Consider the following 115343-nt stretch of genomic DNA (forward strand, 5'->3'; position numbering starts at 1 on the left):
ATGGATCCTATCCAACTTTGGAACGCCATTAAAGAAGAGCTACGTCAAACAATCTCGCAAGGCTTTTCATATACAAATTACGTTGATACGCTCAAACCATTGCAACTGGTTGAAAACGAAAATAATACGGTAACCTTACAGTTAACCACCGCATACGAACAAGTTGCATCAGAATGGTTGAACGCAAGTAGTTCGTATTACCAAGCTTTCATGCAAGCCGCCATGACTGCAACACTTAAACTAACGGGCCAACCAACATTCATCATTCCTTCAGTAACCTATGTTTCACCAACACCAACAACATTATTTGACTTACCAGAAGATAAAGATAAAGGTGAAGAAGAAGATCAACAACAAAGCAAAGACAGTTTGGCATCTGAATTTGTAACCCAATCAATTCTCAATCCAGAATTCCGCTTCGAAACATTTGTTTCTTCTGATGAAAACCGGGAAGCCTATGCTGTTGCACAAGCAGTAGCCGATAAACCGGGTACACAATGGAATCCACTTCTTATATATGGTGGCGTTGGTTTGGGTAAAACCCACTTGATGCAAGCGATTGGTAACAAAGTATTAGAGCGTACGCCTGACGCAAACGTCAAATTTATTACAACCGAAGACTTCATCAATGACTTTACTGAAGCACTACGTCGTGGCCAAAAAGAAACTGAAGCTTTTAAACGCGAATACCGCTCAACTGATTTACTGATGGTCGATGATGTGCAGTTCTTAGCTGGTAAAGAAAAAATCCAAGAAGAGTTTTTCAATACATTTAATGCAATAACTCGTGAAAATCACCAAATTGTCCTCACATCTGATAAATTACCAAAAGAAATTCCTGGATTAGAAATGCGGCTAGTCACTCGTTTTGGTCAAGGATACTCAGCAAATATTACCAAGCCTGACTTACCAACACGTGTTGCCATTTTGAGAAACAAGTCTGATCTCGAAAATCTCAGCATTCCAAACGATGTTATCGATGAAATCGCGGCTGCCGTAGATACCAACGTTCGTGATCTAGAAGGTGTGTTCAACCAAGTTGTTGGAAAAATGCGTTTTTCAAATGTACCGATCACAGTTGAAACGGCTCGTACAATATTAGAAGCCATGAACTTCAAACGACAACGTGCGATTACCATTCCAATCATTCAAGAAGCAGTTGCTAAGTTCTTTAACGTCACTGTTCAAGACTTAAATGGTAAAAAGCGTAATAAGGAAATTGTTGTCCCACGCCAAATTGCAATGTATATTGCCCGCGAACTAACACAGGATTCCTTACCTCAAATTGGTCGTTCATTTGGCGGCAAGGACCATACAACAGTCATGCATTCTACTGAAAAAATTGAAAATGCCATCGAAAATGATAGTATTTTAGCTGAACAAGTACAAAACATTCGTGAAGAATTGAGCAATGGGTAAGAAATGGTGTTGTGAATAATTCACTAGCTATCCAAAAGTTATCCACAGGTTTCTATACATAGACCAATCCGTGGTGTAATGGTATAGATTATGGTTATCCACAATATCCACACCCCTTATTACTATTATTATCTTTTTTATTTATAATTAAGTAAGACATTACGCACTTCATAATTATGTTTTTGTGCATTGAGGAGATCTTATGGAATTTACAATTAATCGAGCAGCTTTTATAAAAGCAATGAATAATGTTAATCGTGCTATTTCTTCACGAACATCAATGACGATCTTAAAAGGGATCAAATTAGTTCTTGATGAAACAGGATTGACATTAACTGGATCAAACACGGATATTTCAATTGAAATTTTAATTCCAGTTAATGATGATGAAGCCAAATTACAAATTGTCGAATCAGGTGCCATTGTTTTACCAGCCACTTTCTTTTCAAATATTGTTAAGCGACTACCTGGTGAAACATTTAAGTTAACTAATGCTTCTGGTTTACAAACAAAAATTGCATCTGAAAATGCTGAATTTGATATTAATGGGCAAGATGCTAATAATTATCCACACCTCCCTGAAATTGAGGTTCGTAATGATTTGACGTTATCTGCTGATACATTAGATGAGATTATCCGTCAAACCGTAATTGCGGTTTCAAAGCAATTAAGTCAACCCATATTAACGGGTGTCCACTTTATTCTTGCAGGCGGTAATCTAACAGCAGTTGCTACTGATCGTCATCGTTTAGCACAACGTTCAGTTGCCTTTGATGACTCAGATGTCAATGCAGACATCATCGTGCCAGGAACTTCATTAACACAACTACAAGCTATGTTGGATAAAGTTGAAAAAGTTGACGTTCGTGTTGCCGAAAATCAAGTTATTTTCCAATTAGGGGAAAATACAACCTTCTACTCACGCTTGTTAGAAGGAAATTACCCTGATGCATCACGGTTGATTCCAACTGAAAAGCGCACAACTTTGACGATCAACGCACGTGATTTACTACAAACAATTGAACGTGCTGCTTTGTTGAGTCATGAAGGTCGTTCAAATGTTATTCAATTTGCAATTGCTAGTGAAAAGTCTTTGATTTCATCAAATTCACCAGAAGTTGGTCGCGTTGAAGAGCAAATTTTTGCTGCTGAAACAGCTGGTGAAGATTTGACGATCTCATTTAACCCTGATTACATGCGTGAAGCATTACGTTCATTTAGGGATGAACAAATTCAAATTGGTTTTAAAACAGCTTTGGATCCATTCACATTAGTGCCAACAAATAATGAAACAAACTTTATTCAACTGATTACGCCAGTTAGAACTTATTAAAAACAGTTAAAAAGCCGAAAATTGCTATTTCACGACAAAAAAGCAATTTTCGGCTTTTTTATTTAAATATCATTAAACAACCTGAGAGACGCTATGAAGCCGTAATTAGATTGTGAAATGCAAAAAAAAGGCGTATAATATAGTCAATATGGAACCGTGTAAATGCCGTTTTAATAAACGGTAGAAAGGATGGAAAAATTGGCAACAGAAGTGCAAATTCAAGCACCCTTTATTACATTAGGGCAATTGTTAAAAGAGGAAAGTATCATTGCAACTGGTGGTCAGGCAAAGTGGTTCTTACGTGAGAACACTGTCTTAGTTAATGAGGAGCCTGACGATCGACGTGGTCGTAAACTATATCCAGGAGACATCATTGCCGTCCCATCTGGTGAACGTTTTGTTATTAATGGAACAGGTGCTAGTGCAAACTAATGGAACTAATGTCGTTAAAACTAAACAACTTTCGAAATTATGAAGCATTAGATGTTTCATTTTCATCGGGGGTTAATGTCTTTTTGGGTCCAAATGCACAAGGTAAGACCAATTTATTAGAAGCCATTTATGTTTTAGCTTTAACTCGTTCACATCGGACGTCGACGGATAAAGAATTAATTAGTTGGCAAGCAAAAGAAACACAAGTTGCTGGAATGGTTGCTCGTCAATATAGCGATGTACCTTTATCCTTAAAATTCACGAATAAAGGTAAAAAGGCGCGTATTAATCATTTAGATCAGGCAAAATTAGCTAATTATATTGGTCAATTAAATGTCATCTTATTTGCTCCGGAAGACTTGGAACTGGTGAAAGGTTCGCCAAGCGTTCGACGTAACTTTATCGATCGTGAATTTAGTCAGATGAGTGCGAAATACTTATATACTGCTAATCAGTATAAAGATGTCTTAAAACAACGAAATCGTTATTTAAAACAGTTACAGAGTAAACAAGCATCGGATAAATTGTATTTAGATGTTTTAACCGAACAATTAGTTGATTTTGCGAGTGAATTAATTACTCGTCGCGTGGTATTGATTAAAAAGTTAGATGCGGCAGCGCAACCAATACAAGCTGCAATTACACAAAATAATGAACAGTTGCATATTCAATATGTTTCTCAGCTTGATGATGAGTCATTAACAGACGTTGCATCGGTCAAACAGGAAATGTTAGCAAGGTTCAAAAAATTAGGTGAACGTGAAATTATAATGGGCACAACCATGTTAGGACCGCACCGAGATGATTTACGTTTTGATGTGAACAAACATGATGTTGCTAACTTTGGCTCACAAGGCCAACAAAGAACAACAGCTTTAGCAGTGAAATTAGCTGAGATTGAGTTGATGAAAGAAGAAACGGGTGAATATCCAGTGTTGCTATTGGATGATGTCCTTTCGGAGTTAGATAGTGACCGACAAACACATTTATTAGCAGCAATGCAAGATAAAGTGCAGACGTTCATTACCACACCTTCGTTAAGTGATGTTGCCCGTCAATTGATTCATGAACCGAAGATATTTCATGTTAATTCAGGACATTTGATAGAAACTGAAGATGCTAAGGCAGAGGATACTAGTGAAAATAACTAGTTGTTAAGTTTAAGGAGGGAAGCATGGCTGAAGAAGATGTATCTCAAATGCATACACAAGCAGATGATTATGATGCCAGTCAAATTCAAGTTTTGGAAGGATTGGAAGCTGTTCGTAAGCGTCCGGGTATGTATATTGGATCGACATCAAGTCAAGGACTACACCATTTAGTGTGGGAAATTGTCGATAACGGTATTGATGAAGCCCTAGCAGGGTTTGCAAACCATATCACAGTAACGATTGAAAAAGATAATTCAATCACTGTTATTGATAATGGTCGTGGTATCCCAATCGATATTCAAGTTAAGACTGGTAAACCAGCTCTTGAAACCGTCTTTACGATTTTACATGCCGGTGGAAAATTCGGCGGTGGCGGTTACAAGGTCTCAGGTGGATTGCACGGAGTTGGTGCATCAGTTGTTAATGCCTTATCAACTAATTTGAATGTTTTAGTTGTCCGTGATGGTAAAGGCTATGCCATGGACTTTGAGCGTGGTCATGTGAAAACAGGTATGCACACTGTTGCAGTAGACGACGAACCTGTTTCACGTGGAACAATTGTTCATTTTGCGCCAGATCCAGACATTTTCCGTGAAACAACGACATTTGATTATAAGACGTTGATGAATCGTGTTCGTGAATTGGCTTTCTTGAACAAGGGCTTGCGTATTTCAATTAGTGATATGCGTCCCGAAGAGCCAGTTGTCGAGTCATTCCATTATGATGGTGGAATTAAAGAATATGTTGATTTCTTGAACGTTAACAAAGATGTTATTTTCAATGAGCCTATCTATGTCGAGGGCATGGAAAATGATATTGATGTTGAAGTGTCATTGCAATATACGGATGATTTCCACAGCAACTTGCTATCATTTACCAACAATATTCACACGTATGAAGGAGGAACCCACGAGACTGGGTTCAAGTCAGCCTTAACACGTGTGATCAACGATTATGCTCGTAAAAATAAATTACTAAAAGACAGTGATGATGCACTTTCTGGGGATGATGTTCGTGAAGGATTGACAGCAATCGTTTCAGTAAAGCACCCTGATCCACAATTTGAGGGACAAACGAAAACGAAGTTGGGTAATTCAGATGCCCGAACAGCTGTTGATCGTATGTTCTCAGATACTTTTGCTCGGTTTATGATGGAAAATCCAACGACTGCCAAGCAAATCGTTGAAAAAGGAATTCTAGCTGGTAAAGCACGTATGGCTGCAAAGCGCGCACGTGAAGCAACTCGTAAGAAGTCAGGATTGGAAATTGCCAATTTACCTGGAAAACTTGCTGATAATACATCGAAAGATCCAGAAATATCAGAACTATTTATCGTTGAGGGTGATTCAGCGGGTGGTTCTGCTAAGCAAGGTCGTGAGCGTTTAACGCAAGCTATTTTGCCAATTCGTGGAAAAATTTTGAACGTTGAAAAAGCATCAATGGAAAAGATTTTGGCTAACGATGAAATTCGTTCATTGTTTACGGCAATGGGTACTGGTTTTGGTGGCGAGTTTGATGTCACAAAGGCAAAGTATCATAAGTTGATTATTATGACCGATGCCGATGTCGATGGTGCGCACATTCGTACGTTGTTGTTGACGCTAATTTATCGTTATATGCGTCCATTATTGGAAGCAGGCTATGTTTACATTGCCCAGCCACCACTTTACCAAGTTCGCCAGGGTAAAATTATTAAATACTTGGATTCTGATGAAGAACTTGACGCTTTGCTGCCAACGTTGCCAGCAACACCTAAGCCCGTTATTCAACGATATAAGGGACTTGGTGAAATGGATGCTAGCCAATTATGGGAAACAACCATGGATCCATCAATTCGTCGCTTGTTGCGTGTTGAAATGGATGATGCGATTGAGGCAGATATGATTTTCTCAATGTTAATGGGTGATAAGGTTGAACCTCGTCGTAAGTTTATTGAAGAAAATGCACAGTATGCTGAATTAGACGTCTAAACAGTAAGAGAAAGGAAGTCAAATGGCTGAAGAAGAACAAACAAACAGCCGTATTAAACCCGCCAAACTTGGCGAGCAAATGCGAACATCTTTCTTGGATTATGCCATGTCAGTTATTGTGGCACGTGCACTACCAGATGTACGAGATGGGTTAAAGCCAGTTCATCGTCGTATTCTATATGGTATGAATGAACTGGGTGTGACACCTGATAAGCAACACAAAAAATCAGCGCGTATTGTTGGGGATGTTATGGGAAAGTACCACCCACACGGAGATTCAGCTATTTATGAATCAATGGTCCGTATGGCTCAGGACTTTTCATATCGTTACATGCTAGTTGATGGGCACGGTAACTTTGGATCAGTTGATGGTGATCCTGCTGCCGCCATGCGTTATACTGAGGCTCGTTTGAGCAAAATTTCGACTGAAATGTTGCGCGACATCAATAAAGATACGATTGATTTCCAAGAAAACTATGATGGTACTGATCGTGAACCCGTTGTCTTACCAGCTCGCTTCCCTAATTTAATAGTTAATGGGGCAAATGGTATCGCTGTTGGAATGGCCACTAATATTCCACCGCACAATTTGGGAGAAGTTATTTCAGGTCTTCATATGTTAATGAAGAATCCTGATGCGACAACGGCTGACTTAATGGAGGCTATCCCAGGACCTGATTTCCCAACCGGTGCGATTGTGATGGGAAAATCTGGTATTCGTAAAGCTTACGAAACCGGAAAAGGTGTTGTGACTGTTCGTGCTAAGACGGAAATCGAAACTGAAAAATCAGGTAAAGAGCACATTATTGTGACTGAGTTGCCATATATGGTTAACAAGGCCAAGTTGATTGAGCGTATTGCTGAATTGGGTCGTGATAAGCGTATTGAGGGAATCACTGGTGTCAATGATGAGTCTGACCAAGAAGGTAATCGAATTGCGATCGAAATCCGTCGTGATGTGTCAGCCTCAGTTGTATTGAATAACTTGTATAAGAATACGTTGATGCAGACTGGCTTTAGTTTCAATATGCTTGCGGTGCAAGATGGTCGTCCAAAGTTACTTAGCTTAAAAGACATGCTAGTTGCTTATCTAGACCATCAGCAAAAGGTTGTTCGTCGTCGAACAGAATTTGAATTGCGTAAAGCGCAAGCACGCGCCCACATTCTTGAAGGTTTGCGGACGGCTTTGGATCATATTGATGCCATTATTAATATTATTCGTCAGTCAGAAACATCAGAAATTGCCAAGCAAAAGTTAATGTCTGATTACGCCTTATCTGATAAGCAATCACAAGCTATTTTGGATATGCGTTTGGTTCGTTTAACTGGTTTGGAACGTGACAAGATTGAGAAGGAATATCAAGGATTGTTAACATCAATTGCTGATTTTCAAGATATTTTGGCAAAGCCTGAGCGGATTGATGAAATTATCTACACTGAATTACTTGAGGTGCAATCTAAGTATGGTGATGATCGTCGTACTGAGTTGCAAATCGGTGATGTGACAAGCATTGAAGATGAAGATTTGATTGAAGAAGAAGATATCATTGTCACTTTGACCCATGCTGGTTACATCAAACGAATGCTACAATCTGAATTCCGCGCCCAGAACCGTGGTGGTCGTGGTATTCAAGGAATGGGTGTCAATGATGATGACTTTATCGATGAATTGATCGGTACATCAACCCACGACACACTGCTATTCTTTACAAATTCAGGTAAAGTTTACAAGATGAAGGGTTATGAGATACCAGAATATGGTCGCACAGCCAAAGGTATTCCAGTAGTTAATTTGCTGGGTGTTGAAGCTGGTGAGAGTATCCAGGCGGTAATTAATGTCCGTGGTGATGCAAGTGAAAGTGAAGACTATTTGTTCTTTACTACACGTCAAGGTGTCGTAAAGCGTACACCAGTTAATGAATTTGGTAATATTCGTACCCATGGTTTGAAGGCTATTAATTTGCACGATGGGGATGAATTGATCAACGTGCTTGTGACTGATGGTGACCAAAATATCATTATTGGTACGCATGGTGGTTATGCCGTTTCATTTAACAGTGAGGCAGTTCGTTCAATGGGACGTTCTGCTGCTGGTGTTCGTGGAATTACTCTACGTCCGGATGACTATGTTGTCGGTGCCCAAGTACTGATTGAAAATGGCCATGTTCTTATCATTACTGAAAATGGTTATGGTAAGCAAACGGCTGTTGATCAGTACCCAATTAAGGGCCGTGGTGGTAAAGGTATTAAAACCGCCCAAGTAACAGAAAAGAATGGCCCATTGGCTGGCTTAAAGGTCGTTGATGGTAGTGAAGATATCATGTTGACCACTAATAAGGGTGTCATGATTCGTTTCACAGTTGATTCTATTTCTGAAACTGGTCGTGCCACACAAGGTGTTCGTGTCATTCGCTTGGATGATGGCTCAGCCGTAGCTACTTTTGCTAAAGTGGAACATGTTGTGCCAGAAGAGGATGAAGCCGAAACAGTAGTGAGTGGAGAAACAGTTGCTGCTGAAACGACTGGTGAGTTACCAACGGCACCTGCTGATGGTGAACAACCAGCAGAAGTAACTGAATTATTACATCGTGCTGAAGATGATAATCAGGAGTAGTTTTGTCTGCTATCATTAGTGAATTTTAAAGAACAAAGGCTGGGGCAGATATCAATGTCCCAGCCTTTTTGCAAAACTATCTAAATTGTTTTGGGGAAAATAATGAATCAACTGGGTTATCAAGCACATCAAAAAACATGTACAACTATTTTAGTCGGTAAGCATGCAACCATTGACGGATCAACCATGATTGCTCGCAATGAGGATGGTGGTGATGAGCCAAATCCACAAAAATTTGTGGTCTATCCAGCCAATGCTGCCGGAACAGTTTATGAATCTGGTGCCAATCATGTGAAAATACCATTACCTGAAAATGGGTTCCGTTATACGGCAACGCCGGATGCTGACGATTCATTTGGTGTCTGGGCCGGAGCGCGTATCAATAGTCAAAACGTGGCGATGACCGCAACTGAAACTAGTACAACAAATACCCGTGTATTAGCTGCTGATCCTTTAGTTGATGGTGGCATTGGTGAAGCTGATATAACAACACTTGTATTGCCTTACATTAAATCGGCCCGTGAAGGTGTGACTCGTTTGGGTCAGTTATTAAAGACGTACGGTACCTATGAATCTAACGGGATTGCTTTTTCTGACCAAGAAGAAGTATGGTATTTTGAATCGATTGGTGGTCATCATTGGGCAGCAATTCGGATTCCTGATGATGCCTTTGTGGTTGCGCCAAATCGTTTTAATATTGATTATTTTGATTTTAATTCAGAAGATACCATGTCATCAGCTGATTTGGAACAATTTATTACAGATCATCATTTAAATCCAGATATTGATGTGACGACACCTAATCTTCGGCATATCTTTGGTAGCGCAAGTGATAAAGATCGCGCTTATAATAATCCACGCGCTTGGTATGTGCATCGTTTATTTGCTAAGGATGTTGCTGATGAACAACCTGAAGATCAAGATTTGCCATTTATTGTTTATCCAAAAAAGAAATTATCAGTGGATGACGTCAAATTTGCCCTTAGTTCACATTATCAAGGGACTGCGTTTGATCCATATGAACATGAGCAAGCACCATTTAAGTACCGTCCAATTGGTATCAATCGTAATCAAGAGTCACATATTTTACAGATTCGACCAAATATGCCAGCTAATATCGCTGGCGTACACTGGTTGGGTTACGGACCGAATACATTTAATGCTTTTGTGCCGTTTTATGTCAGTGTTACAACAATACCAGCAAGTTTTGAAAAAACCACGCCAGCCTTTGATGTATCAACGAGTTATTGGTTAACTCGAGTTATTGCAGTCATTTCGGACAAGGATTTTGCTACTTACCAAGATATGCAAGCAAGATTTGAACAACAAATTGTCGCCGATAATGTCAATTTACAACAACAAACAGATCAAGACATTCAAGCAGGCCAAACGGTTGATTTAGAAGCAGTTAACCAAAAAATGGCGGATAATTATATGCTGGCTGCCAATACATTATTGGGTAAAATGATTAAATTGGGAACGAAAAAAATGCAATTACGTTTTTCGGTGGATGACTAAAAATTAATTGGAAACATAATAAAAAGTCAGCACAAATTCTGTGCTGACTTTTTAATCTTGATTAATATGACGAGTTAATATGCCAAGACTACAACCAAATGCAAATCCAATGAGTTGAATAAGAGATGATTGAGAAATAAGGGGTTCATCCATTTGCCATTTTATAATGAATAGACAAATGCTAAACAAGGTCATGGTATAGACTAGTTCTTTCCACCAAATCATTTTAGGTCCTTTTTTCAAGGGATACGTTCTATCTAAAATACTATTAAAAATAAAAGCGCTGGCAAATATCGTAATAAATGGCCACCAGAATGAATTAGTTAAAACATATAGAAATAAGAAAATTAATAATGCAACAAATAATATTAAATCTTGTCGACGTTGTTTATTCATAAAATTAACCCTCGTTGTCATATCGATGTATAATCTAAAATTAACATAACGGAAGTGTCTGCTTCAAATATATTAAACCTTGACATGACATATTAATGAGTTTAAAATTCATATCAGATTAAAATAAGATTAAAAAGCAGTGATGAGATGAGTAAGATCGTGGCGTATTCAGAGAACTTGTGGTTGGTGTGAACAAGTAACTAAGCGGACTGAAGATGGTCTTTGAGCGAAAGAGCAGTGAGCGTTGGTAAGCTGTCGATGGTTGACTACCAATATCAAGTTAATTATGGCGACATGATAAGCTGGTTTTTTACCAGGAATTAAGGTGGTACCGCGTGTAAAACGCCCTTAGGAAGTTATTTCCTAAGGGTGTTTTTTATTTTAATAATGAAGTTAAATAATGTGATTCGGAAAGTAGTTACAAAACAAATTTACAGAAAAACGACAACTGTTGAGAGTCGTGATTTGGATTGTAAACGAAAAATGGCCGATGATTAAGTAGTGTGAGCAATTAAGTAAGCACTGTTCGGGTTGTCTCCGTTAGCGGACAAACCGCAAGATAGACAAAAGTAGTCATTTTGCGGTCAATGAGGTTTGTCTGAGTAATCGGCAAACAAATCAGAATGGTAACGTGATGCCCTCACTTCTGTTATTACCAACAGAAGTGAGGGCTTTTAGTTTAGTAAAAATATGTTATTGAAAAGGGGATTTAAACATGGGACAAACAGCAATTATTACAGGTGCCGGTCAAGGAATTGGGGAGGCTGCTGCATACCGTTTAGCAAATGATGGTTTTAATATTGCCGTTGCCGATATTAATGAAGAGACCGTGACACAAGTTGCGCAGAATTTGCGTGATCAAGAATTTCAGGCACAAGCATATGTCTTGGACGTGGCTGACCGACAAGCCGTCTTTAATTTAGTTGAGGAGGCTGTGAACGACTTAGGTGAATTAGGTGTCTTTATAAATAATGCAGGGGTTGCCTTTATTGATTCGATTATTGATTCTGACCCAGAAAAGATTTCGCGATTGTTTGATGTTAATTTGAAAGGGACTTATTGGGGAATCCAAGCAGCTGCGGAAAAGTTTAAGCAACAAGGTCATGGGGGCCACATTATTAATGCAGCATCACTTGCTGGGATTGAAGCATCAGCCTTGCAAAGTGCCTATTCAGCATCAAAATTTGGTATTCGTGGTTTGACACAATCTGCTGCCAAGGAATTAGCTGCTGATCAGATTACAGTGAATGCTTACTGTCCCGGCATTGTACGGACACCGTTGCGTGATGGGATTGACGCTAGAACTGCACAAATTAAGGGACTACCAGTTTCACAACAACGTGCTAATTCTTTGACTGAAATTCGTTTAGGTCGTGAAGCGACCCCAGAAGATGTTGCTGAAATTATTGCTTGGTTTGCATCACCAAGTGCGGCTTATATTACTGGTCAATCATTGTTGGTAGATGGTGGTATGCATCTTAGCTAATCGCACAATTACTTTTATTGTTGACGTTAAATAAAATAAAGGAGGAACATGCGATGAGTGTGGCAGATGTTGCGATTGATTTGCAAGACATTAATGTGACGTTTGAGCGCAAAGGTGAAACAGTTACCGCCGTGGATGATGTTTCATTACAAGTAAAAAAAGGTAGTATTTATGGCATTATTGGTTACTCAGGAGCTGGTAAAAGTACTTTGGTACGGGTAATTAATTTATTACAACGACCAAGTAGCGGTAAAGTCAGTGTGTCTGGTCAGGATTTACAACAATTAACTGATAAAAAACTACGGGGAGTCCGCCAAAAAGTGGGGATGATTTTTCAACATTTTAATTTATTACGTTCACGAACGGTGCTGAACAATGTTGAATATCCACTACTTGGTAAGAAAATAGCACGCAAGGATCGTGAAGCCAAAGCCCTTGAATTACTAAAATTAGTGGGCTTAGCGGAATATGCACAATCATATCCTGAAGAGCTTTCAGGTGGTCAAAAACAACGAGTTGCGATTGCACGTGCGTTGGCGAGTGATCCTGATATATTGATCAGTGATGAGGCAACCAGTGCTTTGGACCCACAAACAACGGCATCGATTCTAGAATTACTTAAAAAATTAAATGATGAATTGGGATTAACCATTGTTTTGATTACACATGAGATGCAGGTCATCAAATCAATTTGTCAGGAAGTTGCGGTAATGGCCGATGGTGCAGTGATTGAACAGGGCTTTGTTGGTGATCTCTTTACTGATCCACAGCAACCATTGACGAAAAAGTTTGTTGAGTCTGCGGCTAATGTGACTGAAATGCGCCAACAAATCGTATCTGATCAATTAGTAGAAAAACTACAACCAAATGAGCGTTTGTTATATTTGCGGTTCTCAAGTGATGCGACGAGTGAGTCAGTGATTTCTGAATTAGCCATTCAATATGGTGTTAAAGCCAATATTATTTTTGCGAATGTGCAAAAAGTTGCGCAATTATCACTGGGCTATATGTTAGTTGTTTTATCTACTGTCGACGGCCAATTTGATCAAACATTTCACTACTTGCAAACAGCGGGCGTTAAAGTGAATGATTTTTCTGAAGCACCACAAGCGAAAGGAGAAATAGATGTTAGCTAATTGGTTTCCAAATGTGGCTAGTATTTGGCCACAATTTGTACAGTCCACTTGGGAAACACTGTATATGACATTTTGGTCAGCCTTAATCGCTGGTGTACTAGGGTTGGGAACAGGTATTTTTTTGGTGGTCACACAACCGGATGGTATTAATGCTGATCCACCATTTTACAGTTTTTTAGATAAGGTAGTAAATCTATTACGATCAGTCCCATTTATTATCTTGTTGGCAGTTATGGCGCCGGTCACAAAGTATATCGTGGGGACCACAGTTGGGACACCGGCTGCCCTAGTCCCATTGATTGTTGGTATTTTTCCATTTTACGCACGCCAAGTCCAAAACGCCTTGCTAAGTATTGAACCATCAGTTATTGAGGCGGCACAAGCGATGGGGTCAAGTGCAACTGAAATTATTTTCCGGATTTATTTACGAGAGTGTTTACCCGATATTATTCGTGTCTCAGTCGTTACAATTATTAGTTTGATTGGTCTGACAACGATGGCTGGTGCCATCGGTTCAGGTGGCCTGGGAGACATTGCCATCAGTGTTGGCTATGCGCGTTTTGAAAATGACGTTACGATTGCTGCCTTATTGGTTATTTTAGTTTTGGTATTCATTACCCAAATTATTGGCGACTGGATTGCTCGTAAAGTGGAACATTTATAATATCAAACAATTAATATGTAACATCGTGTAAGGAGGGGCAGGCAGTGAAAATAAAAAATTGGTTGATATTAATTGGTAGCCTCGTGATTCTAGGTGTTGTTTCAGTTGGATTGCACACGTTTAACACCTATAAAATTGCCCATGCGCCAAAACAAATCACAGTCGGATCCATGGGTAGTGACTACGACGTTTGGCAACACATTGCTAAAAGTAAAAAAGCTAAGGCACTCAACTTGAAAATTCGTGTGAAGCAAATTAATGATGGTGTACAAATGAATAATGCAACATCAGAACATAATGTGAACGTTAATGCTTTTCAATCTTATTCATATTATGACTCTTATAATCATGAGAATCCGAAAAATAAGTTAACGGTGTTAGGCACAACTTACTTAGAGCCAATGGGAATATATTCAGATAAGTATCAGTCGATCAAAGATATTCCGACTGGTGCAACAATTGCGATTGCGGACAATCCAGCGAATACCTCACGAGGATTACTGCTATTGCAGGATGCAGGGTTGATTGAGTTAAAGCCTGGGTTTGATTCTTTGGGTAATGTCGGGGATATTGTTTCGAACCCCCGTCATCTAAAGTTCAAGAAAATTGATGATACGACTGGTCCACGTGTTTTAAACAGCGTGGGAGCAGCGCTGATTTCAAATACGGTTGCCTTAGAAGGAAATCTGAATGTGCTGAAGGACTCGCTTTATCATGAAAAAATTAATCAAAGCACTCGGCAAAATGTTAATATTTTAGCCGCTGCTGGTGATATCTCTGATAAAGATAAAAAGGTCTATAAAAAATTAGTTAAGCTTTATCATGATCCAGCAATTCAAAAGTATGTGAAAGATAAGTATCAAGGAACAAAGATTGACGTGCAAAAGCCGATTTCTTATTTGAAGTGATATTGATATAAGAAAGCAGGTAAATCGCAACTAATAAGCGGTTTACCTGCTTTTGTTTTGGGCTAGTTAATTTCTGGGAATTTTTCTGTTTGGTAAATGTTGTCTAGTATTTGGTAATCATTAAACATATCATATTTATTTTCATGCATTTCATTCCAAAGTAAAATACCAACCATTTTACCAATATTCCAAAAAAGCTTATCATCATTTTGTGTTTGAATTAATAATTCAATAAAATTACTTTGGATGATTTTATTGAAGTTATGATCATTTTGTTGCTGTGTAATGATTTTATCTAATACAGAAAAAGAGACATCATGGAGACTTTTGAACGGTTGTTGTTTGAAATGTAGCAAATTGATTGATTGATCTTCAAATAAAAAAGTCACTCCTTGCGATAATAAATCGTATTTATCATTAAAGTATTTGTAGACTGTATTACGATGAACCAACGCCTTGGCTGCAATTTCAGTCATTGTAATTTCAGAAAAGTTTTTCATAGTTAATAATTCACCAAAACTTTCCAAAATTATTTTTTTAGTACGTTGTTGGCTTAAATTACTCATACAATTTTCCTCCATTGCCTATTTTATGTGCACTTTACATATATTGTACATGGACACTATTTATCAAATCAACTAAATTAGATACTTGTTAAATAGTGTTATGTTGTATGAGGAGAGCGCGTATGAAAAATGGTTTAGCCAGGTTTGGACAATGGGCTTATAACAATAAGTTTAAAGTCCTCCTTTCTTGGATTGTCATATTAATTGTTTTTGTAGGTAGTGTAGTCACACTGGGGTCGAACTTTAATGATAACTTGAAGATTTCAGGTGTGCCATCAACGAATATACAAAACGTTTTAAAGAAAGAGTTTAATCAATCTGTCGAAGCCGGGACTATGAATATTGTGGTCCAGAATAAAGATGATGACAGTATTAAATCAACGGCTGATAAGAAACGAATTAACGCAGCTATCTCGAAAATAAAGTCTGATTATAAGGATGATATCAAAACAATTACAAGTCCTTATGATTCTCAGATGGTTAGTGAAGATAGTACGACAGGTATTATCAGTGTGACTTTTAAAAAGGAAACCAATAACGTTTCAAAAAGTATCGTGAACGATATTGAAAAAATTGGTAACGATAAAATTAAGTCACAAAATCTGAAGGTTGCTTACTCAGGAAGTACAGTTGCTAGTTTTGACATTGGTGGTACTTCTGAGATTATTGGTATTGCAATCGCCTTTGTTTTGCTATTAGTTTTGTTCCGTTCTTTTGTAACGGCTGGTTTGCCAATTATTTCAGCACTTGTTGGTCTGGTAAGTGGTCTAGTGCTAGTTATGATCGGTACGAATTTCTTTTCAATTGCTAGTGTGGCGCAAACACTATCAATTATGATTAGTTTGGCTGTTGGTATTGACTATGCATTATTTATTATTCATCGATTTATTGGTGAATTACGTCAGAGTCGTCAGCATGAGATGGATCAATCAGGTAAGGTGCTTGCACCGGATGAAGCAATGGGTGTGACTTTAGCCAGTGCTGGAAGTTCAGTACTGTTTGCTGGTATCACAGTTATTATTGCCTTAGTTGGTTTGTCATTAGTCGGTATTGATTTCCTAACGCAAATGGGAATTGCAGCAGCCGTTGGTGTTGTTTTCGCTGTACTATCAGCAATGACTTTATTGCCGGCTTTGATTTCATTACTGCATAAGTTTGTTAAACCGTCAGAAAAGTCAGTGAAAGCTGCTAAGCATAAAAAGGAGGGGTGGTTTACAAAATCAATTATCAACCATCCAGTTATTGTGAGTCTTTTGACGGTGGTTGTCTTGGTTGCTTTCATGGTTCCAGCAGGACATATGCGATTGGGGATGCCATTTGATGGTGTCTTACCAAAAGACAGTACACAACGACAGGCTTATGATATGACTGCTGATAAGTTTGGTGATGGTTATAATGCAACCTTAATCGGTGTTGTTAAGTTAGATACGACGAAGACCGATGCGCAAAATAATCAAATTTTGAAGAAAACTACGAATCATATCAAAAACATGGATAATGTTAAGATGTTGACACCGGTAGTTGATGAAGAAGCTGTTGCTAAGTTTAAGACACCTGCTATGCAACAAAAGCTGAAGGCAGAAGGTCAACAATATGTCCAGACTAAGGTGATGGACTATATGAAGGCTAACCCAACAGCAAGTCAAGCAGAACAACAAAGCATCACACAAAAGTATACAAATGATTATCAAGCTAAGGTAAAGGCGGATATGCAAAAGTCGGCCATATCAGACATACCGGCAAAAATTAGTAAAGATAAGAAGTATGCCATGATTGTTGTCATGCCTAAAACAAATTCAGCATCAGCTAAGACTGAAAACTTAGCAAAGAAGATCAACAATTATTCTGATTATCTGCAAAAGAATGATGATACGAAGATTACATTGACGGGAACTAACGCAATTAACATTGATATTACTGAAAAGTTGAATAATGCAATTCCTATGTTTATGGGTATTGTTATGCTACTAGCATTCGTGTTGTTGATGTTTATGTTTAAGTCATTTATTATTCCATTGATGGCAATTATTGGATTTGGTTTGTCATTAGTTGCTTCACTAGGATTGACAACGTTAATTATGCAAGACGGTGTCTTCCATATTAGTGAAGGTTCGCCAATTATTGCCTTCTTACCAGTGATTATGATTGGAATTGTCTTTGGATTAGCAATGGATTACGAAGTATTCATGGTTTCTCGAATCAGAGAAACATTTATTGCTACTGGGGATACAAACCGGGCTGTGAAAGCAGGGTTACAAGAAAGTGGTCCTGTCATCATTACCGCTGCTTTGATTATGATTGCTGTCTTCGGTAGTTTCGCGTTGGTTGATGATCCAACAATCAAGTCAATTGGTATTTCATTAGCCAGTGGTGTGCTATTTGATGCCTTCTTGGTACGTTTGATTATTATTCCAGCAACTATCAAAATTTTTGGTAGAGCTAATTGGGTATTCCCAGGAGCAAACTACTATAATAAATTTAAAGATGATGTTGAATAAGTATGCATCTTGTATTTGAAAGTAAAATACTCAAGGAGTGGTTTAGGCCACTCCTTTTTTGATATACTTACTATTTATAAATCAATGCAAATAGTTGTATTGTTGCGGTCATAAGATATAAAATGGCGCTAACTTATTATTTAATATTCGCATAAGTTATGGGGGGAGTAACTGTGACAAAGAGTAAAAAAGTTAATCTGCTCGTTGGATTAATTTTGGGTGCCAGTTTAGGAATCTATGGGGATGCTAGTAATGATGTCATGGCGGCAAAAACTGACAGTCAGAAAACCAAAGCAGTCAAGCAGGCTACAGATTTAAGTGAGCAGTACCAATACAAAGAAGCCAAAACAGTATTGTCTCAATATAAAGGATCGTCAGTTAACGCACTGAAAAAACGCATTAATAACCAACAGTCAAAGTTGGTGACTTGGGATGATCCAGCAAAGATTCCGCATCTTTTTTACCATTCATTAATTACTGATCCTAAGAAAGCCTTTGCTTCTGAGCAAGCACAAGGATACAAAGATTACATGGTGACCATTGATGAATTTATGCCGATGTTGAATCAACTATATGATAATGGCTATGTGCTAATTAACTTTAAAGATATTATCTCGGTTGACAAGCAAGGTCAGGTAACGTTCAAACCAATTAAACTACCAGAAGGTAAAAAGCCTTTAATTGTTTCACAAGATGATGTTAATTATTATGAGTATATGAAAAAGTCGGGATTTGCGGACAAACTAGTGCTTAATAAGCAAGGTGATGTTAAAAATCAATATACCAATAAGGGCCAGAAGAAAATTGGTGATTATGATATGGTGCCAATTATTGATACCTTTATCAAAAAGCATCCGGATTTCTCTTATGGTGGTTCAAAAGGTGTGATTGCTGAAACGGGTTATAATGGTACACTTGGTTATCGTTCCTCAAAGAGTCAATATGGTGATACGAAAAAGACGCATCGTGAAGCTCAGAAAGCGACTAAGGTAGCGAATGCCATGAAAAAAGATGGTTGGCAATTTGCTTCACATTCATGGGGCCACATCAATATGACCGAGTCAGGTATTGATGATATTAAAAAGGATACAGCGCTTTGGCAAAAGGAAGTGCAGCCAATTGTTGGTAAGACACCAGTATTGATTTTCCCATTCGGAGCAGATATTGGTTCATTTACCAATTATACGGATGATAATGAAAAGTATACTTATCTCAAAAATAAAGGCTTTAGTATTTTTGATAATGTCGATGCTTCGCAAACATCATGGGGTCAATTAACGGATAACTATTATCGTAATGCACGGATAAATGTTGATGGTATTCGTTTGCATGAAACGGTGACGGGACAAAATACTGTCTTAAATGATTTCTTTAATGCCAAAGATTTCTATCATCGTGATAAATAATCTCAGATGATTTGTTTGGGGTTTCTTTGAATTAGTAGAAAATTAATTAAGATTTACTATTGGTTTACAAATTAGCGGTATAATGATAAGTAAGAGTAATATGTAGTGGAGGAAAGATTTATCATGGGAAAAAATCGCGTGCCTGCTGAGGCAGTCCGGAATGCGTTAATACATTTTATAAAGAAGCGTAATATTTCTATTCCGATTATTTTGAAATCTGTCGATATTTCTAGATCGCGCTTGTACGATTATTTAAAGGGCAATGGTCGAGTTAGCGCAACGACATTTGTGAACTTATTGAGTACAATTGGTGTATCTTACGATGAAGTTTTACTACATATTTATTTGGAACAACCCGAATTGGTTGATTCAACAGTTAAAGAATTAGGATTAGATCCTAGTTCATACACACAAACACCAAATGAGGATATGGTTTATCGGGTTTTGGCGTTATTTGAAGAAACGCAAGATACTCGATTATTATTATATGTAGTACGTGCAATCAATGCACAAGTGGTTGATTCTGGACAACGGTATCGTTTGGTTGAGATCGCACGGCCAGCAATTGTGAAATTGTTGGATCATCGTGATTCATATTCTTCAACGGATATGTTATTATTTGCCAATATTATTCGTCATGAACCATATGAGACCGTTAAGACAATGGTTAAGAAAATGTCTGATCAAGTGCAAAAAATTGCCACTTTAGAGGGCTATGGTCTTGTGGAGATGGACAACTTTTTGCCAGCAGCTGTTTGGAATGTCGGACTTTTAAATTTCAATATGTTATTGCTAGCGTTGGAAAATGGCGATGAAGAGACGGTTGAAGGAACGCTGACATTCATTAAGGAATGTGAGTTACCAGACTTTGGTAGCTACTTTACATTCGTTAAGAAATTAGCAGAGGTAGTTAGATTGACACTGGATGATCAGCAAGAACAAGCTGAGGAGCTTTGGCATTCAACGGTCAATGCTTTGAAGTTTATGGTTGATGATCGTTTATGGCCAAGCTTTACCTATTTGTCACAACAATCGTATCGTGAATTTATCAAACCGGTTGTTGATTATCGTAGCATCATTGATGCAAGATAATGTTTTAAGACAGTAATAATGATAAAAAAAGACCCTCGCATGCCTTTGCGAGGGCCTTTTTATCAGGACTATTCTACTGTAAAAATCATATGACGGTGATCGATATTAGCTTCTTGGAAAACGGGTCCTTCAGCAACGAAACCAAGTTTTTCATAAAAGCCAATTGCAGGGACTTGGGCACCTAAATCGAGCGTTTGCGCATGCGCGTTGCGGGCATCGGTAATAATCTGTTTGAGTAGTGTCGCTGCATAGCCGTTGCCACGAGCATCACGTAATGTCGCAACTCGTTGAATGTGCCAATTTTGGGTCACTGCATCTTTAGCGACACGCGCAGTAGTTACCGGCTTATCAGCTAAAAAGCCAACATAATGTTCCGTCTGATTATCGAGGCCATCGATTTCAATGGTCGTTGGTACGCCTTGCTCGGCAATGAATACTTGCTTACGAATCGTTAGGGCTGCATCATTGATGACACCAAGTCCTTGTGCGTGATTAACTTCTAAATATTTTTCTGGCATCATCTAATCCTCGCTGAATAAAGTTTTTACCATTTTAGCGCATCCCTTTTGATTTATAAATAGTAAAAGTCTAAGGTGTATTCAGCAAAATTACGCTATAATGGAAAAGATTATTATTTTTTAAAAGTAATGGCACAAGATTTAGAAAGAAGAGAACAGACAACTATGACGCATAAGGGTCGTTTTTCTTGGATTAATACACGGTTTGGTTTCGTTATCTTATTGATTGTATTAGTTTGGGCAAAAACACAACTAGCAAATGTAATGGACTTTCACCTTTATTCTTCAGGGGCTTCCATTATTCAAGTAATCACCTTGTTGCTCAATCCAATACCGATTGCTGCATTACTAATCGGGATAGCTTTTTATTTTCGGAAATCTAAGTTATTTTACCCAATAGCAATTGTTATGTACATCATTAATGTTCTGATGGTGCACTTAAATGTTGTTTATTATCGTGAGTTTACAGATTTTATGTCTGTGGCTACGATGCTAGGATACAACAAGGTTAATCAGGGGTTAAGCGCATCTGGTTTTGCGTTAACAAACATTCATGACTTGCTGTACTGGATTGATATACCTATCTTTATCATCTTATTCTTCCTAAAAAAGATGCGTTTTGATAAGCAAGTAACGACAAAATTCATGGGCTTTGCATTTTCTACTTTTGCTATTTTCGGAGCGATGACAGTCCTTGTACTAGGTGAGGCTGATCGACCACAACTAATTACGCGTCAATTTGACAGTAAGCTGTTAGTTAAATATCTGGGGATTGATACATATACGGTGTTAGATGGTATTAAGACCCATGGCGTGACGGAAATGCGAAAATCAGCGAAAAAGTCTGATATTGATAATGTTTTGTCATATGTTAACAAAAATTATACCGATGCCAATGCAAAGTATGCCGGTGTGGCTAAAGGTAAGAATGTGTTTGTGATTCATCTGGAGTCGTTCCAGCAGTTCTCACTTGATTTAAAGGTCAATAACCAGGCAGTTACACCAAATCTAAATAATATCTACCATTCGGATTCAACGATTGGCTTTGATAATTTCTTCCATCAGGTTGGACAAGGTAAAACTTCAGATGCTGAAAATATGTTAGAGACTTCAACATTTGGTTTGCCACAAGGATCACTATTCGCTACCCAAGGGAATGATCAAACCTTTCAGGCGATGCCAAATATTTTGAAACAAAATGGTGGTTATTCATCAGGGGTATTCCATGGTAACAATGCTAGTTTCTGGAATCGTAGTAATGTATACAAAAATATGGGTTATCAAAATTTCTTTGATGCCAGTTATTACGATACCTCTGGTGATAAAGCGATGGGCTATGGATTGAAGGATAAATTATTGTTCTATGATTCAATTCCTTATTTGGAAAAGATGCAGCAACCGTTCTATGCAAAGTATATTACGGTAACTAATCATTTCCCTTATAGTCTGGACGATGAAGATAAGGATCCAAACTTTACGACAACGGATACAGACTCTGATGTTGTGAATGGTTATTTTGAAACAAACCATTATTTGGATCAGTCAATTGGAGAATTCTTTAATTATCTAAAGAAGTCTGGCTTATACGATAAGTCAATCTTTGTACTGTATGGTGATCATTATGGTATTTCAAATTCCGAAAACAAGCAGTTAGCTTCAGTATTAGGAAAAGACGCTAACGACTGGAATGATTTTGATAATGCCCAGTTACAACGTGTACCATTTATGGTCCACATTCCTGGCTGGCATGGTGGTGGTATTAACCATACGTATGGTGGTGAGATTGATGTTATGCCAACGTTGTTACATCTTCTAGGTGTTGATTCTAAGAAGTATGTACAATTAGGACAAGACTTGTTGAGTAATAATCGCAAGCAGGTCGTTGCTTTCCGTGATAAAGATTTTGTCACGCCAAAGTACACTTATACGAACCATGTCCTATATGATAATAAAACCGGTGAAGCAATTGAATCGCCTTCCAAGAAGGTGCAAGCTGAGCTGGATAAGTATAAAAAGGCTGTTCGTAAACAATTAAAGGTTTCAGATAATTTGAATCAGAAAGACTTGTTGCGCTTTTACACGCCAAAAGGTTACAAGGCGGCAGATGCATCTAATTACAACTACTCAAATGGTATGGCTAAATTAAAAAAGCTTGATGAACAGTTAGGTACTGGTTCAACTTCCTTGTGGCATGAACGTGGTGATAAGAAATCACAATCATTGTATGAAACAGACGCCCCAGAAAAGGATAAACCAAAGTCGGATACATCGCGTATTCAACAAGTTAACCCTGATGGTGGTGATGATACCGATGGTGGTGACGATACACCAAATCCATAATAGGAATTGCATCGTATTTATAAAAGGTTGAGACATGTTTTCGTCCCAACCTTTTTTTGTTACAACCGAGTTTAAACCATTTTTTATCACACTGTAAACGCGCTCCAAAAGACTGAAACCTCAATGTAATGAAATTTACGCCATTCCCGTCCTACGCTTCGCTGCGGTCAAAAATGACGTAAACTTCATTACACACCGGCTTCAAAGCGTCTTTATGTCACGCTCTGTTATCTTGTGCTATCTTTAACGAAGTTGACAAAATTGTTAGATAACCTGACAATAAAGTCGATTATATTTGAAGGAGGGGGTTATGGCATTTTCAGGAGTACATCATTTTCGAATGAAGGCTTTAGCATCTGAATTGTTTCAGTTCCGTATTGGTGAGTTGGCGACGATGACTGGTGTGTCAACACGTCAATTACGTTATTGGGAGAGCAAAGGTATTATTTCTTCATTAGAGCGTGAAGGAGAACAAGATGCACGTGTCTATAACTATACAGCCTACGTCACTGTTGCCGTTATTAAAGAATTTTTAGACGATGGGTACACATTAAAGGGTGCTGTCAAAAAGACAAACGAACATCAAAGAAATTGGCAAGTATTACATGATGTGATGCAAAATGCTGTGCAAGATGTTGTTTTGTTAGATGAAACACCTGCTGTTGATTTAGGATTTTTTGATGAAGAAGAAACGCAGCGTTTGTACGCACGTATAGATGAAAATAATAAGGTGAAGTACAGCGTCCGGCCTTGGGCAGGGTACGCAGAAAGTATTGAATAGATAGTATAAATTAACATCTCGTGATCATAATGACCATTTGAAATATTTTTCATGTGGCGTGTGATTGGGGGATGTTTTTATATAAAGCGGGCGCAAATTTCCATTAATAACTGTTAAACTAATAGTAGATTAAATAAAGAGGAATAGTCATGGCAAATTGGCATAGTTTTTATAAACGTCCATGGTCAGAACGTTTAACCATTTTGACCAATAATCAAAATTTAACAACTGCAGAACAACAATTGATGCAAAATAGTTATGATCATATTGGTGCCCAACAAGTAGAAAATTATATCTATAATTTTGGTGTGCCAACGGGTTTATTATTGCAATTACCGGTCAACGGACGGGAAATGATTGTGCCAATGACAACTGAGGAACCCAGTGTGATTGCTGCAGCCAATAATGGTGCCCGTATGATGCGGTACGGTAGTGGTGTGAAGACCAAGCGACAAGAACGCTTAATGCGCGGTCAAATTATCATTGTTAATCTTTCAGATATTGCAAGTTTACAAAGGTTAGTCCAGAACCATATGACCGAGTTGTTGCAAATCGCCAATGATGCCCATCCATCGATGGCAGCTCGTGGTGGTGGCGCCAAGCGATTAACGGTTGATGTGCTGGATGAAACCACGGTCGCAGTCAACGTATTAGTGGATACTAAAGAAGCCATGGGGGCAAATACAGTCAACACAATGGCAGAGGCGGTGGCGACACAATTACGCCAGAAAGGGTATCAAGTCTTGATGGCGATCCTATCTAATTATGGTACCGAATCGTTAGTTGAGGCAGAAGTGGCCATTCCGGTGACGGCATTAGCAACGAAACAAGGGCTACCTGGCCAGGTGGTTGCCGAAAAAATTGCTGCAGCAAGTCACATGGAAGAATTATCACCACATCGTGCGGTCACCGCTAATAAAGGTATTTTGAATGGTATTGAAGCAGTTGTACTTGCAAGTGGTAATGATACAAGGGCTGTGAATGCTGCTTTGCATGCTTATGCTGCTCATAATGGCCAATATAGTGGTTTAATTTCATGGCAAGTTGTCGATGATCAATTAATTGGTCGGACAGTAATGCCAATGTCAGTTGGTGTCGTTGGTGGCTCGATTGGTATCGTGCCAGCAGTAAAGCTAAACCATCATATTATGGATAATCCGAATGCTCAGCAATTGGCAAGCATTATCATTGCGACAGGATTGGCTCAGAACCTGGCAGCGTTGCGCGCATTAGTGTCAACAGGCATTCAGGCAGGCCATATGGCTTTACAGGCAAAATCGCTGGCAATCCAGGTTGGCGCCAAGGATAATGAGGTCGACCTATTAGTTGCACGATTAAAACAGTCATCACAAATAAACGCATCAATGGCACAGCAATTGTTACAGGAAATGCGGCATGCAAATGCAGAACAATAAAGATGGGATAGAGAAATGAAATTTGCAAAAGAAACAATAACGTTATTAGATCAAGTGAATGCATTGTATCCGGGCTCAGTTATTTTACGAGGTAATGAGGAAGCTAGTGGTGCGATTACTCATGATCAAGTATCGACTTCAATGTTGGGGACGCGTCTAATGGTTGAAGTGAATGATGGGACGGTACCAGACTTTTTAGCAACTTCTGAATTATTGATGATGCTATTGACTTTGAATGGGTACCCACAGGTTTACTTCCAATTAAAGGATGATGATACAGAATTAACGCATCAATTAATGATTATGGCAACCTACCTTTATCAACCAGCATTACGAGCAATTGTTTATCGTGAGCAAGCAGCTCATGGTTTGCTGACTGATGATGTGGTTAAAGGTGTTCTGGTTGGTGTACAGCAGACATTGTCAAAGGAAACAGCTGATAATAATGGGGAAGCAGCATTGCGCCTGTTAACATTATTAGATTTACAAGTATTTTTACATGCAGTACCAAGTGATACGACAGCTATTGTTGAAACAATGACCGAATCTTACCCAAAGGCTTGGTCAGCAGCTAAAAAAATTGCAGATGCCATGCACATTGATGATATTAAGGATCCATTCACGGTTCATCGTGCTGTTGTGACGGCCTTTTCAATGTTTGATGAGCAGATGGTAGCTTGGGACTTGCCAGAAATTTATGCTAGTGAATTTGCAACCCTGACCCCAGTCTTGTCAGAGCGTCAATTACGTTTGCCACTAGCACAAGTATTTGATATCAAGCATATGACGATGATAGATCGTAATACAGATGAAGAAGCCTATGCCGGATTGCTAAAAAATTCAGGACAAAATAGTTTCGTGTTGGCTGCCCCAGAAGATAAATTGGCTGATTTCTTTAAGGAGCTTTACCAAACACCCGTTAAAGAGGTGCTGACAAAGTTGGGTCAACCATTTGCGATACGATAAGGAGGAAATAATGACATTAGTAACGCCAGATATACAACAATTGATTGATAATGCGAAAAACATTGTCTTTTTGACAGGTGCAGGAGTATCAACTGCCTCGGGGATTCCAGACTATCGGTCAAAGGGTGGTATCTATGATGGTATTGCGTTACGTCCTGAGTATTTATTAAGTACAGATGCGTTAGCAAGTGAACCAGAAAAAATGTATGAATTTGCGAAGGAAAACATGTACTTTCCAGATGCACAACCAAATATTATTCATGAGAAAATGGCCACGTTAACGCAAAATAATCGTGCCCGTATTATTACGCAAAATGTTGATAGTCTACATCTCAAAGCAGGGGCTAAAAATGTGATTGAGTTTCACGGTTCACTGTACAATATTTATTCAACGACGGATGGTAAGCCTAGTGATGTAGATACATACTTGCAGTCACCTTACCGCGAAGATGGTGCTTTGTTACGTCCAGCAATTACATTATATGGTGAGATTCCATTTAGAGTAGATGAGGCAGCGCAATGGATGACCCAAGCAGATTTGGTCGCTATTGTTGGGACAAGCTTTGTGGTTTACCCATTTGCTGGTCTTTTACAGTATGCTCGTCCTAATGTACCAGTATTAGCAGTTAACTTGGAACAAATTCCAGCACCAGCTCATGTTAAGCAGGTTGTTGGGGATGCGCGTGAGTTTTTCTCAGAATTACAAGTGTAAGTTTCGTGTAATAGTATATAGAAAAGATCCGTGATCTGTCCTTTGGATGGGTGACGGATCTTTTCCATATATATCCTGTTGTTTTAGTTCGATAAAACGTTCGTAAAAAATTAATAACAGTAATCTATTGACGAACATTAATTTAATTGTTATGATATATGAGTGGTCGAGTGAGACCAACAAGTTACTGAAAACTGATTTTAAAAATGATTTAAATTAGTTATTGACAATCAAATGGTTGTCCTGTAATATAGATTGAGTTGTCAGCGAGACAACAACGTAGACCATTGAAAACTGAATATCGTTTCGATGAAACAAATGTGTAGGGTCATCAAGTATTTTACTTGATACAAAACATTTGCGAAGTCAATTCGCTAGTAAATTCGTTTAACTTCTGTTAAACAACAAATAACAAATGAGTTATACTCAAGCTTTTAAAATGAGAGTTTGATCCTGGCTCAGGATGAACGCTGGCGGCGTGCCTAATACATGCAAGTCGAACGCTTTGTCTTTAATTGATCTGACGAGCTTGCTCTGATGTGATTTTATCTGACAAAGAGTGGCGAACGGGTGAGTAACACGTGGGTAACCTACCTCTTAGCAGGGGATAACATTTGGAAACAAGTGCTAATACCGTATAATACTAACAACCGCATGGTTGTTAATTGAAAGATGGTTCTGCTATCACTAAGAGATGGACCCGCGGTGCATTAGCTAGTTGGTAAGGTAATGGCTTACCAAGGCGATGATGCGTAGCCGAGTTGAGAGACTGATCGGCCACAATGGGACTGAGACACGGCCCATACTCCTACGGGAGGCAGCAGTAGGGAATCTTCCACAATGGGCGCAAGCCTGATGGAGCAACGCCGCGTGTGTGATGAAGGGTTTCGGCTCGTAAAACACTGTTATAAGAGAAGAACGACATTGAGAGTAACTGTTCAGTGTGTGACGGTATCTTATCAGAAAGGAACGGCTAAATACGTGCCAGCAGCCGCGGTAATACGTATGTTCCAAGCGTTATCCGGATTTATTGGGCGTAAAGCGAGCGCAGACGGTTATTTAAGTCTGAAGTGAAAGCCCTCAGCTCAACTGAGGAAGGGCTTTGGAAACTGGATAACTTGAGTGCAGTAGAGGAAAGTGGAACTCCATGTGTAGCGGTGAAATGCGTAGATATATGGAAGAACACCGGTGGCGAAAGCGGCTTTCTGGACTGTAACTGACGTTGAGGCTCGAAAGTGTGGGTAGCAAACAGGATTAGATACCCTGGTAGTCCACACCGTAAACGATGGGTGCTAGATGTTCGAGGGTTTCCGCCCTTGAGTGTCGCAGCTAACGCATTAAGCACTCCGCCTGGGGAGTACGACCGCAAGGTTGAAACTCAAAGGAATTGACGGGGACCCGCACAAGCGGTGGAGCATGTGGTTTAATTCGAAGCAACGCGAAGAACCTTACCAGGTCTTGACATCCCTTGCAAATCCTAGAAATAGGATGTTCCCTTCGGGGACAAGGTGACAGGTGGTGCATGGTTGTCGTCAGCTCGTGTCGTGAGATGTTGGGTTAAGTCCCGCAACGAGCGCAACCCTTATTATTAGTTGCCAGCATTCAGTTGGGCACTCTAGTGAGACTGCCGGTGACAAACCGGAGGAAGGTGGGGATGACGTCAAATCATCATGCCCCTTATGACCTGGGCTACACACGTGCTACAATGGCATATACAACGAGTCGCTAACCCGCGAGGGTACGCTAATCTCTTAAAGTATGTCTCAGTTCGGATTGTAGGCTGCAACTCGCCTACATGAAGTCGGAATCGCTAGTAATCGCGGATCAGCACGCCGCGGTGAATACGTTCCCGGGTCTTGTACACACCGCCCGTCACACCATGAGAGTTTGTAACACCCAAAGCCGGTGCGGTAACCTTTTAGGAGCCAACCGTCTAAGGTGGGACAGATGATTAGGGTGAAGTCGTAACAAGGTAGCCGTAGGAGAACCTGCGGCTGGATCACCTCCTTTCTAAGGAAAATCGGAATCCTGCACATTCAACGAAACGATATTTAGTTTTGAGTGGTTTACACTCAATGAAGACAGAGAGTCGAATCTCTGGGACTGTAGCTCAGCTGGTTTAGAGCGCACCCCTGATAAGGGTGAGGTCGGAGGTTCGAGTCCTCTCAGTCCCATGATATGGGGAATTAGCTCAGCTGGGAGAGCACCTGCTTTGCAAGCAGGGGGTCATCGGTTCGAACCCGATATTCTCCATAGCAACCTGATGGGTTGCTATTAGTTCTTTGAAAACTGAATCATAATTGTAAATTTTTAAATTCATTTAAATTGATTTTTATCAATTAAATTGAGCCGAAAAAATACACCGCGTAATTTTTTGAGTTTTTTAAATAAGTTTAAAATCGCTTGTGACCATTGAGTCACAATACTCAAACGAAATCATCAACGAAAGTTGATCGGTTAAGTTATTAAGGGCGCATGGTGAATGCCTTGGCACTAGGAGCCGATGAAGGACGGGACTAACACCGATATGCCTCGGGGAGCTGTAAGTAAGCTTTGATCCGGGGATTTCCGAATGGGGGAACCCAACTTGTTATGCAAGTTATCGTTTTAATGAATACATAGTTAAACGATGGTAGACGTTGTGAACTGAAACATCTCATTAGCAACAGGAGAATAAAGAAAAATCGATTCCGTCAGTAGCGGCGAGCGAACACGGAGAAGCCCAAACCAGAGTGCTTGCACTCTGGGGTTGTAGGACTACCGTTGTGGAGTTACAAATTTGTTTATTAGCAGAATCAGCTGGGAAGCTGAGCGACACTGGGTGATAGCCCCGTATGCGAAAGTAAGCAAACTCCCGTGTAGGATCCTGAGTACGGCTGGACACGTGAAATCCAGTTGGAAACTGCGAGGACCATCTCGTAAGGCTAAATACTCCCTAGTGACCGATAGTGAACCAGTACCGTGAGGGAAAGGTGAAAAGCACCCCGGAAGGGGAGTGAAAAAGTTCCTGAAACCATGTGCCTACAACAAGTTAGAGCCCGTTAATGGGTGATAGCGTGCCTTTTGTAGAATGAACCGGCGAGTTACGATAACATGCAAGGTTAAGGTGGAAAGACCGGAGCCGTAGCGAAAGCGAGTCTGAAATGGGCGGTTGAGTATGTTGTTGTAGACCCGAAACCAGGTGACCTACCCATGTCCAGGGTGAAGGTGTGGTAAAACGCACTGGAGGCCCGAACCCATACATGTTGAAAAATGTTGGGATGAGGTGTGGGTAGCGGTGAAATTCCAATCGAACTTGGAGATAGCTGGTTCTCTCCGAAATAGCTTTAGGGCTAGCCTCGGAAGAAAGCGTGTTGGAGGTAGAGCACTGTTTTGGTGCGGGGCCCATCTCGGGTTACTAAACTAAGATAAACTCCGAATGCCAATCACGTATGTCCGGGAGTCAGACAGTGAGTGATAAGATCCATTGTCGAAAGGGGAACAGCCCAGATCGTCAGTTAAGGTCCCTAAGTGTGTGTTAAGTGGAAAAGGATGTGAAGTTGCATAGACAACTAGGATGTTGGCTCAGAAGCAGCCACCATTTAAAGAGTGCGTAATAGCTCACTAGTCGAGTGATTTTGCGCCGAAAATGTACCGGGGCTAAACACACCACCGAAACTACGGGTGCCACGTAAGTGGCGCGATAGGAGAGCGTTCTAAGGGTAGTGAAGTCAGACCGTGAGGACTGGTGGAGCGCTTAGAAGTGAGAATGCCGGTATGAGTAGCGAAAGACAGGTGAGAATCCTGTCCACCGTATGACTAAGGTTTCCTGGGGAAGGCTCGTCCTCCCAGGGTTAGTCGGGACCTAAGGCGAGGCCGAAAGGCGTAGTCGATGGCTAACAGGTTGAGATTCCTGTACCAGGTGAACATGTTTGAACGATGGAGGGACGCAGAAGGCTAACGGATCCCAGCTGCTGGAAATGCTGGGCCAAGCAATAAGTCTTAGTGTGAGTTAAATGCTTGCACTTATATGGACAAGTTGTGATGGGGACCGAAATAAAGTAGGGAAGTCTGTGATGTCACGCTGCCGAGAAAAGCTTCTAGTTAGTGTTTACCTGCCCGTACCGCAAACCGACACAGGTAGTCGAGGAGAGCATCCTAAGGTGAGCGAGTGAACTCTCGTTAAGGAACTCGGCAAAATGACCCCGTAACTTCGGGAGAAGGGGTGCTCAGCGCAAGCTGAGCCGCAGTGAATAGGCCCAGGCGACTGTTTATCAAAAACACAGGTTTCTGCAAAATCGTAAGATGACGTATAGGGGCTGACACCTGCCCGGTGCTGGAAGGTTAAAAGGAGTACTTAGTTTCGACGAAGGTACGAATTGAAGCCCCAGTAAACGGCGGCCGTAACTATAACGGTCCTAAGGTAGCGAAATTCCTTGTCGGGTAAGTTCCGACCCGCACGAAAGGTGTAACGATCTGGGCGCTGTCTCAACGAGAGACTCGGTGAAATTTAAAGACCCGTGAAGATGCGGGTTACCCGCGACAGGACGGAAAGACCCCATGGAGCTTTACTGTAGCTTGATATTGAGTGTTTGTGCAGCTTGTACAGCATAGGTAGGAGCCGTAGAAATCGGGACGCTAGTTTCGATGGAGGCAAACGTGGGATACTACCCTCGTTGTATGAACACTCTAACTCACACCACTCAGCGTGGTGGAAGACAGTGTCTGGCAGGCAGTTTGACTGGGGCGGTCGCCTCCCAAAAAGTAACGGAGGCGCCCAAAGGTTCCCTCAGAATGGTTGGAAATCATTCGCAGAGTGTAAAGGCACAAGGGAGCTTGACTGTGAGACTTACCAGTCGAGCAGGTACGAAAGTAGGGCTTAGTGATCCGGTGGTTCCGCATGGAAGGGCCATCGCTCAACGGACAAAAGCTACCCTGGGGATAACAGGCTTATCTCCCCCAAGAGTCCACATCGACGGGGAGGTTTGGCACCTCGATGTCGGCTCATCGCATCCTGGGGCTGTAGTCGGTCCCAAGGGTTGGGCTGTTCGCCCATTAAAGCGGTACGCGAGCTGGGTTCAGAACGTCGTGAGACAGTTCGGTCCCTATCCGTCGCGGGCGTAGGAAATTTGAGAGGAGCTGCCCTTAGTACGAGAGGACCGGGGTGGACGTACCACTGGTGTATCAGTTGTTCCGCCAGGAGCATCGCTGAGTAGCTATGTACGGATGAGATAAACGCTGAAAGCATCTAAGTGTGAAACTCGCCTCGAGATGAGATTTCCCATTCAGAAATGAAGTAAGACCCCTCAGAGATGATGAGGTAGATAGGCTAGAAGTGGACGTGTGGTGACACATGGAGCGGACTAGTACTAATGGTTCGAGGACTTAACCAAGTAGCAAGTGGTGTAAGGCAAGAAAAAATAAGCAATTATGATTCAGTTTTGAGGGAACTAAGTTCACTCAATAAAAACGTGTCGTGATGATGGCACTGAGGTCACACCTGTTCCCATACCGAACACAGTAGTTAAGCTCAGTAGCGCCAAAAGTAGTTGGAGGATCGCCTCCTGCGAGGATAGGACGTCGCGATGCAATTGGAAGTAGCTCACAGTAATATGTGAGCTACTTTTTTGTTTATAAATAAAATTCGACGATACTATTTGATACACTTATGCATATCCTTTATTAGGAATGAATTATTTTGTAGCCGCTTTATGCATTTAATTCGTCATTATAAATAGAATTGATATCTATTACGATTTCAATTCCGATTTTTCTGCGAGAAGTTTCAATCTTTGCTATAATTGTTCTCAGACAAACAATATAGATACTAAATTAACATCTTACTCATTTGTAGGATGGGAGGTAAAACGGAACATGGCAGAAGAGAAAAAGACTTTTTATATTACGACACCAATCTACTATCCATCTGGTAAATTGCATATTGGTAATACCTACACGACAGTGCTTGCGGATGCCGCAGCACGTTATCACCGCTTGTTAAACGAAGATGTGTATTTCCTAACAGGTACTGATGAACATGGTCTAAAAATCGAGCAAAAAGCAGAAAAGCTAAATGTTTCACCAAAGGAATATGTTGATCAAATGGCTGCTGACATCAAGAAGTTGTGGGCGGATCTAGAAATTAGTAATGATGGCTTTATCCGAACAACTGATGATTATCATGAAAAAGCTGTTCAAAAGATTTTCCAAAAGTTCTTAAATCAAGGTGATATTTACAAGGGTCAATATGAAGGTTGGTATTCAGTTGATGATGAAGAGTACTTTACAGAATCACAATTAGCTGAAGTATATCGTGATGATGACGGTGTTGTCATTGGTGGAAAAGCTCCTTCTGGTCATGAAGTTGAACTAGTACAAGAAGAATCATACTTCTTTAATATGAGCAAGTATGCTGACTGGTTGTTGAACTACTACAAGACGCATCCTAACTTTATTCAACCATCTTCTCGTATGAACGAGATGATTAAAAACTTTATTGAACCTGGCTTGGAAGATTTAGCTGTTACACGTACGGCATTTAATTGGGGTGTTCCTGTAGCTTCAGATCCAGACCACGTTATTTATGTGTGGATTGATGCATTGTCTAACTACATTACTAAGTTAGGTTACATGTCAGAAGACACAACGATGTTTGATAAATATTGGCCAGCTAACGTGCACTTAGTTGGTAAAGAAATCGTTCGTTTCCATACGATTTACTGGCCAATTATGCTACATGCATTGGGATTAGAATTACCAGAAACAATTGTCGGTCATGGTTGGTTAACGATGCGTGACGGTAAGATGTCAAAGTCTAAGGGAAATGTGGTTTATCCTGACACATTGGCAAATCGCTATGGTATTGATGCAGTGCGTTATTACTTACTTCGTGCCATGCCATTTGGAAATGATGGTATTTTTACCCCAGAAGACTTTGTTTCAAAGCTAAATTACGATTTAGCTAATGATTTGGGTAATTTGTTGAATCGTACTGTCGCTATGATTAACAAGTACGAAGGTGGTGTGATTCCTGAGTTAAAGACAGGATTAACTGATTTTGACCACGAGCTAGTGCAAACAGCTCAGGATACAATTGCAACGTATAATGCTAATATGCAATCAATGCATACAGCAGATGCTTTGGCATCAATTTGGCAGTTGATTTCACGTGCTAATAAGTATATTGATGAAACAACACCATGGACGTTAGCCAAGGATGATAGTAAAGCAGAAGTTTTGGATTCCGTTATGGCACACTTAGCTGCTGCGCTTCGTGTCGTTGCTACACTATTACAACCAATTTTGACACAGGCACCACATAAGATTTTTGAACAATTAGGTTTGTCAGATTCTAATGTTCAAATTGCTGACTTACAATTTGAAGACTTGCCAACAGGTGGTAAGGTAGTTGCTAAGGGACAACCTATTTTCCCTCGTGTTGATGTTGATGCAGAGGTTGCTTACATTCGTGATAACATGACAGGAAATGGTGGTAAGCAAACTCGTTCAACTACTAACCCTAAAGCCCCACAGAAGATCACAACTAAGGATGAAATCGTCTTTGATGACTTTGAAAAGGTTGAGTTACGTGTTGCTGAGATTAAAGAAGTTTCTGCAGTTGAAAAGTCTAATAAGCTATTGCGATTTAAGTTAGATGACGGTTCAGCTGATGGACGCACAATTTTGTCAGGAATTAAAAAATTCTATCCAGAATACAGCGAATTAGTTGGTAAGAAAGTTGCTTATGTTGCTAACTTGAAACCACGTAAGTTAATGGGTGAATTATCTGAAGGTATGCTGCTTTCAGCAGAGAAGGATGGTAAGGTAACCTTATCAATCTTGCCAGATGAAGTTGTCGCTGGTGCAGAACTAGGATAATTATTTAATCATATTTAATGAGCGAAAGGATTGAGAATTTTTCTCAATCTTTTTTTATTAAAATGTGTACGGAATCCAAGAATAGGAGATCTTTATGGCAACATTTTATGCCTTAGCGTACGTTTGTATCACGATTATTTTGGCTAACTTTTTGACGCAGGTTTTTCCGAAAATACCACAAGCTTTATGGCAAATTGTTGGTGGTATTTTATTAGCAAGTTTACCGGTAGCTAATCGGTTCGCAATCACGTTAGATCCAGAATGGTTTATGATGTTAGTTATTGCACCGTTATTGTTTTATGAAGGCCAACGGACGCAAGCTAATTTAATTTCAAAGCATTTTCGTTCGATTATTGGACTAGCTGGTGTTTTGGCAGTCTTAACAGTCGTTGTATTGATGGTATTTGGTCACGTAGCCATCGGTTGGGCATTGCCGTTTTCATTAGCCTTGGCAGCGATTGTTACCCCAACTGATGCTACGGCGCTTGAGTCAGTGACAAGTGGCTTGGATATGCCAAAGGACATTAAAAGATCATTGAGCTTAGAGTCCTTGTTTAATGATGCCACTGGGCTGGTAATCTTAGAACTAGCAGTTCTTTGGATGAATACGGGGGAATTTTCTTTCCTGCATGGCTTTGGTGAATTTTTAATTGTTGCATTAGGTGGTGTTATTGCTGGTGGTGTAGCTGGATTTATCTTTATATATCTACGCCAACATTTATTGAAAGCAGAGTATGATGACACAGTTGCTCACGTGTTGATATATTTTATTGCGCCAATTGTCGTTTTTGGCGTAGCAGAGCATGTTTTTGGCGTCTCAGGAATTATTGCAGTTGTTGTGATGGGTGTGATGTCGAATGTTGAACAGCAACAAACCCAATTTATGGCACCAAAGTTGAATCATTTAACACAAGTCTATTAATAGTTATAGATTGCGCACATATAACCATAGTGAAGCTGTAGATGAAGTTATCACTATCATGAATACAGCAATGACGGACTATGTTCAACATCTACCAAAAGAAGCAGATAATCCACGTCAGATGATTGCTTTACGAAATGCTTATGCCCAGCAACAAGCAATGCTCCAAAATCAAAAGTCAAATTCAGTAGAGCAGCAACGTGTTTTGTTGGATGCATTTCAAGCTGAATTAAAATATATTCAAGAACAGCGTTCTACAGGAAAAAATAATCAAAACTTGTTAAAGACTTTGTACGATGAAGTTGTTAATGCAGAGGCAATTACATTAGCAAATAATATTGAAGAATAGATGGTTGGGACAAAACAACGGTCCCAACCTCTTTGTGCTAAAAATGCATTAATTATAAGCCTATAAATTTTATAGCATAAACGCGTTCCGAAAGTCTGAAGCTTCAATGTAACGCGATTTACGACATTCTTGTCCTTCGCTTTGCTTCGGCCAAAAATGACGCAAATAACGTTACACATCGGCTTCAAAGCGACTTTTGTCTCGCTCTCTATAAAAACATAAATTATTATGTTGTGAGATTAACTGCCGTGTTATGCTTAATATACTGGTATGAATGAGCTTTTTGGTATTTTTAAAAGACATTTGCTAAAATAATAAAGACTCAAATCAAATAAATAATCAAAAATAAAGTAATGATAATAGAGGAGTAAAAATGGCAATTTATAATTCTGGTAATCAACCATCAGATGGCTATGATACGCATACACATTTGAATGACGATACATTCTGGCATGATGTACCTGCTTATGAGGCACGTGCACGTGAGTTTCGAATCGTTGAAATGAATATTGTGGGGTATGATGCAGAATCAAATGAACGTGCCATTCAATTAGCGCGTGAATTTACAGATATGCATGCCATTATTGGTTGGCAACCTGAAGATATTTCAGAAATTAACGATGAAAGACTAGCCGTTTATCGCCAACAACTACAAGATGATAATGTTATTGGTGTCGGTGAAACTGGATTAGATTACTACTGGGATGATAATCCATCAGCAGCTAGTCAAAAGCAGGCTTTCCGTCAACAATTAGCGCTAGCCCATGAATTCAAATTACCCGTGACGGTTCACACACGTAGCGCAATGAACGATACGTATGATCTATTAAAGGAAGCGCACGTTGAAGAATTTGGTGGTGTCATGCATTCATTTACGGGTACGCCAGCGGAAGCAAAACAGTTTCTTGATCTAGGTATGTATATTTCATTCTCAGGCATTGCAACATTTAAGAATGCTAAGGATGTTCAAGAGACTGTAAAATCAATTCCTTTGGATAGATTATTAGTTGAGACAGATGCACCTTATTTGGCACCAACTCCTATGCGTGGTAAGCCTAATGAGCCAATGTATGTCCATTACATAATTGCACACATTGCTGAGTTATTAGGCAAAACATACAATGAAGTTGCCGAAATTACGACAGAAAATGCACGACGACTATGGCATTTAGATCAACAGACTAATGAAGATTAAGGAAGTTATTATCGTCGAAGGACGTGCCGATACTGAAGCACTACGGCATGCAGTGAGTGCTGATACGATTGAAACTAATGGATCTGCATTGGGTGAGCAAACCATAGCAGCTATTAAGCAAGCAGCAGCCACTAGAGGTGTGATCATATTTACTGATCCCGATTTTAATGGTGAACGGTTGCGAAAATTAATTAGCGAATTTGTTCCTGAAGCAAAACATGCTTTTTTGACCAAAGATGAAGCTGGTCGCCAAATCAGGCATCATAGTCTTGGCATTGAGTACGCGACTCCATCTGTTTTACGTGATGCGCTACAATCGGTTTATACTGCTGAAACGGTTACTGCAAAGTCTGATATTACGTTAGCAGATTTACGGCGCTTAGGTTTGATTGCTGGTCATGATGCGGCTAAAAGACGTGAACATGTGGCTGAAGTGATGGGATTAGGATACGTTAACGGTAAACAATTAATGAATCGATTGACAATGTTTGGCATCAAAAAACAAGCCTTGTTAGAGGTTCTGCAAGAATTAGATGAGGAAAAATAATGACAGATGTACCAGATATTGCGACGCCGATGCGTACGCAAGCCATTATGAATAGTTTTGGCATTAATACAAGAAAATCTTTAGGTCAAAATTTTTTGACGGATATTAAGATATTAAAGAATATTGTCACAGCTGGGGATGTCCAACCAACTGACAATGTGATTGAAATTGGTCCAGGTATTGGCGCTTTAACGGAACAACTAGCGCGGTCAGCCAAACAAGTCGTGGCATTTGAAATTGATGATCGTTTAATGCCCGTTTTGGAACATACCATGGCACCTTATGATAATGTGACTGTGATCAATCAGGACATTCTGTCAGTTGACTTGGAGACGGCCATTCAGGAGCATTTTAGTGATCCTGATGCACCCTTGAAATTAGTTGCGAATTTACCGTACTATATTACAACACCAATTTTGATGCAGGTGTTACAATCAAATGTACAATTTGCAAATATTGTGGTTATGATGCAAAAAGAAGTTGCTAGTCGTTTATCAGCCGAAGTTGGCACAAAAGATTATGGCGCCCTAACTTTGGCAGTGCAGTATCGTGTTGATGCGACATTAGCATTCACAGTTTCACGGACAGCCTTTATTCCTAATCCAAATGTGGACTCAGCGATTGTTTCTTTGACACCGCGTGAGCCATTAGAAGTCTTACCACACAATGAAAAGCAACTATTCAAATTATTCAAGGTTGGTTTCACAATGCGTCGTAAGACATTGTGGAATAATTTGATCACTGCTTTTGGTAAGGATGATGAGATGAAGGCAAGATTAACGGAGGCGTTAGCTGATGTTGACTTAGATCCACGAATTCGAGCAGAAAAACTATCATTAGAAAAATTCATCGATTTACATAATGCTTTAGTGAAAACAGGTGTGTACAGTAAGTAACTATTTTTGGTATAATCATAACTAGTACTAATTTTGAAAGAAGGTATATCATGGATTCCGGTCCGTCTATTATCACTAACTTGGTGATTATTTTAATTATTTTGCTGTTAGCGGTTTTGTTCACTTTAACGGAGTATTCGTTAGTGAAAGTGCGTCCAAGTTCTTTGCGTGCCATGCAAGAAGCACGTGAGAAGCCTTCACCTAAGATATCTCACGCGCTGAATATGTTGGATCATCTATCAGAGTATCTATCAACAGCACAAGTCGGTATTACATTGACATCATTGATTTTAGGTTGGTTAGGTGAAGATTTTATAGCCACCCTGATTATTAATGCCGAAATATTGCCACCTGCAATTGCCCACAGTGTGTCATCAATAGCAGCTATTTTGATTTTTACGTTTATCCACGCAGTGTTTACGGATTTGGTTCCTAAGAACGTTGCCATCGATCAACCTGTAAAGATACTATTGGCAATCGTCCGTCCAGTGATGTTTTTCCACGTCATTTTATATCCATTAATTTGGTTATTTGATCGTGCTGCAGCTTTCTTTACAAAAATGTTGGGATTCAGTGCGCACCTTGATGAAGATATTTATTCAGAGGCTGAAATTTTATCTCTATCAAAGGATGCTGCTGATGCTGGTGAGCTTGATGAAGAAGATTTAACTTTCATGAAGCGTGCCTTTGCGATGAACGATAAAGAAGCCATTGATATTATGATTGATCGTACACAATTAACAGTTGTTAATGTGACGGATTCTATTTCAGATGCCTTAAACTTGTATTTGGAAGAAAAGTTTTCAAGAATGCCAGTAGTTGCAGATAATGATAAAGATAAAATTCTGGGCTATGTCTTCTCCTATGATCTTGTTCGTCAAGGACGGATTAGTCCGGATGTTTCTATCCGAACGGTTTTGCGTAATTTACCAGTTGTTTCTGAAACACAACCAATTACAGATGTGTTGCAAGAAATGATTGAGCACCGTGCCCCGATCGTTGTCGTTAAGGATGAATTCGGTGGAACTTCAGGTATTGTAACTGATAAGGATATTTATGAAGAATTATTCGGCTCAGTTCGTGATGAGGTGGACGATGTTGCCGATGACTTAGTTGAAAAGCTAGGATCAGATGATAAAGGTAACATGCACTATAAAGTATCTGGTAAGATGACGCTATATGACTTTGAGCGTTTCTTTAAAACAGAAATTAAATCGTTTGAAAGCTCAGAAAAAGTTACTTTGACAGGGTATGTATTGGATGAACATCCAAACTTCCAGGTTGGTCAAGGTATCCGCATTGCAAACTTTGAGATTACCGCACTTGATTTTAAAGATGCTTACATCGAAGAGTTCGAAGTAGTTGCTTTGCCGGTTGAGCACGACGAAGAGGTCGATGAAAAAGAAGTACATGATTAATTGACTAATTCATAAAACGCTCGATAATTATCGGGTGTTTTTTTGTTATAATGTGCGTTATAAATAAACTATATTCGAAAGTAGGAAATTAATTTGAGTGAAGGAAGATTAATCCTATCAATCATAGTGATTATTTTAGTGCTAATGTTTGCAGCACTGTGTGTTTCGGCAGAATTTGCTTTAGTAAAGGTTCGTCGTAGTGCATTGGTGGAGTTACAAGAAAAACGTGACCGACCATCACGTAAAATTGCGACGACGATTCACATGGTTGATAATTTAAATGAGTATCTATCAACAACACAGGTCGGTATTACGGTTACCGGTTTAGTATTAGGTTGGATGGGTGAAGAAACGATTGCCCACTTATTACTAGCTGGTGGTGTTTTAAAGGAAATGACCGGTCCTAGTGCGGCCGCCATTGCTTCAATTGTGGCGTTGGTTTTGTTGACCTATATTGAAGTGGTTCTAACTGAGTTAGTGCCAAAGAACGTATCCATTGAATTCCCGGTTAAGGTTGCTTTGTTTGTCTCGGGACCCTTACGCTTTTTCCACGTCATTTTCTATCCATTTGTTTGGTTGTTGAATAAATCAGCAACGGGTGTTACGCACCTAATGGGGTTGCGAACAGCATCCGAAGAAAATGAAGTCTATTCAGAAGCGGAGATTTTGAGCTTATCACGTAATGCGGCTAGGCTCGGACAGCTACAAGATGAAGACTATGTCTTTATGGAACGTGCCTTTGAAATGAATGATAAAGTTGTCAATGATATTATGATTGACCGAACGCAGTTATTTGTTGTGGACGTCAGAGATAGTGTTAATGATGCTTTACATGCTTATTTTGAGACAAAACATTCACGCTTTCCGGTAGTAGCGGATGGTGATAAGGATAAAATTTTGGGTTACGTGTTTAACTACGATATTATGCGTCAGACAGAAGTGGATCGGCAGACGCCAGTTCGTAAGATTATTCGTAATATGCCTAATGTACCTGAAAATATGCCAATTCAAGAAGTTTTGCAGTTAATGATTTCAAAACGAACTCCTATGATTGTTGTAAAGGATGAATATGGTGGAACATCTGGTATTGTGACCGATAAAGATATCTACGAAGAATTGTTTGGTTCTGTTCGTGATGAAGTAGACTGGGTCGTGGATGATTTAGTTGAAAAACTAGGTTCGGATGATAAACAACGGATGCATTATAAAATATCTGGAAAAATGACAGTTTATGATTTTGAACGCTACTTTAAAACAGATATTTGCGCGTTTGATAAATCAGATATGGTCACGTTGACAGGATTTGTTATTGAACAATTCCCTGAAATAAGAGCTGGAGAAACATTACAACTGGAAAACTTCGAGCTGACACCACTTGATTATGAAGCAGCATATATTAATGAATTTGAAGTGGTACGTCTAGTTAAAGAAGATAGTACGTTAACAGAATAAATAAAAAACGTTAGCCATAATGATAAGCTCATTGTGACTAACGTTTTTTTATATTATGCAAAATCGATTTCAATGTTTTCAGTTAAAACATCGGTATAACTAAATGAAGCGCGATCAAATTCGTGACCATCTTGTTCTAAATCAAGAACAAAGACTGAACGGAAGGTATCACGAACGATTGCTTGGTGTTCAATGGTGCGGTGACGACTTTCATGGGTTGTCAAAGTCACTGGTTCACCGATATGTGCATCTAATTGTTGCTTAATTTCTGCTAATGCTGCAGGCATAAGAACTCCTCTCATGGGGCACCCCCATAGCCAGCGACAAATGAAATCGCTGCGTGTTTTTTGCCTAAAATTGGACAAAGTAAGTTTAATTTAATTTTACCATAAATTAAATTTTAAATCAATTATGTCGGTGTTAGCTATTTGCAACAATGATTTTTTAAATTTGATAGACTTATTCTGGTAATTTTGGTACAAAAATTGTAGATACAAAGGTGCAGAGTATTTTTAATTATTTGAGAAAATTCAAGACTTTTCTTTAAGTTCTATCCTTGATAATATTAGGAACGACTAAGACAGACTAAGAGGGCTCTTTAAAATGCAAGACGAACGAATAACTTGGGAAAAATATTTTATGATACAAGCAATTATGCTAGCCGCCCGTAGTACTTGCACTCGCCTTCATGTGGGAGCTGTGGTTGTTAAAGATGGCCGTATTATTGCTAGTGGATATAATGGTTCAGTTTCAGGAACACCACATTGTACAGAGGTTGGTGATTTAGTAGTCGATGGCCATTGTATTCGTGCAGTCCATGCTGAGCAAAACGCATTAATGCAACTTGCTAAGATGGGCATTAGCGCTGATGGTGCACAGGTTTTTGTGACAGATTTTCCATGTGTACATTGCACAAAACTACTCTTACAAGCAGGGATTACAAAAATTAATTATTTGCGAAACTATCATAATGATGACTTTGTCGCGAACTTATTACAGGCCAAAAACGTTGCCATTGAACAAGTCGTTGCGACAAAGGCCGACCTACAAAAAATTGATTTTGCCGCTTACCTATAACAGAAAGGTCACGGAGACTAATATGAGTAAGAATGAACAAGGTTATTTAGATTTAGCACAAGATATATTAGATAATGGTGCTGTGAAGGGTGATCGAACAGGAACAGGTACACGTTCTGTTTTCGGCCGTCAGGTACGCTTTGATATGAGTGAAGGCTTTCCATTACTAACAACAAAACGTGTGCCCTTTGGATTGATCAAAAGTGAGTTATTATGGTTCTTACGTGGTGATACAAATATCAAATTTTTGTTAGCGCATAAGAATCATATATGGGATGAGTGGGCGTTTAAAAATTGGGTCGAATCAGCAGATTACGATGGGCCTGATATGACTGACTTCGGTCGTCGCTCATTAGTAGATGAGGCGTTTAAAGTACAGTATGATGAACAACATGCCATATTTGTTGACCGTATTTTAAATGATGATGAATTTGCACAAAAGTATGGCGAGTTAGGGGATGTTTATGGTGCACAATGGCGGCATTGGCGTCGTGTCCAAGGTGGTTTTATTGACCAAATTAAAGATGTGATCGAACAAATCAAAACAAATCCTAATTCACGTCGTTTAATTGTCACAGCTTGGAACCCAGAGGATGTTCCCACGCAAGCACTACCACCTTGCCATACTTTATTCCAGTTTTATGTTGCAGATGGTAAATTGAGCTTACAATTATATCAACGTTCAGCGGATGTTTTCTTAGGGGTCCCATTTAACATTGCTTCATATTCATTGCTATTACACATGGTTGCAGCTCAAACGGGGTTGGAACCCGGTGAATTTGTGCATACTTTTGGTGATACGCATATTTATTCAAACCACATTGAACAAGTGACAGAGCAATTACAACGTGAGATGCGACCTTTACCAACGATTACGCTGAATCCAGAAGTTAAAGACATTGCAGAATATACGATGGCGGACATTAAAATTAATGATTACGACCCACATGCTAGTATTAAAGCGCCAGTCGCGGTCTAATCGTATAAATTATCACAAACTACTTGATTTTGATTATAGATTGTACATATTAGATTTTAAATTATGGTAAGATATATAAGTTGCTATAAGCTTTTTCAAAGAAATCTTTTATAAAATCAAAAAGATTAATTTTTGAGCAAGATAATATGGAATTAATCAATTATTGAAGTTAAGAGAGGAGATGCTCATGGATAATGAGCCACAAACTCGATCGGCTCGTCGTGAAGCTGAAACTAAACAGAATAAGCGTAAAAAACGCGAAGGTGGTCCACGAAACCTTAAAGGCTTAACGCCAGGTGGGGGTAATCATGGTCCGCGTCCGCGTAAAAAACACCCTATTCGTAATGCCATCCTATTTGTGATAGCGTTACTTGTTTTAGCAGCTGGAGTGATGTTTGGTATTGCTTATAGTAATACTAAAAATGCGATTGATAGCTCCTTTGAAGGAACAGGGTTAACTAAAACACGTAATGTATCTAAGGTTATTAAAAAAGGAAAGCCATTTTCAATCCTATTGCTAGGTACTGATACAGGGGAGTTAGATCGAAATTACAAAGGACGTACTGACTCATTGATGTTAGTTACTGTTAATCCGAAAAAGGAAAAGGTAACGATTATGTCGTTACCTCGTGATTCGGTTATTGCCCCAATCGGATATGAAAATCAATTCCCACAAAAGCTGAATTCAGCTTATGAATATGGTTCAGCCAAAACAACTATCAAAACAATTCAAAAATGGTTAAATGTCCCTATTGATTACTATGCGTTAGTTAATATGAATGGGTTAGAGAAGGCTATTGACCAATTAGGTGGTGTAAAAGTGAAGTCACCACTAACGTTCGGTTATAATCCATATACTGCTCATAACGATGGTGAGATTATCTATAACTTTAAAAAGAATTCATCTACTTATACACTAAATAAGAATGGTTCTACGAAGACATACTCGAAAATGGATGGTGCCGCCGCACTAGCATTCTCTCGTATGAGATATGATGACCCACAAGGTGACTACGGTCGCCAAGCACGTCAACGTTTGGTATTACAAGCTATTGTGGATAAGGCTAAAAGTAATCCGACAAAGCTAGTGAACCAGAAGTTCTTGAGTACAATTTCTGATTCTACGAAGACGGATTTGACCTTTGGTGATATGTTGACCGTTGCCTCAAAGTATTTGAGTGCGGCGAAAACGATTAAGACTGATAATGCGCAAGGAACTTCAGTTGCATTAACTTCGGGTTCTTCAGAGTTAATTACCCAAAGTGAGAAACAGCGTGTTACCAATACTTTGCGTTCATCATTGGGATTGAAGCATAAAAAAACAGGAACACTATATGGTGGTAATGTTCCTGAATCATTACTATCAGCTAATGGACTACCATCAGATAATACATCCTCGTCAACGTCAACTGATAGTACGTATGGTACAACATCATCAGATAGTACCTATGGCACAACAACAGATGGCACATACGATGGTACTGATACCACTGAAGGTGGCACCGATTATTACGGTGATGCCGGTGTTGGTTATTAAACTTAAAATCACTCAAAGCAGTAAACGAAATATTCGTTTACTGCTTTTTTTATATAAAAAGCACAAAAAGCGAACGTTAAATAAATAGAATGAAATTTAATTCTTTATTTATAAAATTAAGTGAACAATTAAAACTGTTGACGTATTTATCGTTCGTTGTTATTATTTAAGTGACCTTTAAGAAATAGTATGCACAGGTATACAAGACAAACATTTAAGGAGTACATAGGGCATGTTTAAGAGACTTGTTGCAGGAGCCACAGTTGCTATGTTAGCAACGACGGCCGTATCAGCTGTACCAGCACTATCAGTTGATGCAGCATCAAAGAAAGTTGATTTGAAAGAGTTGAATGTACAATTCGTACCTTCATCTCAAGCAGATACAATTCAAGCTAAAGCAAAGCCATTGGAGAAGTTGTTGAAGAAGGAATTAGGCATTCCAGTTCACGTAACAATTTCAACTGACTACAATACAGTTGTTGAAGCAATGGGTTCAGGCAAGGTCGATATGGGATTCTTACCACCAGATCCATATGTACAAGCCCACAAGCAATACGGTGCTAAGGTGATTTTGCAATCACAACGTTACGGTATTAACGATAAGAAAAATGACGGTTCTGATACAGATAAGCTCGTTGATTATTATCGTGCATTAGTCGTTGTAAAGAAGGACTCGGGTATCAAGAACGTTAAGGACTTGAAGGGCAAGAAGATTGCCGTCCAGAACCCAACTTCTGATGCTGGATACATCTTCCCAGTTGTTGATTTGAAGAAGAAGGGCATGAATGTTGTCAAAAATTCGGATTTGGTAACTGTTAAAGGGCATGATCAAGGTGTGATTTCAGTTGTCAATGGTGATACAGACGCCGCCTTTGTTTTTGATGATGCGCGTAACTTAGTTAAGGAAGATAATCCAGATGTCTTTAAAGATACTCGTGTGCTAAAGTACACAACCAAGATTCCAAATGACACAATTACTTTACGTAAAGGTGTTTCAAAGGCTGACTCAAAGACTATCCAGAAGGCTATGATCAAAGTTTCAAAGACTGATAAGGGTAAGAAGGTCATGAAAGATGTCTATAGCTGGGCAGGTGTTACAAAATCAAAAGACTCAAACTTTGATACGGTTCGTAAGTACCAAAACAAGGTTGAAGATATTAAGTAATCGTATACAACAGCATTTCTAAAAGTGAGGCTTGTCATACAATGATGCTATGGCGAGCCTTGTTTTATACATATTTTAAAATATATTGCTGTAAGGCTATATAAGATTGGATGGCAGAAGTATGAGTAGTGGTGTAGGCACCATAAAAATTAATGATGTATCAAAGATTTATCCTAATGGAACAGTTGGATTAGATCATATCAATTTAGATATAAAATCAGGTGAATTTGTTGTCATAGTTGGTTTATCTGGGGCTGGTAAAAGTACATTGCTTAGGGCAATTAATCGATTACACGATGTTAGTGAAGGTGAAATTTTACTGGATGATGTTGATATTACCAAGGCTAAGGGCAAAGAATTACGCCAGCAACGTCGTAATATTGCCATGATATTCCAAAACTTTAATCTGGTGAAACGAGCAACGGTTGCTCGCAATGTTTTAGCTGGTCGAGTGGGCTATTATTCGACGTTTAGAAGTACGTTTGGCTTATTTTCTAAGGAAGATAAAGAGAAAGCGGCTGCTAATTTAGAGCGTGTGAACATGTTGGATAAATATTACACACGCGCTGATGAATTATCAGGTGGGCAACAACAACGTGTGGCAATCGCCCGCTCGATGATGCAGTCACCCAATGTTGTGTTAGCTGACGAGCCCATCGCGTCATTGGATCCCAAGACCACTAAGATGGTGATGGATGACTTGCAGCATTTGAATGATATGGGCATGACAGTTGTTGTTAATTTGCACAGTGTGGAGTTGGCGATGGCATATGCAACGCGGATTGTTGGGTTGCGCGATGGTCAATTAGTGTATGACAAACCCATTTCTGAAGTTAGTGCTGATGATTTTGATGGTATTTACGCTGAAACAGGGGATAAGGAGTAGGATATGAACGCAACTTTACCTGAACGCCAATTCAGTGAAAAGTGGCATGTTAAGGGCATTTTATCTGTCCTCCTATTTGTCTTAATTTTTATTGGATCAGGCTATAATACCGGTGCTACTGCCAACTTTAGTTGGGATCAATTTTGGGATTTACTGATTCGGATGATGCACCCGGACTGGTCATTTGTTTCAGCCATTATTACACCAATTGCTGAAACGATTCAGATGGCTTTGGTGGGGACTTTGCTAGGAACGATTATCGCCATACCATTTAGTTTGTTAGCCGCACGAAATATTGTAAAAAATACGTATCTACGAGGAATTATTCGTTTCTTTTTGAATTTAGTACGAGCATTACCTGATTTATTGTTAGCCGCCGTATTTGTGGCCATTGTTGGTATCGGGCCTATGGCTGGAGTCGGTGCATTGACTATCTTTAGTTTTGGTATGATTTCTAAGTTGTTTTATGAAGCCATTGAAACTATTGATGATGGTCCTATTGAATCCTTAACGTCAGTTGGTGCCAATGGTGTCCAAAAAATTGTGTTTGCGGTTATTCCGCAAGTTATGAATCAATTCTTAAGTTATTTCCTTTATACATTGGAAATCAATGTGCGTGCTTCAACGGTTCTAGGGTATCTAGGAGCTGGTGGTGTTGGTTTATATTTGGATCAAACATTGTCGCTATTCCGTTCCGATCGGACAGCCGTAGTGATTTTAGCTATTTTGGTTGTTGTTATTATCGTTGACGGTGTTTCTAATCGACTACGGGAGGCGTTGGCATAATGCAAAAAATTCAACGAAATCCGTGGCAAAAATATGGTCCATGGATAATAGCAATCTTGGTGGTGCTACTATTTGTCTGGGCTTTTTCAGGTATTCCATTATCAACAGTTAAACCCCAAGCGATGCAGGTAACTAAATCCATTATTCACGGACTTTTCCATCCGGATTGGTCATATATATATTCTGGTGATGGTGAGGACTTGGTTAGTGCCTTGATTGAAACACTAGCAATCGCTTTCTTGGGAACGTTTATTTCAGCCATACTGACATTACCATTTGCGTTTTTAGCGGCTCGCACAAAGAAGGGTCTCTTTACGCCACGCTCAACAATTGGTAAGCTGATTTTAACAATTATCCGTGTCTTTCCAGAAATTGTTTTGGCAATTATGTTTATCAAAGCTGTCGGACCGGGGGCTTATGCGGGTGTCTTAGCCGTATCGATCCATTCAATTGGGATGTTAGGAAAGCTATTCTCGGAAGCCATTGAAAATATTGATCGGGGTCCCAATGAAGCCATTGTGGCTGCGGGCGGTTCAGCATTAGATGGTTTAACTTTAGCAACGATTCCAGCAGTTATGCCAGAGTTTATGAATTATACGCTTTACCGTTTTGAGATTGCAGTGCGTTCTGCAGCTATTCTAGGAATTGTTGGTGCTGGTGGTATTGGTGCACCGTTGATTTTCGCTTTGCAAACTCGTCAGTGGCCAAAGGTTGGTATTATTCTTTTGGGCATTATCGTGATGGTTACCGTTATTGATTTCTTATCTGGGCAATTACGTAAGCGTTTAGTCTAATGAACATATCACTATACGAATGATGGAAGCTGGCACACGATGTGGTACCAGCTTTTTTTAATAAAAAGGAGAAAAATATGCAATTATCAATATTGTCAACGTCAGATATTCATGGGCATATACGAGCAGATGATTTTCGGCGGCCATTATTAAATGATAGCTTAGGGTTATCACGGGCAGCAACCGTCATTGCAGACTATCAACAACAAGCAAAGTTAGCTGGCAATATTTCCTTAACTATTGAAAATGGCGATTTTATTCAAGGCTCACCATTAGCTAACTATATTGAAAAGGTTGCCACCGACCAGACAGGTATTTATCAGGAATTAGCCGATGCTATTTCATATGATGTGCGCATTCTTGGTAACCATGAGTTTAATTTTGGGCGTGCTTATATCGAAAAAGTGTTTGCTCAGACCCCAAATTTATTGAATGCTAATATTTTGGATGAAACGACCCAACAGCCATTCGTGGGTCAGCCGTATAAGATTTTTGAACGGCAAGGTGTCAAAATTGGTGTTATTGGCCTAACAACACAATACATTCCACACTGGGAACAGCCTGCACATATTCAAGGTCTGACTTTTGCTGATCCAGTCATTGTTGCCCAGAAGTATATTGCTGAAATACGTTCACAGGTTGATGTGTTAGTACTGGCGTACCATGGTGGCTTTGCCGAAGACTTACAGACTGGTAAGCCATTAGAGCGCATTACCTCGGAAAATCAGGGCTATCAATTATTACAGCTAGCAGGAGTTGATGCACTTGTAACAGGTCATCAACATCGCGAAATTGCTGAGGTGGTTCACGGAGTACCAACAAATCAGCCGGGCTATCGTGGTGACCATGTTGGGTTGATGACACTAACGCTTGATGAGAAGAATCATCGTACGGCGGCCACAGCGGAATTATTAGCAACAGGCGATGAACCTGAACGTGGCGATATTGTTGCAATGATTAATCCGCTACAAGAGAAGGTAAACCAATGGTTGGATACGCCGGTCGGTCAAGTTGGTGATAATATGCAGGTGACAAATCATTTTGAGGCGCGTTCACATAATCATCCGTTTATTGAGTTAGTTAATCGTGTGCAAATGTCAGCAACACATACGACGATTGCGAATACGGCTCTATTTAATGATGAGGTGCGTGGATTAGGTAACGCAGTGACACAACGTGATATTATGACCAATTATATTTTTCCTAATACCTTAGTCGTAGAAAAATTAACGGGGCAAGATATTAAAGATGCCTTAGAAGTCAATGCGCGTTACTTCCAACTATCAGCAGATGGTGATTTGACGATTAATCCATTATTCACTAACCCAAAGGTACAGCATTATAATTATGATGTTTGGAGCGGGATTGATTATACCTTTGATATTCATCAACCAATGGGACACCGTGTCGTTAAAGTTGAAAAAGATGGTCAACCCTTGGATATGACCGCAACTTATGAAGTGGCGATGAATAATTATCGTGCTGGTGGTGCTGGGAATTTCCCAATGTTTTCACCAGATAAAATTGTGCGTGAAGTGCAACGTGAAACACCAGATTTGATTGCCGAGTATATTATGGATCATCCTGAAATTCATATTGCGCAACCGACGAATTTAACGGTTATATTCTAAATTGCTTTTCTTTAGGGAGTTTGATAGACTAAGACGACCCTAGGAGGTGATAAGATGATACGTTTAGTATCTTCTAGTGACGCGGTTAACAGTTGTTGACTGAATCACTAGAAACTTTCTTTCTAATGATTCTGATCGGAAGAAACGAAAGGAAATAAAAATGACATTAACTATGCAGCCCTATCAATACATGAAAATCAATGAAATTGTGTATAACTTAGTTCATCAATATCAAGCGGTGAATGATTTAAGTACTGTTGCAGCCTTACAAGAATTAGCAGCAGAGGAAATTCATGAAACAATACCGGGAAATTATCCAGAAATTGATCAATTATTGACAAATATTATGGACCGTCGCTTGCGTCACCGGGCTACTGAAAAGATGGTTCGAGAATTGAAGCCATTTGTTGTACCGTTTGTTGAACCTAATAAAAAGCAAATCGCACAGGTTTTTCGCAAAACGAAAAAATTAACATTGCCAGATTTAACGGTTGTTGATTGGCGCGATTATACATTCTTTGCTTGGAATGATATTGCAACACAACGTAAGTATATCTTGTATTATGAGGATGAACAGCTGCTGGGACTTGTGGGTGATGTTTCGAGTCCAGTTGTTAAAGGGTATTGCGCTATTTGCCATCATGAGGAAAATGTGTCGATGTTCTTGGCGTTAAATAAACGTCGAGGAGACGGCCGATATACGAAGAAGGGGAATTATATTTGTGTAGATAGTTTACAGTGTAATCGTAATTTACATGAACGGAATTTCTTTGATAAATTTGTGACGACAATTAAAAAACAGTAACAGTTGATACTTTAGAAGAGAGCTGCGAGTCTACCGATTAAAAAGGTAGATTCAGGGCTCTTTTTATATTCAAATCCAGTTAAAAAGTAGGATTTACGATAAAATCAACATCATAAGTAGTGAAAAATTAAGGGGGTTATATGTGTAGGCAGGATCTCAGAGAATATTTATTGAAATTTACGGCCAAACATCCAGATATGACGGATGATGAAACCCATTTGGTGAGTGAAGTGATTACGCAATCAAATGCACAAAAAACTTCTCAAGAGAAGGAAGTACTTGTCATCATCAACACTTTGCGTCAACTATCTTATCAGTAACAATTATCACAAGACGGTAGACGTCTTCTAACAAAGCTACAACGTAAACAATGGATATGGTCAATTTTTAATGCTTTTCAATTCTAAAAGTAAGCATTAATGAATGTGTTATACTACGAGGGTGGAGGAATTATATTGAAAAAGTTAAATGATTTTTTTAAACAACATCCATTTTATTTTTCGTTCGGCATATTGATTGGGGTAATTGTTCTGCATACTTTGGTTAACATTATTCAACATCGTCCAATGTTTAATGAAATTGAATCAACACTTTATAGTATTGGTATTGTTTTGCTGTCGTTGCTCATTGCTAGGCTAACGCACCGTGTATATGTTCGTTTTGGGACTGCGTTCATAATCAATTTTGCTTATCTTAGTATTCAAATGTTTTTTGTTGATAGTTATGTTAATTACACCTCTTTTATTGTGACAGGTGGCGTGGCTATTTTAATGGCTCTTTTGATGCTATGGTTGATGTACTCATTCGAGAAAGCATATAAAAAGTAAAAACTTAAATTATGAATTTTTATATAAATAATGTTAGATTAATAATAAGGGGAGAGCTTTTTGTGCATTATAGTAAGTCAACTAGTTATAATAGTCTGATTTACATTGAGATACAAAAATAAGATATATTTTGGGGGAAAATAATATGGCAAATGGTGTACAGGATAAAGTTGCAGTGATTACTGGTGGTTCATCAGGAATCGGCTTGGCGATTGCACAAAAGTTTGTTAAAGAAGGTGCAGTAGCAGTTTCGGCTGATATTAATGCACCGGAAGATTCAGCAATTGATTTTGTGCAGACAGATGTGACGGATAGTGCTTCTTTAAAGTCACTGGTTGAAAAGGTTGTTGCTAAATATCAGCATATTGATATTCTAGTTGCTAATGCTGGTGTCGCTGAGAAAAAAGCGCCTGTTTCTGAGCTAGATGAAGATAATTGGCAAAAGGTCATTAATATTGATTTAACTGGTGTTGTTTTATCAAACAAATACATTGTGCAACAAATGGAGAAACAAACTAGTGGTGGCAGTGTCATCAATATGAGCTCTATTTTAGGTGTTGTCGGTGGTGCAAAGTCACAAGCCTATTCAGCAGCTAAGGCTGGAGTTGCGAACTATACCAAGTCACAGGCTGTTACTTATGCCGCGCAAGGTATTCGCTTTAATGCAGTAGCGCCAGGCTATGTTAACACACCATTGCTGAAAACATTGCCGAAGGAAACAACTGATTCGATGGTTGGTAAAATGCCAATCGGTCGTTTGGCTGAACCAGATGAGATTGCGAATGTTGTTGCTTTCTTAGCCAGTGATGAGGCTTCAATCGTTACTGGTGCATTGATCAATGCAGACGGTGGTTATACCGCACAATAAATAAATTAGTTTATAACAAAAAGCTCCGGTCTAAAAAATAGATGGGAGCTTTTTACTATATTATAGAAATTAGTGTTGTTTCCCTTTTGGAAAATAGACGAAACAGCAAATCATTGAGACCATTTCGGCTATGTTTAGTATAAAATATCCTAAACTACGCCATTGTGGGTCTAATACAATATCAAAAACGGTAGCAAGAATGAAAATGCTTAGCCAGATCCAAAACTTATTTGTTCGACTCATGCGACCTCCTTTGTGAAAATGCAAATACATTGGTTGTTGTAATAATAACTAATGCAAAATTTATAGAACTACTTAAAGTAATGATGTTGTAACGCCAATTAATTATATACAATTCTCCTATTTTTATAACGCTAGGGTATCGTATTTCAGTGATAATCTGCAAATCATGATAAATGATTCGATGTTATGTATGGTGAAGGTACTAAAAATAATGATAGTATCGAGAGTATAAGTTGGCGTAGTAATCAAGGAGGGGGGGTAAAGAATGAACCGTACTGATATTTTTGAATATGTTAAAAATAAATATCTTACAGACCCAGAGTATCTTTGGAAGAAGTATCCGAGATATGCGGTATTGAGGCATCAAGACAGTAGAAAATGGTATGCTATTATTATGGACGTGGATAAAGTAAAACTTGATGTGACAGAAGATATCGGTGTCGAAGACCTGATAGATATTAAATTACCTCCAGAAACGATTTCTAACTTACATGAATTTCCTGAATTCTTACCTGCTTATCACATGAATAAAACGCACTGGATTTCTGTACGTTTAGAATTAGCAAAAGCTGAAGAATTAACTAATCTGATTGATGAAAGTTTTCGCTTAACAGAATAAAGAATTGATTATTTTATTAGCCACAGAGAATTTATCATATCTTCAATAAAGGCAAAGGAGAATTATAAATTATGTATGATAATAGAAAAGTTGCTAAGTTTGTTGCTCTATTAGGAATATGGCTTATCTTTATGTTGCTATTTATTGTCTATGAACAATTAACGGGACTATGGTTTTTGCTACTATTAATTTCGTCTGTTATTATACAAAAGAAAATCGATAATTATTTCGACAAAAAGTAGAAATAAAGTAATCGTTGTATGGTTTATAAGAAACAAATATCGCCCATTTGAGAATTTTATATAGGTAGTTGGTGGATAGTTAATTTAATATAGGAGTTTTATATTGAAAAATGAAAAAATTAAACGAGCAGTAAAGCTTGTTGTGGTTTTTGTTTTGGGTGTCATTTTAGGAATGATATTTAGAGAGATTTTGCTATTAGCTCAGATTACCCAGGTATCGCACTTTTATTAAAAGAAATTTTTTCTGCAACTGAACATGGTTATGATAATGAGGCAGAGCTTGTAGAAATAATCCGGTTAGATCCTAGCTACCAGGCGGAACTAAAATTAGTTGTGGCCAGTGATTCACAAATTTATGGCTACGGGATGATGGGCGAAGTTCATATACTGACTTCTACCCATAGTTCATTGACCGGGTTAGCATTAGTCCCACTAGCGGTAGCACCGAATAAACGAATAAACAACAGCAGGGAATCGGTACTGCATTGATGCACGAATTAGAACAGCGTCCTAACAAGCTACATTATCCTTATATTAGTATTCTCGGACACCCGGATTATTATCGCCGTTTTGGTATTTACCCGCTAGTAAATTTGACGTTGAACCACTCTATCCACTACCATATCAAGCTTTTATGCTTAAAGCATTGTTGCCAGAAACGATTAAAAATATGGGCGGAACGCTTCATTACTCAGCAGTTTTTGAGTGATGTATTCTAAATGTTGTTTCATACAGTTAAATAAGTGTATATGAATTAAGGCAAATCATGGCATTCTTACAGTGAGCAAAATGTTTGCCTCAAAACAAGTGACAGTGTTATCGTCAATTACACATAATGGAGGCGAGATTCAATAATGAAAGCAATTGTGATTGAGAATTATGGTGAACCTGCTGAATTGGTTGAAAAAGATTTACCAGTACCTCAGCCGGCAGCGGACGAAGTCTTGGTTCAAATTAAAGCGACTAGCGTTAACCCAATTGACTGGAAGGTTAGGCGTGGATACATGAAAAGTCAGTCTTCCTGGAAATTTCCAGTGGTTTTAGGCTGGGATCTTGCTGGAGTAATTGTTAAAGCCGGGGCCAACGTCCACGACTTTCAGGCTGGTGATGAAGTTTTTGCGCGCCCCGATGGCCCTGATTTAAATGGTGATGGGACACGTGGAACTTACGCAGAATATGCCGTAGTTAAAGAAAACCAGCTAGTCTTGAAACCAGCGCAATTATCCTTTGATGAGGCGGCAGCAATCCCACTGGCTGGACTGACTGCCTGGCAGGTCCTAGTAGATCGATTGCATGTTCAATCAGGAGATAAAGTTTTAGTTCAAGCTGGTGCCGGTGGAGTTGGGATGTTTGCTATTCAGATTGCTAAACATTTAGGCGCCTATGTGGCAACAACAGCCAGCTCAGAAAATACGGAAATGCTGCGCCAGTTGGGTGCGGATGAGATGATCGATTACCATCAGCAGGAACTTACCGCTGTTTTACATGACTACGATGCGGTTTTTGATACGATTGATCAGATTCCGGCTGGGTTAGCAATTTTGAAACCAACAGGCCGGTTAGTAACAATTGCCGGACAACCAACTGAAGCACAACAGGTCGCTCATCCTTCAGCCTCAGGTTGGTGGCTGCAAGCAAATGGCGCACAACTCAAGCAGTTGGCAGCTCTAGTCGAAACCGGTGAGCTAAAAGTCGTTATCGACAGTAGTTTTCCGTTGACTGCTGCGGGACTGCAGGCTGCCCACGAGCTTAGTGAGAATGGGCATGCTCACGGAAAAATTGTGATCACAACTAATTAATGAATATAAAGAAAAAGTCGTTTAGTCACTGCGTATTTGCAGAAACTAAACGGCTTTTGTTTTTTATTGTGATAAAATTTTAATCAACTAATGCTGGAGTGGATTTTATTTAGAGGGGTAAATATTATGGACAAATGGGCACAAATGTACTTAAAAGCAAAGAAAGAATATTATCCGGGCGATGTCACGCCATTTATTTACGCACATAATGTTGTTAGTGCTATTGAAGCGGAGAATGGGGAAATATTTACTGGCTTTTGCGTTGAAAGTTGTAGTGGTGTTTGTAATTTGTGTGCGGAACGCGTAGCGGCACTCAATATGTATGTTAATAGTGGTCAAACGCATATCAAACGGATAATAGCTTTTCGAGATAAAGCGCCTGTTGAAAGTGAAAATAATAGTTTACCCTGTGGTGCTTGCCGAGAGTTTTTAATGCAGTTGGATATTAAAAATAAAGATACAGAGATTTTAGTAGATTATGAAGACAAAAAGACGACAGCTTTAGAAGCATTAATGCCACATTGGTGGGGATTATCTAGTCAGGTTTAATAGATATTCGTAATCTTGAAAAAGAAAATGAGTACAGCCAAATTCAAAAGGCCACACTTAGAGTAAAAAGTGTGGCCTTTTGAATAGTTAAGAATGCATGGATTGAGGAGCCAAATTGTTGATGTAAAAGCGGCTTATCGTATTAAGTACAATGATTTTTATAAGGTCATCAAAATACTATCGTTCATACTACTTTTTAATGTGCCTAAACTCGTTGATACCACTTATAGCGCTAATTACCCCCACAATAATGGAGATAAAGTCTATTCAAAAAACTACAGAACCTGTTGAATTGTCAAAAAAAGAAAAAAGTGAAGGAATTGCCAACCATAAGCCGACCACTAGCCCTAAAATACCATTAAATATTTTGTAATGTTTTTCGTCTTTAGTGTCTTTATTCTTTTCCATAATATCTCTCCCCACTTTAATGTATTAGATATCCACTAATATACCTACCGCCTATGTAAAAAGTGTAAGCGTTTTCCAAAAGTGACACAAGTGAATTTCCAGTAAATTGATGTGAAAAATATATTTAATATCTATTGATTAATATGTTTAGTAAACATAATATAACTGGTTGTTTATCAAAATGCTTGCTACATAAAAACCTCCTGAAAGTATATTTCAGGAGGTTCATCTTTACTAATTTACTCTGTACTTAATTTTCAGCATAACGAGAAATGGTGTCACGCAACTGCTGGAAGCTTCTTTTAACATCATAACTATGCCGTTTTTGGACAATCAGAGTTTGCATCAGTTTCTTAATACGTTCGGTATCTTCCTCATCAGTGTAATCAATCCAATTAACATATTCTAACCAGTCCATATAGGCATGCTTACCTTTACCGTAGCTATTACCAAATAGCAGGCAAGGGGTACCAGTTAGGACTGAAAATACCATCGCATGCCACCGGTCAGTAATGATAATGTTTTGGTGTGAAAATAGTTCTAATTCTTCTTCATACAACGTATCTCGGGTGATTGGCGTTATTGTTGATGGTTCATCTAGAACCGTATCAACACGTTCGACAGGGAGGGTATCATCCAAAAGTCTCTTTACATTATCAATTGTTGATTGTTTGACCACTTTTTCGGTATCGTGGCGCAACACAAATAAGGCACCATTACGTTTAAATTTCCAATCGACTGAATTCATGTATAGTACCATGTCGGGTGTGAAAATCACGGGATTACGAAAGGTTCGCTGCATACGATGAAAGCTTTGTGCATCACGAGCGACTAGCACAAGGTTAGGATTTTTACTGTAGGCCTCTTGGCTTTTCTTTTTTTCAGCGGCACCATCTTCATTATCTTCAAAGTGGATTGACTGTGGAAATGAAATGGTTAGATTATCGGTGAAGGTTGAGAAGACTTTTCTTCTGGCTTCTTCATGATTATGATATAAGTTTCCCATATTACCACCACCAGTGAAGGCAATGATATCCTTTGGTTGCAAATGTTTTTTAACCACTGGAATTGCATCATCATCATCATCTTCGATAATTTCGATGTATTGGTATTCAGGAAACTCGTTTTCAATGTATTTTCTTTCGGCTAGTGCGACCGCTTGATCCCCCATATTCGTGTAGCTGGGCACACCGAACATATAAAATTTTGGCCGATCGTTGTTTGGTAATTCATGCGCGACTGTGATTGTATCTATATAAAAATTTGCCATATTTAAATTCCCCCGTAATTTTTACGTTATTTAATCATTCAAATTTTGTTACACAATACCTATTACCATATGGATATTCGCAAGTCTATTGTACAATACTTAACAAAAGGATAGGTGGATAAACGTTTTTATAGTGTTGTTGAAAGGGTAATTAGCTTAATGATGGTTAATGTTTGATTTATAGTTTGAAAGGAATTACACTTGCCGTGAACATATGAATAATGTGAGGGGGAGATATTATGAATCAGAAGTATGATTATCCTAGAACACGTGCTCAGTTGAATCAATTGGTTGCTGACTTGTCTCAAATACAGACCAACGTTCATCAAACTCACTGGTATATGCGGGGTAAACAATTTTTTAATTTACACCCACAGATGGATGAATTTAATGAAGATTTTGCTGATGAGCTTGATCAAGTTGCAGAGCGCTTGATTGCCTTGAATGGAGCACCATTTGCAACAACGCATGAATTCATCGAACATACCGGACTACCAGACGAACATATTGATTTTGGACAGTATGATTTGCCAGATTTAATGCAACGTCTGGTTGATCAATTCAGGTATTTGAGGGATCAATTCCAACAAGCAATTGATGTGACCGATGATGAGAATGATCAACCAACGCAGGATATGATTAACGGTTTCAAAATCGATATTGATAAGAAGATATGGATGTTATCTGCATACCTAGAGAAGGGCCCTTTTGACGGTGACTAATTTTCTAAGAACCCATCATTTATGTTAATTAAGAATTTATAGCAGAAAAGCTGGCACAGAGAATGTGTCAGCTTTTTCATGCTCTTTTTTGTTACATGAGCTTTGTATAAAATACTATTGCCGTATGATATGATTTATTTACTAAATGAGTTTGTGGGGAAGCAGATATGGCTGAAAAGCGTTTGGAAAATATCATGGATGTTTGTGGACTGATTGCGAAAATCTTGCTTGAAAGTGGTGCCGAAACAACCCGTGTGGAGTCGACCATTGCGTATATTGGTCAAGCGGCAGGCATTGATCTTAATTGTCATGCAACCATGACAGCAATATTTATCAGTACCAAAAGTGGTGGGACAACACATTTGGTTAAACCCAATGTGTCGATATTTAACTTGCAAAAAGTAGATGAAATCAATTCACTTTCCCGTCAGTTTTTTGCTCATGAAATTGATTTTGATGAATTAGAACGTAGCGTGCGTAATGTTGATCACCAAGTCATTGATTTTACTTGGTTACAGAAGATTATTGGTGCTGGTTTAGTTTCAGTAGCCCCAATGCTGTTATTTAAAGCGACTCGGTCCGACCTTGCATTAGCGTTTTTTGTGGGAATTGTTGGTTACCTCGCTTCACAATGGGGCAGTAAACATTCAAAATCGCCATATTTAAGTGTTATTGTGGGTAGTTTAGTTATTGGATTATTAGCCAATTTGTTACAGTATGTTGGCATTGCAGATAGTGCCGCTAATATTATCATCGGTTCCTTGATGCCCTTAGTACCCGGGGTGCCGCTGACAAATTCATTACGAGAAATTATTGATCGCGATATTTTATCTGGTCTTGTTCGAGGCATAGATGCTATTATGATTGCTGGTTCAATTGGTATTGGCACTATTGTTGGTAGTTTTATGGCGCACATATTAACAGGAGGCATCTAGATGGAACTCGCAGTACAATTTATTGTTAGCTTTTTATCAACGATTGGTTTCGGTATTATTACTAATGTTCCCCGGCGCGTGTTGTTTTGGGCGGGGCTGACAGGTGCTTGCGGTTGGACTGTCTACCTATTAACGGCGCAGGTGACTAGTAATATTATCCTGCAAAATTTTTTGGGTGCTTTAACTATTGGTTTGCTAGCGAATATTGTTGCCGTTCGGATTAAAGCACCGGTCAACATGTTGTATGTGCCTGGCTTGGTATCACTTGTGCCTGGAATTGTGATTTATACGAGTCTCAAGGAATTTACGTTGGGCAATTATATTAATGCTGGGCGGAATTTAATTAGGACGCTCGTCATTGCATTTGCCATTGATATTGGCTTTGCGATTGCGGAGGCCATTTTTAGACGTGTGCGCTACCGCGTTATGCATCGGTCCTAAGTTTAGAGCGAGACAAAAATCGTTTTGAAGCCGGTGTGTCAGGTGATTTGCGATATTTTTGGCCGAAGCAAAGCGTAGGATAGGAATAGCGTAAATTGCGGTACATTGCGGCTTCAGACTTTTGGAACGCGTTTATGTTATAAAATTTATAAGCTTATACTCGATACATCTTTAACACAAAAAGACCGAGACATTCTAATTTGTCTCGGTTTTTTGCTGTCATGATATAATTTTAAATTATTAAATAAAATGCATGATACTTAACACGATAGGTGGCACCAATAGTGCTGGTAACAAGTTTAGTGTGTTGATTTTTTTGATTTCCAACACACTAAGACCGGAAGCTAAAATCAAAATACCACCAATAATTGTGAGTTCATTTAGTAGGGTCGTACTCAAAGCGGATTGGAATAACAATGCTAAAAGATATAGACCACCCTGCCAACAGAACAGGACAACTGCTGCCCACATGATACCTAGACCAAAGGTGGCGCTTAAAACGATCGAAGTGATAAAGTCTAAACCACCGTTAGTTAACAGGAATGTATAATCATGTTGTAATGCCGCTTTGATGGGTCCCAATATGGAAAGTGAGCCAAAACAATAAAGTAAAATAGCGGTAGCTAGTCCTGTTGATAAATCACTATTTGTAAACTTTTGAACGGTATGATCAAATCTATCCTGAATATTAATGGCTGTGCCGACAATGCCACCAATTGCTAGGCTGATAATAAAAAGGACAGGTAATGTACTTTGATCAAACGGTTTAATGACGGCATGAATACCAATGACCATGGCAGATAAGCCAATTGCTTGCATTAACACCGTATGATATGCAGGCTTAATATATTTCTTGGTTAAACTACCGATTAGGCTGCCCAGGATGATCATGGTCACATTAAAAAAAGTACCAAACATAGGTTTGCTCCTTGATGGGATAATTGTTAATACATTTTAAGCAATAAAGGGGATGGAACATTTGCTTTGTTCCATCCCCTTTAAAAAGCCGTTATTTAATTTAATTGCAGTCAGTTTGCTTTAGATTTGGTCATCCTCGTCAGGGGTAACGTCACGGCGCTTTTCCTCAGCATCTTCATCAAATCGATACTTGTACTGATGCTTAGATGGTGAATCTGGCATGATAAATACGGCGATAATATAGATGAAAACGAATGGGAAGAATCCCGTAAATAGGGTTGCCGCAACAAAGAGTAGACGGACAAGCGAAGCATCTAAATCAAAGTATTCTGAAATTCCTCCAAGAACACCACTTAGGACACGATCATTTGACTTTGTTAATTTCTTATCTTTAGCCATAATATTTCTCACTTTCTCATAGAATAACGTGGGAATTAAAACACTTTACAGACAAGTTTGTATTCCCTATACTTGTATTATATTATATGACTTATAGTATTGTAAAGGAAGTTGAATTATGTCAATGCAATTATCAAGTGATCTGATGGATGGACTGGTATTGGCGTTACTTTCTAAAGAAGATTTATATGGTTACTCACTTACAAAGCAAGTTCAGGCGCGTTTTGCGGTATCTGAGTCAACAATGTATCCTGTGTTACGTCGTTTAAAAAAGCGTGATTGGGTGACAACGTATGATGAACCTTTTGAGGGACGCAATCGTAGATACTACAGTATATCTGATTTAGGTTACCAAGAACTGGCGCATATCCAAGATGAATGGCGTGATTTTAGTAGTAAAATCAATGATTTGATGCTGGAAGGTAACGCTAATGGAAAATAGTATTTATTTTACTCAGGTGAAGACTTACTTACAGCAATTAAATGTAGATGAACAAGAGGATGTTATTCGTTTTTATCAAGAATACGCTGCCGATGCGCAGTTATCTGGTGAACGTTTAATGTCAGAATTAGGAACGCCAAAGCAATTGGCTCGTCGTATTTTAGTCGACTATTCATTGCGCCTTGAAGAGGATGACATACATAATAAACCAGCGCATGAAAATACGCGTCAAGAGCGGCAAAATTGGATTAAGCAAGAAATTTATTTGATCAGCATTGTGTTAGAAGGATTATTGACCTCAATTGTTTGGGTACCTGCCATGTTGCTGATTTTAGTGTGCCTGTTTGCAACGGTGGGTGTTGCAACCATTGTCATCGTCGCTTTGATCTATTATTTATTGACCGGGCTATTTCAAATTATAGGTGGGCTAGCTGTGCTGCCTAGTAACTGGGCAACTGGCCTATATCAAGGTGGTATCGGATTAATTATTGTTGGTCTGCAATTTGTTGCCTGGCCAATCGGGGTGACCATTATTCGAACGGTCTTTAGAGCATTGATGCGTTTTGTGAAGTATATTGGCCGCCGCTTTTCACACAAAGGTAAAGAGGTGACCCATCATGCATAAAGGATTTCGATTTATTTTAACCGGGTTTATTGTGATTTCTTTTGGTGTCATTATTATGATTGTTGGTCTGGCTCATGATGGCCAAAATAATTTAGGTTGGCACAACGGTCATTTTGAAGTTTCGCAAATTAAATCCGTTCATCATAAGGTAAAGGCTGTGAATAAGCTCGATGTTGAAACGGCAAATGTACCGGTTACCGTTCAAACGGGTAATCAAAAGAAGATTGAAATTAATGGTCGTATTACTAATCCTAAATTTTTACATGTGACAAGAAATGGTAAGCAATTAAAAGTTCGCTATGTGCCCAACCAAGAAAAGGGTTATGAAGTAGGATTTGGTAAGCATGAACCAGAGAAGTTAATTATCAGTTTACCTAAGGATAAAAAATTATCTGAATACCGACAATCATCCATGTATGGTGCCATGAATATTGCAGACTTACATGCAAAGCGTGTTGCAATCACAGCAACAGCGGCTGATATTCAGATGAAGGATGCCCAATTACAAAATTTGTCTGTTGCTGCTCATGATGCCAAAATTTCATTAAATAATCTGCAGGCTAGTCAAACAACAATGAATAGCAGTAATAGTCAGGTTAATACCAATAGTTCAAATCTTGGTCGTTTAATGTTATCAGCAGATGGTAGTCGGACAACACTAGAACAAACTACAGTTGCTGCCAGTGCTATTCAGGTCAATAAAGGGAATGTTAAATTGGTCGATAGCCAACTAACAGGCCATAATATTATGACAATTATGGATGGCTCATTAAGGGCTTCAGGTTTGGCTGATATTGGTTTGCAAATGCAAGCATCTGCTGGCCACGTGAAGGTTGATGGCACAAACTATGGGAATAATTATTTGAACAATGACCAGATGGCTGCTAATCAATTCAATGTAGATGTTTCAGATGGTAATATCACGATTAAATAGGATTACGGGGGTTCTATAATGACTTTGAAACGTTGTCACTGGGTTGATGAAAATGATCCGCTAATGGTGCAATATCATGATACGGAATGGGGCCAGCCAGAACACCGTGACCAGATGTTATTTGAGTTACTTAGCTTAGAAACGTATCAAGCAGGATTGAGTTGGCGAACGGTTTTACATAAACGTCAGGCATTCCGAAAAGCCTTTGCGAACTATGATTTGGAGCAAGTAGCTCAATATGACGAGGTGCAGGTTGCTTTGTTAATGAAAGACGCAACGATTATCCGCCATCGTTTGAAACTACAGGCTACTATTAATAATGCACAAACAATTCTAGCCTTACAGAAGGCAGGAAAAAGCTTTGATCGGTGGTTGTGGTCATTCGTTAATCAGCAGCCGATTGATCATCAAGTGATGAATTATGAAAATGTACCAGCAACAAATGAGCTAGCAATCACTGTGTCTAAAGCAATGAAAAAGGTCGGCTTTAAATTTGTTGGCCCGGTTACGGTTTATTCTTTTTTACAGTCATCGGGATTGATCAATGATCATGAGATAACTTGTCCGTGTCATAAATCATAATGAATACAAATAAAGCACTAGCAATGTGGGATTGCTAGTGCTTTATTCTTTGCTATTAATGTAGGGTATACAAAATAGCTTTGACCACAAACACGAGAGTAAGAAATGTTCATGGATATATTTTAAGGAGTAGGTTGTAGGTTAGTTGGGCCTACTGGCTAAGTCTTCTGACTTAGTGTTATGAGTCTGTTACATATAGTTAAATGGAATACTTCCCTCTTAACGACTACTAATATAGCGCAAATTATCCGATAACACAACTACTTTTTGCTATTTTTTCCTGAATTTCGGAAAATCAGCTTTAACATATACCAGTTACTTGCCCTGTCGCCATGTCGTGGCGGAAATAATTCTTCTAATACGGCCGTTACCATGGTACCAATCAAGGCAGCAAGGGCAATAAAATTGATCCATAGTAACAAAATGATAGCTGAACTTAGTGCCTGATAAAATGTAAATGCACGGGCGGCAAAGTCAACATACCAACCAAATGCTTTGGCAAGCCAGATGACTAGTGTAATTTGGACTATTGTTCCAATAGAAATCCAAATTAGACGTGGTCGTTTAATCGGTAAAAGTGTATTGAATAAAAAAGCACCAATAAATAATCCAATAATGACGACGACACGTTTAGCGGATTCAATTTGATAAGTTATCTGGCTACTAATTGGTAGGGCCTCTAAAACATTTGTTCCGACTGAGGCGATGATTAACAGCACACCAATAATCGCTAGAATAATTATCAGCCAAAACATTGAAATGAAACGGTCAAAAATGGCGACACTATTAGGTTTAACATTATAAATACCATTTTGGGCAATTCGAATCGAAGAGACAACCCGGGATAGCGACCAGAGCGTAATAACGATGGAAATGGACAAAACACCAACGCCATTTTGACTAAGAATCGATCGAATAACTGGATCAATAAATGTAAAGACAGACTCTGGAACGGCAGTCTGCGCGTATTTTAATGCGGTATCAATTGTTAGTCCTAGGTAAGGTAGTAAAGTACCTAGGATAACGATAGCTGGGAATATTGATAATAGGCCGAAGTAAGCGATTGATGAGCTGGCCGTGATGATATCAACACGAGTGACCACATCAATAATTGTCGCGATCAGTTTATTATTCATAAGATTTTTAAAAAAATGTTTCACGACTTCAATTCTCCTGATAAAATTGACCATAATCATTTAATTCTATCAAACAAATGGGTGGTTCGTACAATTAATTGCTTTTTAACCGCAATATAAGTCTAAAATTGTAAGGTAGGTGCAGAATATCAGTATTCATGTTACGCTATTCACAATAATTAACAAAGGTGAGAGAATATGAAATCAAAACGTCCGTCACGATTTAAATTTTGGACAGTTATTTTAATTGGTTATGTGGTTCTATTTGCGATTGGATTTTCAATACCAGTTGCATATGGTGCCTTAACTAATAAGAATGATACACAACAAACAGCAGCTTCAAGTTCAAGTAAATCAAGTGCTAACAATGATAGCAGTAAATCAAGTTCAAGTCAGTCATCATCAACGACTAGTTCAGCAGATAGTTCAACTGCAAGTAGTAAGTCGAAAACATCTTCTAAGAAGAAAATTACGGTACAAGTCGGTGAAACGGGTTATTCAATTGCTACTAAATATGGTTTAACGGTTGATGAACTACAGGATCTCAACCCATCAGCTGATTTAGAAAACTTGGTTGATGGTCAGACGTTGAAAATCAAAAGTCCTTCATAAATTTAACCACACATTAACTTTTCCTAGTCTAACAGCTAGGAAATTTTTTTTGTAACATAAAAGATACTTACGCCCTACGAGAATATGTGCTTAAATATAAATCAGGCACTTTTAAAAAGTAGGAGGAGTTATGAACGAAGAGAAAGTTTCACCTAAAGTTATCTGGTCGATTGTCGCAGCGGCAATCTTGGGCTTTTCAGGTATCTTAACGGAAACGTCAATGAATGTGACATTTCCAGAGTTAATTCAGCAATTTAATCAACCAATGGGAACGGTGCAATGGTTAACCACTGCTTATCTATTGGTAGTTGCGCTAATGATGCTAACATCAGCACATTTCAACGCCATTTTAAGCAAGCGACAAACCTATATGATTGGATTGATTGCCTTTGTATTGGGTGATGTTATCGCCATTGTTGCCCAAAACTTTTGGCTATTATTATTGGGTCGACTAATTATGGCGGTCGGAACAGGATTTGCCTTGCCATTAGTCTTTAACATTATTTTTACTAGTGTGCCAATGTCACAACTTGGTAAGTACATGGGCTTTGGAACATTGATTATTTCTTTGGCACCGGCACTAGGTCCGGTTTACGGAGGAGTTGTCACTTATACCTTAGGTTGGCGAGCTATTTTTATGATTGTTTTACCCGTGGTAATTATTTCATTATTAATCGGTTGGTTTAACTTAGATAATCAGAAGCCAAAGTCAAAAAATCAATTCGCTTATGGTCAATTTGCATTAATTGGTATTTCCTTAGTATCAGCTATCTTAGCACTAGGAAAATTGCAATCAGGTAAGTTAACAGCAACTATTATTATTTTAGCTTTGGTAGCTATTATTGCTATGGCTGGATTCATCAAGGTTGCGAACAATGCCGAGAACAAATTAGTTGATATCAGCGTGTTCCGTAGTAAAGCTGTCGTGATGGCATTGTTGATTTATGCAACATCACAAGTTATCAACTTAGCTGTTAATTTCGCTGTACCACAATACAGTCAATTAACGCTTGGTACCACAACGATGATTGCCGGTTTGATTCTAATGCCTGGTTCATTGCTAGGTTCAATAGTTAACCCCATTTACGGAGCAATGTACGATCGTTTAGGGGCTAATAAGCCGTTAACTTGGGGCTCACTTGCTTTCTTAGCTATCATGATTATTTTCTCAGTGATGGCACCAAGTATTGCCACGATTGGCTTAACTGTTGTTTACGCATTGTTTACAGTGGCACGAAACCTAACGTTTAGTGTGGCTATGACCGCCGGGGTAGCTGAAGTAAAGCCACAACAGGCTGGTGATATCAATGCCATCTTTAACACGGTGCAACAGTTCGTCGGAGCCGTTGGAACAACTGTTGCCGCTCTATTTATTCAAACAACTGGGACAACAAAGTCAGCCATTGCGACACAGACAGCAACTGGATTCGGTCACTTGATCGTATTTAGTACAGTTATTGTTGCAATCAGTTTGATTTGGTTAGTGATCTTTATGAAGAACAAGACCGCAAAATAATGGGTGTTTTAACGACCAGTATGTTTTACATACTAGTCGTTTTTTGTTACGCTTCTAGTATGTTAAGCATACTAGCTAGGAGATAAAGCGCATGCGACAAGGTATTTCAAGCCAAATGTTAAAGGGCATTTTAGAAGGAGTTATCTTAATGATCCTTAGTAAGGAACCAGAATACGGCTATAGTTTGAGTAAGAAAATGAATAGTTATGGATTAGAGGATATTCCAAAGGGGACAATTTATCCGTTACTAACGGCCATGCAAAAACGTGGGTTGATTGAAGGAAAAAACAAAGCTTCTGCTGTCGGTCCAACGCGAAAATATTACTTTATAACTGAAGACGGTCAAGCAGCCAAAAAAGAATTTATAAATGAATGGTATCAATTACAGCAATCGATTAATTTACTAGTGGAGGAGGAAGATCCTGATGAGTATTGAAGACAACCTAATTAAGCAAAATAATCAGTTACGTGCGCAATTAACTGGAGAAAATGAGAAGTATTACAGTGATCTTTTGCTTTACATGCGTTTGAATAGCTTCATGAAAAATCAAGCAGCTATTGAATCAAATCTACTTGAAATCTTACAAGACATCATTGATGCACAGCGCGAAGGACTGACAGCTGAACAATATTTTGGTAAAAATCCGCACATCTTGGCCGATGAATTGTTGCATCAAGTCCCTAAAAAAGTCGGTGAAGTATTTAAACTTGTTTTGTATTTTGTAGGTGCGTACATGTTTTTTGCCTTACTACCAAGTATGATTTCAATTAATCCATCGATTGATATTGGTAATCTGATATTGACTGGTCTGTATATAGGTATTGTTGTGTTGGTGGGGATGAAGTACTTGGGTCGAACCATCTATGGGGGACGTGTGACTGAAACAAAGAATTGGGTACTGTTTTTAAAATTATGGTTGGTGATAATGATTGGCCTTGTACCCATGATATTTATCCAAATGTATGCGACAACACCACTCCAAGTTACTATTGGTAATAAATTAGGAATTGGCATCATTCTATTTTGGCTGGTTATTGCGATGATTATTTTCTTCAAACAATCTGAAAAAAGAACAGTACTGCCACTTGCTGTCTTTTCATTATTTTTAGGAATCCTTGGTATTATGACTCGTCTGCCAGGTGGAGTCAGTGATTTTCTTAGAAATACACAAGCAGGGCATACTACTCTAGGGATTACCTTGGGTATTGCACTGGTTATTTTTTGGATCGCAAGTGTTTGGGTACTAAAGAAAAAATAGGCTTTTATACTAAAGAAAATTGGATATTTTAACCATTATTGTTATCCTAGGTAAGCATAATTCTTTAATTAGATGCGTGATGTATAGTGATATGGATAAATAAAATATACGAGGGGGACATCTATGACTTTATCAACATATGAAGAAGCAATTGATTTCCTAAGGGGAAATGACATTCAGTACAATGAAGTAAAACATGATGCTGTTTGGACAATGGCTGAAGCAAGTCAATTAGAATTGCCGAATGATACGGTGATCAAGAATTTATTTCTTAAAAAGAGAAAGACCGCTGAATACTTTCTTTGTGTCGTTGTTGGTCATAAGAAAATTGACTTTAAAACTCTAGCGCCACAGCTCCAGTTGAGTCGCAATAAGCTTAATTTCGCCAATGAAATGGACTTGGCAGATGTTTTGGGACTCAAGCCAGGTTTTGTGACACCACTGGGTTTGCCGCATGATAAAAAACAACAAGTGACCGTTTTGCTGGATAAAGAGTTACAAAATGTTGATGCGATTGGCATCCATCCGAATACCAATACGGCAACTGTTTTTATTAAGTATGAGGATTTATTAAAGCTTATTACACGTTCACAGCATGAGATGGTTGTGGTGGATTTTGATTAGCTATCGATAGAATAGAATAATCTGAATTTTAAATAACCGCTAAACAACTATTTTTAATAAACATAACATCGACTAATGTTGGTGTTATGTTTTTTTATTTACGTTAAACACGAACTTTATCTAGCCAAATAACATTAAAATGAGAAATAAATTAGAAAATACTTGAAGTGTCAGCGTAACCCTATTACAATATTAAAAAATTATGATAAATTTAAGCGAAAAATGATAGGCGCTGATTTGGGGTGAGTAGATTGGTTGAAGACGATGTGTTGCTTGAGTTAAAGGATATTTCAACGGCCTTTAAAATTAATAGCCAGTATTATGATGCAGTGTCACATGTGAATTTAGAGGTTAAAAAAGATGAAATATTAGCAATTGTTGGTGAATCCGGTTGTGGTAAGAGTACTTTGGCAACAACAATCATGGGGTTGCATGATCCTGATGCAACGCATATTTCCGGACAAGCTTTGTTTGAAGGACAGGATTTACTTAAGCTGAATGAAGATGGTTTAAACGATGTGCGTGGCGCTAAGATTGGTATGATTTTTCAAGATCCGCTATCTGCTTTGAATCCTTTAAAACGAATTGATGATCAAATTAGTGAAGTGCTCGATTATCATACCCAGATGACCGCTACTGAAAAACATGATCGTGTCATTGAATTGCTCAATCAAGTGGGCATTGTTAATCCAGATAGAACAGCCCGTCAATTCCCACATGAACTTTCTGGGGGGATGCGCCAACGAGTTATCATCGCGATTGCCATTGCTTGCAAGCCGGATATTATCATTGCTGATGAGCCAACAACTGCCTTAGATGTGACGATTCAAGCACAAATTTTAGATGTTTTACGTGGCATCCAACGAGAAAATCACGCTGGCATTATTTTGATTACCCATGACTTAGGCGTGGTGGCTGAAACTGCAGATGAAGTGGCAGTTATGTATGCTGGTGAGATTGTTGAGCGCGGCACCACGGAACAAGTTTTTGGGGATCCCCGTCATCCGTATACTAGATCGTTACTGCGATCAATGCCACAAGGGGATGCGGATGTTGATAATGACGACTTGTACGTAATTCAAGGTAGTGTGCCATCGATTGAACGATTGCCGCAAACCGGTGATCGATTTGCGGCTCGGATTCCTTGGATTCCGGTTGAAGCACACGAGGCCGAGCCAACAATGCATGAAATCACACCTGGACATCAGGTTAGATGCACCTGTTACCAGGAATTTTATTTTAAAACCTTGGAGGAAACTAGGGTATGAGTTTAATTGAAATCAAAGATTTAAAGGTTCATTATCCAATTCGTTCAGGATTTTGGAATCGGGTGACTAATCAGGTAAAGGCAGTTGACGGCATTAATTTTAGTATCGAAGCTGGTGAAACCTATGGATTAGTTGGCGAATCTGGTTCTGGTAAATCAACAACTGGTAAATCAGTCGTTGGTCTTGAAAAGGTTACATCGGGCTCTATTTTTTATAAGGGCATCGATATTACCAAGACTAATGCGCGCCATAATGTTAAATATAATCAAAATGTCCAGATGATTTTTCAAGACTCGTTGTCTAGTTTGAATCCACGTAAAAGGGTATTAGATATTATTGCGGAACCGTTAAGAAATTTTCAGCATTTGTCAGCTGAAGATGAAAAAATCCGTGTTTTACAACTACTAGATACGGTTGGCTTAAACCCTGATTCATTATATAAATATCCTCATCAATTTTCGGGTGGACAACGACAGCGAATCGGGATTGCTCGTGCAGTTGCTACTAATCCAGAGTTGATTATTGCTGATGAGCCGGTCTCTGCGCTAGATTTATCTGTTCAAGCACAGGTACTGAACTTTATGAAGAAAATCCAGCGTGAGTTTGGTATTTCATATTTATTTATCTCACATGATTTAGGAGTTGTTCGTCATATGTGCAAGAACATTGCCATCATGAATAAGGGACGCTTGGTTGAAGTTGGGACGCGTGAAGATATTTATGAACATCCCATGCACATATATACGAAACGACTATTAGCGGCCATTCCTGAAGTTGACGTGTTACATCGTAAAGAACGAAAGCAACAACGACAGGAAATTGAAAAAATTTATCAAGAACAAGCAGCACAATATTATGACAAAGATGGCTTAGCATATCCACTAGTTCAAGTTTCTCCAACACACTTTGTCGCTTTACCACAAGAAAAGTTAGCAGACAAACTGTAGAAAGGGGTGATGGTTAATGTGGAAAACAATTTTGCGAAGAATCTTAATCATGATTCCCGAAGTTATTTTGCTTAGTATTTTAGTTTTTCTTTTGGCGAAAGCGATGCCGGGTGACCCGTTTACTGGTTCAATCAATCCACGGTCGAGTGCGACTCAAATCGAACACTTGAAACAGATTAATGGCTTATATGACCCCTGGTATCAACAGTACTGGAACTGGGTGGTGCACTTATTCCATGGGGACTTAGGACAAAGTTATCAGTATCATGAAGCAGTTTCTAATTTGATTGGTGACCGTGTGATTAACACCTTATGGCTATCATTGTTTACCATGGTGCTGACCTACTTGATTGCTTTGCCACTTGGATTATATGCCGGTAAACACGAAGGTAAATTACCGGATACAATCATTCGTGTTTATACTTACGTGACTTACTGTATTCCATTTTTCGTTATTCTAGTGATTGGATTATGGATTTTCGGTTACGTGCTAAATTGGTTTCCGACAACTGGGTCGGTTTCGGCGACGGCAAGTGGTTGGAGTAGTTTAGGATCAAGATTTGCTCATATTCTCTTGCCAGGATTGTTAGGTGCTTTGTTTGGTACCGTGAATATCGTGCAGTATATGCGTTCGGAAGTGGTCGATGCAAAGCATTCAGATTATGTTAAAACCGCGCGATCAAAAGGTGTGCCAAATAAAGATATCTATCGTCATCATATCTTCCGTAACTCACTCTTGCCAATTGCAGCATTTGGAGGGTATTCGATTACCGGACTATTGAATGGGTCGATATTTACGGAAACGATTTTTTCCTACCCAGGGATGGGGATGTTGTTCATTGATTCGATTAGTTATCGTGACTACACCGTGATTACGGCATTGGTCTTGCTATTTGGTATTTTGAACTTACTAGGAACCTTATTGTCAGATATTATTTTGAGCATTGTGGATCCACGGATCCGAATCAATTAGGAAGGGGGACATATTAATGGCAGCAACAAGTAAATTAGCTGAAATATCGTCCCAAGATCTGCAACGATTGACTGCTGAGGCAAAGCAAGAAGCAGCCCCTTCATCGATGAAGATTCTTTGGCAAGAATTTAAGGCAGACCGACCAGCGTTAATTTCTTTAATCATTGTGGTCGGGTTTATCTTATTTGTCATGATTGCACCATTGTTTATTGATAATAGTGAGATGATGACCACAAATATTATGGCGTACTTGACCCCACCAGGAGAAGATGGTTTCTTGCTTGGGGCAGATGCAAATGGACGATCAATCGCCATGCAATTAATCGTTGGCTCACGTAATTCTATTGGGATTGCCATTGGTCTGACTGTTATTTCTTCAACTGTTGGTATTGCTTGGGGATTAATCTCTGGGTACTTTGGTGGCTATATCGATTGGGGGATGCAACGTGTTTATGACTTCATGATGATGCTACCAATGACCATGATGATTATCGTGTTAGTGACGATCATTAACGATTATAATTCAGTGACTTTAACATTAATTTTCTCGACATTTTATTGGATGGGAACATCACGATTGATTCGGTCGCGAACTTTGGCAGAAACTAAAAAGGATTATGTGTCTGCATCGATTACTTCTGATACAAAATCATGGAAGATTATTTTTAGAGAAGTGATGCCGAATATTTCTTCATTAATTATTGTCGATACGACCTTATCATTTGCAGAAAATATTGGAGTTGAAACGGGGCTATCTTATTTGGGATTTGGATTACCATCAAACACGCCATCATTAGGTACCTTGATTGCCAATGCAAATGATCCAAATAATATTACGCAATATTGGTGGACTTGGTTGCCAGCAGCGATTGAGATTATCATTTTGTGTTTATCAATTAGTTATATTGGTCAGGTAATGAGTCGCGCAGCAAATGCATCACAACGGCGCGCAGGAAAATAACAGATGATACCGTATTAATAAATTTAGGGTGGTGGTGCATTCAGTGGTAGATATTAAATAAAGTTGTCGTCATATTGGGTGATTTTATGAGTGAAAAAGAAAATGGGGAAAGCGTATGAACAAGACAAGTAAAAAATGGGCTGTATCGTCAGCGGCTGTCTTGGCTGCTGTATCGTTAGCTACGTTCAGTGTCGATAATACAACCACGGTTTCAGCGGCTACAAAAAAAGCTAAGCTGTCTGATACATTTAAGAACAATGCGAAAGAAAGTAAAACTGCGAACGACAAAAGTACTTTAAAGGTTGCGGAACCCAACGATTCACCATTTAAGGGAATTACGGAGCCGGCATTAGCAGACAATCAAGAAGATGCTAATGTGTTTGGTCCCGGAGGTAATGCTGAGCTATTTAACGTTGATAAGAATTTCAAGGTAGTTGATGGTGGTTTAGCTAACCAAAAATTAGATCGAGAAAACAATACAGTGACCATTACAATTCGTGATGATGCAAAATGGTCAGATGGCCAGCCAGTAGTAGCCCGTGATGTTGAGTATCCATACGAGATTATTGCTAATGAAAAATCAACTTCATCACAATATTCAGCTGACTATGAACGGATTGAAGGAATGGCTGATTATCATTCAGGAAAAGCTTCAACGATTTCTGGTTTCAGTTACCCTGATGGTGAAGACGGCAAAACAGTGGTCATTAAGTATAGCTCATTATCACCAAGTATGAAGTTTGCAGGTAATTCCTTTATCTGGAGTGCTGTGGCACCATATCATTTATACAAAGATGTGGCCATTGATAAGCTAGCCTCAGCTGATCAAGTACGTAAGAATCCCGTCTTTGTTGGTCCATATAAATTGGATAAGGTGGTCGAAGGTGAATCAACAAGTTGGTCACCAAATAAGTACTACTGGGGTAAGGCACCCAAGGTTAAGCACATTACGATTAATGTTGTCTCATCTAATAGTATTGATAAGGCTATTCAAACTAAGAAGTATGACTTTACCACGCCAACAGGTGTTATGCGCGGTACCAGCTATAAAAATTTGAAGAAGCTCAAGAATTATAAGATGGTTGGTAAACCAGATTTGGGATACAATTACTTTGGTTTCAACGTTGGTGAATATGACACTAAGAAGCAAGTTAATGTCATGGATCCTAAGTCAAAGATGGGCGATAAGAAGTTGCGTCAGGCAATGATGTACGCTATTGATGAAGATGCGATTAACGAGAAGTTTGGAAACGGCGTTAAGTGGCGTGCTAAGACGTTGATTCCACCAATCTTTGATAAGTATTCGGACCAATCTGCTAAAGGATTCCCTTATAGTCCAAAGAAGGCGGCTAAGTTACTTGATGACGCTGGCTACAAGAAGGATGGTAAGTGGCGTACGCAGCCAAATGGTAAGAAGTTAGTGATCCGTTTTGGTGCAATGAAGGGTAGTGCAACCAGTCACGCAACTTATCAAGATTACTTGCAACGTTGGCGTAAGGTTGGTCTAAATGTCAAGATGGCAACAGGTAAAGAAATGGAAATGAATAGTTTCTATGATACGTTGCAAAAGCCAAAGCAAAATAAGATTGATATCTTTGCAGGTGCTTGGAGCTTGTCTTCAGAACCAACACCTTCACAACTTTATGGTGAAGATGCACCATTTAACATGGGACATTTTGTCACAAAGAAGAATACGCAATTGATCAACGACTTGAACAGTGAAAAGGCCTGGGATGATTCATACCGTACTGATAAGTTCAAGGAGTGGCAAGAGTATATGAATGACCAAGCTGCTTACGTTGCTTCAGACAATAGTTATCAATGGGCGCCAGTTAATAAGCGTGTGAAAGGCTTTAGCTTGAGCAATGATAACAATGATTTCTGGAATAGTTTGTCATTGACGTCTTCAAAGTTAAAGTAAATTAGGCACCGAAAGACTACTAAACTCTAAATGAGTTTAGTGGTTTTTTAGTGCAATAAAAGAGAATGAAACAAAAGTTGTTTTGAAGCCAGCGTGTATTGTAATTTACGATATTTTTAGCATAAAAAAGTTGGCACAATATTTTTTGTCCCAACTGTTTGTTAATAGGTATTAAATTCTTGTGAATCTTACCAAAAATGCATGTGGTACTAGTTTAGCAACGACACGAAAGGCCTTATAGAAAGGTAACATGGTGTAGCTGGCACGTCCTTTTTTAGCCATTTGAATCGTTTTATGTGCAAATTTTTCAGTGTTTAAATAAGGCAATAGATTGATAACCGTCTTTTTTTTCGCATTTAATAGTTTGTGGTTCATTTCAGTTTCCATATTACCTGGGTAGGCGAGACAAACATTGATACCCTTAGGCGCCAATTCATGTCTCAGCCCATTTGCAAAACTAGCTTCATATGATTTTGTTGCACTGTAAACAGTTTGGTGCGGGTTAGCAACAAATGATGAAACAGAAGCTACTTGTAAAATAAAGCTATGAGGTTGCATGTAAGGTAAACACGTTTTAATCATTAACGTACTACCGGTTATATTTAAATTAATCATTGTTTGAATTTGTGATGCTGGCATATCCTTGATATCACCAGTGAAATTAATACCTGCGTTATTGATCAATGCTGATACTTTGGGTTGTTTATCCGCTAGAGTCTTGGTCAATTTTTTAAAACTTTCAGCTTCACTCAGGTCTAAAGGTAAGTTATAAAAACGCATTTGTGGTGTATGCTCAGCAATTGCCTGTAGACGATCAGCTCGTCTGGCAATCATCCAAATTTCATCAATTTCAGGGCATTCATTAATAAGCGCATCAACATATTTTCTACCTAAGCCAGAAGTGGTTCCTGTAATTATTGCAACTGACATTTATTCCTCCTCTGATGAATGATTATATTTTTTAACTCGCCGGGGCATTAGTCCAGATATACCATGTTGCTGAATTAGCCTTAGCAAAGGTGGCCATCCATTTGTGCTATATTTTGGTTGTTTTCCACTAGCAATACAGGCCATTTGTTGTTCGTAATAACTATTGGCAATTAAAGGACCTGCATTGTCGTCTATGAGTTTTATGTTTGTTTTCAATCGCGGTAATTTTACGTTTGAAAATTGATTGTTCATTATTCGATTGGGTAAATCAGGGAATAAGACCATCGGCCGCCCAATACCTAGTAATTCAGTATCTTGGTTTTCGATTGCTGTTGTCATAGTTTTCAAATCTTTAAATCCACCAGTTAAAGCAATTGGTGTGGTTGTAAGTTTTTTAATTTTATGCGCATAGTTAATAAAAAAAGCGGCATTAGAATTTTTATCGGTACCTTCTGACATGGCAGGATTTAGATAGTTACCTCCTGAAATTTCTATCAGATCAACACCTAATTGGGACAAAACTTTGATAACCTGTATCGACTCATCCTCACTAAAACCGCCTGGTTCAAAATCAGAAGAATTTAATTTGACCCCAATTGGGAAACTGTCACCAACGGCAGCTCTGATTGAACGATAAATATCTAAAAGGAACTTCATACGATTTGTTAGCGAACCACCATATTCATCATGCCGTTGGTTATCTTTCGCCGATAAAAATTGATTAATTAAATATCCATGAGCGGCATGAATTTCAACTCCTGTGAAACCTGCTTTTTGGGCAATAACTGCAGTATTGGTAAATTTCTTGACCAATTGTTGGATTTCAGTTCGTGTTAATGCACGTGGTCTATTAAAAACAGTTGCATAGATTCCTTCAAATCCTATGGCACTAGGGGCAACTGGTTCTTTAGACAGTGAACGATAAGATTGTTTACCGGGATGGTTGATTTGCATCCAGAACTGCGTTTTATTTTCGGTTCCGGCAGCTGCCCATTGTTTTAAGATAGCCATGTCTTCATCATTTTCAATAACAACATTCCCGGGCTCTCCTAAAGCAGTGTGATCGATCATGACGTTACCAGAAAAAAGCAAGCCGGCACCACCATTAGCCCAGGAGCGGTATAAGTTAATGTGTTGTTGATTTGGATGTCCATGAGTTGCAAATGTTTCACTCATTGCGGATTTTAAAAATCTATTCTTAATGACTTGCCCGCAAGGCAATGTTAATGGCTGATTAAATTCTGTAGCTGGCATATCGTGTGCTCCTTTCAAATATTATTTGTAGGCACCGTTTTAGATAGTTAGTCCATGCCATATTTGAGTTTTTAGGTCTTCAAGTGATTGTTGATTTGGTGCATTGTCAGATGAAAAATTTTGACTAATCCAATAAAAATTACACATCATAAATAGACTACCTACTGATATAGCTAACTGTGCGTGGATGTCACTAGTCTTAAAAACATTTTGTTTCTCACCGTTTTTGAAAAACTCATTTAATAAATCAACGGTTTGTTCGCGTAGGGTAATGCTGGGTTGATATAACTTGTCATTGTAAATATTTTCATATAGAAAATGAATCGTAGTAATGTCTTCTTGAATAAATTGGAAGCCAAAACCAAGTAGATCATTGAATAAAACTTCAGTTTCTCGATCACTATGGATTATTGAAGCTAAGTTATCGTTGACGTGTTTTAAAATTAATTGTAGCGCTTCATTTAGCAGATCTTGCTTACTATCGAAATAGTGATATAGCGTACCAATGCTGACATGTGCTAACTTAGCAATCTCTGGGACAGTACTTGCTGCATAACCTGTACAAGCAAATGTTTTAATTGCAGCTGATAATAATTGTTCTTTTTTACTGTTCATTGTTGAATTCCTCCACATATAGAATGAACGTTCATTCTATATGTGGAATTTAACAAAAAGACAACCTTTTATCAAATAATTTGCTTATAAATTTAGATAAAGTTGCATTATAGTTTTGGTTGTCAAGCGTTAATGTTAGAGACAAGTTGTTAAAAACGATAGAATAAAGCTAAAATTGTCGAGGTTTATTTTATTTTTAGGAGGCACTATGAAAGAGAATATGAAACCAATTTTTGATATCTTGGATGCGAACTTAAAAAAGATCCGGACAGATGAAAAATTCTCATTGCCTAGTTTGTATGGTGAATCAGAGTGGGATAAACTTTATATTGGCGACAAAGTAATGGCTGGTAATCAATTTTTACGACAGGTGCGACAGGGCTATTATCCAGATATCAAAGAGCTACCGAAAGATAATCAGCATGGACGCCGTCAGTATCAGAAGAAATAGCAATTATTATATTGTTAATGACGACCTTTAGTATGCAAAAGGAGTGTTATGCGAGTTAATATATTACAACACACGCCCAATGAAGGACCTGGTTCAATTTTGGATTGGGCACGAGTGAATGGTCATCAATCATTCGTCTATCATCCCTATCAATTTGGTTATCTACCAACTGCTGATGAAACGGATTTATTAATTATTTTGGGTGGTCCAATGAGTCCAAATGATGATTTATCATGGATCAGTCAGGAACGAGAACTTATTCAGGAACTGTTAGATAAGGATGTACCGATGTTTGGGGCTTGTTATGGTGCGCAACAGATTGCCAAAACGTTAGGATATAAAGTATCAGAAGCACCAGCCAAGGAAGTTGGTTGGGCACCTGTTTATCTGCAAAGTCACGTGATTCCTGATTTACCAGCAGAATTGTTGGCATTACATTGGCACCAAGAAATGTTTGAGGTACCTAAAGAAGCAACATTACTGTTTTCGAGTGATGCGGTTAAAAACCAAGGGTTTGTCATGAACCATCGTGTGGTGGGGCTACAATTCCATTTTGAACCTCAGGACGATAATATACGTGAGATGGTGATTAATGATTTTCCATATATTGAAGGTTCTATTCTTGACCAAACGGCAACGGACATATTAAATATGCCAGTTCCGACCATTAATAAAGAGGTTATGTTTAAGATTTTAGATTATATTACGGCTGGCAAAGACTAAATGGCGTTAAATTGCCCATTAATTTTGTCAAAAATATCTTCTTAATTGATATCGGACTTTTTTGTAGCTTTTACTTGTTTCTAACTAACTGATTAGTTACTATAAAGATATGAGAACAACAGATATTAACAAGATTAAAGCCATTAAAGAATCAGTCCTAGAGTTAAGTCAAAGTGTGGGGCTGTCAAATATGACCACAGCTAAGATTGCAAAGAATGCTGGTGTCAGTCCAGCGACAATTTATTTACACTATCAAGATAAAACAGATTTACTAAGTCGTTTATATGAGGAGGTTAAAGTAAATTTACATGACGGATTAGATCAAGCGATTGATCAGTCGCAGAGTCTGGAAGTTCAAATTCGACAAGCGATAACCTTCATTGTTGAGCAATATCGTAAATACCCAAAACAAGCATATTTTGTGGGGACATTGTGGAGCAATCAGGAATTATTAGATAAACAAGCGATCGAGTTTGGTAATACGATGGAAGTGTCGCTTGCAGATTTATTTGAGCGTCTTCAGCAATCGTCGTCTTTCGCACAACTTTCAGATGATGTTTTGGAAATCTTTTTTACCGTACCGACTTTGGTTTTAGAAAGACAACCAGACTTGGATGACAAAGGATTAGAGCAAATAAGTAACATGATTATAAAAGCTATTAAAAAATAGTTTTTGTTTTCATTATTAAAGACTAACTATTCAGTTAAAAGAAGGGGTGTTTTATGAGTAAAATTATTTTAATCACGGGTGCGACAGATGGAATAGGTAAAATCACCGCGACAGAACTGGCCAAAAAAGGAAATCATGTGATTATTCATGGCCGTAATGAACAAAAGGCTAAGCAAACTGTCGCGGAAATTGAGCAGCAATCCGAGAACGCACAAGTTGAGTACTTAATCGCCGACTTATTTTCACTGTCAGCAGTTAAACAAATGGCGGATAAATTTCAGCAAAAGTATGATCATTTGGACGTATTGATCAATAATGCTGGTGCTGTGTTGGATGACACTCGTAGGGAAACAGATGATATCGAAAATACGATGGCATTGAATGTATTAGCGCCATTTTTGTTAAATCAACTCTTATTACCTAATTTAGAAAAAAGTACTGACGGCCGGATTATCAACATGTCTTCAGGCACACACCGTCAGGCAAAACCAGACATGAATGACCTAAACCTAGAAAAAGAGACTTCAGGACAGAAACGATATGGGATTTCAAAGTTGTTTGTGATTTGGAATTCACAACATTTAGCTGCTGAATTACAAAAACAAGGCATCACTAATGTGACAGTTAACTGCTCTCACCCGGGTGCAGTAGGTACTAATTTTGGGCAAGATAGTGACAATGGCTTTATTAATAATATGATTTATAAAATTGCCTTACATCTTATGCCTGCACCGGAAAAGGGTGCTGTAACCAACATTTATTTGGCTTCATCAGATGAAGTTAAGGGACTTACTGGTAAATTCTTTAATAACAAGAAACAATTGGAAAAACCACAAACCAAGGAATACACGCCAGCAAGAGAACAGCAACTCTGGGATTACTGCATGAAAGTTTGTGCACCATTTTTAGAAGACTAAATGCAGATTATTTAGAAACAATCAAAGATAACAAAGGGGAGATGGATTATCGTGAAAAAGTTTATTTTTATCATAAGCCTGTTGGGGAATGCTGCTTTATTGTATCGTCTGAATGAAAACAAAAAGAGTATCTATGATTTGACCGAACGTGAACATTTTTATAGACAAAAGTTTAATGAACATACAGATAATTATTAATATGAACGGATGATTTTTGTGATGTAAGGGGGAAATGATGCACATTAAGAACATTTTAGTTACGGGTGCTAATAGTGGCATTAGTTATCAAACAGCATTAACCTTGGCAAAACAAGGGCATCATGTCATCATTCATGGTCGTAATGAGCAAAAAGTTAACATTGCAGTGAATGAAATTAGAGAGCAGTCTGGCAATGAAAATATTGATAGTGTCATTGCAGACCTATCTTTAATGACGGATGTTAAACAACTAGCAGATCATATCAAAGGAAAATATGGTTATTTAGATACGTTGGTTAATAATGCTGGTTCTCAAATGGGGAAAGAACGTCTAGTAACTGCTGAAGATCATGAAAAAACAATGGCCATTAATACATTTGCGCCATTACTATTAAGTAAACTGTTACTACCTTTACTGACTCAAAGCCCTGACGGGAGAATTATTACCGTTTCCTCGGCTTCGTACAACCAAGGAACTAGTGATCAATATTTAGATGATATTGAATTAGAACATAATTATGGATTTGGGCGGGCTTATGGTCTGTCAAAACTGTATGTGTTGTGGCTAATGTGGCATTTAAATAATGAATTACAGGAAAAAGGCATTAAAAATGTCACCATTAATTGTATGGAACCGGGGTCAGCCTTAACGAAGTTGGGTTCTGAACAAGCTAAAAATCGGCCATTATGGATGAAAATATTAATCGTTTTATGGTTGCCTATGATAAGAAATCCTAAAACACCAGGTCAGACAAATGCTTGGTTGGCTACTTCAAATGAAGTTCGTGGTTTAACGGGAATGTTTTTTGATTCTAAAGGAAGGATTCAAAAAGAAAATCGTAAGTATTATTCTCTCGAAAATGATCAACGTTTGTGGGATTATTGCATGAAAGTTTGTGCGCCGTTTTTAAAGTAATCGCTACCCGCTGATTATCAGTAAATAGTAACTTTGAGTAAAATTTTATCAGGCATCAAAAAATCCCAGAATTCGTTTTGAATTCTGGGATTTCTTGATGTTATTAGCTAATCACTAATAAGTTTAATTATAGTGGTAGATCCTTCTTTTGGAAGATGACTGCTGAAGCTGCATACAATACAAATGCAACCCCACCTAATACAAGTAATGGGATACCAAAATCACCGCTACTCAAAATTTCATCCGTCATGTACAAAGTCGTTAATGAAACGTACTTTAAGTTTTCCAAACTATCACTTTGTTGAATAACCAAACTAATTAGGAAGAATGCGAATGGAAGACCGGCACCAAGCACCATGGCTTGGTTTGAACGGTTAAATAGGGTACTTGCAAAGAATGAAATACTTCCCATTGCTAAGATTAGCAAGCATGCACCAACGTTTAACCACATGAATTTCTCAACATCGAATTCTAATGATTCGTCAGAGCTTAAAGCAGCGCTGACTTGTGATGAGTCAATTAGTGTCTTTAATTGATCTTCAGGTACCTTAGTAGCTTCTGAAGCGGCCTTAATGGCCTTGTCATCCTTTAGTAAGCTCATATTATCGCTAATATTGCTTTCTGATGTGTTCAAAGCTTTAGCACCAGCTGATTGAGCTGTTGACATGATAATTGATGGGCTGGCTGGTAAATTCTTTTCAAGTTCTTTTTGCTTGTCAGCACTATCATTCTTAATCTCGTCATTAATAGAATTACGATAATCACTGACGCTTTGTCCAGTGACCTTAGCACCAGCTTCCAAAGCATCATTATCATTCATTATTAACTTAGGATTCTTAGATAGTTCGTCTTGTGTAATTTCGATTGCTGACTTGCTCTTGTCAGTATCTTCATATTTGTCTTTACGGTTATCAGTCAACTTTTCAGCAGCTGCATCATAACTGTCACGCAAAATAGCTTGATCAAGGTATTGCTTATAAGCCTCTTGATCCATATTACGAGCTTCGGCACCAGCTTGGACAGCATACTTATCATCTTCAATCATGTATAAGTGGCTACGTACATAGCTTGGCTTGCGATCCATAGCATCTGCGGCTGCGGTCACATCTTCGGTCATTGGCTCACCTGTAACATTGTGATGTGTGACTTCAGAAACACCTAGACCAACACCGGTTACAATACCAAACATTAGGATGATTGAACCAATCATGTAGGCCATTTTCGTAAAGATAACAGTACTACGCTTTGTAGGTGTTGATAATGTGTACGCCATTGATCCACTATCGACTTCGTTAACCACTAAATTATTAGCAGAGAAGATAATGTAGACCAATCCCAATAAAATAGCAATTGACTTATAAAAGGTTTCTAGCGTTCCTAGAATCGAATCAAAACCTGATAGGACGCTATCAAAACTTGTTCCTGAAGCTGCGCTTGATAGGGCAGCGAAATCTTCAGGATCAAATTGAACAATAAATACACTTAATAGTGCACTGGCAACTAATGTAATGACGAGCCATAGCGTTCCATTAGAACGTACACTCTGTTTAAAAATAGCTTTACTAAACATTATGCCTCCTCCTTAAATGTTTGGTTGAAATAATCTTCAAAGGTTTGCTTGATTTCTTTGAAGAACTTAACTGGATAATGTTGTAGATCATTCATCAATTCGTTGATCTTTTGATCATTAACTTTTACGGTAACTTGGTTTTTGTCTGGTTTTACTTCTGCCAAGTCATAAGACAAGCTAGTGAAATGTTGAAAGCTTTCATTATCTTGGAAGGCAATTGTGAATAGCTTATCAGGATTATAACGAATCTTGTTCATGTCGATACGGCTAATAATCTTACCATCTTTAATCATGGCCACGTGATCACAAGTTTCTTCCATTTCTTTAAAGATGTGACTCGACATAAAGATTGTTTTACCTAATGCTTTTTGTTCTTCAACTAGTTTAATGAAAGTATCACGCATCAATGGATCTAACCCAGTAGTAGGCTCGTCCATAATTAAAATATCAGAGTCGGCAGCGAAGGCAGCAGCTAAAGCTGTTTTTTGCTTCATTCCTTTACTCATGCTTTTAATGTTGGCTGTTGCATCAAGTTGTAATTCATCACAAATCTCTTGGCAACGTTCCCAACTACCATGACCTAACATCTCTATTTGACGCTTTAAGAAAACCTCACCGCTATTGTTACCAGGAAAGTTAATTTCACCAGGTACATAGGCAACCTTTTGCTTGATTTGCGCACTCTTTTTTGTAGCATCAAGGCCATCAATAGTAGCCGAACCACTATCAGGTTTAATGAATCCCATTAGGTTTCGAATGGTGGTTGTTTTACCAGCACCGTTGATTCCAGCAAAGCCGAAAACTTCACCTTTTTCAACCGACAGATTGATGTCAAAGATACCACGGCCTTTGCCGTAATCTTTTGTTAAGTTGTTAATCTCAATCATTGCCATGTTCTAATTCCTCCTGTCCTGCTGCGACACTCAATTTGCGATCGTAGAAGTTCATGAAGTAATCTTCCAAAGTAAACTTGATTTCTGAGATAAAGTTAAGTTTATATTGGCTCATTTCTGCGAATAACTGATGAATAGCATCATCGTGAATTCGTAATTTTACTTGATCTTGATCTGGTCGCTTAGCAGAAATATCGAGTTGCGTTTCGGCAATAAAATGCTCATACGTCTCGTGATCAGCAAACTCGACCTTAAATTCTTTGTTTTGATTATTTCTTAATTTGTCAGCGACAATGGTTGAAACGATCTCACCATTTTTGATAATAGCGATTCGATCACAGGTTGCATCGACCTCATTAAAAATGTGACTTGAAAGTAGAATGGTTTTACCGGCTTCTTTTTCAGCCAATACGAAATCAATAAAGCGTTCCTGCATCAATGGATCCAAACCACTTGTTGGCTCGTCTAGAATCAAAATTTCAGGATCGTGCATAAATGCTGTCACAACAGCTAATTTACGCTTGGTACCTAAACTCATTCGTTTAATGACGCCTGAAGGATCTAATTCAAACATATCTAATAGGTAGTTTGTTTTAGTCATATCTGTGATTTGGCGTTCCTTAGCCATAAAATCAATAAATTGTGTACCAGTCATTCCGGAAGGAAAGGCTAGCTCACCAGGTAAGTAACCAACTTGGCGCTTGATTGCGTCGGCTTGTTTCCAAGCATCTTTACCGTCTACGGTGATAGTACCGTCCTGTGGCTTAGAAAAACCCATAATATGGCGGATAGTTGTTGTTTTACCAGCACCATTAGGTCCTAGGAAACCGAAAACTTCACCTTTGTTAACTGAAAAAGATACATCAAAAATACCACGTTTATGACCATAATCTTTGGTCACGTGATCAATATCTATAACTGCCATCTGTTTCCTCCTAACTTATTAATGTACAAATGATAATTTATTTACATATGTTCAACAACAAATTATAATATATTTGACGATCAATACAACGTACATTTCCTCATAAAATGAAAGATAATTAACAAAACATTAACTTTTGTTCGAAAAAATTAGCTATAAGGAGACATCATCATGGATCAGAACTTAGATTTACGGGTTCAAAAAACGTATTCAGCGTTAACAGCGGCCTTTTTTGAACTATTGGAAGAAGAAAGCCTTGAAAAAATAACGGTGAATGCGTTATGCCATCGTGCTTTAGTACGGCGCCCAACATTTTATAAGCACTTTGCCGATAAATATGCATTTGTAAAATATGTTATTTATACAACGCAACAAGAGCTTCTACAAGAAATTGATACCAGTACTGATATTGAGAATCCGTTTGACTTTCTGTTGACTTGTTTTGAAAAGATCCTTGATACAATGGAACAATATCAAAAGGCGTTGGTCCATTTACAACTAGACATTGAGAATAATTTTTCTTTTGAAATGATTGATGCCCGTGTACAACCAGAAATCGAAAAAAGGATTATGGCCTTTGGTGAACAAGATGCTATCTTATCTCATGATATTGATTTTACCTGTCAAATTATTTTAGGTATGTTCCGGCAAATTAGTCTTTGGTGGTTTAAACAAAAAGATGAGATGTCAAAAAAAGAGGCGCGTAATAAAATGGCGCAAGTATTACATTTGTTATTTCCCACTACATAAATCACACTAATTATTTCCAGTGTATCAATGTTTAATTGTGGATGAAAATAAATGCACTTTTTAGATGAATTAAATTAAAAAAGAAGAGGTGAGAAGAATCAATTGATTTTTCTTACCTCTTCTTTATTTAAACGTTAAATACTGTAAATAACGTTATTATAGCCACGCTCTTGTTTACTCTACAGTTTGGGTCCAGTTATATGGATCTGGGCGGTCACCGTATTGAATGCCAACCAACTCATTGTAAAGCTTGGTTGTGACAGGGCCGGCTTCTGTTTCACTGTAAAAGACGTGCTTTTTGTCACCAGCAGTCAATGAACCAACCGGTGAGATAACTGCTGCGGTACCCATGGCACCAGCTTCTGCGAATTGATCGATTTCATCGAAAGGTACTTGGCGTTCAACAGGATTCAATCCTTGATCCTTTGCTACTTGGAGCAAAGAACGCTTTGTGATAGAAGGCAAGATTGATTCTGACTTAGGTGTAACGAATTGTCCTTCCTTTGTGATACCAAAGAAGTTGGCACCACCGAATTCATCAACATATTTATGTTCACGAGGATCAAGGAATAGGCAGTCAGCATAACCTGCTTCATGTGCCTGAGCTGAAGAAAATAGACTACTTGCGTAATTACCGGATGTCTTGGCTTGACCAGTACCCGCGTATGAGGCACGGTCATAATCACTGACAGTGTATGCAGCAGGGTTTAGGCCATTTACGTAAGCGCCAACTGGCGTTGCATAAATATGGAAAGTGTATTCAGTGGCGGGTGTTACCCCAACAACACTGCTTGTTCCAACCATAAATGGACGTAGGTAAAGGGTACCTCCCGTACCGTATGGTGGCACGAAGTCTTCGTTAGCTTTAACGACCTGCTTAACAGCATCGACGAAAGCATCCACTGGGTAAGGTTCCATCAACATACGTTCAGCAGAATTGGCCATACGTTCAGCGTTTAACTCAGGACGGAAAAGGTTGATTTTACCATCTTTACGACGATAAGCCTTTAATCCTTCGAACACTTCTTGACCATAGTGTAGGACTTCAGCAGCGACAGATAGTTCCAGTGTTGAACGGGTCGTCAATTCACCTGGTTGCCACTCACCATCCTTGAATTTTGCTTCAAAATCATAAGGTAGGTCGTGATATTCAAATCCTAGGTTGTTCCAATCCAAATTTTCAACTTTTTCTTTCATGATATATTCTCCTCGTGATAATAAATTAATTTAAAATGTGAAATGTCTACTGTGAAACTGCGGCCGCTTTTTGTTCGCTAGCTTTGTCATCTTCCAGAACCTGGTTGATAAAACCGTTGACATCAAACTTATCTGTAAATTCAGTAAGATGAACAAGATTACGTAAAAAATTATGGGTCGATGCTTCATAATTGTATTTTTTACCTAAATCATAGATATACCCATTGATATAATCCACCTCGGTTTCACGACCATTTGATAGATCCTGATACATAGAAGGGAAATGTAATGGGTTTCCTGTCTGACTAACGGTAACCACTTGTTGCCATTCTTCTTGACGAGAGGTTAATAATTTAATCCCTGCACGTTCACAAACATCATAGGCTTCGTCAATTAATTGGACAGATAAGGCACGTGTTGTAGGTGCTTGGATAAATTCTCCCATGCGGACCTTGAACATTGTACAAAGGGTATTAACTACGGAATTAAAAACAACTTTAGCCATCAGTGTGCCAGTGAAATTATCCGTTAGGGTCGGATTCAGGCCAGCTGTTTTAAAATCACTGATAATTTGATGAGTCATTTCATCCGGCTGCTCAGTTTGATTGGCTAAGTTAACTGATCCAGCTCCTTTTTGCCCAATAAAATCAACATCCCCAGCTTGATTTAAGACGGTACCAATCATGGCCGTCCCTCCAATGACACGATCACTTGGGAAGTATTGATTTAATTTTTCAATATGTCCCATACCATTCATGCAAGTTAATGCATATTGTTTGTCGTTAAAGAAGTGTGCACACCGCTCTAAGAGATCCGCCAGCATATATTGCTTCGTGAAGACAATCAGAACGTCTGCTTGTCCATTATATTCCTCTGGATAATAGACATTTACAGGAACAAGACGTTTATGTTGACCGTCTCGGGAGACGTAGACACCACGCTGTGAACGAATGGTTTCAACTTGTTTCTCCCATGTATCTACAAAATCTACATCAAAGCCTGCTTCTTGTAGTAAAACACCGAGTCGCAAACCCATTGCGCCTGATCCTAGCACTGCATATTTCATTCTGATTGCCTTCTTTCTTAGACTGGTTAGCCATTAAAGTCGGACTGATTACCTATCAAAAGGGGCGATTGTCTGGTTGATATGGCTAAAAATATAACGGTTTACTAAATGACTAATGTCGGATTCTATAAGACATCACCTCCTAAATATTAAAATTATTATGAAAAAAGCCCTTAACTTTTACCAATAATCTGGTAAAAGTTAAGGGCGCGTTAGCACGGTACCACCTTAATTGCTTAAAAAGCATCTTATGTATTCGTCAAAAAACAATACATCTACACAATAATGGGTGTCCCCAATGCTGTTTAATAATCAATTGATGTTCACAACACAGCTAAGAGATGATCATTATCAATTTTTGTGTATCGTTTTGCACCAATCAACGACTCTCTGAACACAGTAAAAGATAAAATTCTCCTTACAGCTTTTTAATCATAATTTAATTTAATAAGAGATTAACGCGTACGGGGATGCTTTGTCAACTGTTATTGAAAAATAAATTTTATTTTGTTTGTTATTGAACATAGGTTCTAATTTTGGGTGGCTGATAAGTCGCTATAAATTCAAAAATTTCATCAAGTGAGTCAGAAAAAAGTAGTTTTTTACGATCTTCGGCTGTTAGAAAATCTTTTTTAGTCATCTCATCAAACATTGTTTTTAACGGATCATAGTAGCCACTAACATTGAAGAAAATACAAGGGTTGGTATTGTTACCAATACGTGCCCATGAAAAAGCTTCGATAATTTCTTCAAGTGTGCCGGGACCACCAGGAAGGGCGATACAAGCATCGGCTAGTGATAACATGGTTGCCTTACGTGTTGCCATGTCGTCCACGATCTTAAGGTCCGTTAACCGAGTAAATGCTGCACTACGATCAACGAGCTGTTTGGGCATAACGCCGTGGACTTTGCCACCTGCGTCTAAGACTTCGTTAGCTAATAAACCCATTAGACCAACACCGCCGCCACCATAGACCAGTTCGAGTTGATGATCGACTAGATAATGTGCAAGGGCAATTGTTGCTTCTTGATGAGTTTGGTCGTTTCCTGTGTCAGCGCCACAGTAGACAGCAATTCTTTTCATTTTAGGAACCGTCCTTGTACGAATTATTGTATGTTTTTTATTATTCAGAAGTTGTTAAACCATCTCGTATCAACTGCCATAATAGTTCAAAGCGAGATTGATAGTCTGGCAGATTCCAAGTTTCCTTAAAGTTAGGCAAAGTAAAGACGGAGAAGGCGGACAATATAGCTTCTGCTTTTTCGAAATTAACATCATTGTAGCCCATAATGCGGTTAATAACTTTATAGGCACTTATTAGAACATCATGTAAGGCAAGCGGATTATTATCAACATAGTACGTGTTTAGCATGAACATTTGCGGATCATTATTATAGGCAGTTTTTTTGGCGTTAACGAATGCCCATAGCCAATCGTGTAACTCATCTTGTGGGTTTGTATACTTATTTGGCGTAAATTGCACATTGTTAATGATGGTTTGCTCAAACCAATCGGCTGCAACGGCCTCCCATAAAGCTTGCTTGTTTTTAAAATGTTTATAAATAGCTGCATGAGTGACGCCCAATTCATTGGCAATTTTGGATAGTGGTATCTCAGCGGTATTTGTTTCTTTAATCAATCGTCTAGCGGTGTTGATAATTATTGTATTAGTCATTCTTTCCATAAAGCTTTCCTCCAATCATTTATTTTTTCATAAAATCTTCTTCATTTTATCATGTAAAAATTTCGGTTACAATATTTGACTTATGTAACCTTGTGATTTAAACTCTAGTTACAAATTAAATAAAAAGTAACCAAGAGAAGTCAAATGAACGAAGGAGATGATATTTTTGGTAAATCGTTTAGCAAATAAAGTCGCCATTGTGACAGGCGGTATTTCAGGAATTGGTAAGGCAATCGCACAAGATTTCTTGGCTGAGGGAGCAACAGTAGTTGTAACTGGTCGTCGAGAAGCAGTTGGTAAACAAGTGGCAGCAGAACTAAGCCAGCAAGGTGAGGTGTTGTACTTAAAGCAAGATGTTAGTGAAGAAACAGATTGGCAAAAGGTTGTTGATACAACCCTAGCCACTTTTGGTCATTGGGATATTTTAGTTAATAATGCCGGAATTGGCGGGGCAAATAAGCTCATTGCTGATACTAGTTTAGATGAATGGCAACAAGTCATGGATATTAATCTAACTGGTACTTTCATAGGTGTTCGTGAAGCCCTGAATAGAATGGATAAAGGTAGCATTGTTAACGTTTCTTCTGTATTGGGAATTATTACACCGATGCCTGGTGTAGGTAGTTATGCAGCTTCTAAAGCGGGTACACGATTATTGACCAAAGCAGCAGCCGTTGAGGCAGTTAAAACAGGTAAACAAATACGGGTGAATTCTATTCATCCAGGCTTAGTTGGTACGGATATTGTTTCTGATGACCTTAAAAATGCTTTGCAAGCTTCGGACGATGTTATTCCGGCTATTGGAGAACCTGCAGATGTTGCCAAGGCAGTTACGTATCTTGCTTCAGATGAATCATCTTATACAACAGGTTCTGAAATTGTGTTAGATGGTGGTACGTTAGCAGGAAGGCAATAAAAAGGAGATATAAATTATGACAAATTTATGGACGTCAGTAAAAGTTGGAGACAGTGTTTTAAATAATCGTCTGGTTATGGCACCCATGACGAGAAGTCGAGCTTTGGATAGTGGTGTGCCTGGTCCATTGGCAGCTGAATATTATGCACAACGCGCAACCATGGGTTTAATCATTACTGAGGGAACCCAACCTTCTGCTCAAGGACAAGGTTATCCTGCGACACCAGGTATTTATACAGCTGAACAAGTTGATGGCTGGCGAAAGGTCATCGATGCGGTTCATGATCAGGGTGGTAAAATATTTATCCAGCTTATGCATGTTGGACGTATCGCTCATCCGGATAATTTGCCTAATCATGAACAAGCAGTAGCACCATCAGCAATTGCACCAGGTGAAGAAATTTTCACTAAACAAGGTATGCAAGAAATTCCGGAGCCACGTGAATTAACGAAAAGTGAGATTGCTCAAACGGTTAATGATTATCGACATGCAGCGGCAATGGCCATTGAGGCAGGGGCTGATGGTGTAGAAATCCATGGTGCTAATGGGTATCTTATCCACCAATTCTTAGGCGCCAACTCTAATCAACGTGCAGATGAATATGGTGGATCAATAGCAAATCGTATACGTTTTGCCATTGAGGTGACACAAGCAGTTGTCGAAGAAATTGGCCCCGAGCGTACGGGGTTCCGTATTTCACCATTGAATTTGTTAGGTGGCGTTAATGAGGGTGAACAGGCAGCGGAATTATATCACGTGTTGGTCAGTCAATTGAATGATTTTCATTTAGCGTACTTGCATATGATGCATGTTGGTCATGAGGATATACTTAATCAAGTTCGAGCGGATTGGGATGGTCCATTGATGGTTAATCGTGCAAATCGGCCTTTAGAAAAGTTAACCGTTGATTTGGATAATCATGTTGCTGATTTAGTTTCTGTTGGTAATTATGCGTTGGCAAATCCAGATTTGGTAGCAAGGTTAAAGAATAAAATACCACTGAATAAGCCTAATCCTGAGACGATTTATGTGAATAATGGTGCGGTTGGTTATACAGATTATCCAACTGCTGATTAATAAATTGTTAGACTTAATATGTTCAATTTTATTTAGCAGATAGATTAATTTACGTCTATTACTAGTAAAAACTAAAATTGACTAATCAATGATAGTGTTTTACGATAAACTTATAAAAAGTAAGCGTATTTAATGTTATCCAAAATTAGAAAGGAACTATGTCTATGACTATTTTAGTAACTGGCGCAACTGGGGGTTATGGCTCAGCCGCTTTAGAGGAATTAAAGACTTTAGTACCACAAGATGAAATTTTTGCTTTAGCTAGAAGTGAAGAAAAGGCGGCTACGCTACGAGAAAAAGGATTTCAAGTTAGAATTGCTTCTTATGACGACTCAGAGTCATTAGAGCAAGCATTTACTGGTGTTGATCGGTTGTTATTTGTTTCTGGTAGTGAAGTTGGTTCACGTAAACCGCAACATCAACATATTATTGATGCCGCTAAAAAAACGGGTGTATCTTATATTGCCTATACGAGCTTTAATAAGGCTGATACATCAACCAGTCCATTAGCTGCGGAACATGCCTATACCGAGGCTGCAATTATTGAGTCAGGAATTTCACATACGTTCTTACGTAATAATTGGTATCTGGAAAATGAATTACCTCTTATTCAGACCGCATTAAAGACTGGTAAGTTTGTGCATGCGGGTGGTGAAGGTAAAGCTGGTTGGACGCTACGTAGCGAACTAGCTAAATTAGGTGCACGTGCCGTATCTGGTAAATTCGATTTCCCAGCGGTCTTAGAAGTTGGTAATCCATTAATGACCTATCAGCAATTAGCGGCGGCAGTGGCATCTGCTACGGGAACGGAACTAGAAGTTGTCGATGCAGATGTGGCAACCGCATCACAATTTTTGCAGGATAATGCGGGAATGCCTCAAAAGGTTGCTGATATGGTAGCTGGTTCACAATCAATTGTTAAGAGTGGTAGCCTAGCGGTGGAACCTAGTGATATTGAAAAATATCTGGGTCGACCATTCCTGACTGTTGAAGAATCGGTGCAACAATTACTAGAAAAATAAAGCTTACGGGCTAATGAGTAATATATTTTTAGTATAAAAAAGATTGGAACATTTTCTTTTGTTCCAATCTTTTTTTGTTATTAATCATTTAGTCAAAATGCTTGCCTAATATTGCTAAATCAAGGTGATTACCGTCAATCTCAGCGACTTGTGGTAACAACCCCCATTGTTCAAAGCCTTGTTTTTTGAATAAGGTCATACTAGGGATGTTTTGTTTAAAAACATAAGCAACAATGTTTTGTAGATGACGTTGCTTCAGTTGGGTTGCCAAAAACTGAATGGTTTGGGTACCAATGTGGTTACCACGAGTAGCTTCATCAATATAAATACTAACTTCAGCGGTATGCTGGTACGCTGCTCGGCCATAGAATGGTTCAAAACTACACCAACCAACGATTTTATCATCGTCGGTGATTATCCAAATCGGATATTTATCATGGGATGAATTAGCAAACCACGTTTCACGATCTGATACTGAAATGGGGGTTAAATCGGCAGTGACGTTCTTAAGTTTGATGACTTGATTATAAATAGCCACAATTTTTGGTAAATCATTTTTTTCAGCGAATTTAAAGTGTATCGACATTTTGTTCTCCTCTTCAATATTGGTCGTATGATTTAGTATAAGCTTTTACTGAAAACAATGAAGTGTGTATGTCAGGTATTGTAACATGTATAATCGTTTAAATATTGCCATAATTTCATTTGTTTTTAACATTAAGATGATTTTATAGGTTAAAATAAGTGCAAGAATTATTTGAGGTGGGGGAGAACCGAATGATTAAACAGATTTTTTTAGATATGGATGGCACGTTACTAGATGATAAAGGGGTCGTAACTAAAGATACGGTTGCAGCCATTAAAAATTCGCAAATACCAGTGACCTTGGTTTCAGCCCGTGCACCACAGGAAATGACTTTTGCAATTCATGATTTGGCATTACAGGCACCACAAGTAGCATTTAATGGTGGTTTGATTTATCAAATGGATGAGGGGGATATGCATGTGTTACAAGCATATCCAATTGAAGCAGCCACTAGTATTAAGTTGATTCATTGGTTAGCCGAAATGTTTCCAACGGTCAGCCTGAGTTATTATACGCAAGATAGTTGGCTGGTCGATCACGCCTCGGCAGAAATTGATCGTGAGGTATTATTTACAGGGGTAGTTCCACGATATGCAGCTTTGTCAGAAGCTGCGCTGCAGGGTCAAAACGGTATTTTTAAAATTATGTTGATTGATCTGAGTGAAACAAAATTGGATATGATTCAGCAAGCAATTCTGAATTTAGATTTACCAGGAATTAATGTACAACAATCAGATGCCAGTCATTTAGAGATTACGAGTGACATTGCGGAAAAAGCCTTTGGTGTTTCATACATTATTGCTCGCGAACAACTATCGCAAGCGGAGACAGCCGCTTTTGGTGATGGACAAAATGATTTATCAATGTTTTATAAAGTTGGGACATCGATTGCCATGGGGAATGCGCCGATGTCAGTGCAACAATCAGCAACCTATGTCACAAAAACTAACGTGGCGAATGGGGTTGCTTACGGTATTGAGCACTTTTTATTGCATCAGCCATAAAAAATAGGTAAGGGGAAGCATATGGCTAATATTAAAGATATTGCACGGTTGTCAGGGTATTCAGTGGCCACCGTATCACGATATATTAACAAAAATGGCTATGTTTCAACGAATGCAGCACAGGCCATCCAACGAGTTGTTGAAAAGGTCGATTACGTACCAAACACCATTGCTCGTGATTTAAGTACTGGACGCACAAAAACAATTGGTGTCGTCGTGCCTTTTTTTGAGTATTCTTATTTTTCACAATTATTTGCGAGTATTACAAAAGCAGCATTTAATGCTGGTTACAGTGTGATTGCATTAAAAACCAATTATGATGCTGAATTAGAACGGCAATATTTAGAACAACTCCACCAAAAAAGATATGATGGTTTGATATTTACATCCCACACGGTTTCGCTTGAAACGATGTTATCGTATCAAAAATATGGTCCTATTGTCTGTTGTCGTAATCTTGGCGATGTGCCATTAGCTGCTACTTATTCGGTGCGTAATAAAACATACGATGATGTTTTTGAATTGGCAAAAAGAGGAAATTTTCAAGGTATTGCATTAACTTTGAATCGTGATTATGACCATAGTCCGACAACACAAGCAGCCATCGATTGTTATGAACAAGTCTTTCATCAAAAACCAAAACCTGAATATACGGTAACGGGTGTTTTGGGGTATGAAGATGGTTATCAGGCAGCTGAGTATTTTTTGTCGTTACCGAAACCGCCAGATTTTATTTTTGCTAATAGTGACAATATTGCGGCGGGTATTTTTCAATATTATCGTAATCAGCAGCAACCGATGCCAACAATAGTTGGACAAGAAAATGAAGTGGTCAGTCGATTAATGAATATATCAACGATTGATCACCATTATGACGAAGTTGGTAAAAATGCAGTTGATTTGGTCATCAATAAAAAAGTACAGCATATCCCAGTGTCGTCTGAATTTATTCGGCGCACGGGGCAAGTGTCGTCAATATAAAAGGCTTTTATTTTACTAATTAATCTAGGTAGTCTAAACTGATGACTATTTATATGTAGGGGGGTTGTATTTTGGCTTTTGAAAAAGTTAATCAGTATTTTAAGCAAGTCGGTTTGGAAAGTCGTGTGAAACAGTTTGATGAATCTAGTGCAACCGTTTTAGAGGCAGCGCATGCTTTAAATTGTGAGCCAGCCCATATTGCCAAAACAATGTCATTTTTAGTGGATGACCAACCAATTTTGATTGTGATGGCGGGGGATGCAAAGGTTGATAATCGTCAATTTAAGCAAGAGTTTCATAAACGCCCCAAAATGATTCATAGTGACGAAGTTGAGCATTATATCGGACACGCACCAGGTGGTGTTTGCCCGTTTGTGACCAAAGACGGTGTCACAACCTTTTTAGATGATTCCTTAAAACGTTTTGAAGTTGTCTATCCAGCTGCGGGGGATGATCATAGCGCTGTTGAATTATCATTATCAGAGTTAGACGAGTATACCCAGGCTGAACGTTGGATCAACGTATGCAAAGGTTGGCAGGATGAAGCTGCTGAAGATTAGATGATTTTGGCAGTATCAGGGATTGGAGGTTTGTAGGTGATAACGATTAGACCCATTCAAAAAAATGACGATCCATATTTGAAACAGTTGATTCAGGGATTGTTAAAATCTTATCAATTAGATATACCGGGTACTGCTTATTTTGATCCGGAGCTTGCGCATTTGAGTGATTTTTATCAGGCAAGCAATACCCGCCAATATTTCGTTGCAATCAATGATCAGCAGGAGGTAGTCGGTGGTGCCGGGATAGCAACGTATGATGCACAAAATAAAGTGGCTGAATTGCAGAAATTGTATGTGGCTGAAAAAGCGCAAGGCCATCATTTAAGTTACCAACTACTGGATAAGGCGATGCAATTTGCAAAGGAAGCTGGTTATCAGCAAGTTTATCTTGAAACGCATCATAAACTTGAATCAGCGCTACACATTTATCGAGCATATGGCTTCACCGAATTGTCAGCGCCGTTAAAAAAGGCAGAACATTCAGAGATGGATTATTTCTTTGTGCTGTCAGTTTGAAAATAATTATTTTTAGTAAACAAATCAAGCCGCCAATCTCTTGTGAGACTGGCGGCTTGATTTATGTTTCATGTGTTCGAAAGTTTTAAACGACTAGCATAATCAGTACGACCGCAAATGGGAAGATGAAAATACTTTCGGTTAAAACACGGGTTGAAAATTCAACGTCCATATTATTTTGCTCAGCTAACATTGGTAGTACCGTTAGCATGGGTGTAATTGATTGAATCAACAATGTCTTGGTAAATAAATCTGGTAAAGTGACCCAACCCAGTAATTGATTGACCCATAATACCAGTGACATCATTAATGGTGCCATAATAAATTTTCCAAACTGGGCAATGAGGTCGATTTTTTCGACCTCATTGCCCAGTTTTGTCTTTGCTAATTGTAAACCAAGGAAAATTAATGATAGTGGGGTAACTGTATTAGCAACGTAGTTAAATGCTTGATACAAAAAGCCGTCTACCGGTAATTTTATATTAACGAAGAAACAGATAATTCCGATAACAAAGCCCCACATTGGCGGCGTGAAAAAGTTGATAAAACGTCGCCAGAGACTTGTTGGATAGTTGGCAATTGCGTCCGAGTTATCCTTGTAAATTAATTTTACCCCGATTCCCCAGGTCGTAATGGTATTAGCCACAAAATAAGCCAAAAAGTAGGGTAGACTTTTATCACCGAACAAAGCGATATTTAAAGGTAATCCAACGAATAATGTGTTGGCATTAACGAAGGCGTTGGTAAATAGACTTTTGCGATCTTTTTCTAAATGTAATGCTCGTCCAATAGGAATAGCAATTAGAAAACAAGCCCCAATTGATATCATGGATAGAATAAAACCAATCAAAAGCGTACTAAAATTTTGCCTCGTGATATAGTTTTGCGCAGAAATAAATACCGAAATAGGTAGCGCAACATTCACAACGATTGTCGATACATCATTAATGAAATGTGAGCTAACGATTCTTGATTTACCAATTAAGAAGCCAATAATAATAACGGTAATAATAATCAAGACACTATTTAGTGAGATGAAAAAGGTTGATAGCATATAGGTTTAGCTCCTTAATAATTATTTTTTACATCAATCAAGTTGATGATAAAGCGATAGTTCATAACCACAAAACTATCTTACACCTATTCATCATAAAATTAATATAGTTGAATGGGGAGATAAAATGATTGTCTAATCTTTTTTACTCTTTAAATGTATTAATTATAAGCTGGTAATTTTTATGGGTGGCATTTGTTGTTTATAGTCCGCGTTAAAGGTCATTTGCGACAATAACAAAGTCCCTAATTTTCTCATTTAATGTGAATTTTAGGTTACGATTGTCAGAAAATAGTGCAGTAGTAAAGGTTTCGTGGTATTATAATTAGATTAGAAACTAAGGATAGGAGTTGTCTAAATGCTTACGACACTGGTGAAATCTCGAGACGTGTTAACAACGCTCAGTGAAAATGCAACACTTAAAGATGCATTAGATATCTTTGATCATTCCAACTTTCGGGCTATTCCTATTTTGGATGAAAGTGGACAATTGTTTCGAGGGGCCATTTATAAGCTGCACATATACCATCATATAATTGAAGGTGGCGATTTGGATGTGCCAGTGACAAGTTATATGCGGAATATGACGAAGTTTGTACGTGTTGAAGCAACTTTTTATGAAGCATTCTTTACATTAAAGGATTTACCATTTGTTTCAGTATTGGATAAAGATAATCACTTTATGGGAATCTTAACACATAGTCGTATGATGCGATTATTAGCGGACTCTTGGGCAACTAATAAAGGCCGATACAGCTTGACGGTAGTATCTGATGGCGAGCGGGGTAGTTTAGAAAAAGCTGCCCATATCATTTCACGATATACGACCATTTCGTCAACGATGACGTTGGACCCAGATAAAAATCCGCGGACAACGCGACTCTTGTTTACACTTCCTGATACGGTTAGCGAAGGCTCATTATCAAAAATTATCAAAATTCTATCTAGAAAAGGCTATCATTTGGAGTCGTTGGAAGATTTATCACAGTCATCATATATGTGATGGTTGTGCGATTGGGCTGGGGCAAAAATGTTCCAGTTTTTTTGTATGGAGGAAATTATGTTAATTGACATGCACAGTCATAGTGATGGGAATGCAGATTTTATCAAGGAACAGCAACGTGCTCAGGTTGCTTCTATTTTAAATGCAACGACAACGGCAGAATATCGTTTTAATGAACAATATGTGGGGCAGCAGCAGTTATTAAGTTATGGTGTCCATCCATGGGAATCAGAACGACAGGAAATTGATGAGCAGCTATTATCGCAGGTAGCAATTATCGGCGAAATTGGTTTAGATACGGAGTGGACTGATGTACCGTTATCAGTCCAAAGGCCCGTTTTTTTGCAACAATTACATGTTGCGAATGATAGCCAGCGCCCGGTAATTTTACATACCAAAGGTTGTGAGTCTGAAATTTTGCGGATTATCAATGAATTACCTGATTTAACAGTACTTATACATTGGTATTCGTCTGCTGAATTACAATCGGCGTACCTGGCGCGACCAAACAGTTATTTTTCGATTGGACCAGATGTCTTAACCGGCGAGGTCGTCCAGACTTTTGCCCAGAAGGTACCATTGTCGCAGATGTTTATTGAATCGGATGGCCTAGAAAGTTTTCGGTGGGTCCTAAAAAGAGAAGTAGCCACTAGTGAGTATGCCGGATTGTTAAAGCAAGTCTATCAAAAGGTAGCTGATATTCGATCAATCTCTCGGTCGCAGTTGGTGGCACAACTTGAAAGCAATTGGCAACATTTATTGGCATCAATATAATTAATGCATTTTTAGCACAAAGAGGTTGGGACCGTTGTTTGGTCCCAACCTCTTTATATATATCCTGAAATGAAGCTGTTTATCTTTCAGCCTTTCAATTTGTTTCGTTAAAAGGCGTTGAAACAGGAGAATAGAGTTTTTCTAAAGCATCATTCCCGTTCAAACTATTAAAGTACTTTTCGAAAGCTGCCCAACGATGAGGATACATTGTTTGGATCGCTTGCATGTCGTGTGGATTACCCAAACTTGAGATAACTAATTGGGTGAATTCTGCAAATCCTTCATCTTCATTAGAAGATCCATAGTCAGAAACAGCAGCTGCATCGGCTTTGACTGCATCAGTCCATTCCTGTGTATGTGAATAATTGTCAGAATTAGAATCATTGAATGTCAAACTATGGCCGAGTTCATGGGCGCCAGTCATGGCAATCTGACCGTTTTTAGGTAGGGAATTCATACGAATTGCCATCATATCTTTACCTGTATTAAAAGTATTACCATCATTATTAGTTTGGAAAACATTAGTGATATATTGTCTAAATTCGTATGGAATCACCGCATAAGCTTTGGCGACCTCCTTAGCCTGACTAGCCTCGGTTGTATAAACATTGATTGTCTGTTGTGGCTGCTTTGTTATCGAGTTGTTCAAAGTAACGGTTGTGCGATAACCTTTTACGTCACCATCTTTAGAATATTCAGAATAAGTTGTGGCGGTTGACTTAGATAGTTTATAGGTTGTTTCATAGCCGGTTGATTCAGCATTTACACCACGATTAACTTGTGGAGAACCACCGTTATCTAACACTTTCCGTAATGCGGCAGCTTGATCACTAACGGATTCATTGAAAAATTCATCAGTCGCAACATCCTTCAGAACACCACGCATATGGGCTGAGCGAGAGCTTGCTGCAGACGTATAGTTGAACAGACCAGTTTGTTCGTCTGAAGTCAACGATTTGAAGCCGTCAGTCGTAAATACTTGAGCTACCTTGTCCATTGTTTGTGGATCTAATTCCCAATAGGCCGACTTACCATGACTAGTTGATGAAACGACATGAGTTTTGTCATTATCTTGTGCTAAATATTGGCCAGTATCTTTATTTTTAATTAGGTAAATATTTTTCTTACCAGCAACGTTGCTGGCAGGAACGGATTGTAATTCCCATTGGTTATTGGTAATTGATTTGTCGGTACTTGTATCTGAAAAGTTGATGGCATCGCCAGCGCCGCTAGTTAATAGTTTTTGGCTATTTTTATTGGTTAGTTGATAATGGCCGGAAGTCATATAGTTTCCAGTCCATAGTGATTGTGATCCTGATGCGGGTTTATCTGTAATGGCTGGTGAACCTGATTGATCACTCAAATATTGATTTGACTGGTAGTTTTTCAAATAGAAATTTGAGGCTAATAAATGCGCATTTGCCGCACCGGTAGGATCAAGTAAGTCTACTAATTGTTGCGAGGTTGTATCTGCTTGGACTGCTTGTGCATTAAAAAAGGATAGTCCTGTATTAAGGGCGATACCACCTGATAGTAGACTCAATATAATTCCCGGATAGATGAATATTTTTTTGCTAATTAGTCGCATGGAAAACCGCCCTTTATATATCGTTATAAGTTGATGTGATTTATTGTAAGATATTTTTTTCACAAATGCTAATTGCGGAAAAAGAAAAATCATTACTTTTTTAAAGGGTTTCTTGTGATAAAAACCGTGACAATAGGGTTTCAAGGTTACGAAAAAATTACAAAATTAAATTTGAAGATTTTAAGAATGAATTTAAATACTTTTTGAACGGACTTAAGACTGGTTTACATACATATTAGTTAATAGTAATAGAAATAAAAAATGAACAGAGCAATACAGTTATAACCTAAAGTTACATTTGTATTATTCTGTTCACGTTGGTTATTATCTAGTCAAATGCAATCAAGTCATGCGGTGCCATAAAACGACTCCGCATCAAAATTTCAGCGAGTTCTTCAGGTGACTCTGGATTTTCTTTATCGATCCAATGACGGACGATATTGAGAATGCTATTAATGGCGATTTCTTTTGTATAATCAATTGGTATTGCAGTAGAAAAATGGCCCTCGTTTTTCTGAAGTTGCATCGTGAACAGATTATCTACCACATCTTTTATTTGTGAGAAAAATTGTGGATCACCATTGGTTGAAAATAAAGCATGCATGGCTGCCCGTTCGCCATCTACATATCCTAGTGCCTGATTAAACACACGATAGGTTGCCCCTGACCTATCAGTAATTGAATCATTACTTAACGGTTCCTTGAGATTATCTTTCAAGGCAGCTGTAATATTCATAATCAGCTCATCTTCGATTTTAGACAATAATTCATATTTATCCGTATAATGTACATAAAATGTGCCGCGACTTACTTTGGCATCTCGGATGATGTCAGATACGGTAATATTTGTAAAACCTTTCGTTTCAATTAGTTGAATAAAAGATTGTTTGATATTTTTTTGTGTTCTTGCGTTACGTTCTGCTTGTCTCATAATTTCTACTCCATTTATTGAACAACGTGTTAAAAATTGTCTATTGTACTAACTCCCTATTAGCATTAATATAATGCAGGTAGATAAATTATTCAACAAGTTGTTCAATATTTTACTAAGAAGGAGGGTGTGCAATGCTAAAATCTGAATGGCAGTGGCTAAAAAAGCATAAGTTTTATATGTTAGTCATTTTTGTATTGTTTTTTGTGCCGTCTATATATGCGGTTACCTTTTTAGGGTCACTGTGGAATCCGTATGGTGAAGTGAGTAAATTACCAGTAGCGGTTGTTAACAAGGATCAGGCAGTTACTTATCAAGGTAAAAAGCTAAAAGTTGGGCACGATTTAAAAAATGAATTAGAAAAATCTGATGCAATGAATTTTAAATTTCCATCAGAAAAAGCTGCTGAAAAAGGTTTAGATAGCGGTAAATACTATACCGTTATTACGATTCCAAAGAATTTTTCAGCGCATGCAACGACTTTATTGGACAAAACACCAAAACAGATGAAACTGCAATATGAAACAAGTTCAGGACACAGTTTTATTGCCGGTAAATTATCTGAAACGGGTGCTCAAAAAATTGGTAATCAGATCTCTGACAAAGTCACGAAGATATACACCAAGACCATTTTTAAAGAAATGAAGCAGGCTGGTGATGGGATGACCAAAGCTGGTAAAGCCAACAAGAAGTTAGCAGATGGGTCAAATACTTTAAAATCTGGTAGCGATCAAGTCACGACTAATCTTGAGAAACTGGCAAGTAGTTCATTAACTTTTGAAGATGGTGCGAAAACCTTAACGCAAGGTGTAGGTCAATATACGTCTGCGGTTGGTACTGCTAGTGATGGTAGTTCACAATTAGCTAATGGGTTGAATCAAATGAATCAACAAGCACCAACGTTGATTAGTGGTATTGACCAATTAAGTCAAGGAACACAACAATATACAGCAGCTGTCGGCACAGCGGCTGATGGTAGTCAGACGCTTTCAACGGGATTGAACCAGTTGAATCAACAAATACCAACCTTTGCTAATGGTGTGAATAAGCTGAATGACGGGTTATCACAGTTGAATCAGGAAATGGTTGATAATGATGTCAAAGGTAACTTAGCCAAAGTTCAAAAACAGGTCTCGGCAATATCGAGTGTTGTTGATGATACAAAATCAGCATTGCCTGATGATCAAACGATCAATAATCAGTTTGATACCTTACAATCAGATTTAAAGGATTTGGCAAAAGCTAACGCAGCTGATCAAGATACGTTAACGAATAATGTGAATGCAGCGATGCAAGAGGCAGACATTGATATTTCTGATGAGCAAAAAGCAAAGTTTGTTAAATCATTAGTAAGTAAACAAAGTGATACACAAACTGCGCAAGTATTAGCCACAATGACGGAACATGCAAAGTCATTGCAGTCAAATGTAACGCAGTTGGAAGATGTTGCCCAGAAACATCAAGCAACGTTGACTGAATTAGCCCAATCAGCTAAGAATACAGATTTGCATCAAGTAAATAATCAATTAACCAAAATGGCAGAGTTGCCAGATGCGGTTGATCAACTAGCATCTGGATCACAACAGCTTAATGATAAAGTACCTGCTGTACAAAAAGCAGTTGGCCAATTATCAGGTGGTGCGCAAACATTAAGTGATGGTCTTCAGACATTGCAAGGCAAGTCAGCTACATTAAATGACGGTGTCGCAACCCTACAGTCAGGTGCGCAACAATTGAGTGGTGGCGTTGGTCAATTGGCTAACGGTGCGCAAACATTAGACAACGGTTTGCAAACACTATCTGGCATGAGCGGTCAGTTGAATAGTGGTGCCAGTCAACTATCTAGTGGTGCCGGACAAATTAGTGATGGATCGGGCCAATTAGCAGACGCAGCTAAACAAATGGGCCCTGCATTGACTGAGATGAATAAGGGTAATACGACCCTTGCTGACCAGTTAGGCAAAGCAGGTAAACAAGCCGATCAATTGAAGGGTACTAAGGATACATTCAAACAAATGGCTTCACCAGCGACGGTATCGCATACAGAGAAGGATCAGGTACCTAATAATGGAACTGGTATGGTTCCATATATGTTCTCTGTGGGAATGTTTGTTGGTATGATGGCACTTAATCTGATGCTTGATATGGTGTCACCACGAGGAAAAGTTTCATCATTGGGCGCATGGTTTGGTTCAAAGATGTTAATTCTATTTGGTATTGCAACCATGGCTGCAGTGACGCTTTATGCACTGAGTGATTGGATCTTAGGAATGGATCCGGTAAACCCAGGACAAACGATGTTAATCATGCTGTTGACGAGTTATGTCGATGCAGCATTAGTGACAGCGATTTATATGTGGTTCGGTAAAGCCGGTGCCTTTGTTTCAATGGTATTGTTAGTTTTGCAACTAAGTGTTGCAGCAGGAACTTACCCAATTGAGCTATCAAATAAGTTCTACGAATGGTTACATCCACTCGTACCAATGACATACTCAGTTAATGGTTTGCGTGAGACAATTATGATTGGTGGTTCGATATCAACAGAGGTAATCGTGTTAGTGAGTGTCGGCATTGTTTCGCTTTTGGCAATGTTCATTTACTTCGTTGTTCATCTGCACAATTTTCGTATACTTAATGACATGCAATCAGAATAATTTAGATAAATAGATTTCGGTTTAATTGTAGAGCCGGGTAGAAACATTATTTGATGTTTCTACCCGGCTCTATTTTTAATGAAAATGTTGATGATTGTCATGCGCTGATATGAAGTCTTTTGCTTATATATAATAAGTTTGCTTGTTATATTAATCACATTAACATAATAAATTAGTGTATTTGCATAATAAACGATTGACAGTATAATTAATTGTATAGATTTATGAAGTCTACATTTTAATTAACAGACAGATTATGAACGGGGGAATATAATGGCAGACAAGTTAACAACACAATCAGGACAACCATGGGCTAATAATCAGCACAGTTTAACCGCTGGTGAGCGTGGCCCTGTCTTGATGCAAGACTACCAATTGTTAGAGAAGTTGGCGCATTTTGATCGCGAACGTATCCCTGAGCGTGTCGTTCACGCAAAAGGTGCTGGTGCTAAGGGTGTCTTTAAGTTGACTCATGATATGAGTCAATATACTAAGGCTGATTTGTTCAATGGGGAGAACAAAGAAACACCACTTGCTGTGCGTTTTTCATCAGTGGCTGGTGAATCTGGTTACCCAGATACTATTCGTGATGTGCATGGATTCTCTGTTAAATTTTATACAGAAGAGGGTAATTACGATATTGTTGGGAATAATACACCCGTCTTCTTTATCAATGATCCGCTAAAGTTCCCAGATTTTATTCACTCACAAAAGCGTGATCCACGGACACACAAACGTGATGCGAACATGCAATTTGATTTCTGGGCTCATTCACCAGAATCAATTCACCAAGTGACTTATCTAATGGGGGATCGTGGTAATCCAACGAGTTTCCGTACGATGAACGGTTATGGTAGCCACACATATAAGTGGGTCAATGCTGACGGTGAACAATTCTGGGTGAAGTATCACTTCATCAGTAACCAAGGTGTGTCAAACATGTCTAATGAGTTGGCTGCCAAGCTGGCCAGTGAAGACACTGATTATCTACAAAATGAAATGTTCAACGCTATTGAAGATGGTGACTACCCTTCATGGACTCTTTCAGTGCAAATCATTCCTTATCAAGAAGGTCTTGATTATAAGTATGATATTTTTGATGTGACAAAGACTGTTTCACACAAAGACTATCCACTTCATGAAGTTGGGGTCATGACATTAAATGCTAATCCTGACAATTACTTTGAAGATGTCGAGGAAATTGCCTTCTCACCAGCTAATTTAGTACCAGGTATCGAGCCTTCAATGGATAAGTTGTTGCAAGGACGTTTGTTCTCATACAAGGATGCTGCGCGCTATCGTTTGGGTGCTAACTATGAACAATTAAAGCCTAACCGTCCACGCAATGAAGTTCATAACTATGCACGTGATGGCTTTATGGCACAACACCAAGATGGCAGTGTTAATTACGAACCAAATAGCCAAGGCGGTCCGGTTGAAGATCCACATGCGTCAATCACAGGTGACATGTTCCAAGGCATGACAGGTGCGTATGAACCTTATGATACTGACTACTATTCAGCAGCTGGTCGTTTGTACAACATCATGTCTGAAGATGAGAAGCAACGTTTGGTTGAGACGTTCAAGGGTAACTTAGGGACTATTGATAGTCTTGAAAATAAGCAATTGATGGTACAACAAATGGCGCGCGCTGATATGGATTATGGTAAGCGTGTGGCTGAAGCCATTGGTGTAAATATCGATGATATCGATATTTAATATATTTTAAACATTAATAAGCTGGGACCATTTCGTCCTGGCTTTTTTTATGCTTCAACTTTGATAATTAAGAGTTATACCCTATCCATAGACAATCACTTGACAACCCTGATACAATTATCTGCTAGAACACTCCGTTGCAGAATTACAGTGGAATAAAAAAAGGAAGCGTACTTAATGACAGTTAGTATATGGGTTTGGATCGGTTTTTTTCTATTTGTTATTGCAATGTTAGCCTTAGATTTAGGCGTTTTGAATAAAAAAGATGAAGTCCCAACATTTAAAAAATCTCTTTTGCAGACAGCAATGTGGGTGGTGTTAGCCTTTATCTTTGCGGCCGGCATTTGGTATTTTGAAGGTAGCGGTCATGCGATTGACTTCGTGACTGGTTATTTGCTGGAAGAATCACTAAGTATGGATAATTTGTTTATCTTCATCTTAGTTTTTGGTTTCTTTGGGATTGAAGCACGTTATCAACACCGTGTCCTATTCTGGGGTATTTTTGGTGCGATTGTGATGCGGCTACTCTTTATTTTGGGTGGTGCCGCATTATTGAGTAAATTCGAATGGCTGATGTATCTATTCGGTATTTTCTTAGTTTATACTGGTATTAAGATGTTGTTTGACAAAGGTGATGATAAAGATTTGAATGACAGTAAAATCATCCAAGTTTTGCGTAAAGTATTACCAGTTAAGGAAGATGTCAGTAAACCACATTTTATGGTTAAAGAAAATGGTAAATGGTTTGTGACACCATTTCTAATCGCCTTAATTTTTATTGAGCTGTCAGATATTCTATTTGCAGTTGATTCTATTCCAGCCGTATTGGCCGTGACGCAAGATACGTTTATCGTGGTGACCTCAAATATTTTTGCGGTACTCGGACTACGATCATTATTCTTTGCCTTGTCAAAGTTATTGCCAATGTTCCGTTATATCAAATATGCTTTGGCACTCATCTTGGCATTTATTGGTGCCAAAATGTTGATTAACGAAGGCGGTAAAATGGCTGATTGGCATTTTGAAATTAATAATGTTGCTTCGTTGATTGTCATCGTTGGTTTGCTTGCGATTGCAATCATTGCATCGATTGCCAAAACTCGTTGGGAAGATTCTCACGGGACAAAAAATTAAATGATTGGACCGTCAATCTACCAAGTTGAAATGGTTAGATTGACGGTCCTTTTAAGTTATAATGAAAAGCGTAAAGTGAAGATAAGTCATGCCACTAATTATGCATTATTTTAGTTGGGGAGCGTGCGATAAAATTTTGACTTTGGGGGGACATCAAATGAACAGAGAACAAAAAATAACAATAGGGGCTGCTTTGACGATACTAGCTGGGGGAATTGGTTTTTTTGCTCGGCAACGAATCGTACATGCAGATAGAAAATCTTTGCAACATGAGTATGCCCAAGGCTATGGCATTTCAGAATTTAGCTATCGGAATGCTTCAGCCAGTGATTTAGCGCAAATGATTCGCAGTGGGCAAGTTACTAGCCGCCAATTGATCAAGCATGTCGTTGCGCGCATTAAAGCAGATAACCCGCAGTTAAACGCTGTGATTAGTTTGCGTGAATCAGCTGCTTTGCAAGAATCAGTTGATTTAGAGGATACTGGCCAGCCATTTTATGGTGTCCCTATTTTAATTAAAGGATTAGGACAGCAACTTAAAGGGTTTTCTAATACCAGAGGTTTGTTAGCCTTAAAGAATAAACAAGCGAACGAGACCAGTGATTATGTGAAGCAACTACAGTCACTGGGGTTCATTATTATCGGCCAAACTAATTATCCAGAATTAGGGTTAATTAACGTGACCGATTCGAAGCTGAATGGTGTGGCGCATAATCCTTGGCGTTTGAATCGTAATACTGGTGGTTCCTCAGGAGGGGCCGTTGCTAGTGTTGCTGCAGATTTTGTACCGCTCGCAACCGGGAACGACGCTGGTGGCTCATTGCGAATTCCAGCATCATTTACGGGTGTGATTGGACTAAAGCCAACCCAAGGTGCGATAACAGGTGACAGTACCGTTCCTTCAACAGTTAACTTTGCCAATGCTCGCTATATTTCTGACTTACAATCGTATTTTGCGGGGATGAAGAATGCAGAGCATCCTGAAATGATAAAAGATGTACCGTCTGACTTAAAGCAGTTGAAAATTGCCTATTCGGTAAAATCTCCAGTAGGGACGAAAGTTAGTAAAGATGCCATTAAGGCAGTCAAGCAAGCGGTTAAGTTTTTACGTGCTCAGGGCTATACTGTTGTTAAGAAAGATGCGCCAGTTAATGGTGAAAAGTTGATGAAGGCCTATTATACAGCAGCAACGGCGACGGGCAAGGATGCTAACGAAGCAATTAAAGCTGAAACTGGGAAATCGATGCGGTTTAAAAAGGTTTCGCCAATGACATGGGCTTTGTACCAAGCAGATAAAAAACAAACCACAGCGGATGACCAATTTGTTGCTAATGTCATGGTCCGGGTTGCCCAGCAGATGACCGATTTCCATGAGCAGTATCCAATTTACTTAACACCAACGACGGCGACAGCAGCACCTAAAAATAATGATCCTGCTTACCTGCCAAAATATGTTAAACGATTAAAACATATCAAAAAATTGGATCACGATGATCAAATCCAGTTGATTTATGATGCCTGGTTGCATGGCTTATCTAAGACACCATTCACACAATTAGCAAATATATCAGGTGAACCGGCTTTGAGCTTGCCAACCTATGTCACAAAGCATGGTTTACCTATTGGCATCCAATTGCAGGCGGCTAAAGGACAAGATCAAATGCTATTACAATTAGGAAAAGAATTTCAAGATAATGGTCAATTTGAATCGTTTGATAGTTACCAAGCGAAAAAATAAAGCTCTTAGGACTATTAAATTGGGATAATTTGGTTTAGAATTTATAAACATTAGGTAAATAACGCACACGGGTGGGGGCTGACTAGTCTCGACCCATTTCGTGCGTTAATTGAATAAAAAGTGAGGCAAAAGAAAAATGAAAATGATTGTTGGCTTGGGAAATATTGGTAAAGAATATGATAAAACCCGCCACAATATTGGCTTTATGACGGTGGATGCATTGGCGGATAAGTACCAAGCTACATTCAAGCAAGATGGCGCACACCATGCCTTTGTGGCTGATGTACGCATTAATAACGAAAAGGTCTTGCTAGTGAAACCAACAACTTATATGAATGGTTCAGGACAAGCAGTGCGCCCCCTAGTAGATTATTACAAGCTTGACTTAGCGGATTTGCTAGTCGTGCAAGATGATATGGATATGGACCTTGGCCGTTTGCGCTTACGTCAGAAAGGTTCTGCTGGTGGTCATAATGGTATCAAAAGTATCGCTAGTCAATTAGGCACCCAAAAGTTTAACCGTTTGAAATTTGGTATTGGTCATCCAGCCCATGTGCAACAAGCAGTTGTTGACTATGTACTGGGTCGCTTTGGCAAAGACGAACAACCTGACTTATTGGCGGGACTAGATAAAGCGGTAGCTATTTTTGAAGGCTTTGCAGCGGGGACAGAGATGCCTATGCTCATGAATCAGTTTAATTAAAGGGATAAAAATACGTTATGCGATTAACTGAACTTTTACAACAGGATAAAGCTTTGCAGCAATTAGCCACTGGGCTGACTAAGGGTGGTCGCCATTTGATGACGGGTATCTCTGGGACTGCTCGGACAGTCTATTTAGCAGCGTTACAACGACAAACACAGCAACCAATGGTGATTGTGTCAGATAGTCAGTTTCATGCCGACCAATTAGCAGAAGACTTACAAGCATTGTTGGGTGATGAGCACGTTGCGGTTTTTCCTGCTGAGGAAAGTTTAGCAGCTGAACTAGCCGTGACATCGCTAGATACACGTTTAGCACGAGTTAATGCCTTGCATCTATTGCTGACAGATCCACAGGCGGTAATTGTCACTGGTATTGCTGGTGCGCAACGTTACTTACCACCAGTCAAAGATTTCCAACAAGCGCAGCTAACCCTTGATTTTGATCATGAATATGATTTAAAAGATTTGGAAACGCAACTACATCAAATGGGATATCATCGGAATACGACGGTGGAACAACCTGGTGAGTTTGCCATTCGTGGCTCGATTGTTGATGTGTATCCGCTAAATGCTGATTATCCGGTCAGATTGGATTTTTTTGATACAGAATTGGATTCGATGCGTTCGTTTGATGCTGAAAACCAACGTAGTATTGAAAATATGACGTCGTTGACTATTTTGCCAGCAACGGATTTGGTTATCAGTGATACTGGTCGGCAAGCGGCAAAGACTCGTTTAGAATTAGCAATGACAAAGCAACGTGACCAATTGGCAGGTGCGGATAAGCGGCATTTGACTGAAGCCATCACGTCCTTATTGACCACGCTAGCAGATGGACAGCTTTTGCCAGAGATACGAGCATACCTACGTGCGCTGTACCCTGATGCGGCTAGTTTATTTGATTATTTGCCAGCAAATGGTGTCGCGGTCTTTGATGATTATCCCCGTGCCATTGAAAATGCAGCGCAGATGCGCTTAGATGATACGAACTGGTGGACTGAAAAGCTTGATAAGCAACAAGTACTGACTGAAGCAGATTTTGGTTGGTCGCTAACTGATCAAGCACGTGATGTCCAACAAGCCAGTTTGATTTTTTCACCACTGCAACGAGGTATTGGTCAATTACGGCAAACTAGTTTAACTAACGTCACGCTACGTCCAACACAACAATTCTTTGGTCAAATGCCTTTACTTAAAGGCGAGGTGGAACGTTGGCAAAAGCAAAACATGACGGTGATCTTTTTAACTAATTCAAATGACCGACAAGTCAAGCTGGTTCAGACCTTGAATGATTTTGGCATTAAGGTCAATCAAGTGGCGGTTGATGAGTTGACTACAGGTCGGACGCAATTAGCCACTTTGCCATTGAGTGCCGGTTTTGAGTTACCAATGCAAAAGTTGGTTGTGTTAACGGAAAAAGAACTGTTCCAACAGGTTCGTAAACGTGCACCAAAGCGACAGACACTGTCGAATGCGGAACGTATCAAAAGCTATAATGAGTTGAAACCTGGTGATTATGTTGTCCACGTCAATCATGGTATTGGTATCTATGAGGGCATGCAGACAATTGAAAACCGTGGTGTGAAGCAAGATTATATTACGATTGCCTATCAAAAAGGTGATAAGCTGTTTATCCCGGTGACCCAACTGGATTTGGTACAAAAGTATGTCGGTGCAGCCGAAAAAGCGCCTAAAATTAATAAAATGGGCGGTACTGAGTGGCAACGGGCAAAGGCTAAAGTCGCTAAAAAGGTTGAGGATATTGCGGATGAACTCCTAGCTTTATATGCGGAGCGCGAAATTAAACAAGGTTATGCATTTGCCCCAGATGATGAGGCGATGCGCCAGTTTGAAGATGCCTTTCCTTATCCTGAAACACCGGATCAAATCCGATCAGTCAAAGAAATTAAGGCTGATATGGAAAAATCACGACCAATGGACCGCTTGCTGGTTGGTGATGTTGGCTTTGGTAAAACTGAAGTTGCCATGCGCGCAGCCTTTAAAGCAGCCCATGAGGGTAAGCAAGTGGCCATGCTAGTACCGACGACTATTTTGGCCCAGCAACATTACGATTCTTTCCTGAGTCGTTTTGAAGGAACGGATTTGCAAATTGCTTGGATGTCACGTTTCCAAACCAAAAAACAAATGAAAGAACTCAAGGATGGATTGAAGAACCATACAATCGATATTGTGATTGGGACCCATAGTTTATTGGCTAAAGATGTGTCGTTTAGTGATCTGGGATTACTCATTGTGGATGAGGAACAACGTTTTGGTGTAAAGCATAAGGAACGTTTGAAGAGTCTGCAAACGAACGTTGACGTCTTAACACTGACCGCAACACCAATTCCACGTACATTGAATATGGCGATGGTCGCCGTACGTGACTTATCGGTCATTGAAACGCCGCCGGCAAATCGTTATCCCATCCAGACCTATGTGATGGAGCAAAATGGTCGCGTCATTGCCAACGCTATTGAACGAGAGATGGCACGTGGTGGCCAAACTTTTTATCTGCATAATCGTGTGGCAGATATTGAAAAGGTAGCGGGGATGATTCAAAGCTTAGTTCCTGAAGCACAAGTGGCTTACATCCATGGTCAAATGACTGAAACCCAAATGGAAGGTATTTTAGTTGACTTTATTAATGGTGAGTATGACGTCTTAGTCACAACAACGATTATTGAGACTGGTGTGGATATTCCAAATGCCAATACGTTGTTTGTGGAAAACGCAGACTACATGGGATTGGCACAGTTGTATCAGTTGCGTGGACGCGTTGGTCGTTCTAATAATGTGGCCTATGCCTATTTCACTTATCCCGGAACGCGTTCGCTTAATGAAGAAAGTGAGAAGCGTTTAACTGCTATTCGTGACTTTACTGAGTTGGGTTCTGGCTTTAAAATCGCCATGCGTGATTTGTCTATACGTGGTGCAGGTGATTTGCTTGGTCAATCGCAACACGGATTCATTAATGCAGTCGGGTATGATTTGTACACGCAAATGTTGCAAGAAGCCGTCGCTGCTAAGCAAGGTAAGCAAACCAAACGTTTCAATTCAGAGTTGGATTTGCAGGTTGAAGCCTATTTGCCAACGAATTATGTTGCTGATGGTCCGCAAAAAATTGATTTGTATCAGCGTATTCGTAAAGCAACGAAGGAGGAACAGTTTGCTGAAATTACAGATGACTTGGTCGACCGCTTCGGTGATATACCAGCGTCTGCCAATCGTCTGTTAATGGTTTCTCGATTAAAGGCGGTTGCCGATCAAGTCGGAGTTGCGCAAATTAAACGTACGATCAATCAACCAATGATTGTGACGATAAGTTTTGATAAGCAAGCTCAGGTAACTCGTGAGCAAGTCCAACAAGCTATGGCCACAACAAAAACACGTGGTCAGATTAAAGTGAACGATCCAGTGTTGTTTGCAATGGCTATTCAGCCAAAGCAAACGGACGATGAATGGTTACAAAGCTTGATGCAGTTTTTGACAGCATTATTGCCAAAAAAGGATTAGGAATATGAGTAAAAGTAGTCAAAATTTAATGGCGGGCGCTGGTATTCTGACACTAGCGGGGATTATTGCTAAAGTTCTCAGCGCCGTTTATCGGATTCCTTTTCAAAACTTAGTTGGGAATACTGGCTTTTATGTCTATCAGCAAGTCTATCCGTTATACGGCATTGGGGTCGTATTGGCCTTAAGTGGTTGGCCGTTGTTTATCTCGAAAATTATTACCGAACAAACTGATGGTGAGCGTAAGCAATTAGTGGCCCGGCGATTATTTTGGGTACTTTTTATCATTAGTTGTTTGTTGTTTTTGTTTGTTTATGGCGGTGCGCCCTTGTTAGCGCTGGGGATGGGCAATGATTTAAAATTAACGCCGGTCATTAGGGCCGTGGCTTGGATGTTTTGGTTCATGCCATTCTTAGCAGTCGGTCGCGGATTTGCCCAAGGACAACTGCATATGATGCCGACAGCTGTTTCGCAAGTCATTGAACAACTAGCTCGTGTCGGGATTATTATCGGCGTAGCCTGGTGGGGTGTTCATGCTGGTTGGTCAATTTATAAAATTGGTACTTGGGCGATGGCAGCAGCTGCATTTGCGGCGATGCTAGCGACGTTATATATCAGTCGCACGATCAAGTCAGTTTGGCAAACGCCAATTTCTCGGGCTGTTAAGAAAGACCGAGAAATCGGCTGGCTACGAATTTTTCAGCGCTTATGGTCAGAAGGTAACTTGCTCGCCATGTTAGCAGGGTTATTAGTCTTATTGCAGTTAGTTGATTCATTTTCAACGAAAGGTTTGCTAGTAAATAGTGGGTTAAGTGCGCATGCAGCTGAGTATGCCAAAGGAGTCTATGACCGTGGTCAGCCGTTAGTCCAATTAGGAATGGTACTAGCAACTGCTGTTAGTACTTCTTTGTTGCCAGTTTTACGGTCGCATGCTGTTCGAAAAGAAGATGGTGCTTTTATCCATGATTTTCAAATGATGTTGCGATTGTCACTGATTTTATCAGGTGTCGCGACTACTGGTTTAATTGCTATCATGCCAGTGGTGAACCAAGTACTGTTTAGTACCCGTGAAGGTAGTCAGGCATTAATGGTTTTTGTGATCACAATTGTTCCGGCAACAATTATTTTGATTGTCACGAGTGTTTTGCAAAGTTTAGATTACACACGAGGCGTTGGCTGGTTTATCATTTTAACGATGCTCGTTAAGTACATTTTGAATATGTTATTGGTACCAAAATTTGGTATTATGGGTGCTGCAATGGCAACTTTATTATCATTAATGCCAATGTTATATTTTGTATTACGACGTTTGCCAATAAAATTACGGCGACAATGGCATGGTCGATATTGGTGGTATAAACTGATAACAACGCTGCTTGTTGTTGTATTAACGGCTGGATCATGGTGCTGGTTGAGTGATAAGCTATTTGGTTCATCACGATTAGCT

The 115343-nt window shown here is 38.9% G+C and carries 105 protein-coding genes, 2 tRNA genes, 3 rRNA genes and 1 other annotated feature (1 of these 111 running past the window's edge); of the genes, 87 read left to right on the top strand and 23 right to left on the bottom strand.

Features of this window, described 5'->3' with window-relative positions; genetic code table 11:
* The 7 genes from dnaA (at position 1) to FOL01_RS00035 (ending at position 10437) form a co-directional block, all read left to right on the top strand.
* Complete coding sequence (dnaA, locus tag FOL01_RS00005; RefSeq protein WP_075268724.1) at positions 1 to 1419, top strand: chromosomal replication initiator protein DnaA; 1419 nt, start codon at positions 1 to 3, stop codon at positions 1417 to 1419.
* Between the two features lie 202 nt (positions 1420 to 1621).
* Entirely contained in the window at positions 1622 to 2752 is a 1131-nt protein-coding gene (gene dnaN, locus FOL01_RS00010; RefSeq protein WP_075268725.1) for a DNA polymerase III subunit beta, read from the top strand.
* 189 nt (positions 2753 to 2941) lie between these two features.
* The gene (gene yaaA / locus FOL01_RS00015) at positions 2942 to 3184 is read left to right on the top strand and encodes a S4 domain-containing protein YaaA (RefSeq protein ID WP_075268726.1); all 243 of its coding nucleotides are present in this window, start codon (positions 2942 to 2944) and stop codon (positions 3182 to 3184) included.
* The gene (gene recF / locus FOL01_RS00020; RefSeq protein WP_075268727.1) at positions 3184 to 4335 is read left to right on the top strand and encodes a DNA replication/repair protein RecF; all 1152 of its coding nucleotides are present in this window, start codon (positions 3184 to 3186) and stop codon (positions 4333 to 4335) included. The genes yaaA and recF overlap by 1 nt, the downstream gene beginning before the upstream one ends.
* 23 nt (positions 4336 to 4358) lie before the next feature.
* Entirely contained in the window at positions 4359 to 6305 is a 1947-nt protein-coding gene (gyrB, locus tag FOL01_RS00025) for a DNA topoisomerase (ATP-hydrolyzing) subunit B (RefSeq protein ID WP_075268728.1), read from the top strand.
* Positions 6306 to 6327: 22 nt separating this feature from the next.
* Positions 6328 to 8919 (top strand): DNA gyrase subunit A, encoded by a 2592-nt coding sequence (gene gyrA / locus FOL01_RS00030; protein ID WP_075268729.1) that lies wholly within the window; start codon positions 6328 to 6330, stop codon positions 8917 to 8919.
* 102 nt (positions 8920 to 9021) lie between these two features.
* Complete coding sequence (locus FOL01_RS00035; RefSeq protein ID WP_075268730.1) at positions 9022 to 10437, top strand: C69 family dipeptidase; 1416 nt, start codon at positions 9022 to 9024, stop codon at positions 10435 to 10437.
* A 51-nt stretch (positions 10438 to 10488) separates the two neighbouring features.
* Here FOL01_RS00035 and FOL01_RS00040 read toward each other — a convergent pair whose 3' ends face one another.
* Positions 10489 to 10833 carry a hypothetical protein gene (locus FOL01_RS00040; protein ID WP_075268731.1) on the bottom strand — a complete coding sequence of 115 codons (345 nt, stop codon included), beginning with the start codon at positions 10831 to 10833 and terminating at the stop codon, positions 10489 to 10491.
* A gap of 130 nt (positions 10834 to 10963) precedes the next feature.
* Positions 10964 to 11186, top strand: a binding site (T-box leader).
* Between the two features lie 362 nt (positions 11187 to 11548).
* Between FOL01_RS00040 and FOL01_RS00045 the strand changes: the two genes are divergently transcribed.
* The 4 genes from FOL01_RS00045 to FOL01_RS00060 are packed head-to-tail and all read left to right on the top strand — an operon-like array spanning position 11549 to position 15027.
* Positions 11549 to 12319: an acetoin reductase gene (locus FOL01_RS00045; protein WP_075268732.1), complete on the top strand. Its 771-nt coding sequence runs from the start codon at positions 11549 to 11551 to the stop codon at positions 12317 to 12319.
* A 59-nt stretch (positions 12320 to 12378) separates the two neighbouring features.
* Positions 12379 to 13455, top strand: a complete 1077-nt coding sequence (locus FOL01_RS00050) for a methionine ABC transporter ATP-binding protein (RefSeq protein WP_418385073.1) — start codon at positions 12379 to 12381, stop codon at positions 13453 to 13455.
* A complete protein-coding gene (locus tag FOL01_RS00055; protein WP_075268734.1) occupies positions 13445 to 14119 on the top strand; it encodes a methionine ABC transporter permease in 675 nt (224 codons plus the stop codon). The genes FOL01_RS00050 and FOL01_RS00055 overlap by 11 nt, the downstream gene beginning before the upstream one ends.
* A 44-nt stretch (positions 14120 to 14163) precedes the next feature.
* Positions 14164 to 15027 (top strand): MetQ/NlpA family ABC transporter substrate-binding protein, encoded by an 864-nt coding sequence (locus tag FOL01_RS00060; RefSeq protein ID WP_075268735.1) that lies wholly within the window; start codon positions 14164 to 14166, stop codon positions 15025 to 15027.
* 62 nt (positions 15028 to 15089) lie between these two features.
* Here FOL01_RS00060 and FOL01_RS00065 read toward each other — a convergent pair whose 3' ends face one another.
* A complete protein-coding gene (locus FOL01_RS00065; RefSeq protein WP_075268736.1) occupies positions 15090 to 15593 on the bottom strand; it encodes a TetR/AcrR family transcriptional regulator in 504 nt (167 codons plus the stop codon).
* A 122-nt stretch (positions 15594 to 15715) separates the two neighbouring features.
* On the opposite strand from FOL01_RS00065, the gene FOL01_RS00070 reads away from it, so the two are divergent.
* From FOL01_RS00070 to FOL01_RS00080, 3 genes are all read left to right on the top strand, one after another.
* Positions 15716 to 18091 (top strand): MMPL family transporter, encoded by a 2376-nt coding sequence (locus FOL01_RS00070; protein WP_075268737.1) that lies wholly within the window; start codon positions 15716 to 15718, stop codon positions 18089 to 18091.
* Positions 18092 to 18264: 173 nt separating this feature from the next.
* Entirely contained in the window at positions 18265 to 19497 is a 1233-nt protein-coding gene (locus FOL01_RS00075; RefSeq protein ID WP_075268738.1) for a polysaccharide deacetylase family protein, read from the top strand.
* A 123-nt stretch (positions 19498 to 19620) separates the two neighbouring features.
* Positions 19621 to 20589, top strand: a complete 969-nt coding sequence (locus tag FOL01_RS00080; RefSeq protein WP_075268739.1) for a transcriptional regulator — start codon at positions 19621 to 19623, stop codon at positions 20587 to 20589.
* Positions 20590 to 20657: 68 nt separating this feature from the next.
* Here FOL01_RS00080 and FOL01_RS00085 read toward each other — a convergent pair whose 3' ends face one another.
* A complete protein-coding gene (locus FOL01_RS00085; RefSeq protein ID WP_237342635.1) occupies positions 20658 to 21110 on the bottom strand; it encodes a GNAT family N-acetyltransferase in 453 nt (150 codons plus the stop codon).
* 162 nt (positions 21111 to 21272) lie between these two features.
* Here FOL01_RS00085 and FOL01_RS00090 point away from each other — a divergent pair, with 162 nt between their 5' ends.
* The 18 genes from FOL01_RS00090 to FOL01_RS00175 all read left to right on the top strand — a co-directional run bounded on the left by FOL01_RS00090 (position 21273) and on the right by FOL01_RS00175 (position 41957).
* Positions 21273 to 23447, top strand: coding sequence for an LTA synthase family protein (locus FOL01_RS00090; protein ID WP_075268741.1), 2175 nt, complete (start codon positions 21273 to 21275; stop codon positions 23445 to 23447).
* 310 nt (positions 23448 to 23757) lie between these two features.
* The gene (locus FOL01_RS00095) at positions 23758 to 24228 is read left to right on the top strand and encodes a MerR family transcriptional regulator (RefSeq protein WP_075268742.1); all 471 of its coding nucleotides are present in this window, start codon (positions 23758 to 23760) and stop codon (positions 24226 to 24228) included.
* A gap of 149 nt (positions 24229 to 24377) precedes the next feature.
* Entirely contained in the window at positions 24378 to 25643 is a 1266-nt protein-coding gene (locus tag FOL01_RS00100) for a hydroxymethylglutaryl-CoA reductase, degradative (protein WP_075268743.1), read from the top strand.
* A gap of 15 nt (positions 25644 to 25658) precedes the next feature.
* The gene (locus FOL01_RS00105; protein WP_075268744.1) at positions 25659 to 26609 is read left to right on the top strand and encodes an HELLH-NELLK family protein; all 951 of its coding nucleotides are present in this window, start codon (positions 25659 to 25661) and stop codon (positions 26607 to 26609) included.
* A 10-nt stretch (positions 26610 to 26619) separates the two neighbouring features.
* The gene (locus FOL01_RS00110) at positions 26620 to 27321 is read left to right on the top strand and encodes an NAD-dependent protein deacylase (protein WP_075268745.1); all 702 of its coding nucleotides are present in this window, start codon (positions 26620 to 26622) and stop codon (positions 27319 to 27321) included.
* Between the two features lie 435 nt (positions 27322 to 27756).
* Positions 27757 to 29331: ribosomal RNA gene (locus FOL01_RS00115) — 16S ribosomal RNA — on the top strand.
* A gap of 89 nt (positions 29332 to 29420) precedes the next feature.
* Positions 29421 to 29495, top strand: a tRNA-Ile gene (locus FOL01_RS00120).
* A gap of 6 nt (positions 29496 to 29501) precedes the next feature.
* Positions 29502 to 29574: transfer RNA gene (locus FOL01_RS00125), tRNA-Ala, on the top strand.
* Between the two features lie 202 nt (positions 29575 to 29776).
* Positions 29777 to 32693: ribosomal RNA gene (locus FOL01_RS00130) — 23S ribosomal RNA — on the top strand.
* A gap of 79 nt (positions 32694 to 32772) precedes the next feature.
* A 5S ribosomal RNA gene (rrf, locus tag FOL01_RS00135) occupies positions 32773 to 32889 on the top strand.
* The 16S, 23S and 5S rRNA genes sit together here with 2 tRNA genes alongside, the layout of an rRNA operon.
* Positions 32890 to 33174: 285 nt before the next feature.
* Entirely contained in the window at positions 33175 to 35178 is a 2004-nt protein-coding gene (gene metG / locus FOL01_RS00140) for a methionine--tRNA ligase (RefSeq protein WP_075268746.1), read from the top strand.
* A 94-nt stretch (positions 35179 to 35272) separates the two neighbouring features.
* A complete protein-coding gene (locus FOL01_RS00145) occupies positions 35273 to 36100 on the top strand; it encodes a cation:proton antiporter domain-containing protein (protein WP_075268747.1) in 828 nt (275 codons plus the stop codon).
* 10 nt (positions 36101 to 36110) lie between these two features.
* Positions 36111 to 36449: a hypothetical protein gene (locus FOL01_RS00150; protein WP_207649842.1), complete on the top strand. Its 339-nt coding sequence runs from the start codon at positions 36111 to 36113 to the stop codon at positions 36447 to 36449.
* A gap of 373 nt (positions 36450 to 36822) precedes the next feature.
* The gene (locus tag FOL01_RS00155) at positions 36823 to 37644 is read left to right on the top strand and encodes a TatD family hydrolase (RefSeq protein WP_075268749.1); all 822 of its coding nucleotides are present in this window, start codon (positions 36823 to 36825) and stop codon (positions 37642 to 37644) included.
* Positions 37634 to 38191 (top strand): ribonuclease M5, encoded by a 558-nt coding sequence (gene rnmV, locus FOL01_RS00160; RefSeq protein ID WP_075268750.1) that lies wholly within the window; start codon positions 37634 to 37636, stop codon positions 38189 to 38191. The genes FOL01_RS00155 and rnmV overlap by 11 nt, the downstream gene beginning before the upstream one ends.
* Positions 38191 to 39087, top strand: coding sequence for a 16S rRNA (adenine(1518)-N(6)/adenine(1519)-N(6))-dimethyltransferase RsmA (gene rsmA, locus FOL01_RS00165; protein ID WP_075268751.1), 897 nt, complete (start codon positions 38191 to 38193; stop codon positions 39085 to 39087). Before rnmV ends, rsmA begins: the two co-directional genes overlap by 1 nt.
* Before the next feature lie 50 nt (positions 39088 to 39137).
* Positions 39138 to 40505 carry a hemolysin family protein gene (locus FOL01_RS00170; protein WP_075268752.1) on the top strand — a complete coding sequence of 456 codons (1368 nt, stop codon included), beginning with the start codon at positions 39138 to 39140 and terminating at the stop codon, positions 40503 to 40505.
* A 93-nt stretch (positions 40506 to 40598) separates the two neighbouring features.
* A complete protein-coding gene (locus FOL01_RS00175; RefSeq protein WP_075268753.1) occupies positions 40599 to 41957 on the top strand; it encodes a hemolysin family protein in 1359 nt (452 codons plus the stop codon).
* Positions 41958 to 42010: 53 nt separating this feature from the next.
* Here FOL01_RS00175 and FOL01_RS00180 read toward each other — a convergent pair whose 3' ends face one another.
* Positions 42011 to 42244 (bottom strand): Veg family protein, encoded by a 234-nt coding sequence (locus FOL01_RS00180; protein WP_075268754.1) that lies wholly within the window; start codon positions 42242 to 42244, stop codon positions 42011 to 42013.
* 316 nt (positions 42245 to 42560) lie between these two features.
* Between FOL01_RS00180 and FOL01_RS00185 the strand changes: the two genes are divergently transcribed.
* The 16 genes from FOL01_RS00185 (at position 42561) to FOL01_RS00260 (ending at position 56764) form a co-directional block, all read left to right on the top strand.
* Entirely contained in the window at positions 42561 to 43034 is a 474-nt protein-coding gene (locus tag FOL01_RS00185) for a deaminase (RefSeq protein ID WP_075268755.1), read from the top strand.
* Between the two features lie 22 nt (positions 43035 to 43056).
* Positions 43057 to 44013: a thymidylate synthase gene (locus FOL01_RS00190; RefSeq protein ID WP_075268756.1), complete on the top strand. Its 957-nt coding sequence runs from the start codon at positions 43057 to 43059 to the stop codon at positions 44011 to 44013.
* A gap of 187 nt (positions 44014 to 44200) precedes the next feature.
* Positions 44201 to 45550: an LCP family protein gene (locus FOL01_RS00195; RefSeq protein WP_075268757.1), complete on the top strand. Its 1350-nt coding sequence runs from the start codon at positions 44201 to 44203 to the stop codon at positions 45548 to 45550.
* Between the two features lie 232 nt (positions 45551 to 45782).
* The gene (locus FOL01_RS00200) at positions 45783 to 46715 is read left to right on the top strand and encodes a phosphate/phosphite/phosphonate ABC transporter substrate-binding protein (RefSeq protein ID WP_075268758.1); all 933 of its coding nucleotides are present in this window, start codon (positions 45783 to 45785) and stop codon (positions 46713 to 46715) included.
* Positions 46716 to 46836: 121 nt separating this feature from the next.
* Positions 46837 to 47601 (top strand): phosphonate ABC transporter ATP-binding protein, encoded by a 765-nt coding sequence (gene phnC / locus FOL01_RS00205; RefSeq protein ID WP_075268759.1) that lies wholly within the window; start codon positions 46837 to 46839, stop codon positions 47599 to 47601.
* A gap of 3 nt (positions 47602 to 47604) precedes the next feature.
* The gene (phnE, locus tag FOL01_RS00210; RefSeq protein WP_075268760.1) at positions 47605 to 48387 is read left to right on the top strand and encodes a phosphonate ABC transporter, permease protein PhnE; all 783 of its coding nucleotides are present in this window, start codon (positions 47605 to 47607) and stop codon (positions 48385 to 48387) included.
* Positions 48387 to 49181: a phosphonate ABC transporter, permease protein PhnE gene (phnE, locus tag FOL01_RS00215; protein ID WP_207649843.1), complete on the top strand. Its 795-nt coding sequence runs from the start codon at positions 48387 to 48389 to the stop codon at positions 49179 to 49181. The genes phnE (FOL01_RS00210) and phnE (FOL01_RS00215) overlap by 1 nt, the downstream gene beginning before the upstream one ends.
* Positions 49182 to 49258: 77 nt before the next feature.
* Positions 49259 to 50812: a bifunctional metallophosphatase/5'-nucleotidase gene (locus FOL01_RS00220; protein ID WP_075268762.1), complete on the top strand. Its 1554-nt coding sequence runs from the start codon at positions 49259 to 49261 to the stop codon at positions 50810 to 50812.
* A 160-nt stretch (positions 50813 to 50972) separates the two neighbouring features.
* Positions 50973 to 51617 carry a FusB/FusC family EF-G-binding protein gene (locus tag FOL01_RS00225; protein ID WP_075268763.1) on the top strand — a complete coding sequence of 215 codons (645 nt, stop codon included), beginning with the start codon at positions 50973 to 50975 and terminating at the stop codon, positions 51615 to 51617.
* A gap of 140 nt (positions 51618 to 51757) precedes the next feature.
* The gene (locus tag FOL01_RS00230; protein ID WP_083603376.1) at positions 51758 to 51937 is read left to right on the top strand and encodes a hypothetical protein; all 180 of its coding nucleotides are present in this window, start codon (positions 51758 to 51760) and stop codon (positions 51935 to 51937) included.
* A gap of 135 nt (positions 51938 to 52072) precedes the next feature.
* Positions 52073 to 52444 carry a hypothetical protein gene (locus FOL01_RS00235; protein ID WP_075268764.1) on the top strand — a complete coding sequence of 124 codons (372 nt, stop codon included), beginning with the start codon at positions 52073 to 52075 and terminating at the stop codon, positions 52442 to 52444.
* Positions 52445 to 52589: 145 nt separating this feature from the next.
* A complete protein-coding gene (locus FOL01_RS00240; protein ID WP_075268765.1) occupies positions 52590 to 53312 on the top strand; it encodes an SDR family NAD(P)-dependent oxidoreductase in 723 nt (240 codons plus the stop codon).
* 508 nt (positions 53313 to 53820) lie between these two features.
* Positions 53821 to 54174 (top strand): MmcQ/YjbR family DNA-binding protein, encoded by a 354-nt coding sequence (locus FOL01_RS00245; RefSeq protein WP_075268766.1) that lies wholly within the window; start codon positions 53821 to 53823, stop codon positions 54172 to 54174.
* A 71-nt stretch (positions 54175 to 54245) separates the two neighbouring features.
* Entirely contained in the window at positions 54246 to 54416 is a 171-nt protein-coding gene (locus FOL01_RS10930; protein WP_156834954.1) for a hypothetical protein, read from the top strand.
* Between the two features lie 854 nt (positions 54417 to 55270).
* Positions 55271 to 56215 carry an NADP-dependent oxidoreductase gene (locus tag FOL01_RS00255; RefSeq protein ID WP_075268767.1) on the top strand — a complete coding sequence of 315 codons (945 nt, stop codon included), beginning with the start codon at positions 55271 to 55273 and terminating at the stop codon, positions 56213 to 56215.
* Between the two features lie 126 nt (positions 56216 to 56341).
* Positions 56342 to 56764 carry a cytidine deaminase family protein gene (locus tag FOL01_RS00260; RefSeq protein WP_075268768.1) on the top strand — a complete coding sequence of 141 codons (423 nt, stop codon included), beginning with the start codon at positions 56342 to 56344 and terminating at the stop codon, positions 56762 to 56764.
* Between the two features lie 267 nt (positions 56765 to 57031).
* Here the strand turns inward: FOL01_RS00260 and FOL01_RS10935 are convergent, their stop codons facing one another.
* Both FOL01_RS10935 and FOL01_RS00265 read right to left on the bottom strand, forming a co-directional pair.
* The gene (locus tag FOL01_RS10935) at positions 57032 to 57172 is read right to left on the bottom strand and encodes a hypothetical protein (protein WP_156834955.1); all 141 of its coding nucleotides are present in this window, start codon (positions 57170 to 57172) and stop codon (positions 57032 to 57034) included.
* 250 nt (positions 57173 to 57422) lie between these two features.
* Positions 57423 to 58442 (bottom strand): polysaccharide pyruvyl transferase family protein, encoded by a 1020-nt coding sequence (locus FOL01_RS00265; protein ID WP_075268769.1) that lies wholly within the window; start codon positions 58440 to 58442, stop codon positions 57423 to 57425.
* A 239-nt stretch (positions 58443 to 58681) separates the two neighbouring features.
* On the opposite strand from FOL01_RS00265, the gene FOL01_RS00270 reads away from it, so the two are divergent.
* The 3 genes from FOL01_RS00270 to FOL01_RS00280 all read left to right on the top strand — a co-directional run bounded on the left by FOL01_RS00270 (position 58682) and on the right by FOL01_RS00280 (position 60540).
* Positions 58682 to 59164 carry a Dps family protein gene (locus FOL01_RS00270; RefSeq protein WP_075268770.1) on the top strand — a complete coding sequence of 161 codons (483 nt, stop codon included), beginning with the start codon at positions 58682 to 58684 and terminating at the stop codon, positions 59162 to 59164.
* A 167-nt stretch (positions 59165 to 59331) separates the two neighbouring features.
* The gene (locus FOL01_RS00275) at positions 59332 to 60099 is read left to right on the top strand and encodes a threonine/serine exporter family protein (RefSeq protein WP_075268771.1); all 768 of its coding nucleotides are present in this window, start codon (positions 59332 to 59334) and stop codon (positions 60097 to 60099) included.
* Positions 60100 to 60540: a threonine/serine exporter family protein gene (locus FOL01_RS00280; RefSeq protein ID WP_075268772.1), complete on the top strand. Its 441-nt coding sequence runs from the start codon at positions 60100 to 60102 to the stop codon at positions 60538 to 60540. It begins immediately after the preceding gene.
* A gap of 240 nt (positions 60541 to 60780) precedes the next feature.
* Here FOL01_RS00280 and FOL01_RS00285 read toward each other — a convergent pair whose 3' ends face one another.
* Together FOL01_RS00285 and FOL01_RS00290 are read right to left on the bottom strand one after the other, a co-directional pair.
* Entirely contained in the window at positions 60781 to 61458 is a 678-nt protein-coding gene (locus FOL01_RS00285; protein ID WP_075268773.1) for a DUF554 domain-containing protein, read from the bottom strand.
* 120 nt (positions 61459 to 61578) lie between these two features.
* Positions 61579 to 61857, bottom strand: a complete 279-nt coding sequence (locus tag FOL01_RS00290; protein WP_075268774.1) for a PspC domain-containing protein — start codon at positions 61855 to 61857, stop codon at positions 61579 to 61581.
* A 118-nt stretch (positions 61858 to 61975) separates the two neighbouring features.
* Between FOL01_RS00290 and FOL01_RS00295 the strand changes: the two genes are divergently transcribed.
* Genes FOL01_RS00295 through FOL01_RS00310 form a run of 4 tightly spaced genes read left to right on the top strand, consistent with a single transcriptional unit; the run spans position 61976 to position 64440 of the window.
* Entirely contained in the window at positions 61976 to 62299 is a 324-nt protein-coding gene (locus FOL01_RS00295; protein WP_075268775.1) for a PadR family transcriptional regulator, read from the top strand.
* Positions 62289 to 62924 carry a DUF1700 domain-containing protein gene (locus tag FOL01_RS00300; RefSeq protein WP_075268776.1) on the top strand — a complete coding sequence of 212 codons (636 nt, stop codon included), beginning with the start codon at positions 62289 to 62291 and terminating at the stop codon, positions 62922 to 62924. Before FOL01_RS00295 ends, FOL01_RS00300 begins: the two co-directional genes overlap by 11 nt.
* The gene (locus tag FOL01_RS00305; protein WP_075268777.1) at positions 62917 to 63858 is read left to right on the top strand and encodes a DUF4097 family beta strand repeat-containing protein; all 942 of its coding nucleotides are present in this window, start codon (positions 62917 to 62919) and stop codon (positions 63856 to 63858) included. The genes FOL01_RS00300 and FOL01_RS00305 overlap by 8 nt, the downstream gene beginning before the upstream one ends.
* Positions 63859 to 63876: 18 nt before the next feature.
* Positions 63877 to 64440: a DNA-3-methyladenine glycosylase I gene (locus FOL01_RS00310; protein WP_075268778.1), complete on the top strand. Its 564-nt coding sequence runs from the start codon at positions 63877 to 63879 to the stop codon at positions 64438 to 64440.
* Positions 64441 to 64700: 260 nt separating this feature from the next.
* Here FOL01_RS00310 and FOL01_RS00315 read toward each other — a convergent pair whose 3' ends face one another.
* Positions 64701 to 65576, bottom strand: coding sequence for a YihY/virulence factor BrkB family protein (locus FOL01_RS00315; protein ID WP_237342636.1), 876 nt, complete (start codon positions 65574 to 65576; stop codon positions 64701 to 64703).
* Between the two features lie 198 nt (positions 65577 to 65774).
* On the opposite strand from FOL01_RS00315, the gene FOL01_RS00320 reads away from it, so the two are divergent.
* From FOL01_RS00320 to FOL01_RS00365, 10 genes are all read left to right on the top strand, one after another.
* Positions 65775 to 66188 carry a LysM peptidoglycan-binding domain-containing protein gene (locus FOL01_RS00320; protein WP_075268780.1) on the top strand — a complete coding sequence of 138 codons (414 nt, stop codon included), beginning with the start codon at positions 65775 to 65777 and terminating at the stop codon, positions 66186 to 66188.
* A 130-nt stretch (positions 66189 to 66318) separates the two neighbouring features.
* On the top strand, positions 66319 to 67704 hold the full coding sequence (locus FOL01_RS00325; protein WP_075268781.1) for an MFS transporter: 1386 nt from the start codon (positions 66319 to 66321) through the stop codon (positions 67702 to 67704).
* 91 nt (positions 67705 to 67795) lie between these two features.
* Positions 67796 to 68140 (top strand): PadR family transcriptional regulator, encoded by a 345-nt coding sequence (locus FOL01_RS00330; RefSeq protein WP_075268782.1) that lies wholly within the window; start codon positions 67796 to 67798, stop codon positions 68138 to 68140.
* Positions 68130 to 68963, top strand: a complete 834-nt coding sequence (locus FOL01_RS00335; protein WP_075268783.1) for a DUF1129 family protein — start codon at positions 68130 to 68132, stop codon at positions 68961 to 68963. Before FOL01_RS00330 ends, FOL01_RS00335 begins: the two co-directional genes overlap by 11 nt.
* A 123-nt stretch (positions 68964 to 69086) precedes the next feature.
* Positions 69087 to 69587, top strand: a complete 501-nt coding sequence (locus tag FOL01_RS00340) for a YbaK/EbsC family protein (protein WP_075268784.1) — start codon at positions 69087 to 69089, stop codon at positions 69585 to 69587.
* A 242-nt stretch (positions 69588 to 69829) separates the two neighbouring features.
* Entirely contained in the window at positions 69830 to 70855 is a 1026-nt protein-coding gene (locus tag FOL01_RS00345) for an ABC transporter ATP-binding protein (protein WP_207649844.1), read from the top strand.
* The gene (locus FOL01_RS00350) at positions 70852 to 71802 is read left to right on the top strand and encodes an ABC transporter ATP-binding protein (RefSeq protein ID WP_075268786.1); all 951 of its coding nucleotides are present in this window, start codon (positions 70852 to 70854) and stop codon (positions 71800 to 71802) included. Before FOL01_RS00345 ends, FOL01_RS00350 begins: the two co-directional genes overlap by 4 nt.
* 16 nt (positions 71803 to 71818) lie before the next feature.
* Entirely contained in the window at positions 71819 to 72775 is a 957-nt protein-coding gene (locus FOL01_RS00355) for an ABC transporter permease (RefSeq protein WP_075268787.1), read from the top strand.
* Between the two features lie 16 nt (positions 72776 to 72791).
* Positions 72792 to 73736, top strand: coding sequence for an ABC transporter permease (locus FOL01_RS00360; RefSeq protein WP_075268788.1), 945 nt, complete (start codon positions 72792 to 72794; stop codon positions 73734 to 73736).
* 115 nt (positions 73737 to 73851) lie between these two features.
* Positions 73852 to 75657, top strand: a complete 1806-nt coding sequence (locus FOL01_RS00365) for an oligopeptide ABC transporter substrate-binding protein (RefSeq protein WP_075268789.1) — start codon at positions 73852 to 73854, stop codon at positions 75655 to 75657.
* A gap of 171 nt (positions 75658 to 75828) precedes the next feature.
* Here FOL01_RS00365 and FOL01_RS00370 read toward each other — a convergent pair whose 3' ends face one another.
* From FOL01_RS00370 to FOL01_RS00380, 3 genes are read right to left on the bottom strand one after another with little or no spacing between them, the layout of a single operon-like run.
* Positions 75829 to 76587 carry an SDR family NAD(P)-dependent oxidoreductase gene (locus FOL01_RS00370; RefSeq protein WP_075268790.1) on the bottom strand — a complete coding sequence of 253 codons (759 nt, stop codon included), beginning with the start codon at positions 76585 to 76587 and terminating at the stop codon, positions 75829 to 75831.
* Positions 76588 to 77841 (bottom strand): NADH:flavin oxidoreductase/NADH oxidase family protein, encoded by a 1254-nt coding sequence (locus tag FOL01_RS00375; RefSeq protein ID WP_075268791.1) that lies wholly within the window; start codon positions 77839 to 77841, stop codon positions 76588 to 76590.
* Between the two features lie 39 nt (positions 77842 to 77880).
* A complete protein-coding gene (locus FOL01_RS00380) occupies positions 77881 to 78456 on the bottom strand; it encodes a TetR/AcrR family transcriptional regulator (RefSeq protein WP_075268792.1) in 576 nt (191 codons plus the stop codon).
* Positions 78457 to 78664: 208 nt separating this feature from the next.
* Here FOL01_RS00380 and FOL01_RS00385 point away from each other — a divergent pair, with 208 nt between their 5' ends.
* The 5 genes from FOL01_RS00385 to FOL01_RS00405 all read left to right on the top strand — a co-directional run bounded on the left by FOL01_RS00385 (position 78665) and on the right by FOL01_RS00405 (position 82331).
* Positions 78665 to 78907 (top strand): single-stranded DNA-binding protein, encoded by a 243-nt coding sequence (locus FOL01_RS00385; protein WP_075268793.1) that lies wholly within the window; start codon positions 78665 to 78667, stop codon positions 78905 to 78907.
* A 48-nt stretch (positions 78908 to 78955) separates the two neighbouring features.
* Positions 78956 to 79630: a type 1 glutamine amidotransferase gene (locus FOL01_RS00390; protein WP_075268794.1), complete on the top strand. Its 675-nt coding sequence runs from the start codon at positions 78956 to 78958 to the stop codon at positions 79628 to 79630.
* 109 nt (positions 79631 to 79739) lie between these two features.
* Positions 79740 to 80300, top strand: coding sequence for a TetR/AcrR family transcriptional regulator (locus FOL01_RS00395; protein WP_083603378.1), 561 nt, complete (start codon positions 79740 to 79742; stop codon positions 80298 to 80300).
* Positions 80301 to 80353: 53 nt separating this feature from the next.
* Positions 80354 to 81217 (top strand): SDR family NAD(P)-dependent oxidoreductase, encoded by an 864-nt coding sequence (locus FOL01_RS00400; protein ID WP_075268796.1) that lies wholly within the window; start codon positions 80354 to 80356, stop codon positions 81215 to 81217.
* Between the two features lie 232 nt (positions 81218 to 81449).
* Entirely contained in the window at positions 81450 to 82331 is an 882-nt protein-coding gene (locus FOL01_RS00405) for an SDR family NAD(P)-dependent oxidoreductase (RefSeq protein ID WP_083603379.1), read from the top strand.
* A gap of 127 nt (positions 82332 to 82458) precedes the next feature.
* Here FOL01_RS00405 and FOL01_RS00410 read toward each other — a convergent pair whose 3' ends face one another.
* The 3 genes from FOL01_RS00410 to FOL01_RS00420 are packed head-to-tail and all read right to left on the bottom strand — an operon-like array spanning position 82459 to position 85719.
* The gene (locus FOL01_RS00410) at positions 82459 to 83901 is read right to left on the bottom strand and encodes an ABC transporter permease subunit (RefSeq protein ID WP_075268798.1); all 1443 of its coding nucleotides are present in this window, start codon (positions 83899 to 83901) and stop codon (positions 82459 to 82461) included.
* Entirely contained in the window at positions 83901 to 84794 is an 894-nt protein-coding gene (locus tag FOL01_RS00415) for an ABC transporter ATP-binding protein (protein WP_075268799.1), read from the bottom strand. Before FOL01_RS00415 ends, FOL01_RS00410 begins: the two co-directional genes overlap by 1 nt.
* Positions 84781 to 85719, bottom strand: coding sequence for an ABC transporter ATP-binding protein (locus tag FOL01_RS00420; RefSeq protein WP_075268800.1), 939 nt, complete (start codon positions 85717 to 85719; stop codon positions 84781 to 84783). The genes FOL01_RS00415 and FOL01_RS00420 overlap by 14 nt, the downstream gene beginning before the upstream one ends.
* 171 nt (positions 85720 to 85890) lie before the next feature.
* Between FOL01_RS00420 and FOL01_RS00425 the strand changes: the two genes are divergently transcribed.
* Positions 85891 to 86469, top strand: coding sequence for a TetR/AcrR family transcriptional regulator (locus tag FOL01_RS00425; protein ID WP_075268801.1), 579 nt, complete (start codon positions 85891 to 85893; stop codon positions 86467 to 86469).
* A 174-nt stretch (positions 86470 to 86643) separates the two neighbouring features.
* On the opposite strand, the gene FOL01_RS00430 is transcribed toward FOL01_RS00425, so the two are convergent.
* The 4 genes from FOL01_RS00430 to FOL01_RS00445 all read right to left on the bottom strand — a co-directional run bounded on the left by FOL01_RS00430 (position 86644) and on the right by FOL01_RS00445 (position 90417).
* Positions 86644 to 87666 carry a branched-chain amino acid aminotransferase gene (locus FOL01_RS00430; RefSeq protein WP_075268802.1) on the bottom strand — a complete coding sequence of 341 codons (1023 nt, stop codon included), beginning with the start codon at positions 87664 to 87666 and terminating at the stop codon, positions 86644 to 86646.
* Between the two features lie 46 nt (positions 87667 to 87712).
* Positions 87713 to 88732: a ketopantoate reductase family protein gene (locus FOL01_RS00435; RefSeq protein WP_075268803.1), complete on the bottom strand. Its 1020-nt coding sequence runs from the start codon at positions 88730 to 88732 to the stop codon at positions 87713 to 87715.
* Between the two features lie 514 nt (positions 88733 to 89246).
* Entirely contained in the window at positions 89247 to 89816 is a 570-nt protein-coding gene (locus tag FOL01_RS00440) for an LOG family protein (RefSeq protein WP_075268804.1), read from the bottom strand.
* 40 nt (positions 89817 to 89856) lie between these two features.
* Positions 89857 to 90417, bottom strand: coding sequence for a TetR/AcrR family transcriptional regulator (locus tag FOL01_RS00445; RefSeq protein ID WP_075268805.1), 561 nt, complete (start codon positions 90415 to 90417; stop codon positions 89857 to 89859).
* A 166-nt stretch (positions 90418 to 90583) separates the two neighbouring features.
* Between FOL01_RS00445 and FOL01_RS00450 the strand changes: the two genes are divergently transcribed.
* The 3 genes from FOL01_RS00450 (at position 90584) to FOL01_RS00460 (ending at position 93433) form a co-directional block, all read left to right on the top strand.
* Positions 90584 to 91333: a glucose 1-dehydrogenase gene (locus FOL01_RS00450; protein ID WP_075268806.1), complete on the top strand. Its 750-nt coding sequence runs from the start codon at positions 90584 to 90586 to the stop codon at positions 91331 to 91333.
* Positions 91334 to 91349: 16 nt separating this feature from the next.
* Entirely contained in the window at positions 91350 to 92411 is a 1062-nt protein-coding gene (locus FOL01_RS00455; RefSeq protein ID WP_075268807.1) for an alkene reductase, read from the top strand.
* Between the two features lie 164 nt (positions 92412 to 92575).
* Positions 92576 to 93433 (top strand): NAD(P)H-binding protein, encoded by an 858-nt coding sequence (locus FOL01_RS00460; protein WP_075268808.1) that lies wholly within the window; start codon positions 92576 to 92578, stop codon positions 93431 to 93433.
* Between the two features lie 88 nt (positions 93434 to 93521).
* Here the strand turns inward: FOL01_RS00460 and FOL01_RS00465 are convergent, their stop codons facing one another.
* Positions 93522 to 94019, bottom strand: coding sequence for a GNAT family N-acetyltransferase (locus FOL01_RS00465; RefSeq protein WP_075268809.1), 498 nt, complete (start codon positions 94017 to 94019; stop codon positions 93522 to 93524).
* Positions 94020 to 94210: 191 nt separating this feature from the next.
* On the opposite strand from FOL01_RS00465, the gene FOL01_RS00470 reads away from it, so the two are divergent.
* The 4 genes from FOL01_RS00470 to FOL01_RS00485 all read left to right on the top strand — a co-directional run bounded on the left by FOL01_RS00470 (position 94211) and on the right by FOL01_RS00485 (position 97083).
* Positions 94211 to 95023, top strand: coding sequence for an HAD family hydrolase (locus FOL01_RS00470; RefSeq protein WP_075268810.1), 813 nt, complete (start codon positions 94211 to 94213; stop codon positions 95021 to 95023).
* A 21-nt stretch (positions 95024 to 95044) separates the two neighbouring features.
* Positions 95045 to 96004 (top strand): LacI family DNA-binding transcriptional regulator, encoded by a 960-nt coding sequence (locus FOL01_RS00475; protein ID WP_075268811.1) that lies wholly within the window; start codon positions 95045 to 95047, stop codon positions 96002 to 96004.
* 71 nt (positions 96005 to 96075) lie between these two features.
* On the top strand, positions 96076 to 96564 hold the full coding sequence (locus FOL01_RS00480) for a YbaK/EbsC family protein (RefSeq protein WP_075268812.1): 489 nt from the start codon (positions 96076 to 96078) through the stop codon (positions 96562 to 96564).
* A gap of 36 nt (positions 96565 to 96600) precedes the next feature.
* Positions 96601 to 97083: a GNAT family N-acetyltransferase gene (locus FOL01_RS00485; protein ID WP_075268813.1), complete on the top strand. Its 483-nt coding sequence runs from the start codon at positions 96601 to 96603 to the stop codon at positions 97081 to 97083.
* A gap of 85 nt (positions 97084 to 97168) precedes the next feature.
* Here the strand turns inward: FOL01_RS00485 and FOL01_RS00490 are convergent, their stop codons facing one another.
* Positions 97169 to 98137 carry an AEC family transporter gene (locus FOL01_RS00490; protein WP_075268814.1) on the bottom strand — a complete coding sequence of 323 codons (969 nt, stop codon included), beginning with the start codon at positions 98135 to 98137 and terminating at the stop codon, positions 97169 to 97171.
* 358 nt (positions 98138 to 98495) lie between these two features.
* On the opposite strand from FOL01_RS00490, the gene cbpA reads away from it, so the two are divergent.
* Positions 98496 to 99140 carry a cyclic di-AMP binding protein CbpA gene (gene cbpA / locus FOL01_RS00495; RefSeq protein WP_075268815.1) on the top strand — a complete coding sequence of 215 codons (645 nt, stop codon included), beginning with the start codon at positions 98496 to 98498 and terminating at the stop codon, positions 99138 to 99140.
* Positions 99141 to 99197: 57 nt separating this feature from the next.
* Positions 99198 to 99914: a TatD family hydrolase gene (locus FOL01_RS00500; protein WP_075268816.1), complete on the top strand. Its 717-nt coding sequence runs from the start codon at positions 99198 to 99200 to the stop codon at positions 99912 to 99914.
* Positions 99915 to 100008: 94 nt separating this feature from the next.
* Here FOL01_RS00500 and FOL01_RS00505 read toward each other — a convergent pair whose 3' ends face one another.
* Positions 100009 to 101502, bottom strand: coding sequence for a hypothetical protein (locus tag FOL01_RS00505; protein WP_075268817.1), 1494 nt, complete (start codon positions 101500 to 101502; stop codon positions 100009 to 100011).
* Positions 101503 to 101830: 328 nt separating this feature from the next.
* On the bottom strand, positions 101831 to 102433 hold the full coding sequence (locus FOL01_RS00510) for a TetR/AcrR family transcriptional regulator C-terminal domain-containing protein (RefSeq protein ID WP_075268818.1): 603 nt from the start codon (positions 102431 to 102433) through the stop codon (positions 101831 to 101833).
* A gap of 134 nt (positions 102434 to 102567) precedes the next feature.
* On the opposite strand from FOL01_RS00510, the gene FOL01_RS00515 reads away from it, so the two are divergent.
* The 7 genes from FOL01_RS00515 to FOL01_RS00545 all read left to right on the top strand — a co-directional run.
* Complete coding sequence (locus FOL01_RS00515; RefSeq protein ID WP_075268819.1) at positions 102568 to 105087, top strand: YhgE/Pip domain-containing protein; 2520 nt, start codon at positions 102568 to 102570, stop codon at positions 105085 to 105087.
* A 273-nt stretch (positions 105088 to 105360) separates the two neighbouring features.
* Positions 105361 to 106806 carry a catalase gene (locus FOL01_RS00520; protein WP_075268820.1) on the top strand — a complete coding sequence of 482 codons (1446 nt, stop codon included), beginning with the start codon at positions 105361 to 105363 and terminating at the stop codon, positions 106804 to 106806.
* Between the two features lie 177 nt (positions 106807 to 106983).
* Positions 106984 to 107940 carry a TerC family protein gene (locus tag FOL01_RS00525; protein ID WP_075268821.1) on the top strand — a complete coding sequence of 319 codons (957 nt, stop codon included), beginning with the start codon at positions 106984 to 106986 and terminating at the stop codon, positions 107938 to 107940.
* A 157-nt stretch (positions 107941 to 108097) separates the two neighbouring features.
* Positions 108098 to 109678, top strand: coding sequence for an amidase family protein (locus FOL01_RS00530; RefSeq protein ID WP_075268822.1), 1581 nt, complete (start codon positions 108098 to 108100; stop codon positions 109676 to 109678).
* A gap of 136 nt (positions 109679 to 109814) precedes the next feature.
* Positions 109815 to 110381, top strand: a complete 567-nt coding sequence (gene pth, locus FOL01_RS00535) for an aminoacyl-tRNA hydrolase (protein WP_075268823.1) — start codon at positions 109815 to 109817, stop codon at positions 110379 to 110381.
* Between the two features lie 17 nt (positions 110382 to 110398).
* A complete protein-coding gene (gene mfd, locus FOL01_RS00540; protein ID WP_075268824.1) occupies positions 110399 to 113899 on the top strand; it encodes a transcription-repair coupling factor in 3501 nt (1166 codons plus the stop codon).
* Positions 113900 to 113903: 4 nt separating this feature from the next.
* A protein-coding gene (locus FOL01_RS00545; RefSeq protein ID WP_075268825.1) for a polysaccharide biosynthesis protein crosses the window boundary here: on the top strand, positions 113904 to 115343 show its 5' portion. The gene runs 159 nt beyond the window's last position; the window shows 1440 of its 1599 coding nt (coding positions 1-1440); its start codon is at positions 113904 to 113906; its stop codon lies off the right edge, out of view.

The sequence above is a fragment of the Weissella thailandensis genome, from assembly GCF_001932615.1.
GTDB classification, from domain to species: Bacteria; Bacillota; Bacilli; order Lactobacillales; family Lactobacillaceae; genus Weissella; species Weissella thailandensis.

Excerpts from the sequence above, each read along its gene's own strand:
- dnaA (WP_075268724.1), top strand. The coding sequence starts at position 1 with ATGGATCCTATCCAACTTTGGAACGCCATTAAAGAAGAGCTACGTCAA.
- dnaN (WP_075268725.1), top strand. The coding sequence starts at position 1,622 with ATGGAATTTACAATTAATCGAGCAGCTTTTATAAAAGCAATGAATAAT.
- yaaA (WP_075268726.1), top strand. The coding sequence starts at position 2,942 with ATGGAAAAATTGGCAACAGAAGTGCAAATTCAAGCACCCTTTATTACA.
- recF (WP_075268727.1), top strand. The coding sequence starts at position 3,184 with ATGGAACTAATGTCGTTAAAACTAAACAACTTTCGAAATTATGAAGCA.
- gyrB (WP_075268728.1), top strand. The coding sequence starts at position 4,359 with ATGGCTGAAGAAGATGTATCTCAAATGCATACACAAGCAGATGATTAT.
- gyrA (WP_075268729.1), top strand. The coding sequence starts at position 6,328 with ATGGCTGAAGAAGAACAAACAAACAGCCGTATTAAACCCGCCAAACTT.
- FOL01_RS00035 (WP_075268730.1), top strand. The coding sequence starts at position 9,022 with ATGAATCAACTGGGTTATCAAGCACATCAAAAAACATGTACAACTATT.
- FOL01_RS00040 (WP_075268731.1), bottom strand. The coding sequence starts at position 10,833 with ATGAATAAACAACGTCGACAAGATTTAATATTATTTGTTGCATTATTA.
- FOL01_RS00045 (WP_075268732.1), top strand. The coding sequence starts at position 11,549 with ATGGGACAAACAGCAATTATTACAGGTGCCGGTCAAGGAATTGGGGAG.
- FOL01_RS00055 (WP_075268734.1), top strand. The coding sequence starts at position 13,445 with ATGTTAGCTAATTGGTTTCCAAATGTGGCTAGTATTTGGCCACAATTT.
- FOL01_RS00065 (WP_075268736.1), bottom strand. The coding sequence starts at position 15,593 with ATGAGTAATTTAAGCCAACAACGTACTAAAAAAATAATTTTGGAAAGT.
- FOL01_RS00070 (WP_075268737.1), top strand. The coding sequence starts at position 15,716 with ATGAAAAATGGTTTAGCCAGGTTTGGACAATGGGCTTATAACAATAAG.
- FOL01_RS00080 (WP_075268739.1), top strand. The coding sequence starts at position 19,621 with ATGGGAAAAAATCGCGTGCCTGCTGAGGCAGTCCGGAATGCGTTAATA.
- FOL01_RS00085 (WP_237342635.1), bottom strand. The coding sequence starts at position 21,110 with ATGATGCCAGAAAAATATTTAGAAGTTAATCACGCACAAGGACTTGGT.
- FOL01_RS00090 (WP_075268741.1), top strand. The coding sequence starts at position 21,273 with ATGACGCATAAGGGTCGTTTTTCTTGGATTAATACACGGTTTGGTTTC.
- FOL01_RS00095 (WP_075268742.1), top strand. The coding sequence starts at position 23,758 with ATGGCATTTTCAGGAGTACATCATTTTCGAATGAAGGCTTTAGCATCT.
- FOL01_RS00100 (WP_075268743.1), top strand. The coding sequence starts at position 24,378 with ATGGCAAATTGGCATAGTTTTTATAAACGTCCATGGTCAGAACGTTTA.
- FOL01_RS00105 (WP_075268744.1), top strand. The coding sequence starts at position 25,659 with ATGAAATTTGCAAAAGAAACAATAACGTTATTAGATCAAGTGAATGCA.
- FOL01_RS00110 (WP_075268745.1), top strand. The coding sequence starts at position 26,620 with ATGACATTAGTAACGCCAGATATACAACAATTGATTGATAATGCGAAA.
- metG (WP_075268746.1), top strand. The coding sequence starts at position 33,175 with ATGGCAGAAGAGAAAAAGACTTTTTATATTACGACACCAATCTACTAT.
- FOL01_RS00145 (WP_075268747.1), top strand. The coding sequence starts at position 35,273 with ATGGCAACATTTTATGCCTTAGCGTACGTTTGTATCACGATTATTTTG.
- FOL01_RS00155 (WP_075268749.1), top strand. The coding sequence starts at position 36,823 with ATGGCAATTTATAATTCTGGTAATCAACCATCAGATGGCTATGATACG.
- rnmV (WP_075268750.1), top strand. The coding sequence starts at position 37,634 with ATGAAGATTAAGGAAGTTATTATCGTCGAAGGACGTGCCGATACTGAA.
- rsmA (WP_075268751.1), top strand. The coding sequence starts at position 38,191 with ATGACAGATGTACCAGATATTGCGACGCCGATGCGTACGCAAGCCATT.
- FOL01_RS00170 (WP_075268752.1), top strand. The coding sequence starts at position 39,138 with ATGGATTCCGGTCCGTCTATTATCACTAACTTGGTGATTATTTTAATT.
- FOL01_RS00180 (WP_075268754.1), bottom strand. The coding sequence starts at position 42,244 with ATGCCTGCAGCATTAGCAGAAATTAAGCAACAATTAGATGCACATATC.
- FOL01_RS00185 (WP_075268755.1), top strand. The coding sequence starts at position 42,561 with ATGCAAGACGAACGAATAACTTGGGAAAAATATTTTATGATACAAGCA.
- FOL01_RS00190 (WP_075268756.1), top strand. The coding sequence starts at position 43,057 with ATGAGTAAGAATGAACAAGGTTATTTAGATTTAGCACAAGATATATTA.
- FOL01_RS00195 (WP_075268757.1), top strand. The coding sequence starts at position 44,201 with ATGGATAATGAGCCACAAACTCGATCGGCTCGTCGTGAAGCTGAAACT.
- FOL01_RS00200 (WP_075268758.1), top strand. The coding sequence starts at position 45,783 with ATGTTTAAGAGACTTGTTGCAGGAGCCACAGTTGCTATGTTAGCAACG.
- phnC (WP_075268759.1), top strand. The coding sequence starts at position 46,837 with ATGAGTAGTGGTGTAGGCACCATAAAAATTAATGATGTATCAAAGATT.
- phnE (WP_075268760.1), top strand. The coding sequence starts at position 47,605 with ATGAACGCAACTTTACCTGAACGCCAATTCAGTGAAAAGTGGCATGTT.
- phnE (WP_207649843.1), top strand. The coding sequence starts at position 48,387 with ATGCAAAAAATTCAACGAAATCCGTGGCAAAAATATGGTCCATGGATA.
- FOL01_RS00220 (WP_075268762.1), top strand. The coding sequence starts at position 49,259 with ATGCAATTATCAATATTGTCAACGTCAGATATTCATGGGCATATACGA.
- FOL01_RS00225 (WP_075268763.1), top strand. The coding sequence starts at position 50,973 with ATGACATTAACTATGCAGCCCTATCAATACATGAAAATCAATGAAATT.
- FOL01_RS00230 (WP_083603376.1), top strand. The coding sequence starts at position 51,758 with ATGTGTAGGCAGGATCTCAGAGAATATTTATTGAAATTTACGGCCAAA.
- FOL01_RS00240 (WP_075268765.1), top strand. The coding sequence starts at position 52,590 with ATGGCAAATGGTGTACAGGATAAAGTTGCAGTGATTACTGGTGGTTCA.
- FOL01_RS00245 (WP_075268766.1), top strand. The coding sequence starts at position 53,821 with ATGAACCGTACTGATATTTTTGAATATGTTAAAAATAAATATCTTACA.
- FOL01_RS10930 (WP_156834954.1), top strand. The coding sequence starts at position 54,246 with ATGTATGATAATAGAAAAGTTGCTAAGTTTGTTGCTCTATTAGGAATA.
- FOL01_RS00255 (WP_075268767.1), top strand. The coding sequence starts at position 55,271 with ATGAAAGCAATTGTGATTGAGAATTATGGTGAACCTGCTGAATTGGTT.
- FOL01_RS00260 (WP_075268768.1), top strand. The coding sequence starts at position 56,342 with ATGGACAAATGGGCACAAATGTACTTAAAAGCAAAGAAAGAATATTAT.
- FOL01_RS10935 (WP_156834955.1), bottom strand. The coding sequence starts at position 57,172 with ATGGAAAAGAATAAAGACACTAAAGACGAAAAACATTACAAAATATTT.
- FOL01_RS00265 (WP_075268769.1), bottom strand. The coding sequence starts at position 58,442 with ATGGCAAATTTTTATATAGATACAATCACAGTCGCGCATGAATTACCA.
- FOL01_RS00270 (WP_075268770.1), top strand. The coding sequence starts at position 58,682 with ATGAATCAGAAGTATGATTATCCTAGAACACGTGCTCAGTTGAATCAA.
- FOL01_RS00275 (WP_075268771.1), top strand. The coding sequence starts at position 59,332 with ATGGCTGAAAAGCGTTTGGAAAATATCATGGATGTTTGTGGACTGATT.
- FOL01_RS00280 (WP_075268772.1), top strand. The coding sequence starts at position 60,100 with ATGGAACTCGCAGTACAATTTATTGTTAGCTTTTTATCAACGATTGGT.
- FOL01_RS00285 (WP_075268773.1), bottom strand. The coding sequence starts at position 61,458 with ATGTTTGGTACTTTTTTTAATGTGACCATGATCATCCTGGGCAGCCTA.
- FOL01_RS00290 (WP_075268774.1), bottom strand. The coding sequence starts at position 61,857 with ATGGCTAAAGATAAGAAATTAACAAAGTCAAATGATCGTGTCCTAAGT.
- FOL01_RS00295 (WP_075268775.1), top strand. The coding sequence starts at position 61,976 with ATGTCAATGCAATTATCAAGTGATCTGATGGATGGACTGGTATTGGCG.
- FOL01_RS00300 (WP_075268776.1), top strand. The coding sequence starts at position 62,289 with ATGGAAAATAGTATTTATTTTACTCAGGTGAAGACTTACTTACAGCAA.
- FOL01_RS00305 (WP_075268777.1), top strand. The coding sequence starts at position 62,917 with ATGCATAAAGGATTTCGATTTATTTTAACCGGGTTTATTGTGATTTCT.
- FOL01_RS00310 (WP_075268778.1), top strand. The coding sequence starts at position 63,877 with ATGACTTTGAAACGTTGTCACTGGGTTGATGAAAATGATCCGCTAATG.
- FOL01_RS00315 (WP_237342636.1), bottom strand. The coding sequence starts at position 65,576 with ATGAATAATAAACTGATCGCGACAATTATTGATGTGGTCACTCGTGTT.
- FOL01_RS00320 (WP_075268780.1), top strand. The coding sequence starts at position 65,775 with ATGAAATCAAAACGTCCGTCACGATTTAAATTTTGGACAGTTATTTTA.
- FOL01_RS00325 (WP_075268781.1), top strand. The coding sequence starts at position 66,319 with ATGAACGAAGAGAAAGTTTCACCTAAAGTTATCTGGTCGATTGTCGCA.
- FOL01_RS00330 (WP_075268782.1), top strand. The coding sequence starts at position 67,796 with ATGCGACAAGGTATTTCAAGCCAAATGTTAAAGGGCATTTTAGAAGGA.
- FOL01_RS00335 (WP_075268783.1), top strand. The coding sequence starts at position 68,130 with ATGAGTATTGAAGACAACCTAATTAAGCAAAATAATCAGTTACGTGCG.
- FOL01_RS00340 (WP_075268784.1), top strand. The coding sequence starts at position 69,087 with ATGACTTTATCAACATATGAAGAAGCAATTGATTTCCTAAGGGGAAAT.
- FOL01_RS00350 (WP_075268786.1), top strand. The coding sequence starts at position 70,852 with ATGAGTTTAATTGAAATCAAAGATTTAAAGGTTCATTATCCAATTCGT.
- FOL01_RS00355 (WP_075268787.1), top strand. The coding sequence starts at position 71,819 with ATGTGGAAAACAATTTTGCGAAGAATCTTAATCATGATTCCCGAAGTT.
- FOL01_RS00360 (WP_075268788.1), top strand. The coding sequence starts at position 72,792 with ATGGCAGCAACAAGTAAATTAGCTGAAATATCGTCCCAAGATCTGCAA.
- FOL01_RS00365 (WP_075268789.1), top strand. The coding sequence starts at position 73,852 with ATGAACAAGACAAGTAAAAAATGGGCTGTATCGTCAGCGGCTGTCTTG.
- FOL01_RS00370 (WP_075268790.1), bottom strand. The coding sequence starts at position 76,587 with ATGTCAGTTGCAATAATTACAGGAACCACTTCTGGCTTAGGTAGAAAA.
- FOL01_RS00375 (WP_075268791.1), bottom strand. The coding sequence starts at position 77,841 with ATGCCAGCTACAGAATTTAATCAGCCATTAACATTGCCTTGCGGGCAA.
- FOL01_RS00380 (WP_075268792.1), bottom strand. The coding sequence starts at position 78,456 with ATGAACAGTAAAAAAGAACAATTATTATCAGCTGCAATTAAAACATTT.
- FOL01_RS00385 (WP_075268793.1), top strand. The coding sequence starts at position 78,665 with ATGAAAGAGAATATGAAACCAATTTTTGATATCTTGGATGCGAACTTA.
- FOL01_RS00390 (WP_075268794.1), top strand. The coding sequence starts at position 78,956 with ATGCGAGTTAATATATTACAACACACGCCCAATGAAGGACCTGGTTCA.
- FOL01_RS00395 (WP_083603378.1), top strand. The coding sequence starts at position 79,740 with ATGAGAACAACAGATATTAACAAGATTAAAGCCATTAAAGAATCAGTC.
- FOL01_RS00400 (WP_075268796.1), top strand. The coding sequence starts at position 80,354 with ATGAGTAAAATTATTTTAATCACGGGTGCGACAGATGGAATAGGTAAA.
- FOL01_RS00405 (WP_083603379.1), top strand. The coding sequence starts at position 81,450 with ATGATGCACATTAAGAACATTTTAGTTACGGGTGCTAATAGTGGCATT.
- FOL01_RS00410 (WP_075268798.1), bottom strand. The coding sequence starts at position 83,901 with ATGTTTAGTAAAGCTATTTTTAAACAGAGTGTACGTTCTAATGGAACG.
- FOL01_RS00415 (WP_075268799.1), bottom strand. The coding sequence starts at position 84,794 with ATGGCAATGATTGAGATTAACAACTTAACAAAAGATTACGGCAAAGGC.
- FOL01_RS00420 (WP_075268800.1), bottom strand. The coding sequence starts at position 85,719 with ATGGCAGTTATAGATATTGATCACGTGACCAAAGATTATGGTCATAAA.
- FOL01_RS00425 (WP_075268801.1), top strand. The coding sequence starts at position 85,891 with ATGGATCAGAACTTAGATTTACGGGTTCAAAAAACGTATTCAGCGTTA.
- FOL01_RS00430 (WP_075268802.1), bottom strand. The coding sequence starts at position 87,666 with ATGAAAGAAAAAGTTGAAAATTTGGATTGGAACAACCTAGGATTTGAA.
- FOL01_RS00435 (WP_075268803.1), bottom strand. The coding sequence starts at position 88,732 with ATGAAATATGCAGTGCTAGGATCAGGCGCAATGGGTTTGCGACTCGGT.
- FOL01_RS00440 (WP_075268804.1), bottom strand. The coding sequence starts at position 89,816 with ATGAAAAGAATTGCTGTCTACTGTGGCGCTGACACAGGAAACGACCAA.
- FOL01_RS00445 (WP_075268805.1), bottom strand. The coding sequence starts at position 90,417 with ATGGAAAGAATGACTAATACAATAATTATCAACACCGCTAGACGATTG.
- FOL01_RS00455 (WP_075268807.1), top strand. The coding sequence starts at position 91,350 with ATGACAAATTTATGGACGTCAGTAAAAGTTGGAGACAGTGTTTTAAAT.
- FOL01_RS00460 (WP_075268808.1), top strand. The coding sequence starts at position 92,576 with ATGACTATTTTAGTAACTGGCGCAACTGGGGGTTATGGCTCAGCCGCT.
- FOL01_RS00465 (WP_075268809.1), bottom strand. The coding sequence starts at position 94,019 with ATGTCGATACACTTTAAATTCGCTGAAAAAAATGATTTACCAAAAATT.
- FOL01_RS00470 (WP_075268810.1), top strand. The coding sequence starts at position 94,211 with ATGATTAAACAGATTTTTTTAGATATGGATGGCACGTTACTAGATGAT.
- FOL01_RS00475 (WP_075268811.1), top strand. The coding sequence starts at position 95,045 with ATGGCTAATATTAAAGATATTGCACGGTTGTCAGGGTATTCAGTGGCC.
- FOL01_RS00490 (WP_075268814.1), bottom strand. The coding sequence starts at position 98,137 with ATGCTATCAACCTTTTTCATCTCACTAAATAGTGTCTTGATTATTATT.
- cbpA (WP_075268815.1), top strand. The coding sequence starts at position 98,496 with ATGCTTACGACACTGGTGAAATCTCGAGACGTGTTAACAACGCTCAGT.
- FOL01_RS00500 (WP_075268816.1), top strand. The coding sequence starts at position 99,198 with ATGTTAATTGACATGCACAGTCATAGTGATGGGAATGCAGATTTTATC.
- FOL01_RS00505 (WP_075268817.1), bottom strand. The coding sequence starts at position 101,502 with ATGCGACTAATTAGCAAAAAAATATTCATCTATCCGGGAATTATATTG.
- FOL01_RS00510 (WP_075268818.1), bottom strand. The coding sequence starts at position 102,433 with ATGAGACAAGCAGAACGTAACGCAAGAACACAAAAAAATATCAAACAA.
- FOL01_RS00515 (WP_075268819.1), top strand. The coding sequence starts at position 102,568 with ATGCTAAAATCTGAATGGCAGTGGCTAAAAAAGCATAAGTTTTATATG.
- FOL01_RS00520 (WP_075268820.1), top strand. The coding sequence starts at position 105,361 with ATGGCAGACAAGTTAACAACACAATCAGGACAACCATGGGCTAATAAT.
- FOL01_RS00525 (WP_075268821.1), top strand. The coding sequence starts at position 106,984 with ATGACAGTTAGTATATGGGTTTGGATCGGTTTTTTTCTATTTGTTATT.
- FOL01_RS00530 (WP_075268822.1), top strand. The coding sequence starts at position 108,098 with ATGAACAGAGAACAAAAAATAACAATAGGGGCTGCTTTGACGATACTA.
- pth (WP_075268823.1), top strand. The coding sequence starts at position 109,815 with ATGAAAATGATTGTTGGCTTGGGAAATATTGGTAAAGAATATGATAAA.
- mfd (WP_075268824.1), top strand. The coding sequence starts at position 110,399 with ATGCGATTAACTGAACTTTTACAACAGGATAAAGCTTTGCAGCAATTA.